The sequence below is a fragment of the Rossellomorea sp. DA94 genome, assembly GCF_029834455.1.
In the GTDB taxonomy this organism is placed as follows: domain Bacteria; phylum Bacillota; class Bacilli; order Bacillales; family Bacillaceae_B; genus Rossellomorea; species Rossellomorea vietnamensis.
This window is the reverse complement of record NZ_CP122397.1, coordinates 741372-856714: the sequence shown is the minus strand read 5'-3', so window position 1 is coordinate 856714 and position 115343 is coordinate 741372. Positions and strand designations below refer to the sequence as shown.

Annotated in this window: 118 protein-coding genes and 1 pseudogene (1 of these 119 only partly in view); 24 read left to right on the top strand and 95 right to left on the bottom strand. The window is 41.4% G+C overall.

Going from position 1 to position 115343, the window contains the following annotated elements; translation table 11 throughout:
• Window positions 1-286 precede the first annotated feature (286 nt).
• On the top strand, window positions 287-790 hold the full coding sequence (locus P8596_RS04490) for a CBO0543 family protein (RefSeq protein ID WP_279726117.1): 504 nt from the start codon (window positions 287-289) through the stop codon (window positions 788-790).
• Between the two features lie 232 nt (window positions 791-1022).
• On the opposite strand, the gene P8596_RS04485 is transcribed toward P8596_RS04490, so the two are convergent.
• The 5 genes from P8596_RS04485 to P8596_RS04465 all read right to left on the bottom strand — a co-directional run bounded on the left by P8596_RS04485 (window position 1023) and on the right by P8596_RS04465 (window position 5058).
• Window positions 1023-2117, bottom strand: coding sequence for an L-dopachrome tautomerase-related protein (locus P8596_RS04485; RefSeq protein WP_279726116.1), 1095 nt, complete (start codon window positions 2115-2117; stop codon window positions 1023-1025).
• 138 nt (window positions 2118-2255) lie between these two features.
• Window positions 2256-2537, bottom strand: coding sequence for a hypothetical protein (locus tag P8596_RS04480; RefSeq protein ID WP_279726114.1), 282 nt, complete (start codon window positions 2535-2537; stop codon window positions 2256-2258).
• Window positions 2538-2595: 58 nt separating this feature from the next.
• Window positions 2596-3939, bottom strand: a complete 1344-nt coding sequence (locus P8596_RS04475) for a replicative DNA helicase (protein ID WP_279726112.1) — start codon at window positions 3937-3939, stop codon at window positions 2596-2598.
• Window positions 3905-4216, bottom strand: a complete 312-nt coding sequence (locus P8596_RS04470) for a replicative helicase loader/inhibitor (RefSeq protein WP_279726111.1) — start codon at window positions 4214-4216, stop codon at window positions 3905-3907. The genes P8596_RS04475 and P8596_RS04470 overlap by 35 nt, the downstream gene beginning before the upstream one ends.
• Window positions 4213-5058: a hypothetical protein gene (locus P8596_RS04465; RefSeq protein WP_279726109.1), complete on the bottom strand. Its 846-nt coding sequence runs from the start codon at window positions 5056-5058 to the stop codon at window positions 4213-4215. Before P8596_RS04465 ends, P8596_RS04470 begins: the two co-directional genes overlap by 4 nt.
• Before the next feature lie 230 nt (window positions 5059-5288).
• On the opposite strand from P8596_RS04465, the gene P8596_RS04460 reads away from it, so the two are divergent.
• Complete coding sequence (locus P8596_RS04460; RefSeq protein WP_279726107.1) at window positions 5289-5879, top strand: hypothetical protein; 591 nt, start codon at window positions 5289-5291, stop codon at window positions 5877-5879.
• Between the two features lie 345 nt (window positions 5880-6224).
• Here P8596_RS04460 and P8596_RS04455 read toward each other — a convergent pair whose 3' ends face one another.
• The 5 genes from P8596_RS04455 to P8596_RS04435 all read right to left on the bottom strand — a co-directional run bounded on the left by P8596_RS04455 (window position 6225) and on the right by P8596_RS04435 (window position 11690).
• The gene (locus P8596_RS04455) at window positions 6225-7058 is read right to left on the bottom strand and encodes a YecA family protein (protein ID WP_279726105.1); all 834 of its coding nucleotides are present in this window, start codon (window positions 7056-7058) and stop codon (window positions 6225-6227) included.
• 17 nt (window positions 7059-7075) lie between these two features.
• A complete protein-coding gene (locus P8596_RS04450) occupies window positions 7076-7588 on the bottom strand; it encodes a hypothetical protein (protein WP_279726104.1) in 513 nt (170 codons plus the stop codon).
• 380 nt (window positions 7589-7968) lie between these two features.
• Window positions 7969-8670, bottom strand: coding sequence for a hypothetical protein (locus P8596_RS04445; RefSeq protein ID WP_279726103.1), 702 nt, complete (start codon window positions 8668-8670; stop codon window positions 7969-7971).
• Between the two features lie 4 nt (window positions 8671-8674).
• Window positions 8675-10765 carry a GmrSD restriction endonuclease domain-containing protein gene (locus P8596_RS04440; protein ID WP_279726102.1) on the bottom strand — a complete coding sequence of 697 codons (2091 nt, stop codon included), beginning with the start codon at window positions 10763-10765 and terminating at the stop codon, window positions 8675-8677.
• A gap of 247 nt (window positions 10766-11012) precedes the next feature.
• Window positions 11013-11690 carry a uracil-DNA glycosylase family protein gene (locus tag P8596_RS04435; RefSeq protein ID WP_279726101.1) on the bottom strand — a complete coding sequence of 226 codons (678 nt, stop codon included), beginning with the start codon at window positions 11688-11690 and terminating at the stop codon, window positions 11013-11015.
• Between the two features lie 141 nt (window positions 11691-11831).
• On the opposite strand from P8596_RS04435, the gene P8596_RS04430 reads away from it, so the two are divergent.
• On the top strand, window positions 11832-12179 hold the full coding sequence (locus tag P8596_RS04430; protein WP_279726100.1) for a hypothetical protein: 348 nt from the start codon (window positions 11832-11834) through the stop codon (window positions 12177-12179).
• A 97-nt stretch (window positions 12180-12276) separates the two neighbouring features.
• Here P8596_RS04430 and P8596_RS04425 read toward each other — a convergent pair whose 3' ends face one another.
• The 17 genes from P8596_RS04425 to P8596_RS04345 form a co-directional block, all read right to left on the bottom strand.
• Window positions 12277-14745: a DUF2357 domain-containing protein gene (locus tag P8596_RS04425; RefSeq protein ID WP_279726099.1), complete on the bottom strand. Its 2469-nt coding sequence runs from the start codon at window positions 14743-14745 to the stop codon at window positions 12277-12279.
• Between the two features lie 2 nt (window positions 14746-14747).
• Window positions 14748-17312 carry an MrcB family domain-containing protein gene (locus P8596_RS04420; protein WP_279726098.1) on the bottom strand — a complete coding sequence of 855 codons (2565 nt, stop codon included), beginning with the start codon at window positions 17310-17312 and terminating at the stop codon, window positions 14748-14750.
• A gap of 724 nt (window positions 17313-18036) precedes the next feature.
• Complete coding sequence (locus P8596_RS04415; RefSeq protein WP_279726096.1) at window positions 18037-18999, bottom strand: DUF4365 domain-containing protein; 963 nt, start codon at window positions 18997-18999, stop codon at window positions 18037-18039.
• A gap of 372 nt (window positions 19000-19371) precedes the next feature.
• Entirely contained in the window at window positions 19372-20820 is a 1449-nt protein-coding gene (locus tag P8596_RS04410) for a serine/threonine-protein kinase (protein WP_279726095.1), read from the bottom strand.
• The gene (locus tag P8596_RS04405; protein WP_279726094.1) at window positions 20821-21426 is read right to left on the bottom strand and encodes a hypothetical protein; all 606 of its coding nucleotides are present in this window, start codon (window positions 21424-21426) and stop codon (window positions 20821-20823) included.
• Window positions 21419-23107 (bottom strand): helicase HerA domain-containing protein, encoded by a 1689-nt coding sequence (locus P8596_RS04400; RefSeq protein ID WP_279726093.1) that lies wholly within the window; start codon window positions 23105-23107, stop codon window positions 21419-21421. Before P8596_RS04400 ends, P8596_RS04405 begins: the two co-directional genes overlap by 8 nt.
• Window positions 23104-24264, bottom strand: coding sequence for a hypothetical protein (locus P8596_RS04395; RefSeq protein ID WP_279726091.1), 1161 nt, complete (start codon window positions 24262-24264; stop codon window positions 23104-23106). The genes P8596_RS04400 and P8596_RS04395 overlap by 4 nt, the downstream gene beginning before the upstream one ends.
• The gene (locus P8596_RS04390) at window positions 24248-25051 is read right to left on the bottom strand and encodes a hypothetical protein (protein WP_279726090.1); all 804 of its coding nucleotides are present in this window, start codon (window positions 25049-25051) and stop codon (window positions 24248-24250) included. The genes P8596_RS04395 and P8596_RS04390 overlap by 17 nt, the downstream gene beginning before the upstream one ends.
• A complete protein-coding gene (locus P8596_RS04385; RefSeq protein ID WP_279726089.1) occupies window positions 25051-29100 on the bottom strand; it encodes a hypothetical protein in 4050 nt (1349 codons plus the stop codon). The genes P8596_RS04390 and P8596_RS04385 overlap by 1 nt, the downstream gene beginning before the upstream one ends.
• Window positions 29101-29114: 14 nt before the next feature.
• On the bottom strand, window positions 29115-30194 hold the full coding sequence (locus tag P8596_RS04380) for a hypothetical protein (protein WP_279726088.1): 1080 nt from the start codon (window positions 30192-30194) through the stop codon (window positions 29115-29117).
• Window positions 30191-31276, bottom strand: coding sequence for a hypothetical protein (locus P8596_RS04375; RefSeq protein ID WP_279726087.1), 1086 nt, complete (start codon window positions 31274-31276; stop codon window positions 30191-30193). Before P8596_RS04375 ends, P8596_RS04380 begins: the two co-directional genes overlap by 4 nt.
• A gap of 26 nt (window positions 31277-31302) precedes the next feature.
• Window positions 31303-32733 carry a restriction endonuclease subunit S gene (locus P8596_RS04370; protein WP_279726085.1) on the bottom strand — a complete coding sequence of 477 codons (1431 nt, stop codon included), beginning with the start codon at window positions 32731-32733 and terminating at the stop codon, window positions 31303-31305.
• Between the two features lie 37 nt (window positions 32734-32770).
• Window positions 32771-34642 carry an HsdM family class I SAM-dependent methyltransferase gene (locus P8596_RS04365; RefSeq protein ID WP_279726083.1) on the bottom strand — a complete coding sequence of 624 codons (1872 nt, stop codon included), beginning with the start codon at window positions 34640-34642 and terminating at the stop codon, window positions 32771-32773.
• Window positions 34643-34655: 13 nt separating this feature from the next.
• Window positions 34656-35015, bottom strand: a complete 360-nt coding sequence (locus P8596_RS04360; RefSeq protein ID WP_279726082.1) for a hypothetical protein — start codon at window positions 35013-35015, stop codon at window positions 34656-34658.
• Window positions 35002-36285, bottom strand: a complete 1284-nt coding sequence (locus P8596_RS04355; RefSeq protein ID WP_279726081.1) for a restriction endonuclease subunit S — start codon at window positions 36283-36285, stop codon at window positions 35002-35004. Before P8596_RS04355 ends, P8596_RS04360 begins: the two co-directional genes overlap by 14 nt.
• Window positions 36286-36823: 538 nt before the next feature.
• Entirely contained in the window at window positions 36824-37687 is an 864-nt protein-coding gene (locus P8596_RS04350; protein ID WP_279726961.1) for a phosphorothioated DNA-binding restriction endonuclease, read from the bottom strand.
• A gap of 66 nt (window positions 37688-37753) precedes the next feature.
• A complete protein-coding gene (locus P8596_RS04345) occupies window positions 37754-38077 on the bottom strand; it encodes a nucleoside triphosphate pyrophosphohydrolase (RefSeq protein WP_279726080.1) in 324 nt (107 codons plus the stop codon).
• A gap of 256 nt (window positions 38078-38333) precedes the next feature.
• Between P8596_RS04345 and P8596_RS04340 the strand changes: the two genes are divergently transcribed.
• On the top strand, window positions 38334-38594 hold the full coding sequence (locus P8596_RS04340) for a helix-turn-helix domain-containing protein (protein ID WP_279726079.1): 261 nt from the start codon (window positions 38334-38336) through the stop codon (window positions 38592-38594).
• Between the two features lie 245 nt (window positions 38595-38839).
• Here P8596_RS04340 and P8596_RS04335 read toward each other — a convergent pair whose 3' ends face one another.
• Entirely contained in the window at window positions 38840-39865 is a 1026-nt protein-coding gene (locus tag P8596_RS04335; protein WP_279726078.1) for an HNH endonuclease, read from the bottom strand.
• 94 nt (window positions 39866-39959) lie between these two features.
• Here P8596_RS04335 and P8596_RS04330 point away from each other — a divergent pair, with 94 nt between their 5' ends.
• Window positions 39960-40778: a nuclease-related domain-containing protein gene (locus P8596_RS04330; protein WP_279726077.1), complete on the top strand. Its 819-nt coding sequence runs from the start codon at window positions 39960-39962 to the stop codon at window positions 40776-40778.
• 139 nt (window positions 40779-40917) lie between these two features.
• Window positions 40918-41613 carry an alpha/beta fold hydrolase gene (locus P8596_RS04325; protein ID WP_279726076.1) on the top strand — a complete coding sequence of 232 codons (696 nt, stop codon included), beginning with the start codon at window positions 40918-40920 and terminating at the stop codon, window positions 41611-41613.
• A 110-nt stretch (window positions 41614-41723) separates the two neighbouring features.
• Here the strand turns inward: P8596_RS04325 and P8596_RS04320 are convergent, their stop codons facing one another.
• From P8596_RS04320 to P8596_RS04150, 35 genes and pseudogenes are all read right to left on the bottom strand, one after another.
• Entirely contained in the window at window positions 41724-42266 is a 543-nt protein-coding gene (locus P8596_RS04320; protein WP_279726075.1) for a T6SS immunity protein Tdi1 domain-containing protein, read from the bottom strand.
• A 142-nt stretch (window positions 42267-42408) separates the two neighbouring features.
• Window positions 42409-42783: an immunity 22 family protein gene (locus tag P8596_RS04315; RefSeq protein WP_279726073.1), complete on the bottom strand. Its 375-nt coding sequence runs from the start codon at window positions 42781-42783 to the stop codon at window positions 42409-42411.
• A 163-nt stretch (window positions 42784-42946) separates the two neighbouring features.
• Entirely contained in the window at window positions 42947-43396 is a 450-nt protein-coding gene (locus P8596_RS04310; protein WP_279726960.1) for an SMI1/KNR4 family protein, read from the bottom strand.
• Between the two features lie 69 nt (window positions 43397-43465).
• A pseudogene (locus P8596_RS04305) lies at window positions 43466-43932 on the bottom strand (DUF6985 domain-containing protein).
• Window positions 43933-44007: 75 nt separating this feature from the next.
• The gene (locus P8596_RS04300) at window positions 44008-44511 is read right to left on the bottom strand and encodes an immunity protein YezG family protein (protein WP_279726071.1); all 504 of its coding nucleotides are present in this window, start codon (window positions 44509-44511) and stop codon (window positions 44008-44010) included.
• A 346-nt stretch (window positions 44512-44857) separates the two neighbouring features.
• On the bottom strand, window positions 44858-45343 hold the full coding sequence (locus P8596_RS04295) for an immunity protein YezG family protein (RefSeq protein ID WP_279726070.1): 486 nt from the start codon (window positions 45341-45343) through the stop codon (window positions 44858-44860).
• Window positions 45344-47239 (bottom strand): T7SS effector LXG polymorphic toxin, encoded by a 1896-nt coding sequence (locus P8596_RS04290; RefSeq protein ID WP_279726068.1) that lies wholly within the window; start codon window positions 47237-47239, stop codon window positions 45344-45346.
• Between the two features lie 13 nt (window positions 47240-47252).
• Window positions 47253-47534: a YwqI/YxiC family protein gene (locus P8596_RS04285; RefSeq protein WP_279726067.1), complete on the bottom strand. Its 282-nt coding sequence runs from the start codon at window positions 47532-47534 to the stop codon at window positions 47253-47255.
• Window positions 47535-47735: 201 nt separating this feature from the next.
• Entirely contained in the window at window positions 47736-48221 is a 486-nt protein-coding gene (locus P8596_RS04280; protein WP_279726066.1) for a VanZ family protein, read from the bottom strand.
• A 34-nt stretch (window positions 48222-48255) separates the two neighbouring features.
• Entirely contained in the window at window positions 48256-49116 is an 861-nt protein-coding gene (vanY, locus tag P8596_RS04275; protein ID WP_279726065.1) for a VanY-A/VanY-F/VanY-M family D-Ala-D-Ala carboxypeptidase, read from the bottom strand.
• An 86-nt stretch (window positions 49117-49202) separates the two neighbouring features.
• The gene (locus P8596_RS04270; protein ID WP_279726064.1) at window positions 49203-50324 is read right to left on the bottom strand and encodes a HAMP domain-containing sensor histidine kinase; all 1122 of its coding nucleotides are present in this window, start codon (window positions 50322-50324) and stop codon (window positions 49203-49205) included.
• Complete coding sequence (gene vanR / locus P8596_RS04265; RefSeq protein ID WP_279726062.1) at window positions 50317-51015, bottom strand: vancomycin resistance response regulator transcription factor, VanR-F/VanR-M family; 699 nt, start codon at window positions 51013-51015, stop codon at window positions 50317-50319. Before vanR ends, P8596_RS04270 begins: the two co-directional genes overlap by 8 nt.
• Before the next feature lie 160 nt (window positions 51016-51175).
• Window positions 51176-51766 (bottom strand): class II aldolase/adducin family protein, encoded by a 591-nt coding sequence (locus P8596_RS04260; RefSeq protein WP_279726059.1) that lies wholly within the window; start codon window positions 51764-51766, stop codon window positions 51176-51178.
• A gap of 16 nt (window positions 51767-51782) precedes the next feature.
• Window positions 51783-53018, bottom strand: coding sequence for a 3-oxo-tetronate kinase (gene otnK, locus P8596_RS04255; protein WP_279726057.1), 1236 nt, complete (start codon window positions 53016-53018; stop codon window positions 51783-51785).
• Window positions 53019-53049: 31 nt separating this feature from the next.
• Window positions 53050-53979, bottom strand: coding sequence for an NAD(P)-dependent oxidoreductase (locus P8596_RS04250; RefSeq protein ID WP_279726056.1), 930 nt, complete (start codon window positions 53977-53979; stop codon window positions 53050-53052).
• Between the two features lie 62 nt (window positions 53980-54041).
• Window positions 54042-54710, bottom strand: a complete 669-nt coding sequence (locus tag P8596_RS04245) for an aspartate/glutamate racemase family protein (protein ID WP_279726054.1) — start codon at window positions 54708-54710, stop codon at window positions 54042-54044.
• Between the two features lie 28 nt (window positions 54711-54738).
• Window positions 54739-55566: an energy-coupling factor ABC transporter ATP-binding protein gene (locus P8596_RS04240; protein ID WP_279726052.1), complete on the bottom strand. Its 828-nt coding sequence runs from the start codon at window positions 55564-55566 to the stop codon at window positions 54739-54741.
• The gene (locus tag P8596_RS04235; protein WP_279726051.1) at window positions 55563-56426 is read right to left on the bottom strand and encodes an energy-coupling factor ABC transporter ATP-binding protein; all 864 of its coding nucleotides are present in this window, start codon (window positions 56424-56426) and stop codon (window positions 55563-55565) included. The genes P8596_RS04240 and P8596_RS04235 overlap by 4 nt, the downstream gene beginning before the upstream one ends.
• Window positions 56423-57172 carry an energy-coupling factor transporter transmembrane component T gene (locus P8596_RS04230; RefSeq protein WP_279726050.1) on the bottom strand — a complete coding sequence of 250 codons (750 nt, stop codon included), beginning with the start codon at window positions 57170-57172 and terminating at the stop codon, window positions 56423-56425. The genes P8596_RS04235 and P8596_RS04230 overlap by 4 nt, the downstream gene beginning before the upstream one ends.
• A gap of 179 nt (window positions 57173-57351) precedes the next feature.
• On the bottom strand, window positions 57352-57972 hold the full coding sequence (locus P8596_RS04225) for an ECF transporter S component family protein (protein ID WP_098437470.1): 621 nt from the start codon (window positions 57970-57972) through the stop codon (window positions 57352-57354).
• Window positions 57973-57999: 27 nt separating this feature from the next.
• On the bottom strand, window positions 58000-59520 hold the full coding sequence (locus tag P8596_RS04220; protein ID WP_279726049.1) for an amidohydrolase family protein: 1521 nt from the start codon (window positions 59518-59520) through the stop codon (window positions 58000-58002).
• Window positions 59521-59581: 61 nt separating this feature from the next.
• Window positions 59582-60559 (bottom strand): nucleoside hydrolase, encoded by a 978-nt coding sequence (locus P8596_RS04215; protein WP_279726047.1) that lies wholly within the window; start codon window positions 60557-60559, stop codon window positions 59582-59584.
• A 112-nt stretch (window positions 60560-60671) separates the two neighbouring features.
• Window positions 60672-61496 (bottom strand): BtpA/SgcQ family protein, encoded by an 825-nt coding sequence (locus P8596_RS04210; protein WP_279726046.1) that lies wholly within the window; start codon window positions 61494-61496, stop codon window positions 60672-60674.
• 115 nt (window positions 61497-61611) lie between these two features.
• Window positions 61612-62451 (bottom strand): SDR family NAD(P)-dependent oxidoreductase, encoded by an 840-nt coding sequence (locus P8596_RS04205; RefSeq protein WP_279726045.1) that lies wholly within the window; start codon window positions 62449-62451, stop codon window positions 61612-61614.
• 151 nt (window positions 62452-62602) lie between these two features.
• Window positions 62603-63373: an MBL fold metallo-hydrolase gene (locus tag P8596_RS04200; protein WP_279726044.1), complete on the bottom strand. Its 771-nt coding sequence runs from the start codon at window positions 63371-63373 to the stop codon at window positions 62603-62605.
• A 459-nt stretch (window positions 63374-63832) separates the two neighbouring features.
• Window positions 63833-64849, bottom strand: coding sequence for a LacI family DNA-binding transcriptional regulator (locus P8596_RS04195; protein WP_279726043.1), 1017 nt, complete (start codon window positions 64847-64849; stop codon window positions 63833-63835).
• A gap of 366 nt (window positions 64850-65215) precedes the next feature.
• Window positions 65216-65707 (bottom strand): LURP-one-related/scramblase family protein, encoded by a 492-nt coding sequence (locus tag P8596_RS04190; protein ID WP_279726042.1) that lies wholly within the window; start codon window positions 65705-65707, stop codon window positions 65216-65218.
• 116 nt (window positions 65708-65823) lie between these two features.
• A complete protein-coding gene (locus P8596_RS04185; RefSeq protein ID WP_279726040.1) occupies window positions 65824-66873 on the bottom strand; it encodes a thermonuclease family protein in 1050 nt (349 codons plus the stop codon).
• Between the two features lie 301 nt (window positions 66874-67174).
• Window positions 67175-67633 (bottom strand): YrhA family protein, encoded by a 459-nt coding sequence (locus tag P8596_RS04180; RefSeq protein ID WP_279726039.1) that lies wholly within the window; start codon window positions 67631-67633, stop codon window positions 67175-67177.
• Between the two features lie 115 nt (window positions 67634-67748).
• Window positions 67749-68357, bottom strand: coding sequence for a hypothetical protein (locus P8596_RS04175; protein WP_279726038.1), 609 nt, complete (start codon window positions 68355-68357; stop codon window positions 67749-67751).
• 230 nt (window positions 68358-68587) lie between these two features.
• A complete protein-coding gene (locus tag P8596_RS04170) occupies window positions 68588-68836 on the bottom strand; it encodes an Imm59 family immunity protein (protein WP_224521195.1) in 249 nt (82 codons plus the stop codon).
• 10 nt (window positions 68837-68846) lie between these two features.
• Complete coding sequence (locus tag P8596_RS04165) at window positions 68847-70802, bottom strand: T7SS effector LXG polymorphic toxin (protein ID WP_279726036.1); 1956 nt, start codon at window positions 70800-70802, stop codon at window positions 68847-68849.
• Between the two features lie 20 nt (window positions 70803-70822).
• Window positions 70823-71122, bottom strand: coding sequence for a DUF5344 family protein (locus P8596_RS04160; RefSeq protein WP_279726035.1), 300 nt, complete (start codon window positions 71120-71122; stop codon window positions 70823-70825).
• Window positions 71123-71551, bottom strand: a complete 429-nt coding sequence (locus P8596_RS04155; RefSeq protein ID WP_224521198.1) for a YwqH-like family protein — start codon at window positions 71549-71551, stop codon at window positions 71123-71125.
• A gap of 201 nt (window positions 71552-71752) precedes the next feature.
• The gene (locus P8596_RS04150; RefSeq protein ID WP_279726034.1) at window positions 71753-72022 is read right to left on the bottom strand and encodes a DUF3949 domain-containing protein; all 270 of its coding nucleotides are present in this window, start codon (window positions 72020-72022) and stop codon (window positions 71753-71755) included.
• A gap of 232 nt (window positions 72023-72254) precedes the next feature.
• Here P8596_RS04150 and P8596_RS04145 point away from each other — a divergent pair, with 232 nt between their 5' ends.
• Window positions 72255-72599: a hypothetical protein gene (locus tag P8596_RS04145; RefSeq protein ID WP_279726033.1), complete on the top strand. Its 345-nt coding sequence runs from the start codon at window positions 72255-72257 to the stop codon at window positions 72597-72599.
• Between the two features lie 34 nt (window positions 72600-72633).
• Entirely contained in the window at window positions 72634-72975 is a 342-nt protein-coding gene (locus P8596_RS04140; protein WP_279726032.1) for a hypothetical protein, read from the top strand.
• A gap of 67 nt (window positions 72976-73042) precedes the next feature.
• On the opposite strand, the gene P8596_RS04135 is transcribed toward P8596_RS04140, so the two are convergent.
• Together P8596_RS04135 and P8596_RS04130 are read right to left on the bottom strand one after the other, a co-directional pair.
• Window positions 73043-74059, bottom strand: a complete 1017-nt coding sequence (locus P8596_RS04135; RefSeq protein WP_279726031.1) for an aldo/keto reductase — start codon at window positions 74057-74059, stop codon at window positions 73043-73045.
• A gap of 174 nt (window positions 74060-74233) precedes the next feature.
• On the bottom strand, window positions 74234-74692 hold the full coding sequence (locus P8596_RS04130; protein ID WP_224521208.1) for a VOC family protein: 459 nt from the start codon (window positions 74690-74692) through the stop codon (window positions 74234-74236).
• A gap of 174 nt (window positions 74693-74866) precedes the next feature.
• Between P8596_RS04130 and P8596_RS04125 the strand changes: the two genes are divergently transcribed.
• The gene (locus P8596_RS04125) at window positions 74867-75367 is read left to right on the top strand and encodes a fasciclin domain-containing protein (RefSeq protein WP_279726030.1); all 501 of its coding nucleotides are present in this window, start codon (window positions 74867-74869) and stop codon (window positions 75365-75367) included.
• Window positions 75368-75442: 75 nt separating this feature from the next.
• Here the strand turns inward: P8596_RS04125 and dhaK are convergent, their stop codons facing one another.
• Window positions 75443-77200, bottom strand: coding sequence for a dihydroxyacetone kinase subunit DhaK (gene dhaK / locus P8596_RS04120; protein WP_279726029.1), 1758 nt, complete (start codon window positions 77198-77200; stop codon window positions 75443-75445).
• Between the two features lie 250 nt (window positions 77201-77450).
• On the opposite strand from dhaK, the gene P8596_RS04115 reads away from it, so the two are divergent.
• From P8596_RS04115 to P8596_RS04105, 3 genes are all read left to right on the top strand, one after another.
• Window positions 77451-78704 (top strand): RNA polymerase sigma factor, encoded by a 1254-nt coding sequence (locus P8596_RS04115; protein WP_279726028.1) that lies wholly within the window; start codon window positions 77451-77453, stop codon window positions 78702-78704.
• Between the two features lie 90 nt (window positions 78705-78794).
• Window positions 78795-79169 (top strand): YciI family protein, encoded by a 375-nt coding sequence (locus tag P8596_RS04110; RefSeq protein WP_279726026.1) that lies wholly within the window; start codon window positions 78795-78797, stop codon window positions 79167-79169.
• A 26-nt stretch (window positions 79170-79195) separates the two neighbouring features.
• The gene (locus tag P8596_RS04105) at window positions 79196-79723 is read left to right on the top strand and encodes a DinB family protein (protein ID WP_279726024.1); all 528 of its coding nucleotides are present in this window, start codon (window positions 79196-79198) and stop codon (window positions 79721-79723) included.
• A gap of 37 nt (window positions 79724-79760) precedes the next feature.
• Here P8596_RS04105 and P8596_RS04100 read toward each other — a convergent pair whose 3' ends face one another.
• Together P8596_RS04100 and P8596_RS04095 are read right to left on the bottom strand one after the other, a co-directional pair.
• Entirely contained in the window at window positions 79761-80333 is a 573-nt protein-coding gene (locus tag P8596_RS04100) for a sugar O-acetyltransferase (protein ID WP_279726022.1), read from the bottom strand.
• Between the two features lie 15 nt (window positions 80334-80348).
• Window positions 80349-81389 carry an NAD(P)-dependent alcohol dehydrogenase gene (locus P8596_RS04095; protein ID WP_279726021.1) on the bottom strand — a complete coding sequence of 347 codons (1041 nt, stop codon included), beginning with the start codon at window positions 81387-81389 and terminating at the stop codon, window positions 80349-80351.
• A gap of 214 nt (window positions 81390-81603) precedes the next feature.
• Here P8596_RS04095 and P8596_RS04090 point away from each other — a divergent pair, with 214 nt between their 5' ends.
• On the top strand, window positions 81604-82017 hold the full coding sequence (locus P8596_RS04090) for a MerR family transcriptional regulator (RefSeq protein ID WP_279726020.1): 414 nt from the start codon (window positions 81604-81606) through the stop codon (window positions 82015-82017).
• A 208-nt stretch (window positions 82018-82225) separates the two neighbouring features.
• Here P8596_RS04090 and P8596_RS04085 read toward each other — a convergent pair whose 3' ends face one another.
• The 3 genes from P8596_RS04085 to P8596_RS04075 all read right to left on the bottom strand — a co-directional run bounded on the left by P8596_RS04085 (window position 82226) and on the right by P8596_RS04075 (window position 84155).
• Window positions 82226-82744 carry a hypothetical protein gene (locus P8596_RS04085; RefSeq protein ID WP_279726019.1) on the bottom strand — a complete coding sequence of 173 codons (519 nt, stop codon included), beginning with the start codon at window positions 82742-82744 and terminating at the stop codon, window positions 82226-82228.
• A 66-nt stretch (window positions 82745-82810) separates the two neighbouring features.
• A complete protein-coding gene (locus P8596_RS04080; protein ID WP_279726018.1) occupies window positions 82811-83221 on the bottom strand; it encodes a hypothetical protein in 411 nt (136 codons plus the stop codon).
• A gap of 166 nt (window positions 83222-83387) precedes the next feature.
• On the bottom strand, window positions 83388-84155 hold the full coding sequence (locus P8596_RS04075; RefSeq protein ID WP_279726017.1) for a nucleotidyltransferase domain-containing protein: 768 nt from the start codon (window positions 84153-84155) through the stop codon (window positions 83388-83390).
• A gap of 182 nt (window positions 84156-84337) precedes the next feature.
• On the opposite strand from P8596_RS04075, the gene P8596_RS04070 reads away from it, so the two are divergent.
• Window positions 84338-84934, top strand: a complete 597-nt coding sequence (locus tag P8596_RS04070) for a hypothetical protein (protein WP_279726016.1) — start codon at window positions 84338-84340, stop codon at window positions 84932-84934.
• A 70-nt stretch (window positions 84935-85004) separates the two neighbouring features.
• On the opposite strand, the gene P8596_RS04065 is transcribed toward P8596_RS04070, so the two are convergent.
• From P8596_RS04065 to P8596_RS04045, 5 genes are all read right to left on the bottom strand, one after another.
• Window positions 85005-85574: a GNAT family N-acetyltransferase gene (locus tag P8596_RS04065; protein WP_279726014.1), complete on the bottom strand. Its 570-nt coding sequence runs from the start codon at window positions 85572-85574 to the stop codon at window positions 85005-85007.
• 128 nt (window positions 85575-85702) lie between these two features.
• Window positions 85703-86227: a DinB family protein gene (locus tag P8596_RS04060; protein ID WP_279726012.1), complete on the bottom strand. Its 525-nt coding sequence runs from the start codon at window positions 86225-86227 to the stop codon at window positions 85703-85705.
• 23 nt (window positions 86228-86250) lie between these two features.
• Window positions 86251-86778, bottom strand: a complete 528-nt coding sequence (locus P8596_RS04055; protein ID WP_279726010.1) for a permease — start codon at window positions 86776-86778, stop codon at window positions 86251-86253.
• Complete coding sequence (locus tag P8596_RS04050; RefSeq protein WP_279726009.1) at window positions 86775-87257, bottom strand: hypothetical protein; 483 nt, start codon at window positions 87255-87257, stop codon at window positions 86775-86777. The genes P8596_RS04055 and P8596_RS04050 overlap by 4 nt, the downstream gene beginning before the upstream one ends.
• Complete coding sequence (locus tag P8596_RS04045; protein WP_279726007.1) at window positions 87250-87591, bottom strand: PadR family transcriptional regulator; 342 nt, start codon at window positions 87589-87591, stop codon at window positions 87250-87252. Before P8596_RS04045 ends, P8596_RS04050 begins: the two co-directional genes overlap by 8 nt.
• A 157-nt stretch (window positions 87592-87748) precedes the next feature.
• On the opposite strand from P8596_RS04045, the gene P8596_RS04040 reads away from it, so the two are divergent.
• Window positions 87749-88237: a DinB family protein gene (locus tag P8596_RS04040; RefSeq protein ID WP_279726006.1), complete on the top strand. Its 489-nt coding sequence runs from the start codon at window positions 87749-87751 to the stop codon at window positions 88235-88237.
• Window positions 88238-88371: 134 nt separating this feature from the next.
• On the opposite strand, the gene P8596_RS04035 is transcribed toward P8596_RS04040, so the two are convergent.
• Entirely contained in the window at window positions 88372-89109 is a 738-nt protein-coding gene (locus P8596_RS04035; protein ID WP_279726004.1) for a hypothetical protein, read from the bottom strand.
• 306 nt (window positions 89110-89415) lie between these two features.
• Entirely contained in the window at window positions 89416-90024 is a 609-nt protein-coding gene (locus P8596_RS04030) for an FMN-binding negative transcriptional regulator (RefSeq protein WP_279726003.1), read from the bottom strand.
• 150 nt (window positions 90025-90174) lie between these two features.
• On the opposite strand from P8596_RS04030, the gene P8596_RS04025 reads away from it, so the two are divergent.
• Entirely contained in the window at window positions 90175-91008 is an 834-nt protein-coding gene (locus P8596_RS04025; protein ID WP_034761627.1) for a YitT family protein, read from the top strand.
• Between the two features lie 140 nt (window positions 91009-91148).
• Here P8596_RS04025 and P8596_RS04020 read toward each other — a convergent pair whose 3' ends face one another.
• The 11 genes from P8596_RS04020 to P8596_RS03970 all read right to left on the bottom strand — a co-directional run bounded on the left by P8596_RS04020 (window position 91149) and on the right by P8596_RS03970 (window position 101942).
• Complete coding sequence (locus tag P8596_RS04020) at window positions 91149-92438, bottom strand: FtsW/RodA/SpoVE family cell cycle protein (protein ID WP_279726002.1); 1290 nt, start codon at window positions 92436-92438, stop codon at window positions 91149-91151.
• Window positions 92438-92848 carry a PadR family transcriptional regulator gene (locus P8596_RS04015; protein ID WP_279726000.1) on the bottom strand — a complete coding sequence of 137 codons (411 nt, stop codon included), beginning with the start codon at window positions 92846-92848 and terminating at the stop codon, window positions 92438-92440. The genes P8596_RS04020 and P8596_RS04015 overlap by 1 nt, the downstream gene beginning before the upstream one ends.
• On the bottom strand, window positions 92845-93360 hold the full coding sequence (locus P8596_RS04010; RefSeq protein ID WP_279726959.1) for a sigma-70 family RNA polymerase sigma factor: 516 nt from the start codon (window positions 93358-93360) through the stop codon (window positions 92845-92847). The genes P8596_RS04015 and P8596_RS04010 overlap by 4 nt, the downstream gene beginning before the upstream one ends.
• A gap of 138 nt (window positions 93361-93498) precedes the next feature.
• A complete protein-coding gene (locus P8596_RS04005) occupies window positions 93499-94365 on the bottom strand; it encodes an alpha/beta hydrolase (RefSeq protein ID WP_279725998.1) in 867 nt (288 codons plus the stop codon).
• A gap of 56 nt (window positions 94366-94421) precedes the next feature.
• Entirely contained in the window at window positions 94422-95453 is a 1032-nt protein-coding gene (locus tag P8596_RS04000) for a phosphotransferase (RefSeq protein ID WP_279725996.1), read from the bottom strand.
• An 80-nt stretch (window positions 95454-95533) separates the two neighbouring features.
• Window positions 95534-95941 (bottom strand): RidA family protein, encoded by a 408-nt coding sequence (locus tag P8596_RS03995; protein ID WP_279725994.1) that lies wholly within the window; start codon window positions 95939-95941, stop codon window positions 95534-95536.
• A gap of 24 nt (window positions 95942-95965) precedes the next feature.
• A complete protein-coding gene (locus P8596_RS03990; protein WP_279726958.1) occupies window positions 95966-96673 on the bottom strand; it encodes a DNA alkylation repair protein in 708 nt (235 codons plus the stop codon).
• Between the two features lie 238 nt (window positions 96674-96911).
• Window positions 96912-97802 carry an EamA family transporter gene (locus tag P8596_RS03985; RefSeq protein ID WP_279725992.1) on the bottom strand — a complete coding sequence of 297 codons (891 nt, stop codon included), beginning with the start codon at window positions 97800-97802 and terminating at the stop codon, window positions 96912-96914.
• Window positions 97803-97981: 179 nt separating this feature from the next.
• Window positions 97982-99085 (bottom strand): GerAB/ArcD/ProY family transporter, encoded by a 1104-nt coding sequence (locus tag P8596_RS03980; protein ID WP_279725991.1) that lies wholly within the window; start codon window positions 99083-99085, stop codon window positions 97982-97984.
• Between the two features lie 21 nt (window positions 99086-99106).
• Window positions 99107-100330, bottom strand: coding sequence for a Ger(x)C family spore germination protein (locus P8596_RS03975; RefSeq protein ID WP_279725990.1), 1224 nt, complete (start codon window positions 100328-100330; stop codon window positions 99107-99109).
• Complete coding sequence (locus tag P8596_RS03970; protein ID WP_279725989.1) at window positions 100320-101942, bottom strand: spore germination protein; 1623 nt, start codon at window positions 101940-101942, stop codon at window positions 100320-100322. Before P8596_RS03970 ends, P8596_RS03975 begins: the two co-directional genes overlap by 11 nt.
• 158 nt (window positions 101943-102100) lie before the next feature.
• Here P8596_RS03970 and P8596_RS03965 point away from each other — a divergent pair, with 158 nt between their 5' ends.
• From P8596_RS03965 to P8596_RS03950, 4 genes are all read left to right on the top strand, one after another.
• On the top strand, window positions 102101-102298 hold the full coding sequence (locus tag P8596_RS03965; protein WP_481900333.1) for a YczF family membrane protein: 198 nt from the start codon (window positions 102101-102103) through the stop codon (window positions 102296-102298).
• 150 nt (window positions 102299-102448) lie between these two features.
• On the top strand, window positions 102449-104665 hold the full coding sequence (gene katG / locus P8596_RS03960) for a catalase/peroxidase HPI (protein ID WP_279725987.1): 2217 nt from the start codon (window positions 102449-102451) through the stop codon (window positions 104663-104665).
• A 137-nt stretch (window positions 104666-104802) separates the two neighbouring features.
• On the top strand, window positions 104803-105345 hold the full coding sequence (locus tag P8596_RS03955; RefSeq protein ID WP_279725984.1) for a helix-turn-helix domain-containing protein: 543 nt from the start codon (window positions 104803-104805) through the stop codon (window positions 105343-105345).
• Window positions 105342-106118 (top strand): phosphatidylserine decarboxylase, encoded by a 777-nt coding sequence (locus P8596_RS03950; RefSeq protein WP_279725983.1) that lies wholly within the window; start codon window positions 105342-105344, stop codon window positions 106116-106118. Before P8596_RS03955 ends, P8596_RS03950 begins: the two co-directional genes overlap by 4 nt.
• A gap of 321 nt (window positions 106119-106439) precedes the next feature.
• Here the strand turns inward: P8596_RS03950 and P8596_RS03945 are convergent, their stop codons facing one another.
• Genes P8596_RS03945 through P8596_RS03935 form a run of 3 tightly spaced genes read right to left on the bottom strand, consistent with a single transcriptional unit; the run spans window position 106440 to window position 108065 of the window.
• On the bottom strand, window positions 106440-106916 hold the full coding sequence (locus tag P8596_RS03945; RefSeq protein ID WP_224521245.1) for a DMT family transporter: 477 nt from the start codon (window positions 106914-106916) through the stop codon (window positions 106440-106442).
• A gap of 12 nt (window positions 106917-106928) precedes the next feature.
• Window positions 106929-107624 carry a Crp/Fnr family transcriptional regulator gene (locus tag P8596_RS03940; RefSeq protein WP_224521246.1) on the bottom strand — a complete coding sequence of 232 codons (696 nt, stop codon included), beginning with the start codon at window positions 107622-107624 and terminating at the stop codon, window positions 106929-106931.
• Between the two features lie 15 nt (window positions 107625-107639).
• Window positions 107640-108065, bottom strand: a complete 426-nt coding sequence (locus P8596_RS03935) for a DMT family transporter (protein ID WP_279725982.1) — start codon at window positions 108063-108065, stop codon at window positions 107640-107642.
• Window positions 108066-108313: 248 nt separating this feature from the next.
• Between P8596_RS03935 and P8596_RS03930 the strand changes: the two genes are divergently transcribed.
• The gene (locus tag P8596_RS03930) at window positions 108314-108889 is read left to right on the top strand and encodes a type 1 glutamine amidotransferase family protein (protein WP_279725980.1); all 576 of its coding nucleotides are present in this window, start codon (window positions 108314-108316) and stop codon (window positions 108887-108889) included.
• 98 nt (window positions 108890-108987) lie between these two features.
• Here P8596_RS03930 and P8596_RS03925 read toward each other — a convergent pair whose 3' ends face one another.
• On the bottom strand, window positions 108988-110001 hold the full coding sequence (locus P8596_RS03925) for a cyanophycinase (protein WP_279725978.1): 1014 nt from the start codon (window positions 109999-110001) through the stop codon (window positions 108988-108990).
• Between the two features lie 259 nt (window positions 110002-110260).
• On the opposite strand from P8596_RS03925, the gene P8596_RS03920 reads away from it, so the two are divergent.
• Genes P8596_RS03920 through P8596_RS03910 form a run of 3 tightly spaced genes read left to right on the top strand, consistent with a single transcriptional unit; the run spans window position 110261 to window position 114033 of the window.
• A complete protein-coding gene (locus P8596_RS03920; RefSeq protein WP_279725977.1) occupies window positions 110261-111748 on the top strand; it encodes a spore germination protein in 1488 nt (495 codons plus the stop codon).
• Window positions 111745-112914, top strand: coding sequence for a Ger(x)C family spore germination protein (locus P8596_RS03915; protein WP_279725975.1), 1170 nt, complete (start codon window positions 111745-111747; stop codon window positions 112912-112914). Before P8596_RS03920 ends, P8596_RS03915 begins: the two co-directional genes overlap by 4 nt.
• A gap of 21 nt (window positions 112915-112935) precedes the next feature.
• Window positions 112936-114033, top strand: coding sequence for a GerAB/ArcD/ProY family transporter (locus P8596_RS03910; RefSeq protein ID WP_279725974.1), 1098 nt, complete (start codon window positions 112936-112938; stop codon window positions 114031-114033).
• Between the two features lie 148 nt (window positions 114034-114181).
• Here the strand turns inward: P8596_RS03910 and P8596_RS03905 are convergent, their stop codons facing one another.
• Both P8596_RS03905 and P8596_RS03900 read right to left on the bottom strand, forming a co-directional pair.
• Window positions 114182-114733 (bottom strand): DUF3231 family protein, encoded by a 552-nt coding sequence (locus tag P8596_RS03905; protein WP_279725973.1) that lies wholly within the window; start codon window positions 114731-114733, stop codon window positions 114182-114184.
• Between the two features lie 233 nt (window positions 114734-114966).
• Window positions 114967-115343: the 3' portion of a TetR/AcrR family transcriptional regulator gene (locus P8596_RS03900; RefSeq protein ID WP_224521254.1), read on the bottom strand. 244 nt of this gene lie beyond the right edge of the window; only the last 377 of its 621 coding nucleotides appear in the window; the start codon falls outside the window, past its right edge; the stop codon is at window positions 114967-114969.

Sequence of the window (115343 nt, the reverse complement as noted above, 5' to 3'; positions counted from 1 at the left end):
ATACTATGCACAAAAGCAAAAAGACCGTCGTAAATGTCTCAATGCCGGTCTTTTTCTTCATATAAATGTATGTTTCTTTTTTTTAATAAAGAGTGTCTGCCCTTTAAACGTCAACATTTTTCTATCTTGAATGTCAGACACCCGTTCCTGTTTAAGATTTCATTCCGTCAAATGTTGAACGGAGTAATCCGAACCTTGTTTATTCATTGTTTACTTAACCAACCTTCGAATGTCTTAAGTATAACCACCTGCATTAGAGATAACCTATCTTATGGAGGTGCTCAACATGAGTCGTAAATTTGAGAAAAATCTTATAAGATTGCTTTATTTCTTTGGTATTGGTTCCTTTATTTACTTAATTAAAAAACCACTTGCAAAGGACTGGCTCCTTGTTTTCTTAATTAAAAGTTATTATGCATCCTTGGTCGATCAACTAGTTGTAAGTAAAGGTTATGTTAAATATCCCACCCGATTTCCAAAACGAGTGAGAGCAAGTTTGGTTTTTGATTACATACTTTTCCCAATCTCTTGTGTCATTTATAATCAACTGACGAAGGATTCTCGCATGATTCAGTGCCTTCTAAAAGTTCTGTATTTCAGTGTACCAATGACGATTACTGAGCTATGGCTAGAAAAAAATACTCAGCTTGTTAAATATAAAAAGGGGTGGAACTGGAAAACCACTTTCTTTTCTCTTTCTTTTTCCTTTTTATTGGTCAGATTTTCAATGTCTGTTATAAGAAGTCTCTTCAATAATAAATACGATCTTTCTAAAGATGGAGGTTCATAATCAAGAGAGGGAGTAGAAGCTCTTGATATGCATGAACAAACATCAGCATTTATGGTGAAAAAAATGGGTTCAAATTTGAGATACAAACGAACAAATTCAATTTAGATTTAAATAATATCGATACAGCATTGAACTTACCCACTCTATAAAAAAATGGAACAGTTTAGAATTACAACCTAAACTGTTCCTAACAAACGATTTCCATCCTATTTTGACCTCAAGATTTTTATTATCAAATGGTAGGAGCAGGTAATTCACCAATTTTCATACGGAGTAAACTATAGGGTTTTTGTCGCAGGTCTTTTCCATAATGAAATCTTGCCTGCCGGTGTAATTGGTTTACAATGACATATAAGTATCCATCGGGACCAATCGAAAAAGTATCCGGCCATAAAATTCTCGGGTCATGTGCGATGGTTTCCATTGTGCCATTTGGCCATATCTTTCGGATACTATTATTCTCATAATCCCCAGCATAAACGGCCCCTTTTGCATCTGTAATCATTCCATCAGATGCACCTTTTTCTCCCCAATACTCCACATGATAAGGTAAATCCATGTCCGGTATATTTCTGTCTCTCAGGGCTTCTGTTGGGATCGAGTATAGATGACGGCTTGTTAGTGGACAAAAATATAATACCTTTCCATTGGGAGAAATCGCAATACCGTCAGACGCTAATCTAAATGGAGAAGTTCCGCCATCTTTATTTCGATTCATCAACACTTTTCCTTCTACTTTCGGTATAAAATAGGGATCGGGTGAAGTTGAATTTGCTCCAGTTAACCGTCTAAACGCCTTGCCATTTTCTAAATCTAAAACGATAATACCTCCTGGTCCTTTGGAAGAAGAATCCGTTATATAGGCATAACCAGCGTTTCCAACACGAAAATCAAATCGGACATCATTAAGGTAAGTTGTTGGCAGGACTACATCTTCTGTAAAGGTATACACTCTTCTAATGGTATTGGTTTTTAAATCAACAGCCACTAATTTTGCCCCACCTTTAATTGGTTCAGAAAAATTTGGGGCCGCTGTATCTAATACCCAAAGCGTTCCCCTTCCATCCACCACTACACTTTGGACACTGATGAAAGTCGTTCTGATATTCCCAGCGTTAGCCAAATTGGTTTGTAAGGTAGGGTAAGGCTGCAATTTATCTTCAACAATTTCGGCAACCGTAAATCGAACATCGTCTCCCCACTTCGGAAAACAAATGAAAATACGACCAGTTTCCGAAACACTAACACCTGTAGGCATAGCTCCATTAAATGTATGAACTAGTTCAAACTTACCGAAATATTTTTCACTAGGTAACATAAGCTTCATATTCCCTCCTCCAGCATTCAAACGGGATATCACCTATATATGTTGTAACCTTTTTCTAGTGCCTGTTTTTTAGTAAATTATCGAAGCACGGGTAAGCACAGGGACGATTCTCCAGCTTCCATTTCACCCACCTAAACCTCACTTCACCCAACTCCCCCCACTAACCCTCTCCCTCCCAATCAATCCCCCATCCTCCACCACACCCACCATATCCATCATCACCGCAAACCCCTGATCCACCCCACTCAACACCCCCGCCTCCTTACACCCCTCCCACAACTCCCTATAACTCACCAACACATACCCATCCTCGCGCCTCTCCCGCTCCTCACCCAGCAACCCCACCAACACCCCATACACCTTCAAACTCTCAATTCGCAACTCCAACTCATTCCCCTTCGCATACTCCGTCACTAACATCCCATTCCCTCCCCATTTATCATCAGTGAGCCAAGGGACCTGTCCCCCCTGCCCCCACTCAAACCAAACCAACAGAACCGTCCCCCTGCTTCATCCATCCCCCACGAAACCGCCCAAACTCCCTCACAAACTCCAACTTCACCGTCCCCACCGGCCCATTCCGGTTCTTCGCAATCTTCACTTCCACTTCCTGTCCGTTCTTCGAATCCGGATAATAATAATCATCCCGGTACAGAAACAACACCACATCCGCATCCTGCTCGATATTCCCCGAGTCACGCAGATCCGACAGCCTCGGCCGCTTGTCATCCCTGGACTCCACTCCCCTCGATAACTGGGACAACAGAATGATCGGAATCCCAAACTCCTTCGCCATCCCCTTCAGCTGCTTCGTAATATGCCCAATCGCCAGATCATGCCGGTCAAACCGCTCCTTCACCGTGATCAGCTGCAGGTAATCAATCACCACAAGAAATGGCTCCGTCGGGTACTCCCGCTTCAGATTCATAATCCGCTGTCTCATCTCAGGCAACGTAATCATCCCATTCTGCGAGAGTTCAAGCTTCGCCTTATACACCGCATTCATCGCCCCGTGCATCCTCGGCATCTCGTCCTTCGTCAAATACTTATAGGGATTCTGCCATTTCATCATGTTAATATCCGTGATACTCGAAAGAAGTCTCTGCATGATCTGCCTCGAACTCATCTCTAAGGAAAACACCATGCTCACCCCTTTCTCCCTCGTGCATTCCCACGCAAGCTGGATGGCAAAGGCCGTCTTCCCCATGGAGGGTCTCGCCGCCATGATGATGAGCTCCCCTTCCTTCCACCCTCCCGTCAGTGCATTCAGGCTCTCGAATCCCGTCGAGACACCGGGAAGTCCATCCCTCTCCATGTAAAGAGATTCATAGAGATCCATGATGATGTCATCCTTCGTTTCCTCGTCGGTGATCGTATTCGTATGCATGTCAATGAGTGCTTTGTAGAGGCCCTGTGCGGATTCCGGGGTGTAGGCGTTCAGGAAGTGATGGGCCGAACTCTTGATGAGGCTCAGTTCGTAATACTTCAGGACAATCTGTTCATACTGCTCGATGTTCACCGTCGTCGGGCAGTAGTTGGCAAGGGCCAGGAGAAACTGGACCCCACCCACATTCTCAATGTCATCCCCAAGCTCCTCCAACAGCATCACCAGATTAATCTCCAGCCGCTTCTTCTGCAGCCCTCTCATCGCTTTAAAAATGAGGCGGTTCCTCACCAGGCTAAAATGCTTCTCCTCCAAGGTCAGTGTATCCAACACATCCGCATCCAGGAGAACCGCTCCAATGATCATGCTCTCCGCTTCATGCAACTCCCGAAGCAGCTGTTCCTCATGCCCATGGTGGTGCAGGTCGTGTCCATTCATTTCCTCGTTCATCCTCAATTCGAATCGCTCCTTCTTTTTCCCACGCTTCCATGGTTTCTAGTATCGTCGTTTCCTCCACCGGCTGTTCATACAACTCAGCGATGGTCGGCATGTACGGACTCACTTTTATATGAGCTTCAATCCGCCTCTTCACCCCGTCATACTCACAGTCCTTCAGATGGCGAAACCAGATGATCGCCGTATCACGACTGAGCAGCCGGTGAGGATAAGCACCCTTGATCATCTTCACCAGCTCCCTGAACTCACCCGACGTCATGCCTCCGTCACAATCTCCTCAAGCCCATCTAAGAAGTCATCCATGTCCTGCATCGATTCCCGGGGAGTGATATACGCCTCAAGGGCCTTCTCCAAATACTTCGGACTATTGATCGTCAGCTTCGGATTGATGCTCTGCTGTCTGTCAAACTCCTCATCCATGAACACAATCAGCTCCTCCGTCGACAACTCGCTCAAGCTGATCCGCTCCATCGCCACATAATCCATCGGCGTCAAGATAAGTCCTCTCTCCCTCCTGCCAATGAAATGCCCGATCAGCGCCTGCAGCCTCTCTTCCTCCTTAGTGCCGTTAAGGTTGGTGGTGGTCTCCTTCTCTTCTTTCTCTAAGTTCTTAAGTCTGTTTGCAGGTTCTCTCCGCACCCCATTCACATCCTTTTCGCCGCACGAAGACCCTCCGGAACCAGCCCCATCATCAGGCTGGTCACCACCGGATTCCTCACGTTCCTCTTCCTTCTTAGACATCCCCATCCAACTCAAATACTCCCCACAGGCGAAATCCTTCGTCGGCCGGAGCGTAAACACATACCCATGCTCATACTTCTCCGCCTTCAACCATCCGTCTCTCTCCAACCGCTTAATCGAACGCTGAATCCGCGAATGCGAATACTCATCAATCTTCTTCCCATTATAGAACCACAGATCCTCCCGCAGCTTCCGGAGCGAACGCACATACTGCCTCTCCCCAAGCACCACACCGCCAACCTGAACCCCGCCTTGATACGTCGCATTCAACAGAATCAACACATACAACCGAAGATCCTCCGGGTGATGAAACGTCTCCTTATCCAACATACCTGTCTCAAGCTTTCTCCATCCATTCATTACAATCACTCCTATTTCGTTTTGGTTTCACCCTTTATATAGGGAGATGGGAGTGAAAGGGACACCCTATAAATAAATTTTTTATAAAAAAAACATTCGGGTGGGATCCGAATGTTTGAAGGAGGACATATGAACTTAATGAATACGCCATTTAATGGCATGAAAACCCTTGAACTTTCATCCATATAAATTAGACTTAAAGTTATGACCATTAGAGAGGAGGACCTTATTTGGAAAAGAAGACATTCACATTCAAGCTGTCTGATGAAGGATATTATGAGCTCCTCAAATACATGCCTTACTTTAGAAAAGTTTACTTCTTTGGAATCATAGGAGTGGTCGTGATCTCCGCAGGTTTATTCTTGTCTTTGTATAATTCATTTCAAGAATCAACTAGTACATCTTCCCAACTGATATTCGCACATATATTGCAAGTGATGTTCCCAGCTCTATTAGCGTTCGGTATATCCCTGGTGGTACTCCTGGTGTTTTATCTTTATTTCCGTTTCAGAATCAATGTTTTCCTGAAGAAATCAGCCCGACGTTTAAGAGAGAAATACCAGCCAGCAAACGATGAGGAATATATGATTGTGTTTCATCAGGATCAAGATGCCTTCTTACTCGGAGATCAACAACATAGGATTGGTCAGAATTTAAAAGTAGTATCTACTTCTAGACATCTTCTTTTTTATGATGGGGAGGGGAAGTTTCAGAATAAGTTTTATATGCCTAAGCATGGGGATAAGGAACATGAGGAAGATGTAGCGTACATTGCTGATTACTTGGAGAAATCATCAGAGGTACAGTATAAAGTGAAGTAAAAAACACCGATGAATGTTCAAATGTATTAGACAGGAATGAGAATTTAGTGCCCCATTTCAATCCAATAATTTTGTTTAGGAAGTATGTTCTTTGAATAGAAATCAAGGCTTAATATACAAGTTATTTATAAAATTTTGTATATTAAGCCTAATAAATTCTTATTTGATTTTAGCGACCGATTTGAGGACAATGCCTGGTTCTTGTCTCCGTGATTATTTCAGTAAGATTCAACCTTTTTACATTTTCCACATGGAAAGGAATGAGAATAATTGTCTGCTTTCTGACCTTTATATTCAAATAGAATCAAGTCTCTCTCTCCTAATTAAAGTTTTTTAAATATTAAATCAGAGTTTCCATGTATTAAATGTCTGCTTTTCCATGTGTTTGAAATTATTTGGATTTTTTTCCGAAAATAATAACTTATAATGTTCATGCTTATCTTTTCCTGTTTTAAGACAACATTTTTTATATTTTTCACCAGAATTACATACACAGGAATCATTTCTACCTAAGCCTTTATATTCTTCATTTAAATCTCTGCTGACATTAATTTCCCATTTTTCGTAGGGGTTTGTCCAATTTCTCATTAAATTCTCAAGCATAGCGTAGTTATATTCTTTACCCTCAATGAAGAGAACAGCATACTTATCAAAAGGATTAGTAACTATTGCAATTCCATGAAACTTTATGTCTTCAGCACTTCGAAAACATTGTTCACCGTTATATATCTCACCTACTTCGTGACCACAAGAATTTCTTAGGGTAATAACCTGACTACAAATTGAGCATCTCCAAGTCTTTACAGTAGATTCTCTACTACTGAAATACTGATAAGGAAATAGCATTTTTAATTGAATAATAATTTGTTCTATAAATTCTAGGTTATATATATTCCCGCTATAATCAAAATGCTTTCGAAGAAAGTATAATTCAATGTCTGCACGATCTAATTCGCACCATGCTTTATAAAATTCTTTATCAACTAGTTGTTTATAAATAGTTAAAAAATGTTTCTTCACTTTATAAACCTGTTCTAAACACCAAATATTTTTAGCCTCTTGTTGGTCTCCATGTTTTACTGCTGTTATTTTTAATTCAGCTAGTTCATCTAATATATCCGTTCTTAATTCTGTTCCTTTAAAATCCTGTAAATACTCAGAAATTTGTAGACTATCCATAATAACTCACCTTCTATTTAGTTATTAAATTGGTTAGCAGCTTTAATAGTTTCCTCAAACTTATCTGCATCTCCTTCATAAGAGATACTCTTAGACTTATCTCTATCTACAACAGTCAATTTAACTTTTACTTTCAGTTTAGTTTTCCGTCCTTGGATTTTTCGATCAAGATAATTTGTAATCAAGCCAATTGCAATAGGTAATACCGCATCATTAACTATCATGTCAGCTAGATTAATTAAATCAGCATGTAATTCAAGCTCTGCGTAGTCTTCATCTGAAATACTAATTTCACCGACCAACTTATCTCCTTCATAATCCTTTATGAACTTATAAAATTCCATAGTTTGCTCTGGAAAAACTGGGCTATCAAAATTTCTAAACCCCTCATACGGTAATAATAATAAATTGGCTCTTTTTAAATCTTCCTCATATTTTTTAGGGAAATAAGGTTTATTATAAATTTTCTCAAAGTTCAAATCACTTTCAGTTATTACTAATTCATTTACTTTTTCACTATCATGTATCATTTTGTTCGCTCCTTTTTTCTTCTTATTTTGGAATGTACTCTTAAACAATCTAATCATTTGTTGAATACAAGTTAACAGGACTTTTAAACTAGACTGCTTCATTTAAGTGAAACCCTTAAATATCAGTATTAATCACACTTAAATTATACCAGAAAATAACAGGAAGCGGACGAAATACCTAAATTTTTCCAAGCTTTTGCACATAATAAAGTATACTACGCAATATAAGAGTCACTCCACATGGCTCCTTTGTTTCCCAGCTCGATTTCACCTAATAGCATGAAAAGCATAAAAACAACATTCGGATGGGGATCCGAATGTTGTAGTACAAAACCAAATTCTAAGCCATTGCTAATTTTGATTGAAAGAAAGTTTGTCTCTCATATATTCCTACTACTAATAAATTCTAATTGTTCATCTTTTATATCAGAAGATCTAATTACATAATTCTTAAAATCAACAACTAAACTATCTAGCAAGATATTATATTCATTTTTAATATCTCTATTAGCATCAATGAGGTTCTGAATCTCTCTATCAACAGTTGTTATATTAGTTCTTCTATTTCTTAGAGATATTAAATCATGTTTCCCAACTCTAAATTGTTCAAAAGCTTCTATTGTGTCTATTAAAGCTCTGTAGTGATCATCTCTTATTAACAATGTATTCTGACCTACTCTTCTTTTTGTTTCATACAATTGAAGAGCAAAAGACTGCATATGTAAATTACTAGCATGATTCCATAAGTTATCAGCCTCATACTTCAAGTCGTATAAACTTGCCCACAATTCATTATACAGCTTAAATTGATATTCTGAGTATCTTGCTAAATCTAATAAATCATTCTTGTGATTTTCAATTTCTTTTTGATAATTCATTTTGACTTCTTCCAACTTCTTATTTAGATCGCTTTTTACACCTTCAAGCTGGTTCTGATGTACATTCTTTATAACTTCGAGTAATTTATTATTTCTATGTTTATGAGTCTCTGAGAGAATATTTTTAAGAATTGCAGGAAAGATTTTAAGTATTCCGAGAGTTACAAATACAGCACCTAAAGTTGAAAAGAAAGAACTCATCATCTTTTTACCCCCGCTCTTCCCTATGTTTCTCAAAAGACTGCTTTATCAAAGCCATGGCATCATCAATATCATTAAAATTTGATACACCAACTTCAATGTCACCATTTCCCCATCTACCAATATTGGTTACATCTCTACAAAGACCTTTTGGATCAAATATTTCGTCAAAAGCCATATTTATACTTAGTCTGAGTCGGCTCTTCTGCGGTACAATATCAACAAAGTTAGTAGTAGTTTTATAAGCAATATAGAGCTTTTTATATTCTTCCCTTACCGACGTATCTAAGTTACATATTCTCTTTCTTAATTGCTCAAACAGTTCAAGAATCTCTCCTGTTAATTCAGGATAATCATTGATTGTATAAGCAATATTGTCTTTTTCATTTGGTTTTTTCTTATACTCTGCCAACACTTCATTTGAAAGTACTGGGTAGTTCCAAACTGAAACAGCTTTTTCAGCTAGCCTCTTGCCTCTGCTTATTATTTCTTGTTCATTCCATTCTTCAAGCCGGCCTAAACCTGTATTTAACCGTAAAGGACTATCTGCAAATCCACCTTCTATATCTCTTTTTAATTTGAATGGTCGATCACTTAGTTCAGAGTTATACCTTGTAAGGGTTAGATTCCCTAATGTATGAAGATAGGTCTTTTGAATGTCCTCCCAATTTTCACCTAGCTGGTCTCTCCACTCATATGACAAGTTTTTATTTTGAGGCATTATATGTTCAATCGTATATGATTCAATATCCACAATTTCTTTTCTATTTTCGTTTTCAAGTTTTCTCAATATATAGTTACGATTTCTAAAGTTATAGATATCTTTTACTTTCAACTCCCTCGCAAATTCTTCATTGTCCGGAAACCTTTTATATGAGTCTTTAAGTGTAAAGACTGCCTGTACACTCTCAACATACTTATTTTTATTTACTTCCTTGCTCAGTGTTGAGAATGTTTTATTAAGTGAATTAGTAGGGATACCACATATTGCTCTACGAAACACATAAGATTCCACTAATTTTAATATTGCTATAAAATCAGCCTTCGACAAAATTTGTTTATGGTAATCATCATAAACTTCAAGTAAAAAAGGATATGAGACATCGACCTTTAACGAGTTAATATCCTTTAAAATATCATTTATTTCCTTTTCCTTTTCTGTTTGAAAAGCTAACCGAACAAAATACTTAGAGTATTCATAGATATCTTTTAGAATGGCTTCAATGTCTGACTCTTGTTGTTTAGCAGCGTATTCTTTAAAGGCAGAGTATACCTTTTTAATATTAGGAATACGACCGGTTTTTAACGTTAAATAATCACGCATAAATCTATCAAATATTGAAGATTCGTTATGATTTCCAAACCCCTTTTCCATTGGATACCAATAACTCTTATAAAGCACTTCTTGTTCCTTTGGCTCAAGTTTCATTAAAACATAATTACGAATTAAATCGGCTTGAGACAATTCCAGTCCTGTAGAGTTAAGACTTTCAAATATTAATTGTGGATTGTCATGATCCCGGTCAAGTGAAATATCAACAACAATAAGCTTATTTATCCCATGATAAAGTGCATTTAGATTAATATCACTTTTATATATTTGATCAATAAAAAATTGAAAGTTTTCATAGACTCTTATTGAATAATTTTCAGGCAAATCTCTTTCTTCAATTAGACTTAACAACGTTTCTTTATCCGACTTGGTTAATAAAAGTTTATGGTATAGGTCATCTTCTTCGTCATTATTTACTAAGTATCTGTTCTTGATCTTTTTACTGGTAACTTCATGAGTTTCTTCACTTTGTTTAATCGCTTTGCCAAGTGCTAACAACAATAAGGTTAATGTTGTCATGCGCTGTTGTCCATCAATTACAAGTAATTGAGGTACAGCTGAAATTTGGTATAAACCCTTTTCAATATATACTACTGAACCCACGAAGTGTCCCATTATTTCATCATCATTTGAAGCCCGAACAATGTCATTCCAAAGCTGTTTGCATTGCTCCAAAGTCCAGCTATATTTCCGCTGATAAATCGGAATAATAAATTGTTTGGGACCTTGAAGAAATTTCAAAAAGTTAGTTTCAGAAGCTTTCATTTTCACATCACCCTTTGTAAGAATCTATCTCCCATAATTTTAGCAAATTCATCACCATGATTTCTGAATTTTTTTATAAATAAGTATGAATCTATTGATTCAATTCTGCTTTACTCCCTACTAATTTTCTAAAAACAAAAAGAAGCCATCCAATGTGACTTCTCTAAATTCCATCTAAACATATAAGCAAAAATTATCTATAGGATAATTAGTTGGTCTAATCCTACAAGTGATTTTGCTAATTTAATTAAACGTTAGATTTATCTTTTATAAGGTCATTTAACCTTCTTACATAGACATCCTTGTACTTTATTGCATTCTTTCCAATAGAGCAATAATAGGGGTGAGGTAGCCTGGATGCTATTGGATATTGCAACTTCCCTTCTTTCTTCATCTGTTTCAGTGTCATTTCCACCCTTTGACTTAAAGGGACAATGACCTTAGGTTCTACGATATCCATTTCCTCTATAAATGAATCAGTAAAGATAGTCTGTAACGATCCAGGTAAATCATAATAGTTTAGATTTTTATTATTTTTCACAAAACCAAACCATGATATGTTAGTCATATATACACCTTTGTAGTACGTTTCGCTTCCCAACTCATCGATAATTGACTTTATAAATTGCGCACTCAGTTCTTTATCCCTCTTATCAATGTTTGAAATCAGCTGAGAAACTGAGTCAAAATCAAGAAAAGGTATCCCTGTCTTTCCAGCACCATTTCTTCCTGGATTAATTCCACAGAGTACTACTCTTGCCTTTTGATTAGAATAAACTGTTTTATAGTATCTACTTACCAATTCGAAATTTTTGTAAAATCCGTCTAGTACCGTTATCTTTTCACGTCCTAAAGTCTCCCTTATTTCTAAATCACTTTGCATATTCTCAAAAAATTTGTAATGTAGTTGAAGAATTCTCTCCATATAACAACCCCCAATATATCCCATATAAATCTATCATTCTATAAAAACAGTAAATACCCTTTTTATTCCTTGTATTGGAATTTCTGTAGGTTTATGATTAGCTTAAAATTATTTCGAGTCACTCAAAAGGGGGAGTTAAATATGAAGGAAGAAATACTAATGTTGAAAATTCATAATGGTCTTAAGGATGGGAAGGACTATTACGAAGCAACACGGGGAAACTGGAAAATTAACAAGGATAGATTCACTCAAATTAAATATGTAGTTGGTATTAATCGCGGTAAAGTGGTTTGTGCATATGAACCTAACAATTGGTTAATTGTCGAGGAGGGGACTGATGCCGGAAGAAAACGATTCTACGGAAAAGCGGTTAGTTCCGAATTGTTAAAGACTTTCCAAGATAATGAGGAAATTCTATTAAAAAAGTTTGGTACAGGGCAAGCAGTCGCTTATAGTTATATGAACGCTATTGCAGTTGCGACAGTTTGAGGATAACTTAAGCAAGGGCAGATTGTAGTTGTCTTTCGTTTAGTCATTAATAAAGGAGACCCGAAATGAAATCGGGTCTCCTTTACTCATATGTATTTCAACTATAGACACTCTCCTTAATTACCTTAAAAGCCTGGGCAGGATGCTTTTGTAAAACACCCAAAGAAACAGTATTCAACAATTCACCATTCTGCAAAACTTCAATCCGCTCCTGAGAAGTATTCAACAAAACCTCCATATGCCCAATCTGATAAGCCAAAACCTTCCGGGCCCGATCCACCGAAACATCATCCAAACTAGTAAACACCCTACTAGTCAATCGTCTCAACATCCGCCAAAGCTTAATCTCCTCACCAGACTTCATAAACAACTCCGGAAGCTCCTCAGACTGCTCCAGCAATGCCATCGTCGTCAGCATATGAGACTGTATTCCGTATCCAACAGGTCGAATCACCTGCTTCAAGGCTTGCCAACTCTCCACTACAAACCTCACCTTTCCGTCATTAACCTTTATATCCTCAACTCTTCCATAATACTGAATCCCATTCTCAGGACCTGCCTCACTACTCACTTCACTCGTCACATACAAAGCAACATATAAACTCTCCTGCCAACCTCTCTTCAAAGACGAAGAGTCCAACTCAAAATACTTGTCCCTCTTATACTCTTGATAATCCGACCTGTCATTCACCGTTCCAACAAGCACCTTCTCATCCAAAGAAGACTCCCAATGCTTCCAAGCACCAGTAGGCAAAACACCCTCCTCCTGCAGATCCTCAGGATTACTTTCCACTAATCGATCCACTAATGTCTCCACCAGGACAGTAGAATTCGGCAAAAACGGCAGACCCCCAATATTCACCTCATCAATACTTTTATAAAAAGGATGATCTACATAAGCCTGCTCTTCATTCCACGGAAACAGCACATACGCACCAAACGAATACCGCTCATAGCTATCCCTCTCATGATGCTTCTTCACCAATGCATCACGGTATCGATGCATCGTATTAATATCCTCTTCTAACGGACCAACCTTTTCAGCCTGATCATTTCCGAAACCGAAATCAATCCGATATTTCGCATCAAACACATAATGATAGCGATTATGAGAATACTTCTTCTCCACCTCAAGCATAATATCAGGCTTCTGCGTAACAGTAGGTACCTTACCTTCTCTCTTTTGAAAAGAAAGGACAATCCGCTCCCCAGTTTGAGGATGGGTAAACACCTGCTTCGCATTCGAAGTTTGATCCAGATCAACAAATAATGCGCCATGACGAATTGCCACAACGTCCTGGTATTCAGGCACATACTTCGCTCGTAATATCTGCCCCATCTTCAAGTACGTCCAATACTCATAAAGCGTCGCGACATCCTTCACCGACATTTTGAATAGCTCACCCTCAAGCATCAATCCTCTAGTCAACACAAGGTATATCTTATAAGCGTCCCGATAACCGATCTTTCGCTGAATCACCATGCTTGTAACCGTTCGATCCACGCTGCTGATACCTTTCCAAAATGGTTTATTCAAATAAGCCTTTAAGGTACCTTGCATTCGTGTCACCTTGAGCAGTAGTTCTTCATCTACCTTCCGCTCATATCTACCTGATTGACTACTTACCTTAGCAGCAAGATCCGATAGCTTATGAATAAGCCGCTCCATCATCCACTTCACAAATCGGTTCTCTAACGTATCATAGGTAATTGTTTTTCTAGCATTTAACCCTTTCACAGGAAAAACAGGCTTATCGTGTAGCACTAGTCCATTGTCAGCTTCCATAAACAACTGAGGATTGCTTCGTAAATGCTTACGTCCCTTGCTATCCAACCTCTTAATTCGTTCCCCTCTCACCATCTGATGCTCCGTCAGCAGCTGGTGATGAGGCTGTTCCTCAATCCGTTGAATCGACTTGATAAAGCTCTGAAAATAGAACTCTATCAACCGATAAAACTCCGCCAAAGAAGGATTCTCCGATAAATGATTAGAAGCCCCGAGAAACGTCTTCTTAATAAAATGAAAAGCAAGATTATACACTTCATCATTTACTTCCTCTAGTAGCTTCCGATAATCATCCTTATAGCTTAATTTCGTTGGGAAAATCTCAAGCTTCACTTCGAGCAAGGTCTTCTCATAATGCTTAATTGAAAAGCTCGTGTAGCCCACTTCATTCATAAACTGCAAATTCCCCATAAGTATCGGATTGCTCCCTCTACCTACTGGTTGAACCGCATCTCTCAAACCTGGATGCTCATGATAAAAGTTCAAGTTTTTATCCGTTTTAGGTGATATCACAATCTGATATACACCATTCTCAAAGAAAATAGGAGAGAAAGACTGCCCCTGCACTTCTTCAAGGGAATCCGTTGACACACCATACAATTCAACCGATCGAACGCTCTCACCACTGTAGGTAAAAGTCATAGCTTCCTTCTTAAGAGCAGAATGCTTCCGATACTGTGATAAACTCTCGAACCTCGCATTATACGGCGTTCCCTTGATATAAAGGGAGAAATCATCAGTCTCAATATACAGCAGCTCTTTCGGTTCCAATCCACTCATCCTTAGTTATCCCAGAAGGAAGTAAAGCCATCATGCATGATTTTCGGAATCATATTAGACAGCTTTTCGGCTGATTTTGAAAAACGTGCTTCTTTCACGATCGGTCCTGCATTCATTTCATCCCACTCATGACTTGTACAGAATAGGAATAGCTTCTTTAAAGCTTCCTCCGTTTTCAGATCATTCCCTGTTAATCTTGGAAGAATCTTTTGAAGTAATTGATAATCAAAAGCGTCGTCAAACTCCATCAGCTGTCCTTCATTGTTATAAATCATATAAAAACAGACTTCATCACGTACCCGGTAGCCGAAATGAGCCTTGATCGGTTCCAATATTGTATTTACTTCAACAAGCAACCCAGTAACCTTTCTCACCAGATCCTCATGATCAAAGAAAGCATCTTTCAAATTCAGAAACCTTCCAGCCATTTGTTGATTGTCTATAGCCACTGGTTCAGCAATCGATTCCCTTGTTAAAAACCCAAAATGATCTAACACCACGTCATTATATTCAATAGTATTTGCCCGATCTAATACCTTCGGACTGAACGGATGAGTTGTCTCGTCCATATTCACTGTGCCAATAAAGTAGAAATTATCTCGTAAAAGAAGTCTTCCTACCTCCTCTTCCACCACAACAGGAGCAGATACCATCTCCCCCTCCTGCCGATCTCGACTTTCCATCACACTCAACAAGTCACTAAAATAGTATTCTACTCGTGCTAGATTCATCTCATCCAACAGCAAGAAATAAGGCTTATCAAGGTTTTCAGGCTGATTCGCTTCCATCAATACTTTTGTTAATGGTCCTGCCTGGAACTCTCCTTTAATATCCCGATATCCAATTAGATCGGATCCGTCACTCCAGTCAGGTCGAACGGGGATCAGGGCAAACTGTCCATTTTTCGCAGTAGCACCAAGACTTTCAGCGAGCAACTGAACAATCTTCGTTTTACCAGTCCCTGAAATACCGGATAGAATAACGAAGGGTTTTGTCTTTAGAGAAAGGTATAAGTTGATGATCTCTTTGCGATCATAATAGTATCCTTTAGCAGAAATATAATTATGGATATGATCAATTAGTTCATCATCACTTTGAAACTCGTCTTGGATTTCCTTTACTTCAGGGAGAACATCATCTGTTTCGTCTTGAGTATTAGAATACTCTATGTATCTCTCATAATAAGTAATCATGCTTTCTAAATCGTCCAATAGTTCTCCTTCAGAAGGCATGTCATCTTTTCGGTATTCTATGTACGCAGCAGTCGATAAAGCATATCCCTTCGCTTTATTTGACTCTCCCAGATATAAATCATTATCCTTCTTTACCGAAGTCTTCATATCTACATGATCGCGGATTTCCTGCTTACGCTTCAACATTTCTTCTCTTGTCGTTTCCGTTACTCCCTGTGCCAACGTTGAATAAACTCTACTCATATCTTCACTGAATAAATAAACGATATAATAGCCTCTTTGAGTAGAAGTTGTAATAGCTTTATTCATAATGGCAATCCAAGGAACAGACGCCCAATTTCCTTGGCCAACAGAGCCTGTAACGACATATTGTTCATTTAAACAATCAAGCTGCTTGAACTCTTTAGGGACATCGCTTCTTACATATGATCCAAGCTCATTCCCTCCAAATGGTTGGGCCTTCGCTTGAACGTAGTTATTCATGATATATAAGAATTTTTCACGTATCGCCGTCTTCACAATAGGATGCTCCTTTGGTGTATTGACTTGAATGTTCGGGGTGTACTCATCATCAATTAAATCTACATATTGAAGCCACTTGAGAAGATTCGTAGTTCTTTCTCTCGCTACACTATCCACCATCAGATTATCGCCAAGTGAATTTCTTACAATTAGTTTTCCTACCTCAATCAATGCTCTCTTTTTTTCGATTGGGGTATGGTCATTTAATAAGCCCAATATTTCAATCGCGATTCTAAAATATTCTTTATGTAAAATCTGTTCCCTTAATAGCTCTATCTTGTTTGATGATTGAATGTATTCTTCGAAGAGTTTTTCATTTTGATGTTGATCCTTATCCAGGAATCCTAACAATCTTAAGTCCTGCCGTGCTCTTGACGTGATTCGATACTCATTACCCTTATGTTGTTTACTTAATCTATCAGGTTGATACGTACCCTCAATAACCTTCTCTAAAAAGGCCGTAATTTTATGGATCTGCTCATTCGGCAAATCATCTGTTTTGAACTCAATGAACGAAATGGCAGTCTTTTGTCCTTTCTCCACTATCTTTACAAAAGGCAGCTTTGAGAAGAAAGACATAATAAAAGAAGTTCTCCCCTTCGTTTTAACAAAGTCCTCTTTAGAAGCTACTCGTTTTGAGGAAAACTCTCCCCACGCTTGTTGTAGAAACTCAAAGGAAATGGATTCAATTGAAGTATTTTTTTCTCCACGTTTAAACTTCTCCAATGATGACTCGGTCTCTACATAAATCCCTTTTTCATCTATTTTTTTAATGTAGTTCCTCTTCTTTAACAATAAGGTTTCTATCATGTTTGTTTGTTTTGCCAATGCTTTTATGATTTCTATTATCATAGCTGTCTCCTAAATAGTCATTTTCTATAGTTTATCACAATTATTTCCATGTAATAAAAAAGCCTTCCAGCATATGCACAGAAGTCTTAAATAACTTTATTTCGGTTCCAAATTAAAACGAATTGATTTAAATCGTTTTCCCTATAGTGATTCTCTCTTTTAATTTCTCACCTTAACGAGAGGATATTCGACCTAAATCATCGAATCAATCCTGTCCATCAACTTAAAAGATTCTCTAAAAACCCACCACACTTCTTCATTTTCTCTTTCCGCACTACTTCAACTCCTTCAATTAATGAACCATTAGTCAAAGTATGACTGATCTCTAATAGATCAGTCAGCTTCCCCCCCTTCTCCAAATTCATTTCAGATGCGATTCACTCATCAGTCTCTTCATAGTTCTTTTCTTTCAGATGCGATTCACTCATCAGTCTCTTCATAGTTCTTTTCTTTCAGATACTTTAGGAAAACAACTCTCTATAAAGCATACTGGCCTTTATGTCATGTACCTGCCCCGGGCTTTGTAGGGTATTGAGAACTGAGGGTCAGACACCTTTTTCTAAATAAACTAGTTCTTAAAGGTTGACTAGTATTTTTAAAAGTTATATAAATAATATAGGGGCTGGATTCGGTTGAAACTGTTTGATGCTCAGTTTTAAAAAAGGCATCAAAAGTCGCGGGATTTTATCCAAATGCGTAAGTAGTTAATTTGCCAATCTGGCCTCTACCTAACCAAACTTTTCAATCCTCTTTTTCTTCTTGCTTCATATATGGAATAAAACCACACTTTCTCTCTAATTCCAGTTTTTGTGATTTCTCTTTTTCTTAATAAGACCACTTTTATAATAGCTGGAAATCTATAGTTAAAAATACATTGAGCTTTTATCACTAACTTATCTAATATTATTTTATTTTTAGTTTCGTTATCTTTAAAATATTTGGCATCTATGGTTTCAAACTCAGTTGCATTTTCAATTATTTCCCTTACTAAAGGTAATAATATTAAGGATTGAGTAATTCTAGCTTTGTCTCTCTTCTTTCTGGTTATATGTCTCCATCCTATCCGAGTGAATTCAATTTTATTATCCAATTCTGAGCATTTTGAACTTAACTTTCTTGTTGCCAAGTGTCGATATAAATCTTTTGCACTTGTTTTTAGTGATTGATCTTTTAAGAAGTCTTGTAAACCATTATTATTAATAACTAATTCAGGAATCTTATATTTATCCATATTTTTTGAAATTAGATTTCTAATTTTTAGTCTCGCACTACTATTAAAGTAGTTTTTCTCTTTACAGAATAATTCTTCTCCCGTGTTATCATAACTTTCACTACTTTTCAAATCTATCCACCATGCTTTTTTATTTGAATTTGTTACGACCATTATCGCTGGTCCAAATACATTATCCCAAACCCTTTTATATCTCTTTAAATCTTCTTTTGAGATATTTTGAACCCTAAAAGATTCTTTTAAATTCTTAGGAAAATAACTATCTCCACCTTTACATTGAACATAAATTACATCAATAATATTTCCGTTCTCTCTCCACACTATAACTCCATCAAAACCATTATCAATTCTATGTGGAAATTCAATAAACTCTCCTCTGAAATTTTCTCTTACAACTTCAGCAACTTTATTTAAACATTTCACTTCTGATTCAGTACGTTGCTCTTTTCCACTCATTAAATCACCTCAAAATTAACATTTCTTTTTTAGATGTTAGAATAAATAATAGAAAAATACACAATGATCCTTCAAGACGTACTTTATTTAGGTTTGGTTTCTTTTTTCTTTAAAAGGCCAATTGTGCCACTATTTCTTACTACTTTCTTAACATTATCTTCGTTTTGCTCCTGTTTCAGAATGTTATTAAATTAGATGTTGATTAATTCTCTTTCATTCCTTGAAATTTCTCATATGAATTGTATATATATTTGCATTACCTTTTTAATAATTTTCTAATTCATATCACAAAATCTAAATAGTATATTCTATTTTATAAAAAAATAGACAGTAATTTCTCACCACCCTATTTAGCATAATGATAATGGCCTTTTATAGATAAAAATCATACTTTGCCAACTTCTTCTTTACTTCTCCATCATCAGGCTTTAGCCTAAGCGCATATTTAAAATACCCCCTAGCTTTTTCGTACTCTCTCTTCTGCTCATATGCTAGACCTAATTTTTTTACTACAACCCACACACCCGGTGTCTCTTGATTTATAGCCTCTAGTATTTCAATTGCATTATCTTCTTGATTACAAAGACCATAACATATAGCTAAACGGTAGCGATAATCTATAGAGTGGGGTTGCTGCTGAACTAATTGTTGATAAAGTTTCTGAGCTTCTTCGAATTTTTTGATTGCGAATAAGATTCTTGCTTTCAATTCCTTTAACGAGGTTGCAAAATTTTCTCTTCTTGTTTCTTCAACTGTGTTTACATTAATATTATTTATTGTTTTTAAAGCTTCAAAACGACGATCTGTTTTAAAGTAAACATATGCTAACTGTAGAAGTAAGTCAGGATACACACGATCATTTGCAATTTCTGTTTGGAGAATCTTTTCTGCAAGCTTGAACTTACCTAACTTACAATTAGTGATTGCTAATTCTAGAGCATCTCTTTTTTCAACAAGAGTAGATCTTGGTACATGCTTTTCTGTTGTTTCTTGCTGTAGGTGTTTTTCTACAGCTCTTTTAAAATCATATCTTAGCTCAGTGATTGTCTGATATCTTTCATCTGAATTACGGGCTAAGGATTTTAGAATTACTTGCTCCATGCATTCAGGAATTGATTTATTTAATTCTCTTGGACGTGGGAATGGCTTATTATGAATGACATCAAGAAATGTATCATGCGGTGTTTGCCCAGTTAGGAATTGATACAGAATAGCTCCTAGTGAATATATATCCGAATTAAGAAACCTTTCCTTTGAGTTAGCTACCTCTGGAGCTATATACGCATATGTACCTGCTCCATCGATTGTCTTTACAAAGATATCTTCAATTAAACGACTTGTCCCAAAGTCTGTAATTTTTACTTGCTCGTCTTTAATTAATATATTATCAGGCTTAATATCTCCGTGAGCTATCTTCAAATCATGCATGAATTCTAAGCCATCTAAAATCCTCTCAAAGATTTCATATACTGTTTGAAAGGTTCGAAGAGATGATATACCAGTACTTGTTAACTCTTGGGATAAGGGATGACCTTCGAAATATTCCATCTCAATAATAAAATATCCGTCAACACGGCCCATATCATATATTTGAATAAGGTTAGGATGTGAAAGACCCTTTATCTTTAACCCCTCTGCTAATACCTTATCTCCCTTTTCCTGACTTTTAGGTATCTTTAGAGCTACTGTTTGACTATCATCACGCCGAACAGCACGCCACACTTGACCAAAAGTCCCTTCACTTACATACTCTTGTAATACATACTTTTCCCCTAGTTCCATATCCCTTTTTAAATCTAATATATATCGTTTTCGTACCATCTACTTCACCTGAATCCATTTATTGATCGTTAATTTCTCTTTGTTACCTTTAGCGACAGCTTGATACACCAAATAATCACTTTCAAATGAATTTATCCCGTTAATATAAGTCCCATTTGATAAACGAAAACCTTCATCAAAAATAGAAATATATTTATCGATATCCTTTGGTACTATTCCACTGTGAGACCAATATACAAATAATATAATAGGGAGATTACCACCAAGCTGATGGTAGGCAATCAATAGATTTTCTATCTTTTCCCTTAATTTATTATTTTTAGCTACAGAATTCTCAAATCTTTCAAATTCTGAAACCAATACTGGCTTTAGACCTTCTTTGTTATACCAAATTGAATCAGGTCGAACTTCACGAGTTATACTATGCCCAAAACTTTCACTAATAGGGTACACAGGATACTCTGAGACCGCTGTATATCCGTCTAACCGTCTCCCTATCTCTGTGATATAGTTTAATCCAGTAGAATGAACAGTCTCTGAATAATCTCTCATTCCTGAAACCGAAAGCATTGGAAACCAAGTATCACGAATCTCACCGTTTTTAAACTCTTGGATAATCCACTCTTTTATTTTTTCCTTATCCATTAAAGATTCCCCATTCTTTAACAACTTCTGGTGACTGACCACCATGAACAAGGGCTTTTGTCCCGACCTTTACCAGTAAGGGTGCTGGAATAGAACGACCAGTAAGCAATGCTTCTCCTGTAGATAATGCAGGTAATTCGTCAATATCAGCTTTTGTAAGCATATCTGAAGTTTTAGTTATAAAACGTTGATCATCTGGGTTTTTCAAACGCATAGTAATAATAGTGTTACACTGTGAAGTAACATCAGCATCTAACTTAGATGGACGTTGAGAGACAATCGCAAAACCAACTCCAAATTTTCTTCCTTCTGCTGCAATTTTCTTTATGATTTTCTTTGAAATGGTTGGAGTACCAGCAGGTGCGTAGTTATGTCCTTCTTCATAAACTAAGAAACACGGACGAATTGGTCGCTGTTTATCTGCAGCAGCACGCATAATTTCACTAGACACTAAAGCTGTTACAATTTGTTTCGCATCGTCCGATATCCCTTGTAAATCTACTATAATTAATCGGCCATTTTTTTCATTCATTTCACCAATTAAATTATATATATCGGTAGGTTCTCCAATTGCCCTAGTGTAGAAGCTTTTAGCTTCATTAATAACTCGTTTTAACTTCATGGATGCGACAGCAGCACTCCTACCATTCAAAGCACGTGATTCAGCATCTGAAAGATCATCCCAACTTTTTAGCTCTTCTAAATCGCCGGACAACAATTCACGCAAATCTTTAATATCCCTTGGTGGATGTGGATACTTGAATTTCCAGTAGCGAAGCGCCACATCCAGTACCCGCTGCTGAGGTTCCGTTAGACCCGGTAAAATTTCTTCAAAGTCATCCATCTCAAAACGGTCAAACTGTAAAGCGAGATGATTGTTTTTTCCAGCATATTTGTAATCAAATTCTTCCATTTGTGGGGTATATACTTTAATCCCACCACCAGCTTCTTGCAGCTTCTTTAGTCTTTCTTGAATAAAAAGGATACTATCCTTTTCTTTCGGATCCTCAATATGTTCTAAATCACTGTTGAAATGAACAGTTCCTTTTTCAAAAGCCTTCCCATATTCTCCATGAGTGTCAAACACCACTACTGTTCCGTTCATTTGTGCAACTAATCTTTCAATAATACGTCCTACTGTATATGACTTACCTGATCCAGTCATCGCTAATACAGCTAAGTGTTCCGTTACTAGTTTATTTACGTCCATATAAACTGGTACTATATTTTCTCCACGTTCGTATCCAATTAGGTTTCCAATTGCAATGCTTTTGTTCTCATCAAATTGATAAAATTTAGCAAGAAATTCATAATCGACTCCCAAAACTTTACTGCCGGGATCAAGAGGTCTTCTCGGAATCCGAATTTGACCAGTCCTAGCCTCTTTGTATCCTACAAGATCGATTGCTCCAAAAAGTGTTTCCCCAGTCATTTGTGTTCCGGGGAGTAATTCAATGGAATTTAATCCATCTCCCATTTCGCTATTATAAAGAATGTTACTCCTAGATATGGATGTAATGCGACCAAGAACATATGTCACTTCTTCATCTTCTCGTTCTTGGTGAGCTATCTTAACAAATTCCCCACGTCTTGCAACAAAGCTATCGTGAAGAATCATTTTTAGATCGTTCGGATTTCCTGTATTTCCAATTAACTTACCAATATACTTATCTTGGCTCATAATTCATCCTCCCCAAACAAATCAACTTCCTCGGTCCATACACCTTCTACATTTTCATTTTTAATCATTTCTTGTGCTTGTGACTTATAATACTGAATGATTGTCCCCGTTTTAATAGCCTTTAATCCGTGACTTGCATACCAAAGTGGAAGAGGTAATGCTTTTAATTGATCAATTGTATATAATGAAATCAAATCAGAGGTTAGCTCATCGACTGATCCAGTTTTCCAGTCTTCTTTATGCCCAATCGCTTCAACCAAAAGAGGCATTGTTCTCATACCTGCACGAAAATGAAAATTTATTACCCCAAGTTCTCTAACAAATTGTGGTTCTAACCGATTTTCTGAAGTTAAAAGGTCAAATTCATAGGCAGCTGTTCTTGTTCTTCTTGTTAATACTCCATTTAATAATTTCTTTACACCGACTTTTTTTATCTTATCAAGAGAGGTACTAAGAGATGAAAGTTCTTGTGTATCTAAGGTATCAATCATATATTTATCTGTATGTTCAGAAGTTAATCCATAGAAAACAGAACCAAAACGCTTTGTGCTAACTGAAACAATTTTTACACCGCTAGAGTTAAAAGGATAAATCTCATGTTTATGGTCTTTCCAAAATTGCTCAATTCTCGTTTTACAAGAGATATAGTCAAAGTGAAGCTCTTCATAGGACTCTAACGGCGCATCGCTTCGTTCTAGTATTAAAGGTGTATCTACGATTACAAGCTCAGGTCTATTGGTTTCATTTAGTAACTCTTCTAACAAATCATACATCTGATTTATATGAACAAATTTTAACTTTTGGGTTACATCAACATCATCCGCTTCATCAATATCCACTAAACTATCTTGATAGGTTTGATATACTACTCCGTCTTGAATTGAAAGATCTTGACGAAGCGTACCTGCACTATAAAGAATTCCACCAAAAGCAGGGATGGTTTTACTCTCAGTAGCAATTCCTGTAACGTTTAGAGTTAATGGGATCTTCTTAGTGACCGTTCGAATTACACCACTATTGCGAAGTTTTGGGGCTATTTGATCAATAAAACGCATTTTAGAACCCAGTTTGGCGACTGTACTCGGTAAACCCAATTGTACCTTTGCAACTAAACTATTCGCGATGGATATATCTCTTTTCTTATTTCCATGCTCCATCGTTACGCCTCCATCTCTTTATCTCTCGAACAAATGGTATATATCCTTTAAGATTAATATATTTCTTTCCCTCATCTGTTATTGAACCAGAATCCCCTAAAAGTCTTTGGTCTATCAACTGTTGAATCAATTCTAAAGTTTTATTATTCGATATGTTTACCTTAAAGTAGTTGCTCAATTGCCCTGATACTTTTGTTAGCTCAAATATTTTAGCTGAAGCTAGGATCAGTATATATTCATGAACCGGGCTAAGTATAAATGATTCTTGAATTTTAGTGGGTTCTTCATTTTTATTTTCTTTTAGTAATTCTAAAAACAGATTTTTACATATATCTTGTTTGGACATTAAACGATAATCAAGTAGTGGAACTGTTGTTAATGTGACACATCCACTTCCCGAATGTTCATTGTGATGAATGGCTACAGTCTCACCACTATCAAGTTTCCACTTTGATCTATTATTAGTTTTAATTGATTCATGAACAGGAAGACTATTAAATGAAGAGGTTTCAATTCCATCTACTGATAGCTCACCATTTAGCTGAAGCAATGAAGCAATGTCCATTTGATGAAAAGGAGGGGAAACAATAAGTTGATTACCCCATTGTCTCCACCATTTATTTAATGTTTGCAACTCCACTACCGATAGTTTCAATATGATAATAGCTGGAATAACGCAAATGCCCGACATTAATTCATTAATGTTTCGTTCGTCAACACTTATCCAGCTCTTTAGCATTTTATATTCCGTTCTTTTTGTAAACTTCTGAACGATTTGGATGTTCATTAGTTCAACACCACTTTTGTTTTAATTAGGCCGAAGTTTTCGAGTTCTTCCTTTTCTCGCGGATAACTACTCCAATCAATATCAGCTTTACTCTTTACAACATCTTTAAAAAATTCAAAACGAACAAATTCAGCATTCTTATCCTTAAAGAATCGTCTACCGTCTTCATCTAATTGTTCCATCTTCTTGTTTACAGCTGCTATTGTTTGTTCATAGCTGTTCTCTTTGATTGCTGCCCCTATTTCCGGCTGATATGGTAATTCACGCTGAACTCGGTAAATAAAGTTGACTGAATCAATTAATTCTTGATCATAGTATCCATCGCGAATTTTCCTCATCGAGCCTTCAATTTGATTAAGCATTGAAATTAAAGATGTAATGTTATTTTTGTGTTCTTGTAATAACCTCTCACTATATTCAATGAGTTGAATTGGGTTACTTTTTTGTGCAAGATAGTAAGCATCTATTTGCTCATCAAATCCTGCTTCAAGGAACATCTGGATTTCTTGATAATTTGTCTCCAGTTGGTCAGACTGAACTCTTTGTTTTACTTCATTAGGTGCTGACTCAAAATAAGATAACCATTTCTGAACGATTGGCTGATTCTCAATAAAATAATCTACAACTTGTTTAAACTTCTCAAACATTTCGTCGTAACGACCAGAGATCCCGCTACGATCTTTCCATTCAACTTGATTTTGCCCTTCCTTTTTCAAACCTATCTCACTAATCATTGTGTTCAATCTATCTATTGCTTCTTTGTAGTTAGCCAACCATAAATGGTGCGCTAGGCTATCTGATTGAGCAACCATCGTTTCGCGCTTTGAAGATTTTATATAATCCTTAGCATATTCGATTTCTGTTTGATAGCGTTCTAATGCATTGGTAAACTCTATAATTGGTAAAACAAAATCCTGATAAGTACTCTTAGATTTTATCGATTCAAGCTTTTCCTTCAATTTGGTCAGTATATTTTTTTGTAAGGTCGAAATATATTCATGGAATAATTGGACGAGCCTTAGCTTTTTCCAAATAGGCATATCATTGTCTTGAATATTTAAAGTACTAATGATTCGTTCATTAAATGGTATTGAATTCCATTGTTCTTCATCAAAAATAAAGTTACACTCTGTATGGAAAGTTTGTATTAGCCTTAGTTGTTCCTTCCAAGTGTCAATTGGATTAACTGTATCAACCTGTAATGAAGAAAGATTAATCTCCTTTAGCACTTCGTTAATTAAATCTAAACGACCTCGATATTTATCATCTTTTAGTATTCCGAGTCTATTCTTATCTATGGTTTGTTTAAATTCATCAACTAATTTGTCATACTCTTCATCACGCCACTTTTGAACTTTATCACGTTGAAATTCTAATGTAGCTTTTATTACATTTTGAGCATGAGTGCCACCTTGAACCTCAATGACTTTTAAATCTTGCAGAAAGTAAACCCATTGCTCAACGATTTTAACTGGTTTGATCGTATCGACAGAACTAAAAAAGAATGTACTTTGAATATCCTTCAAAACACGTCGAGTATTTCCTAAATAAGTTAACAAAGCAGCAAATGTTACAGGCACTTGAACTTCATAGTCATCTTCATTGGTTTTTATAAATAGCTTAGCACCTTCATATCCATCTTTATCTAGCTTAGCTCGTACTTCTGTTGCTTTTAAGACTTGGCAAAATCTATTATATTTTTCACTCTCAGGGAATTTCACCCCTTGTTTAATACCTAATTCTGTAGAAGTTGCACCATGAATTAACATCTTAGTGTACCCTTCAGCTAATAAAGGTAGGTTATCTTCTTCTGCCTTTGTAAAAATTAAAGGTCTTAATACATAGCCTTGCTGATCAATTTGCTCAAACCAAGCTCTTGAAACTTTTGCAATTTCATCACGTAATGCTCTAATCTTTGCCTTAAAAGGCGTAGCTAGTTGATGAGCAACTGGTCGAATATCCATGATTTCACGGTCAACAGATAATACTTCTAATACATTCTTTTGTAAATTTGTTACTTGAAAAAACATTACACATCTACCTGCTAGTGGATAGTCCCGCTTGAACTTGTTAATATCAATTTCTGTATCAGCTGTAGACGATAAAATAAAAATTGGATGTACACCAATATCAAGGAGATTACTTTCTGCTAGATCATTTAATTTTTCTAATCGACTAGCCCAAATGACATCTACAACCTTTTTAGGATGTACTCCTAGGTGTATGTCCCGTTCGACATGACTCCTGAATCCACACATCTGTCCCTTAATTTTAATTGTTTCGGTAGATGGATAATCTTGTTCTAGTGATCGAATAAACCCTAAAACCGTTCTTTCTATATCTTTTCCATAATCTTTTGTTCGCTCTTTTAGCAACTGCTGTAATTCTTGATCCTTTTCATCTAATAACAAGTAATTTGCAATACCTGTTTGTGCAGCATACCGACGATTCAAACGCTCAAGAAAAGCAAAGTTTGGACCAATAAACGTTTCTTTTAAAACTTGGTCTTTTTGTTGTTCAAAATAACTAAATAAAATCTCAGCTGCATCGACGACCTCATCTTTTGGATAAAGTGTTCTAACTTGTGCAAGAAAAGTTTCCCTTTCTTTTCCGATGATAAAATAATTATCTGGTGCTTTAATAGAAAATGTTTGTAAACTACGAATTAAAACATCTAGGCTAAACTTCTCACCTGTTGACTCATTTACAAAGAAATGGTCAACATCTGGGCGATATTTATTACTTACAAGATAAAATCCCAGATCACTTTTTGTAAGTGGAATAGCAATAAATTCTTTAAATAAAGGAATTCCTTGAAGATTTTTTGCTGATAATAATACTTGTTGCTCTTGTTCAGTATATTCCTTTTTCGGAACCGGTAATTGACGTAATAATGCCTTTTTCAGCAACGGTTGATGCACAGGACTTGAATCAATATAATCAAGTTGCGAAATATCAATTAAACTGTCTTTAAAACGCGGTAATGATTGAGAAAGATCTAGTAATATTTGTCCCGCTTCAGCTTCAGGATGATTGTCTAAATATTGATCACAATGAGCCATAATAACATTAAGCCAACCAAAGTTCCCTGCAGCAATTGTATAAGACGCTTCAACTAACCCTTCAGGATATTGACGGATTTTCCCTTCCTTTTGCAAAGATTCGATGTAATCAGAGATATCCGCGAACGAATTTTGTGTCATCTCTAGCTTATCTCCACGACGATCTAATGCTTCCAATGACTTAATTTGATCACCAATTGCTGGAGAGCATAGTAATATAAACGAAACATTAGGATGCCTAGAGCGGCTATCTTCATGCTTAATGGCAGACGTAATCACTTTTATCGCTTCACCATCTAGTTTCTTTTTTCGCTCTTCATTGTTTTCATGTATTTCATCTCTAAATAATTCATATTCCGATTCCACTTCATCAACGATAATATGTAAGTGATCAATTGAAAATTCACTTAAATACTTCATTCCTTCTTGGACAAGCTTATCTAAGAGTGGGATATCTTCTCCTAATAATTTTTCTGGAGAGTGTTGTCCTTTTCCAATAACCTCAGCTAATCTTTGAGGTGAAAAACCCAGAGGAATTAGATTACTTTGTAAATGTTTAATAATACTCCCCTGAATTGTTGCCTCTACATTTTGATTTGCAAGTTTTGATAGAGCAATATATGCTCCATATCCCACCCAATTATCTCCATACAGATAATCTTCATTCATTTGTTCATAGCGAATATAAATTGGTAATATACGATCTGCAAAATCTTCTTTTAAAAGCCTGACTTCCTCTAAATCTCCATCACTATTTCGAATCGTCCAACCTTTATCAATTCCAAGTACTTCGCTTATGAGTTCATAGCCAATCCTTGATTTACCAATACCCCATTTAGCAATTAGTGTAAAAATACGAGACATTGGTGCATCTTTGATGTCACTTAAAAAATTCTGATATGCTTGAAAAAACTCATGTTGTCCAACCATTGGCTGTAACACAGGAAAGGTAGAAACCCCATCTTTTAACCAAACTGATTTTTTCATGAATTGAACACTCCTTATCGGTGAATATCAAGCTTTATTAACTGATACTCGCGTTTTCCTAAATAACCTCTACCATGACGTGGTTGACCTGATTCATGTGCAATTACAGTGAAAATCCCCTTATTTATACCATTTGTAATATAATAATCAACAAACCGGGAAAGCCCTTTATCCCAAGAAGGGTAATGTTTTATTAAAACTTGTTCTAAAGCTGGTTCAAGGGGGAAAAAGCCGCGAGCATCAGAGAGAAAATGAATGGTTTCTTTTAATGTATGTACTTCATCTACTGAATCAGTTGGAGTAATAGTAAATAACGAACTTAAATCATCTATATCATTAGTGACTTTTTCTTTATTTAAAATTACTTTTCCTCCTTCATCTCTAATGAACCAATCTAGATATTCAAACAACTGCATAGGAGCGCGCATAAATGCTGTAAGATTTGTTATTGCAGGTCCTTTTCCTCCAGAGCCAATAAAAGACCAACCTTCTTCCAACTCAACTTCTTTCTCAAGAAGAAGGTTCATCCACTCATTACCTAATGCTTCCACTTTGAATTTTCCTAATAAATGATTCATATCATTTTTTTGGGGATTGCTTGCATAAGGAAAATATGAAGCACCGTCGATATCTAGCCGCCACCTACCAATAAAATCCAACGTTGAACCATTAGTTTCAAAATATCCACCATTTAGAAGCAAATGAATAACCACTCTAACTCTTGGTGAGAAACGTAGTAATTGCCTTGCTAACAAGACTTCCCACCCATCATCATTTTCATATGAAGTTAAAAATTTTTTTGCATCTTCAGTAAGTTGTAAATGACCATCAATTCGTTCAAGAAAGAAGACACCTTTAATTTCAAATTGAGCAGTTTGTTTAAAGTATTCATAACCTAATAATCCAAACAATTCTTTTGAACGATCAAGTTTTTTGTCTTTTTCGACTACATCTTTATTTAAGTAAAATGAAGCAATTTCTTTCATTGACTTTGCTTCTGTTTTCTCTGGTATGCGAGATAAATACTCACACCATAGTTCAAAGTTGCCCGGTTCAATCCAAAAGCGTTCAATTGAAAGGCGAATATCGTTCATCTTTTTTCCCTCAATTCGTCAACCCATTGCTCCAACCTTTCACGTAACTGTTTACTCTCAGCAATAAGAGGTATAAATAAACGAGTATGATAAATGACATCTTCTATTGTTGTTGGTAAACGGTATTCTTCGTCTACAACCGTAAGTAATTTGCGTTCAACAAGATTATGAAAAATAGTATGGAGATTACATAGTTCATTAGGAAACAGTAGATATTGACTCACTTTGCAGAATTCAGTCGCAAATTCATCGAAGCTTCCATATCGAAACTCCTGATGATTACTTGCTGTTAATAACACATCAACACCATCCCCAGCCACTTGATAGCGAATAGCCTGTAAGCCTTGTGCTTCAAAATTCTCTCGTACAATACAACAAAGGAATACAAATAACTTCCAAGGGTATGTAAAGACATGCTGAAATTGTGGCTGATCAATCTTACGTTCTGGGATAGAAGGCACTAGTGTATACAATGGTCTTTCCTTCAAAGGAACAAGTGACAAACCATTAGAAATTTTCCTCCCCTTTTTCCACTGATCATCTATCTTCTTGCCGAGGTCAATATCTTCTATCACCTTTTCCTGCTTATATGCTTGAACATGCTTCAAATAAAACATTACACGTTGATAATGTGGAGGACCATCAAAGATAAAGCGATTGAGATTTTGATATTGTTCTTCATTTTGTTTTAATCGACTCTCTAATCGCGCAGTTGAAAAACCACTATCTTCTTTAATTTCTGATAAAACAGAAACAGCATAAGACGAAAGCTTAAGTAAGCTACTTACAAAAGTTTCAATGTCTTCCAAATATTCCGTTTCTCTCATTTTTAAAGCAGTTAAAAGGGCAACTTCCACTAAATACTTTTGGTAATTTTCATTAAAACAGAAGAGGGATAGTATATGATCTTGTTCAGATTGGAATTGTTGACCATAAGTAATCCAATTGTTTGTAATAATGTATCGTTCATGTTTCTGGTCAAATAAATATTGGCCTTTTAGAAAAGATATTGAATCATGGTATTCTACTTCACCATATTCATATAGTTTTTTAAGCAAATGATAGCCTTTCTTCACATTCAAAAAACACCCCTCCCTTACAAAAAAATTTAATATTCTAGATTGATTAGTGTTTCATCCCATGTATCCTCAATTAAATACTCAATATCATTTTTAGCTTGTTGTATTAACTCTTTCGATTGATAGTACAAATCTTTTATATTTCTTACTAGTAAGCCTATTTCTTGTTGTTTATGATATTTTATTTTAGGAACTACAATTTCTACAATATTTTGCTGGCTAATTCCTTTCATAGTACTTCCTGTCGCAAATTGTAAAAATTGTTTTTGTCCATACCGACTATTTAAAAAATATGCAAGGTAATCCGCATCCCAACCACTTTTCAGTCTCACTTTAAAAACTTCACTACTAATAATTCCATTCGTATCTCTAGTTTGTACCCCCATTGATATTCCAAAGCTTCCCTTACGAGTTATTAGTAAGTCTCCTTCTTTAATCCTTTGTTTGGCATTAATGCTATCAATAGATATATCAACAAAATCAACTGACCCTTCTTTAACTCCGAACATATCGATGGCTGCTACTTTATAATAAGCAGTAGCATTATCCCTATAATTTCTAATATCCACTCCATTAACAATGTATTCAAAACAATCATCGAAGTTTACGTAGCTATTCAGCGAACGAATCGTATTTTGATTTTCTACATAATCACTTTTATAGACCTCGGCACCTAATAAGTTCGTGATATTCCTTGTCTCTACAAACATCCCCCATTCATTTGTTGAATTTTCAATAGAATCTTGAGATGTATCCTTTTCTCGATCTAACAATGTATAATCGTAAAACATCTCCTTAACTTCTGTTCTTAACCTTTTTGCTTCTTCACGTAATTGTTCTGCTTTACGAACTTTATTACCTATGTAGTTCTGGATATCTAAAGAAGGAATAGGAAGTTTTAACCTTTTTAATTCTGCAATTGTAAGTCTATTCCTTGTACTTCCATAAGAAGACCTTAAAATGTATTCTCTTCCACTTTTAGAATTCATAAAAACACTTATAAAATAGGGATCAATAATATTAGATGGTTCTTTTAAAATCCCCACATCAGCACTAATATTTCCATAAGAGATGTTTTCGCCAATTACACAACTTTTCCCAGTTCCAACGCCTGTTTTAACAATCAATAAACTATTAGGGCTTAACCTTGCCCTTTTTAAACTTTCCTCATATTTTTCTGTAATAAATAAGTGAGTTTCGCTATTAAACCCTTCTTCTTGGACATTAATAGCAGTATAAAAGGGAACTCCTTCATCAACATAGTCTCTCTTACCATGATCACCATCCGTAATTACCTTAAATAAATTCTCTGCATAGTCAACCTTAAATTTACCTTCAATCTTAGTAACCAGATCCATAATATTTGTTTTATAAAAAATCGGATCTATTCTATCTATGTCAATAAAACTTTCATTCACCCAGACAATGGATGGGTTATCTGACATAATTTTGTTCATCATTTGCAATCTAACCTCCCATCAGCACTTTAAATTTAATTTATTTCTTATACGCATCTATAATTTTCAACAAATCATTACGGTCATTACCTAACTGCACTTCAACTTTATTTTTAACATCAAATCCAATTTCATTAGCCACAGCCATGAATACAGGACCTTGCTTTTCGTTTTCATGTTCTTTTTTCTTGATATATAGGAAAGATGTTTTTGCCCCTGTACCAGATAACTGGAATGTCACGGCTGGAAGTGATACAACCGCTTTAACTATTGCTCTTCCACCCTCAAATTCACCTGTTACTTCATTTTTCTTACCCATTAAATATTCGCGCACATGTTTATAACTTGAGTTACTTAAAGTTCCATCTGGAAGAACAATAATTAATTGCCCGCCGGGCTTTAGTAATTGCAAATTACGGTCAATGAACAATACTGCTTGGTCTGTTGAATTAACTTCCTTCCAAACACCCTTTGCATTTGGCTTTGACCCTAAGCAGAGACCATTTTTTTTCGGTTTTCCTGTTTCATCAATTCCATTACTAAACCGTTTAATGATTTCTTTTCCTTCATCTGTTTTATTAGAAACTGACCCAGATCCAAATGGTGGGTTTGTTACAATTAAATCGAAGCTTTCAGATTTTAATGAGTCAGTCATTAATGAGTCAGTTACCCAAAAAATTGGAGCTTTAGGTAATCCATGCATCGCCATATTCAATCGAGCTTTTAATACCATGTTACGCGTCTTATCTGCTCCAACAAAACTATGTTCCTTCATAAGGTCAAAATGTTTTTCCATTTTTTCTTTCATCGTTCCTGTAAACTGTGATAGCATATATTTTTTAACACCTTCATAGCCTTTTATTAAGAATCCACCTGATCCACAAGTTATGTCGCCCATTCTAAATGTTGGTAACCCTTTTTCATCAGCTGTAATTAGTTTTGAAGCATCTTTTGGGTTAGATGTTAAATCATGCATAACCATTTCAATCATTGATTCAGTTACTTGTCTTGGTGTTAAGTATGTAGCTTGACCAATTTTATTGTCATATTTACCACGCATTAAAACATCGAATAGTCGCCCTAAAATATCCGCACTTACATTTTTCAATGTGGCTTTTACTTGGTTTCCATTTTCATCTTCAAAATCATCTAGTTCCTGAAACGTTTCAAAAGCCGCAATGAAGTTAGCGGGATTTTCTAATCGAATATATTCATCCTCACTGAAGATAAAACATTCTTCACCTAGATCATTGACTGCTACATAATCCTCATGATTTTTTATTTCCTTAAAGGCATCACGGATTTGTCTAACAGCTTCCTTTCCATTATCTTTTATGTATTGGTGCTTTAAAATTTCAAAAATACTGACACCTGAGTTTTTTCCTTTTTTTAATACATAGTCTGGATGATATAAGCGGAAAGTCTCCATAAAAAGTAATTTACTTAATTCATCTATGGCTTCGTTTGTACTGCTGATATTATCCGCCCCACCCGGTCCATATAAGCGCTCATGCAAATCATCAAACCGTTTTTGAAGAGTAGAGTACATCTTTCTTGACCATTCTTCTTGTTTAGAAATTTGTCGTTTTTCTTTTTTAGTTACATCAATAACAGCCGGTATTTCTGCCAGTGGATTAGACTCAATACAGTCGGCGTAATAATTCACTTCACCATTTGTTGCCCAAATGAAATCCGGAGCTTCTTCATGATATTGAGCCTCTATTAAAGCAGCATCCTGTACTTCAAAAGATAAATCTGCTCCTTTGTCAAATACCTTTACATAAACAGTTTTTTCATCACCAGTAGCTAAGAAAATCGTTGTTCCATCTTCTTCATGTATTTCCGGTTCAGAAAATGCACTATACCCCTTCATCATGAGTTGTTCTTTTAATTCTTCAATTAATGCTTGCATTAATGATTCCTCCCTATTTTCGCTTCACTCGGATTATATTTTCTCTAGGTGATTCATAACGTCTTGTACTAACAGCCACTTCAATTACCTCATTATGAGGCACAATCATATCACTTGGTAACTGTTCAATAATATTTGGGTCAATCTTAGTCATCGGGCGTTTTTCTAATGCTTTTTCAATAGCCGCTAATATGGTATGGCGACGGTCATCTACCTTAACAGCCCATTTACCTGATTTTGTTTCATATATAGTAGGATCAAGCAAGTTATATAATTTTACTTGGTCCTCATTCCAATTCAATCCATGCTCTTTTGCAATATTTACTAGTTGTTCTGTTGTTTTTGGTGTGGTTAGGTATTCATGAAATATCAAGATGATCACCTCCTTGATAACGGTCTAAGATACTATCAATTTCTATTACTTTTTTATTTGGTAACCTCGGAACAAGAATTTGTTTCAAGTCATGTATTGATAGAAATGGCTGTATTCCGCCTCTACTCTTGATTCGCAACTGTAAACGTACAAATGGATGGGTTAGGCACCAAAGTATATATCGTTTCGGTAAATAATAAGTCCTTAAAACTACAAATACATTTGACGCTATGGAATTTGCGAAATAGTTTGGAACGATTGCAAGTGGTTGCTCCTTTTCACCAATCTTCGTACCGATAACTCCTAACAATATATCCCCTGCTTTTAATTCATAGCGCGCTCGGCTCCTAACCGTTTTATAAGGAACTTTATCAGTTGTCCGAATTATCCATTTTTCACGATTCAAATTCTTTATACCGATATACGAGATAGTTTGATCTTTATACTCAGAAGGACTTATTGTTCTATCAACAATTTCAACAACCTCATTTAGTTGTACCCATTCCTCAATTTTTAATCTTTCTATGAAATCCTTATGTAACCTTGTTTTACGTTGTTGGTAGTATAGAAAATCTAATCTATCTGGGGACAAGTCTTCAGATACCCATATTGGATTTGGTTGAAAGACTTCTAAATAACGACTTTTGTCAACGTTATAAAAGCTTTCTAGCTGCTTTTTATAATTCACTTGTTCCGAATCTAGGGTCTTAGATGTATTAGTAAATTGCTCATCTAACGGAATTAACATTTTACCTATTTCCTTAATAGAAATTTTCGGTATAACCGAGGGAGTAACTGCCAGTTTTAATGAAAGTTGACCTAATTCAGTATTTAAAAAATTAAAAATTATGTCTTTTGCTTTCAAGTTTTTCGGTCTTAACCTCAATAAATCCGGACTGATGATAGCACCTTCGACTTCCTCACCAACAATAGCCACCTTCGGAATAGCAGCTACCTTAGAAATGAGTATATCGCCTTTTTTGATAATAGCTTTCGATTCAACACCTAAGTAATTCGTTAAATAAGATACATTAGTCAATTGGATTTCTTTGTTATTTATGTTTGAAATTTTAATGTATGGTATCCCCTCATTAGAAAAATCTTTAGCATTACGAGTACCATCAGATATGCCTTCACATAGGTCTGAAAGTTGAACTGAATTAACACTCCCTATATGATTATATATTTTCTCTTTTATTTCATAGTAATGAGGATCTAATCTATCGTTATTTATGTTTAAAGGCTCTATGTATTGAAATATAGAACTCACCACACTTTTTATTATTAATTTGTTGCTACCACCTCTAACTTACACCATTTTTACATATGTTGTAAACAAGAGAATGTTTAATTGTTCATTCCGTTCTCTTTTTCACAATAGTAAACTGTTATAAGAACCAAGTAGAGTATTTAAACAAGTTTATATAGTTAACAATGGAACTTCACTCTATAACTTAGAAGAGAAGTTCCACAGTCGGTTTTTTAATCATCGTACCCAGGAATAACAGTGCTAGAAATAAGTTTGTTAATGACTGATAAAGGTAACTAAAATATATTGTTTAAATCAAAAAAAAGATGCTGGGACATAACTAAATCCACTCACTCTAAAGACGGACAACCTCTATCCTATTAGGATTACTTTTAACATCGCTGCCCGATTTCCGTGCAAGAGCTAGAAACTCCTAAACACCTGGATAAAGCTATATCAATAAATACAAAAAATCCGAACGAGTTAGATTTCTACTAAACTACTCTTTCGGATTTCGTTTGTCTGAAACCATTTTTGTCTCAGCCTCATTTTTTTGCACCTATTTTAAATCGTATCCTTTAAAAACCTCCTTAACATGCCAACGCAAAAAAGAATGATCTGGATAATAATACGATTGAATAGGCTCACGAACCACCTGACCATTATACCCCATCAACCACTCTTCAAACCCATGAGTCCCATGAGCATCCTGAGACACCACCATTTTCCGTTCAGGAGTCAAAGTAAATACTCCCCTGTCAAACAACTTATGGTGCAAAGAACACAAAGCTATTCCATTTTCTTCACTATCCGGACCACCGGCTTGATGCCATTTAATATGAGCCGCTTCGACTCCCACGAGTGTATGGGCTAGTCTTACATTAAAACCGCAAACGGCACAACTGTACCCGTAAGCCCTTAAAATCTTTTCCCTGAATTTCGGATCCCTCTTCTTTTTCGTATAAACTGTGAAGTCCAGTCCAACCGCATCTAAGATATCTTGGTGGATCGTTTCTGGAAAGTGACTGTCTAATATAATATGAGCAATCTCTAGGACCAGCCTGGGGTCATTTTTTAGAAGCTGAAATACTTCCGGGGTGAACCCCCCAGCAACTTCATCTTCCAGTAATTGCCGATTACTCGGACTTTTTGCATTTGCCTCTTTATCCAGAAGCCATATCCCATCCCTTTTTAAACGTACAAAGGGTTCTTCGGGATGATAAGATTTCCTGAGCGGTCCGAATTCCCTCAGCAGTTCTGTCAGCTTCTCCCTTGTAACCTCATAACTTAAGAATCTGGGTTTATCTGCTTGTAGCTGCCCCAAAGCAAACAAGATTAACAGTGGCTTATGGGGAGCTCTCTGGTCACCTTTCTTCCATATGGACAGGTTATTAATTCTTTCCTTTAACTCAAAGCTGTTCATCATTTTCCACCACTCATAGAGATTTATTTCTTTCTATATAATAGGTAAGTTGGAACTTCCAATGAATCAATCCTTTACCTCAATCAGGAACATCTTACCCTTAAATCCCCCACGCTTCTCAGCCTTATCTTTCCTCACTGCTTCTATTTCTTCATACGTAGATCCATGCTGCTTAGCCAAAGCCCTAATAACCTCCAGCAAATCAGCAAGCTCTTCCACAGCTTCTCCATCCGTTTCAGCCGCACAGTATTCATCAAGTTCCTCATAAGCTTTTTCTTTTAAGTACTTTATGTAGTCTTCATCGTTAAGGATCTTTGTTGAAAACTCCTTACCTTTACTTTCAATGATCTGTGGGATTTTATCCCGTACTAACTTGTTGTAGGTCGGCATGTTGGTGACCTCCTATGGATTATATTATCTATATTTTAACATTTATATGGAGTCCATAGAGGAAAGATGGGCACATCAGTTACTTTCTTACCAATTCTCAATCCCTATGAGGCATCTGAATATAGAAATCCCTTTGAAATAACCAGTGACAAAAATAAATTTAATATATTTTACATAATTTGTAATAACCCTACTTATTGTTCGTGGTACATGGATTTCCCCAATTTGATAATGGTTCTAAAAAGGGGAGAATCCTTTGGTAAAAGAAGATAATAAACCTTTTGCGGAATTACTGGGGAAACTACTGAGAAGAAGAAGAATTGAAATGGATATGACCCAGGCTGAGTTTGCCTGGATCACTAAAATGTCTGAAGAAGGCTACGGAAGGATCGAGAGAGGAGAAAGTATTCCAACCTCACTAACACTAAGCAGAATACATAATAATACTGGAATTAGTATTGACCGGATTTTTCAGGAAATTGATAGAATAAAAAAAGCAAATAAGCCAAAAGAGTGACTTGGTAGTTAATTGGGGGGATTACCATCAAGAAACAAGAATTGATTCTATTAAAAGGGAAGCACACATATAATTTTATGATTGTTGGGTTTTCCCGTGAGCATGATTATGGGGAGATATATTTTACAGATCATAATAGGAGGACTTCCGTTTATAGGGGTTCGGATGTGAAGGAAGTTATAAAGTTAGCTAAGAGAGAAAGCCGCAACTTACGTCGGGAGTAAGCTGCGGCTTTGTTATTCTATTTATAAGGTGCTTATTTTCATTCCAAGACGCTCTTTCAAATCCTCTACCGTTAAATACACTCCATCCTCTTTTCTATGAAGCATCGCATGACAATTCGGACATACAGGAATAAGATCTTCTTTCGGTTTCACGTGATAGCCCTTCTGAATTTCATGTAGGGGTTTAATATGGTGTACGTGAATGAACTCTTTCCCCACTTCCCCATATGTATCTTCAAAGTTCATCTTACATACCTGGCATTCGGCACCATAATGATTGATGCATTGCTTACGAGAAAGTGGATTGCGTTCATATGAATTAACCGTAATCGTTCTCTGCTCCCCTTCCCACATTTCCGGCACTTCATCAGGGTAGATTTCAGCAGACAAATCCTCCTGAAAGAACGACATGATGTAGTCACGGAGCTCATCGGTAAGTTTCATGGAGCCCTGGATATTCCCTTTCAACCCATGCTCCCTTAATTGATAAAGTGATAAACCATCCGTATCAACCACATCCACCAAGCGGACACGCGTCTTGTCTCCACCAATGGATTGATCATACTTCTCTTGATCTACCCAAAACGACTGATCATAAATGGTATCATCCGTTTGAACCAATCCCTCTATAACTTCCACCTTATACCTGACCTTTTTGACACTACCTGAAACATACAAAAATAAAATATCACCATTTTCATAGTTGAAGGAACGTTTCCAGTCCAGCGCTTCATAATGGGTGAAGGCCCTCTCTAAGTCATATTCATTTGGATTCGCCGGTACCAGCCAAATACGGCGGGCATTTTTATGGTCTCTATCTTCTAATTCCTGGCGACGATTAGCAGCGATCTCTAGTGGTGTTATAAAACGATATTCGTCCCTTTTGAAATGGTAGGGAATATTGTACACATATCCTCTCTCGATGGGATCATAGCATTTTGTCTTCTTTATATTGAGATAATCAGCAAGGTAGCCTGCAGCTTCTTGAATATTGGTAGCTTCGTATAATAATTGCTCATTTTTCCTGATGGTAATGGGAGTTGGCATTGGTTGCCTCCTTAATTATTCTGAACTTAATAGCGGTTAAAATTTCCATATATATGTACGATACTAAGTATATCAAACCACCAAGGAGAAATTCATGCTATTATTTTTAAACTTTTTAAAGAAGAAAAAAAGTGAACCCAAACCAAAACAAGCTACTATTAACGCACCAACAAATCCCACAAGAACCAATGAACAAATCGCCACAAGAAAAGGCGAACTAGGAGAATACAAAATTGATATCCAACTAGATCAACTGCCCAAGTCTTACCGCCACCTAAGCGATCTCCTTATACCCAATCCAATAGCGAAGTTCGGCTATTCTCAAATAGACCATGTGGTGATCACTCCGTACGCGATCTTTACTATTGAAACGAAAAACTATCAGGGGACCATCTATGGTGGGAAAGATCGGAACACGTGGCTGGTCAATGGAAAGTTCAAAATGATGAACCCTTTTGTACAAAACTATGGTCACATTAAAGCACTTTCTTCATTAATTGATGAGAAGTACCATGATAGTTTTGTATCGATGGTTTCTTTTACAAAGCGATCTACTTTTAAAGTGGATTCGGATTATCGTAAGATCGCTTCTAATGAATTGATTGTGTATGACATTGAGTTGTCCGAGTTTATTCACCGGAAGTTGTCGGTGTTGAAAATCCAGCATAAAGAACCTCTTTTAAATGAAAGTGAGATCTCAACCATCTACCATACATTTTTAGAGGCAAATATTCCAGACCTCCACATTAGAGAAGAACATAAGCATGCATTAGATGAAAAGGCTAGCTCTGGTGGTACTTGTACGATTTGCAACAAGCCTGTGTCTGAGAAAGTTAGGGGGTATTGTTTATCGAATCGTGCTTTTAAAGGGAAGATTTATTGTTATGAGCATCAGAAGAATGTTGGAAAGTAGACAAAGCCAAGGGACATACCCCTCTCCTCCCATAAGTCTTAAGACCTACACCAAAGTCCACCTCAGGCTCATTATCAACAATGGCTTCACTCTATAAACTTAGTATATACGGTATAAATGAATGAGGAGAGTGGAGAAAATGGCAATGAATGTTTATTTAATTCATGGTTTAATGGGGACGGGAGAAATACATTTTAAGGAGCAATTAGGTCCTTTACGAGAGGAATTCACTGTAATTCCAATTGATTTACCGGGACACGGTCAGAATAGCCGAGATGCTGATGATCCCTTTTTCGAGCAAACACTTGAATGGCTTATAAGTGAACTCAGGAAAAGAGAGCCTGGTATCTTGATTGGACTTTCGATGGGAGCAAGTTTTGCCCTGCATGCAGCAATCAGATATCCCGAATTGACAAAAGGAATTGTCCTGACAGGCTATGTTCCAAGCATCCCCGAAGACATGCACGCCATCATGGAAAGACAATATCATTTTTTACATAACATCAAAGCAGAAGCACCTGAAGTAGCGAAAGACTATCTTCTTCTCCATGGCCCACGTTGGGATACCACGTTACACAAGGTGGTGAAGTGCTTTACTTATCATTATCCGGCAGTATCTGATGACCAAATAAAGAAGTTAACTATCCCTACATTACTCATAAATGGTGGAAACGAAAAACATGAAGTGGATTCGGTCCACCATCTATCATCGTTGAACAACCTTATCACACCAAGAATCATTCCAAATTGCGGACACTTAGCCAACATGGAAAATCCATTGATGTTTAATCGAATGACCCTGGAGTTTATTAGTAGTATTGCGGAGGTGAACTAGAGGGGCAGGTCCCTTGGCTATAAGTGTGTTTGAAACCACAAATTAAAAAACACTTGCTTCCATAAGACAAGCAAGTGTTTTGTTAGATTAAATCAGGATATTGGACCCTTTTACTGAACTGGTCCCATAAATTCAGTAATCACAAGAATATGTTCCTTCAATTTCACTTTGCTTAAGTTTTCTACTTTTTCATTTCCACCTAACCCTAGTAAAGGAGTATATCCAAAACACTCATCATAGTCAGGGACACTGTATGTTCTAATCGCATCGGGATAAGGCTGCCAAGATAAATCTTCATCTTGAAATTCCGGATCATTGATATTCTGAAAGAAGAATTCAAAAGTAAACATAATGGTCTTAACTGCACCATATCTGTAGTTAATCAGTCTAACATAACCATCTGACCAGATGACTAAATCTCCCATACCAGTAGCAAACAACACTACTGAATTCTGATATCTTTGGCTACTTTCTACCAGAATCTCATTAAATTCGTCTGGATTTACACTTTTCATATATCCTTGCATGAATGTACCAAATCCATAATTTCTCCAGAATTCTATCATCTCTTTAGGAACCTGGTTTCTATATTTCTCAATAATTTCATTGGGAACGTTAGTATTCAACTTAAAATCTTCTAAATATTGTTCCATATAGTTCCCCTTATTCATTTCATAATTAGATAGCTATTTTTCAATGTCCTCGAATAAATTATCTAAGAATTGAATCACTTAGTTCGGAAGCATGTTTTAAAAGAAGCTACTTTCCAAATGTCCAACACCTGTAAAGAAATTTTCATTCGTACCTTATAGAAGTAATAAATTCAAAAGCACCCATTGAGGTAATTAATTCGTTATAATCAAAATCATATAAAAGAATGACAGCATTATATGATTTTTTGAAATTTCTTTCTCCCTTCATTTGCGGGACGATTATTTCCTCATAGGAACACCCGGTTAATAATGTAACCATATTACTTGAACGACTTTTATAGACAGCTTTTTCTAACTTATCTTCATCCATTTCGTCCATATCAATATTAAAATCATTATAGAATTTCGATGGGACAGACTCTCCATCCTCATCATATGTTACATTTACATACTCTTCGATCGCGTCTTGTCCATCCATATTGCCTAACCAAATAGAAACCCAGCCTTGTTTTTCCAATTTAGTATCCTCCTTAATCCCGACTTAATGGAAAGAGACCAAATCACATTTATCAATTATCATTTTAATAGATTCTTTTATCAACATTCCCTTTTAATGTAGGAAGATTAATTCCTCTTTGGATTTCTAGATACTACAGGAATTTCACCTATGCTGCCCTCGCTTAGAAACCCTCCTCCCAGGCATCTTTAGCATCTAATAATCTATTCGATAAAAATTCATAAAAATGATCAGCGGTGTTGTAGTCATCAAGTCCGCCATTCCGATTCCAAGCTATGACTGGACACTCACCATTTTCCATATTGGCTGCATTTAAACAATAGGCATACTCATCCATGCTTTCAATAACGATTAAATCTTCACTCATTCCCAGATCCCGATACCTTTTCGTTTCAATCACAACAGTAGGAGTATAAGATTTGGCAACTCCTAAAATATTCACACCATATAATCCACCAGAACCAAAGTTAGTTAAAAACCACTTATAACTTTCTGGCAGTTTTAACTTTAAGGTATCTTGTACATGATCGATCTGTCTTTCCTCTACTCCTCCTGTGAAATCATCAGGCTCCATATGATCTTGAATAAAATGGGTTAATTCCTGTTTATTTATTTTGAATGCCTCCTTTAGTTTCAATGGGATATATACATGTCGTTCCTTTAAACTAATAAATTCAATCATTTAAATGGCAACGTCCTGGTAACCAACTTCTGTTACCTTTTCATTTAACAAACGCAGTCCTACTCCATTTTCGATATCCCACGTACAGGTAAATGTGATTCCAATATGCCTTTCGGCAGAAATATCTGCGTACGGAACAACAATTCCGTCCAATCTCACCATTTCAAGTAGTTGAGCAGCTTTCTCAACTTCAGGATAATATTCATTTACTAGCAAATTAAAACCCATGTCTTTTCTCTTTTGTACGTAATAGCTTGCTATGGAATGTAAGATATCGGGTGTATATCAGACCAACTTGTCAATAACGATTGGTATGCTTTATATTGCCCCTCCTCAAACTGACCATCCTCTTCACCATCTATCAAAAGGTTTATTTCAGCTTTAATCCCAAAGAAATCTAACGTGATGACTCTCGACCAACCAAAATCATATTCAAGTTCTCCGAAAATTGCATCTTTTATCATCATGCTTTACCTCCTATCTGCAAATTGGCAAAGGCTCCTAGTTCAAAGCTTGTAGCCAAAGGAAAAAGAAGCACGAAATCAGTTGCCATCATTCCGGTTATACATGCCTGATTCCCTCTCATATTTCTGCATTCTCTCCACTTTATCTAAATCTACCTCTTCATTCTTTAAGGATTTATACTCAAAGTATTCTATTCTATCTGTCGGACCAAACTCGCTTTTATGCCAATTTGTATAATCAAAATGCACATTCAACTTACCTGCATCATTGACTAATAGAGTGACTGAAAACCAAGGTTCTTGGTTGTTTTCAATAAAGATTTTTTGAAGCTCAACAGATAATTCAAATAATCGATTTAATTCCTTGTTGTACACCTTCTTATCCACACTGTATAACTCCGGAATTTCATGCGAATAAATCTGGTGCTTTTCATCTCTAGGATTAAAAAAGAAGAAGACCCCTCCTGATTCATCTGTCACTTCTCCATTAAAACTAAAACTCTCCCATTCTGTTGGGATCATATCAGTAATTTGCTGAGCAATTTGTGTGTATAAACGATTTAGTTCTAATTCAAAACTCATGAATTGCAACCTCCTGGATTAAATGCCATCATGGTATAGATGATGCCTTTCAAAAATCCTAAACAGGGTGATCAATGTGTCGACGAGATTGCTGACGAGATCGTTCATTGCAAAAATGCTTTCTCCATGTTCCAAAGAAACTCTAATATAATGCAGTAAGTCCCCCGTCATACTAATGCATTAGTATGACGGGGGACTTACCCTAAATTCATGTCCATTAAAATGTCATCTCGCATAAGCTTGCACTTCACATTCTTTTCTATCATTGCACCTAGTACTCTAAGATGAGACAACGATCATAGAGTATTTATTCTCAAACACCTTATGTCTATAACTCTAGTAAAGATCAATTTTGTGTATTAATATATTCTCTAATTAGTTCCACATCCCTTTCTCTCTTTTCATCAGGGGATATTCCTAACTTTTTATACTTCCATATTATTAATCTTTCATAATGATTATGACCATTTTCATTCTCTAGTAAAGTATAATCAAATTCAATATCAAACTTACCAGTGGAATATAACTCAAATGTTAAGTTAGTCCAAGGTTCCTGTTTATTTCTTTTAAATTCTTCCCATAACTCTCTAAAGATACTGTCAAGAATATCTAATTGACGATCAGTCTCATCTTCGTCAATCCCTTCCATATCTTCAATATCTAAACTGTATATCGGTTCCTGCTTATTTTTTGGATAGTAGAAAAATACCGTCGAATCACTATATTCAGATACTTCTGAATAAACCATTATTTTTTCCCATGGTTCTGGAATAATACTGTTTAACTGTATAGCTACTTTTTGATAAATACTTTCCAGGTTCTCTGTATTCATTTACTTTCCTCCATATAAATTTTTTAAACTAGCTTTAAATTTTTCTCCATCAATTCTATATTTTATGTTAAAGCGAACCGGCCTCACAGAATTCCCTTCATATACAGGTCTAATATCAACTATAACTTCCCGCTTATCTCTTAAGGCTTTTGCCCAAGCAGATTCCAATTTTTTATAAGCACTTACATTAACATTTCCATTCATTGCAACTATATTATCAATAAGCGGAGATCCATTAAATTGCGTACCGATTAAATGTCCGCCATGATCTCCTTGAGTACTCGGAGCTTTAACTCGGTCTTCCTCTCCAGCAGCTAACTGATGCTTACTATTACGTTCTCCCATCTCTAACGTTAATTCTCCAGAAGCTTTCTCAATTCTACCTAGGTCATCTGTTTGATATCGATATCCATTCGTTTCATATTTTACATTAGGTTTCAATTTAAATTCATCTAAAAAGTGACTACCATCTTTAACTACATCATCGACAGCCGTACTAGTATTAACCGTACCCTTAGTCTCAACCCGTCGAACCTCACTCTTCCCAGAAACCACCACATGCCCATCCTCATTCAACAACACCTTCCCCATCCTCGAGAAAGTCTCCGACTGAGTCACCCCCGAAATCGGACCGGCAACCACCTTTTGATACGTCTTCTCCATCACCGATCTCACTTTCTTCGGATTTAAGACGTTTTTTGTTTTCCTGAATAGCTCTTGAAGATGTCCGGAAAAAGCGTTCAGTCCCAGTGCCCTTTTTCCGGTTCGGGAAGAAAGTAGCTGATGGGCGGTGTCCTCCACTTTTCCGAAGGTGCTTTTGACTCCGTTGTGAATGAAGGATTTAATTTTGGCTGTCGTCATAACATTGTAGGGAACGTCGGTCTTGGAGCTCATTTTGCCGGCTTTGCCCATCTTGCCGACTTTGTCTACACCTTTCGCTCCGAAAATGGACGCGGCGATGTATGTTCCCGCGTAGGAAAAGTATCTCGCCCGGCTTCGCACGTCTCCGTTGACGACTTCTTCTTCAAAGGATTGTTTCAGGTCCTTCCATATGTACTTCGCCGTGTCGATGGGGTGAAGGACGGTATGAATGATGCCTTTGAAGAATCCGACGGGATCGGTGAACAGGGCGATCAGCGTGTCGACGAGATCGCTGACGATATCCACAATCGCAAACAGGGCTCCTTCCACGGTCCCAAGAAACTCGGATACTTTATTTTTGGCCATGACCGAGGCAAACTCGGATAGTTTGGATAAAAACGATGAGTCTTCCTGATGAGCCTTCTTCTCTATTATATCAAGCTTTCCTTTTTGAAAAACAGTTTGGAGCCGAGCGATTTGCTGCGTCATGGAGTGTACCTGTTCTTCGAGGGGCGCAAGGGAAGCCGTTTGAGTATGGTCAAACTCATGCAGCTTTCGGAGGCTGCGTTCTTTTTCCTCCTGGGCATGGGTCACCTGCTGTAAAAACGACCAGTCCTGGATTCTTGGCACCGATACGATGTCTGATACACTTCTGATGGTAGCATTGGCTTCACCTGTCATTTCCACCGTTGTCCGCCGTGCACGGTGAAGACCTTCTTCCACTTCGTTGTCCAGAAAGCTCTGCCTCATGAACCCGTCAGGCGAAGGCTCCACGTGATCAAGTGCCTCCTTCATCTGCCGAATGACGGATTGATAGTCGGATAAAAACAACTGGTATTGTTCCAGCATGGGGAGGTGCTGACTCCGGTAGAAATCCCGGATCGCATTCCCACCTTCCCCCTTAAACGCATCATCCAGATTCACCACGTCCTGAACGGCTCTTTCAATCTGTTGTACCTGATCTTTCTGAGAGGAAAGGGTTTCCTCTATCTCCTTTATTCCATGTTGAAAGCCGTCAACATCTAATATTTTCATAGAGTGCCCCCCCTTACCGGCTCAAAGTCATGGCTGAAGAAAGAGTACGATCGGTTTCTTCCATGCCTTCTAGGGAAAGTTGCGTGGCCGCCTGGTTTTCCATCAAAAGCTGTTGATAGCACTCAAGCATCTTCTGGCATTGCTCATTGAGTTCATTCAGCTTGTTGATGACCTCCAGTTCATTCGCTCCGCCAATCTGCTTTGGATACGTTGTATTCCAGGAGTCAATCGTTTGACGAAGCTTGGAAAGCGCCCTCTCCGTCTCGTTGTACTGAATTTTGATTTCAGTGTGCATATGATCGGTCCTTTCTATTTATCTTAAAACATCCTATAAACTTCCAATTCATAGACTATCGTACCATCGTTTCTGTGGGCATTCTATTATGAACCTATACTTTTCTGGAAATAGGAAATAATACTCAGTTCTTAAGGAAAATAAAAGCAATTAGTTGTATTCTTTATTAAAAAGAAGCATGAGAACCGTCCCCATGCTTCCTTAAGAATATCTAATTACCAAATGACTACGATAATAGATCAACAATACAAGCAAAAATATACCCACCAAAAGAATAACCCAGTCCAATTTCTTACTACTTATTAACCTATTGCACACACTATATAATTTCAGGCCAAGAAATCCCCCAACAGTATTAGTAATGACATCGGTTATGTCTGTCGCGCCAATAGAGAATATGAATTGAATGATTTCAAAAATAAGACTTAGAGCCAGTACAAGGGTAAGTTTAGGTGAAAAGCCACCTTTTTTGAAATTAACTTCCAAAAGCAGGCCGAGTGGAATGAAGATAAGGATATTATCTATCATCTCTCTGATACTTCCAGATGCAGCGAATGGGATCAAGTTAAAACTAGTATATTGATAATGAAAAACTGACAAAATATTGTATTGTAATTTGAATAGGACTAGCCAGGTTAGTATCACTAGATAGAAAGCCAGCAATCCTCTAGATATTATTTTTTCCATGTTATCTCCTCTCATTTATGTGTATCCGATGAATTTAGGGAAACACCGTTACAATGACACCATCTATGTTGTTGCCTGATATCTCATAATGACGGTTTGATGGAACACGAAGGGTCGTATCCTTTGTGACTTGGTAATATGAGATCTCATATGTTTCGCCCTGTATCATCGTTGAAATCGATTTTTGTTCTTTTAGGAATGCTAAGTATTCTTCTAAAGCGAAGTTTTTTTCTTCCATAATCACACTGTGGGGCAATCCAACATAGCGAATATGCCATGGTTCGTATTGGATTCCCGTAACGTCTGTTTTATCCTTTGGATACCGTAATATAAATCCGTATTTCCACGCGTTTTCTTCGATCCACTTTCCTTCTGATGCCAGCTCCATTTTCCTTTGAGTGGATCCTACATCCAGTGATAAGCCCAAGTTGTGTTCACTGTAGCCTGCAGGCAAGGCATAGTCGGACCCCATTTCCCGGTAAAGTGCACGTTGCTCTTCAAAGCCCCGAAAGCCGCTATTGATGATGAAATGTCTAACCCCGTCTTTACCGGCAGCAACGGTCATCTCGGAGAATTTATGTGCTACGTCCTCCGACAATGTAATGGTGGTATCAAACAATCCGTATCCCTTTGTCAGTTCTTCATGCGTAAATAGATTGACAACGTCTGATGTTATACTCTCCTGTTGAACCGGATATTCATTATTCACCAAAAGTAAATTCCCTTGAAAGACTTGTTCCTTTTTTATCTCGATTGTTTGAAAGTGTTCAGACGTCCCGCTATTTTCTACATCGTTACGCTGAATCTCTACTTGATCTTGAATCGTTGATTCCTTATAAACAAATGTGAAACCTAAACATAATGCCATTAACAATAAAAATCCCCACTTCTTCATTTCACGTTCCTCCTTATTCTTACTATAGAATAGGAAAAACTGTTTAAAAAAAGAGTGGGGTAAAATTTAAATTTTTCTTAAATCCTTTATGAAATGGAATCTTGGTCAGGTTCAATACCTTCCTGGGGTAAACGAACTTCAAATATCGTCCGTATGAGACTGCTTTCCACCGTAATCGTCCCATTGTGTTGCTCCACAATATTCTTTGCAATAAATAAACCAAGCCCTGTGCCATCTTCTTGATGAGTTCGGGCTTTGTCACCTGTGTAAAACATATCAAAAAGATAGGGAAGTTCATTCGGAGGAATCCGGTCTCCATAATTCATAACCTGAACGACCACATCCTCTCCATCAACAAACCCGTTAATATCTACAAACTGACCATCATATCCATAACGATTGGCATTGGTTAATAGATTTTCAAATACACGGGCCAATAGCTCTCCGTCCCCCCAAATAGGTAATTGGGGCGGAATCGTGATTCGGGCGATTAAATGATTTTTTTCGAATACAGGATATAATTCTTCCTTCAATTGATTAAGAAGATTCGTTAAATTAATCTGCTGCTTGTCTAAAGGCAGCATGCCATAATTCATTCGTGTTATTTCAAATAATTCGTCAATCAACCGTTCCAATCGCTGAGACTTCGTAAAGGTAATCGTTAAATAATGTCTCACCTGTTCTTTGGTCAACTTCTCATCCTTAAGGATTAAATCTAAATAACCTAGAACAGAAGTGAGGGGCGTACGCAAATCATGAGCCAAATTCACCACTAACTGTTCTTTACTGTTTTCTGAGAAATCCCCTCTTTGGATGGCTTCTTCCAGTTTTTCACTTGCGAGATTCATGGCTTGTGCAATATCACCAAATTCATCATTTGACTCGATATTCACCCGATGCTTAAAGTCGCCACTGGCGAGATACTGAATTCCCGTTGATAGTTCATTGAAATAGGTAGAAATCGGCTTCGTAAGCAAATAGAAAAATAAGAGCGAAAGGGAGATAAACAGGATAAAAAAGACGTTAAAATCTCCAATGCTGTCAATGAATTGACGGAGTTGGGCCAATGGTTCACCGCGACGGACCACTGAATGATAATAAAGCTGTAACCCCCTAAAAAGGATGTAAGTGATCACACCGCCGAGAAGCATACTTAAACCAAATAATACGAGGACTTTGGCTCGGAAACTGCGTATAAATTTAGCCATTAAATGTATACCCCACTCCCCAGACCGTTTTGATTAACTTGTTCTTCCTCTTATCTTCCCCGAGTTTCTTCCGTAACGTACGAATATGCACCATTACCGTGTTTCCGCCTTCAAAGTATGCGTCATCCCATACCTGCTGAAAAATATTTTCCACACTATAAACCTTCTTTGGGTGACTGGCCAATAAATACAAAATATCAAACTCTTTCGGCGTCAGCTCGATATTTTCACCGTAAAGGAAAACCGTGCGCTGATCAGGAGAAATCACGATTTCACCAAATTCCAACGTATCTTTCTTACAAGGTGCCTTAGGTTGATTCAACTTCATAAACCGTCGCAAATGCGCATTCACACGCGCAACCAATTCAATGGGAGTAAACGGCTTTGTTATATAATCATCCGCTCCAATCACCAGCCCATGTACCTTATCAAAATCAGATGTTTTTGCACTCAAAAAAAGGATCGGCATATTATACTGTTCCCGAATCAGACGGGTGGCATCATATCCATCCATCTCCGGCATCATAATATCCAAAATCAACAAATCAATCGATCGTGTCTCAATCACGCGTATGGCTTCCTGCCCATTATGTACTTTCACGACATCGTATCCTTCTTTTTCCAGATGAATGGCAACCAGGTCCGCTATTTCCTCCTCATCATCCGCCACCAGAATCGAAATACTCTTCATCTATCCCACTCCTATATCAAGTTACCTTTGATTATCAACAAATCTGTACTTTATTCTCTACTATTTCCTTTGATTATTCAAGGTAAGCATGGGGACAGTTCTGCTGCTTCTCTTATAATAGAAAAAGGAAGCACGAGAACCGTCCCCGTGCTTCCTTCTGTCACTCTTTATTAACTTTCCGAAGCTCCCAGGCAATGTGCGCACTTTCCTCTAATTCTTCTAATGAATAAAATGCTTCCAAGATACTTTTCCCTGGTACTACTGGGCCGTGATGGCTCAACAGCCATCCATCACTTGCATGTACGCCTTTCTCAAACTCGCGGAACAATTCTTGACTGCCCGGATGTTCATAAGGAATTAAACCGACTGTTCCGAGTTTCATTTTCAAATATGGAGTATGGTCCGGCATGCAATCCGATTCATTCAGGCCAGGCAGGCAACTCCACAGCACACTATACGTGCTGTGAACATGAAGAACTGCCCCAGCATCAGGCTTTGCTTTGTATACCAACAAATGTAATGGCCATTCTTTGCTTGGTTTTATGTCACCATATTGCCTTCCATCCATGTCCAGTATAGCAAACTCCTCGTGTTTAAGAGTTCCAAAGCAAGTTCCCGTAGCCGTCACATACATTTTGCCCTCGTGGAGAAAACTTAGGTTTGCAACACTCCCCGTTGCTTTCCCGCGTTGAAAGAGACTTTGGGCCACCCAAATGGCATCCTTTATCTTCTTATCTACTGATTGATCCATATTTTCCACTTCTCTCTTATGTTAAAGATAAGGCTTGAAGGAAAAAGTCCGATTGTCCAAAGTTTCCGCTTTTAAACACCATCCGAATACGTTTATCTTCTATTGGGATCATAGTAGGTACTCCTGGTGAAATACTATCTCCAATATGATATCCATGGTACCCAAGCCGTTTGGCCACCGCCCCACTCGTTTCTCCGCCTGCCACGATGATTCTGTGAAACCCGGCTTGAACAGCCAGTTTTGCCAGGTCTGCGGTGGCTTTTTCTATTCTTCCGGCCACTTCTTCTTTGCCTTTTTGTTGAATATCCCGCACTTTTTCAGGTGTGTCGCTGCTGTATACCAGGATGGATTCTTCTTTGTTTTGAGAAATCACATTCCAAATCTTCTCGACCGATTCTTCCCCTGACATCAATTTAAGAGGATCCATGAAGTAGGTTTTACCACCTGATCGTTGATATTCTATAATCTGGTTTCGAGTCGTTTCACTGCAGCTCCCTGCTAACAGTAACGCTGGCGAATCCGATCGCGCAAAGTCATCCGCATCCGCTTGTTCCTTATGCATTTTAGCCAATGGATAGGCAAGGCCACTTCCACCTGTGATGAGTTTGAGTTCTCCAAATAACTCTACCAGCTTTTCCGCGTCTTCTTCTTTCTCGTAATCTGGTACGATATAAAAAGGCGAATCCTTATGTTGTGCGGCTATTCCTGTCATCCATTCATTTACTTCTTCCTTGTCTACAGTATCCGGCATTTTCACACTGGGAAATTTGCTCTGGGCGTCCATTAAACGAACCAGATCACAATCCCGCATGGGCGTAAGCGGATGATCCTTCATTGGGCTCTTATCGAGTGGAACTCCATTTACATATAAACATCCATTTTTCACAACCCGTCCATTTACGGGAAGGGCAGGACAAAGAATCGTATAAGGAACGTCCAGTTCTTCCATTACAGCATCACAAATCGGGCCGATATTCCCTTCAGGTGTAGAATCGAAGGTAGAACAATATTTTATATAGAACTGTTGCGCACCCTGCTCTTTTAACCAGGCTATCGCCTCGAGTGAATCGTCGACAGCGTCATTAGGATCTTGAGTACGTGTTTTCAAGGCAATGACACATACCTCTGCCTTTGGAACCTCATCCATTTCAGGTATTCCAGAGTATAAAACGGTACTAAGTCCGCCTTTCACAAAGAAAGAAGCGATGTCACTGGCACCGGTAAAATCATCTGCAATCACACCAAAGCGCACTATATTCACCCCCCTGCTATGTTTTTATGTACTACTTTACCAATTCAGCTTCTGCTTCTTGAAAGTTCTTATTACGGACCTTTACACCTAACAAATCTTCAAAATAACAAATCATGGCATGCTTGTAGAAATCACCTTGTCCGTTTTGTAAGGCAAGTTGATACGTTTGCATCGTTCCACTCAACGTTGGCAGTGGAATTTGGTATTTCATTAACACTTCATTCATACTTTCCATGTCTTTATAGGCTCTTTCCAGTGAAAAACTATGTTCAAAATCCCCTTCTAACACCTTAGGAATCAATGTTTTCGAAGCAAAACTGGATCCAGTTGCCGTCATTAATACATCACCGAGTTTCTCTGGATCTAAACCAAGCTTCACTCCAACCGGTAATAATTCACTGAAGCTTGCACAACAAATATTTAATACACAGTTATTAATCATTTTCGTCAGCTGCCCAGCCCCGTTGTCACCCATGTAGAGGATCTGTTTCCCCATCAGGTCAAGCATTGGTTTCAGTGTGTGAAATAGTTCTTCATTCCCGCCGCACATGATCGTAAGCGTTCCTTCGACCGTTGTTCTGGGATGACCCGAAATGGGGCAATCCATATATTCGATACCATTCTCCCTGCAGGTTTCTGCGACTTCTACTGCTCCTAAATAACTGATGGTGCTAAAGTCCACAATGGTCTGACCCTGCTTCATATATTTCAGTAGACCGTTTTCCCCTACTACAACCTTTTTGACAATCTCTAAGTCTGGCAGACAAAGAAATAGATAATCACTATCTGCAGTCTCCAAGATATCCGTTGTGGTTTTAATCCCTTGTGCATTGAATTCTTCTAATGCCTGTGGATTTGCATCACACACAAGATACTCATACTCACCTTCTTTTTCACCTTTTGCCAGATTGAATGCCATACCTGTGCCCATGACGCCTAATCCAATAAAACTTACTTTCATTTAAATCTCTCCTTTTTGTTTGAAATCATTTCAAGGGCTGAAGAACGGGGAAGTACCGTAACCTAAGCGTTTACTTTATCCCCTTCCAATGCACCAATGACCGCTTTCACCGCTTCTTTCGGACTGGTTAACACCGGAATTCCTAATGTACTCGCTTCAACTTCTGCACATGCCTGCGTAATCTGGGCAAGAATGATGGCTTCGCATCCTCTTTTTTGCAATTCCGCTGCGGCAAGACGATTCAGATGATTATGTTCGACCTCATGACCAGCCTTCAATTCTGTCATCGCCTGCGTAATAATCTCCGTTTCAACTTCCACTTCCCTGCCCCATTCCTTGGCAAGCTTCTCCAATTGGGCTTTCGTTGCGGGCCCGGAGGGTGCAGTCGTCGCCACAACGCCGATTTTTGTATAATGAGTAACGGCCTTTTCCAACATCGGGCGATCCACCGCAAAGATCGGGACGGATATAAATGGCTTCACAGCATCCACTACAGGTGTGAGCACGGTGCATGCTACAATGATCGCGTCTACTCCCGCTTCCTGTGCTTTAGTGGCCAAATGGACAAAATCCCGAAATGATTTGTCATCGATTCCATTCATTTGGTTGGCATGATACTGGATATTCTCGTCAACAAAATTTAAAACCGTCACTTCTGGTGCCAATTGGTTGAAGGCTGCATTCAAAGGTGGTACAGCATTGCAGGTTGCATGTATAATACCGATTTTCATTTCGATTCTCCCCCTAGTGGATTCCGGATTATAGAGTGACCTTTACCTTACTTGAAGTTTTTTTTAGCACATCGATCATTTGGTTGATATCTAAAACTTTTTCATTGAAATTTAATGTATTGCATAACCTGCTGATATGAGGCTGTTTCAACATCGCTTCTTCCAGGACACCATGGTTCCAGAACACATCCTGCTTATGAGAATCCTGAACGACTCTCTTATTTGCCATCACGATGACACGTTCAAAGTTATTCACGACAAATTCCATATCATGTGTAATGGTAATGATGGTTTTCCCTTCTTGAACCAATGAATCAATGATGTGCCCCAGTCTTTTAATGGCCAGGGAGTCTTGTCCAGCTGTTGGCTCGTCTAAGATAATCGTATCCGTATCCATCGCAATGACCGAAGCAATGGTGACGAATTTCTTCATGGAATAAGGCAGGTTATACGGATGGATATCCAAGAATGGCACGATTCCTGTCAATTCTGCTGCCTTCATTACATTTTCTTCAATCTTCTCCTGTGAAAATCCAAGGTTTTTAGGCCCGAACCTAATTTCACTTTTTACATTTTCGTGAAAAATTTGATCATCAGGGTTCTGAAAGACATACCCCACCTTTTTAGATATTTGAGCGGTTGTGTAATCTTTTGTATTCAAACCATCAATGATCACATCACCTTTGGTCGGTTTTGTTAATCCATTCATCATTTTCACTGTTGTGGTTTTCCCGGCACCATTTTGTCCAACAATGGCTACTGATTCGCCTTTTTCGAATGACATGCTGACATTTTCAACCGCTTTAAAACCATTTGGATAACAGTAGGTAACGTCATTTAAAGTTAAATAGCTCATCCTTTCACCCCTTCTAGTTCCATCCATTGTTTCATTACTTGAACGGAGTCCCTTTCAGTGATGGGTATTCTTTCTGTATGCATATCGTGTTTCCGCATTTGTAGATCCAATAGCGTATACTGGGTCAATCCCAATCCATATTCCTGTGTACCTTCTTCAGAAAGCACCTCTTCCGTACTTCCTTGTTTCTTAATCTGCCCATCCTGAAGGACAATCACATAGTCTGCATATTCAGCAATCAATTCAATCTTGTGCTCTACTAAAATAATGGTTTTTCCTTTTTTCTTCATAATATCGATTACCCTGAATATTTCTTCCGTACCTTGTGGATCCAACTGTGATGTCGGTTCATCAAAAATGAGGATATCCGGTTCCATTACGATAATGGACGCTAAAGCGACCCGTTGTTTTTGCCCCCCCGACAGTTCATTCGGGTTTTTGTGCTGGATGTACTCAATACCCAGTAATGTAATGATGTCTTGTACTTTCTGTTTAATAACACTGATTTCAACTCCCAGATTCTCCAGTCCGAAAGCGATCTCATCAAAAACAGTTTCCTTCACACCGCTGATTTGGGTAAATGGATTTTGGAAGACAAACCCTACCTTTTGAGCAAGCTCACTTGGATCCCATTCACAAACATCCTTCCCATCAATCAGCACTTCCCCACTTCTATCACCATTAAAAAAATGTGGTATAAAACCTCGGCAAACATTGCAAAGTGTGGTCTTTCCCCCACCATTCACACCGACCAGAGCGTAAAATTTCCCGCTTTCGATCGTAAGATTCAGATCATCCAATACTTTTTCACTTCCAGTAGGATACTGGTATGATAGATTTCTAATCTCGATTCCACTCATAAGAAAAACCTCCAGATCAAGATGGAAACAAATACAATCAATAGTACAACTCTTACCACATGATCACTCTTCGTCTTTTCCAGTTGATGTAAGCTTGTCTTCTTTGTACGGGCAGTGAAAGCACGGGATTCCAGCGTGATGGCTTTCTCATCGGTGCTTGAGAATGATGATAATATCAGTGGGGTTAATGCCGGTACAAATGCTTTTACCCTTATACTTAGATTCCCTTCCGTTTCAACACCACGGGTTCTTTGTGCATCCATAATCCGTAATAAATGCAGCCTCATTTCCGGAATAATCGTAAGTGCAGATGAAAGGACATAGGTAGCTTTTGGTGAAACTCCTGCTATTTCTAATGCACGGGATAAATCATTGATTTTTGTAATCTGAAAAAATAACACAATGGCTGATCCCACCGCCAATATTTTGGAGGTTAATTGTAAACTGAAATGGATTCCTTCTTGTTTAATGGAGAAGATGCTCCATGACCATAATATGGTCTCTCCAGGGTAGAAAAATGATTGCAGAAGGAAAATCATGAAAACAATCGGTATCAATCCTTTTAAGACGAAGTCGGCGTACTGCTTTGTTTTTCCAGCTGCCATTGCAATAAATAAACATAACACGGGGACTAAATAAGAGTAGATATAACCTGGTAACAGTAACGGGGTCATCATCAAAAAGGCGGCAAACAAGAATTTAGTAGTTGGATAGAGATTTAGAATGAAGCTTCTCAGTTTTTCCATATGTGTATCTCCCCTTTCATAGTAAGGTTCATTTTTGGCTGATTAATAAAAAAAATCCGGTCAATCCCTTCAAGCCCTCTGTTATTCCTGAAATATACTTTCCGAAAGCAGAAACACGATATAACGGGGTGGGTGGTGCAGTGACCGCAGATTCCTCAACATGTTCACCCCGTATTTTTTTAAGCTCCTATTTTAGTACTTCTATTATTATTGTTCATCGTAAGATATAAGTGACCATACTTTTGTTTAGACAGGTATTGATCTGACATCTTACGCACAATCATATAGGCAACTAAAATCGAGAGAATTTTATCAATACTTTCAACAAATATCTTTTGTGTAAAAACGGATGTCCATATTTCTTTGCCTGAAGCTAAAAGTACGGCAGTGATTGTATCTGATCCGGTTCCTGAAGCTCCACCGAATACAATAACCGTGGTCGGGGTAGCGATTAAGATGGCAACAATTGCGACAATAAAGCCTGTAAATGCGACCTTCCAAACATTTTTTGTCAGCCCCTTTTTTGCCATGAGACCTACTACAATCCCTGAAGCCATAGCAACCGGCATAAACGCCAGCTGAGTAGGGTTGAAAATCCCGAATATCAGTTTTGAGACGCCTCCAGTTACTGCTCCAACCCAAGGACCGGCTACCATCGCAACAATCATCGTGCCGATTTGATTTAAGAAAAGAGGGATCTTTAATAATTCAACCAATTCTCCAGCAACTACATTGACCGCAACACCAATGGGAATGAGCAATATGGAAATAAGCGTAAAATCCTTTTTTATACTTTTCATGTATAGTCCTCCTTTTATATGGGTTTTCTAAGATTTCATTTCTTCAAATTTTCCTTGCTCATGAGCAGCATCCATTCGGTTGCTGCCAGCCTTTTTCTCTCCAGGATGAGGATGAAATTTTTTATACATGTCGGTGAAATAGGGTTCAACTTCATTCGCCCATTGAACACTTGCCCGGCTTTTTTGAAGAAGGGATTCCTGTTTTTCTTTTACTGCTTGGAGTACACCCTCTTCATCGAATGAAACTATTTTACGATTCTTGAGAATCCATTCTCCCTTGACCATCACTGATTCAATCGAACTCCCATTCTCGTAATACACAAGCTGAGAAATGACATCGGCATTTATTGTTAATGCAGATGAGCGCTTGTTTAGTAAAACAAGGTCCGCTTCATAATCCTGTTTAATTTTTCCCCGCTTTTTCTCTTCGCCTAATATGTGTGCTCCCCCAACTGTCGCCATTTTAAGGACATCTATCGGCTGCAGCCATTCATGGAAATTGGGATGTTCTTGGCGGCTGTGCATAACAGCTACCCTCATGGCTTCAAAAAGGTTATGGGAGATTCCGCAATTGGAGGAATCCGTTCCTAAGGCCACGTTGATTCCATCTTCAAGATAGGATGATACATTCGCTCTCCCGCTGCCAAGCATCATATTACTGACTGGATTATGAACAAAGGAAACCCCATGTTCAGCTAACATCTCTGCCTCATCATCTTCAATCCAAATGGAATGGGCGGTGGACAACTTTCTTGAAAGTAATTGTTGATCCCGCAGTCTGCCGAGTATACCGCCCGAAAACGCCGAATCCCCGACTTCCTTTTGAATTCTTGTTTCGAGAAGATGTGTATGAACATATGCCCCACTTTGTTCACTTAATTCCTTACATAACGCGAGCATTTCCTCGGAACATCGCTGCGGAGCATTTGGACCAACTACTATTTGAATTCGATTATTTCGATCATGCCACCTATCGAAAAGAGAGTTATAAAACGCTCTCATTTCAACCACTGATGTCGGTGTTGCTTGGTCCAGTTTTCGCTTTGTATCGATCGGCAAGTCAACTGGAAGAAAATGATGATCAGGAACATCGTGCATCATGGGAGCAAATCCTACCCTTATGGATGATGCCTCGTATGCTTTAAGGGCTGCTTCTGATCTTCTGATATGCGGAAAATGGTCAATGCAACTGGTCACACCGCTTTTAATCATGTCTATTGCACCTAAAAGTACTGCATTGTAAATATCCTCATCATCAAGTGAATAACCATATGCTGTTGTATAAAGGGACCACATTTCTAATGGAAGATGGCTGGTTGTTCCTTTTAACAGATTCGAATAGGAATGATAATGAGCATTCGTCATACCAGGCATGACGATCATTTCAGATCCATCAATTGTTTCATTTACGTGAATGTTGGGTTCACTCCCAGGGAGGTGTGGGATGACTTCTTTTATGCGTCCATTTTCCACCCACACACTGCCCTGAATGATACCTGACTGGTCATCCATCGTTATGATGGTTGCGTTTTGAATGAGAGTTGACATGGAGTCACCCCTTCAATAAATAGTTTTCTAAATATTAAGATATCTAGGCGCGTAAAACGATTTATTTTTGCGTCTCTGCATAGTTTGTTTCCAAAGTAGAAATTCGTTCTGCAAAACGTCGTGCCACTGTCTCTCCATCTACATCCATTAGAATTGATGTATTTGATTCTGAATGACCCCACTGTCCTGTAAACTCAGTGACCGTCTGACCGGCTGTCAGTTCTCCTTTTGTCTCGATTGAAACAAAAGCCGGCTGGACCTTAAAGAGTTCTGGCCAAAGGGCATAAGCTACGGCTGGGACATCATTAAAGAAAACGCCTGTCTCCGTTTCTGACGATTGCTTGGCGGCTATGTAAGCCTTGCGGCGAAATTCAGCGGCCTCTAATAGGAAAGCTCCTGGTCGCGTATTCGCATACCTGATACGTTCAAGGTTTTCGTGTGAGATTCTCACTTTTGTACATACATCGAGACCTACCTGTACGATTGGGGCACCAGAATTGTATATCACCCTTGCTGCCTCGGGATCAGTTGCCAGATTGAAGGACGCCACTGGGGAATAGTTCCCGGCAACACGGACTGCGCCACCCATGACAATGATCCTTTTCACTTTCTGCGCGATACCAGGGTCTATAGATAGAGCCAGAGCCACATTGGTTAATGGACCTATCGCTAAAATAGTGATCTCGTTTGGTGCTTCGTTACAGCGCCTCACAATCTCCATGGCTGCAAACTCCCCGGCTTCTGATACGGTAGGGGCTGGGGCCTCGACTCCACCAAAACCATTATTGCCGTGAATATGCTTGGCAAATTGCGGTTGACGTATGAGGGGCCTGCTTGCTCCCCGGTAAACGGGGATATCCGTCCTGCCTGCTAATTCAAGTAATGAAAGGGCATTATGAGTCGCAGTCTCCACCTCAATATTTCCATGCACCGTCGTCAAAGCTTCAATATGCATTTCCGGAGACGCAAGTGCAAGATAGATTGCGGCAAGGTCGTCTACCCCCGGATCCGTGTCAATAATTACTCTTTCCATCATCATGTTAATTCCTCCTATTCTCTTTTATAAGAATATCAAGACACATACCAGCACTAACCCCTTACTGTAATAAGGTTTCGGTCCCAACGCCTTCGATACTCTTTTTCTATTAAAACTAAACCAATTGAGAGTTTCTTTCTCTGTCTACCCCTTCGCAGAAGCGACGTGTTTTGTCCTCGTCAACCGGGTTCGTCATAATATCATCCACTTTCGCCCCATATCCAAAGACAGCTCCATCCGCATATTTGAGCAGATTGGCGGTTTCGACTTTCATTCCACTGCCGATAATGATTGGAACATCAGGGACTGCATTCCTTACCGCCTCTAAATTCTCAATGGAAGGAGGTTGAGCTGATTCCTCACCCGCAAGAATGATAGCGTCCGCCATTCCACGATAGGCAGTATCACGAGCCAAGACATCAATAGGACGAGCCGCTAAAGGAGCAGCATGTTTTGTTTGGATATCTGCGAAAATCTTGACTTTTTTCTCTAAACCAAGAAATTTACGATATCTTGCCACCAAGTGCGCCGTACCGTTAATGAGACCCTGATCGGTTACGTAGGCATCTGTCAGGACGTTAAGTCTGATAAAATCAGCCCCTACTGTTCCAGCAACTGCTAGAGCAGATTTCCACGAATTTCTCAGGATATTAATCCCCATTGGAAGCTTCACTTCACGGCGAATTTCGTGAGCAATCAATGTCATCGCCGCTACTGTTTCAGGTTCCTCTGTTTCAGGGTAAAATGGGTAGTCATTAAAGTTTTCTACCATCACGGAGCTGGCTCCGCCCTTTTCAAGACTTTTTGCATCACGGATGGCTGCTTCTAATACATGATCGATTTTCCCTTCATATAGGGGCGATCCAGGCAGCGGACCTAAGTGAACCATTCCTAATACTGGTTTTTCGACACCGAACATATTTGTAAATGAGGTTTTCATACTATTTTCCTCCTCCTTTATAATATTGATCATATTCCTACTAGGGGGTGAATTCTTAAACTCTCAATCCATTATTCTATTCCATGGACGAATGAGCAGTTGGAAGGGAAGGCATTTATTCTTTGACTCCGGTTGTAGCCATCCCTAAGTCGATTTCGTCCATAGAGAGTGCAACATCGGCATCCATACTTGGTGCTCGAAGCTGAGAAGTGAGTCCGCCATCAATGGCTAAGACATGACCCGTGATGTATGAAGCATCTGGTGAAGCTAAGAAACGGACTCCATGACCAACGTCTTGAGGCATTCCGAGCCTGCCAAGTGGAATGAGAAGGTCAGGAGAGGATTCCTCCCCGACTGCTGTACGGTTTTCAACCTCTATGGCACCTGGCATCACAGCATTCACCCGAATTTTCCATGGAGCCAGATCAAGTGCCATTGCTCTTGTAGCGGCCTCAATCGCCCCTTTCGTCGCATCGTAAGCGACACGATTCCGATGCGCGCGCGTTGCTCCACCAGAACTCATATTGATGATGACACCGCCTCCCCCCTGATGGACCATTGCTCTCGCTGCCATTTGGCTGCAGTAGTAGAGTCCATTAAGGTGTACATTCATGAGGTTCTCCCACATAGGAAAGTCCGTTTTTAGAAAGTGTCTTTCCGAGAGCGGCCCGTGACCAATACCAGCATTGTTCACAAGTACATCTATACCGCCTTGGAAATGACGAGCTTCCTCAAAGAGGTTTCTCACATCTTCACTTGACGCTACATCCGTATAGACGAATAAACCTTCTCCTCCAGATTCAATGATCTCCTCCACACAGCGCTTGCCCGCTTCAGGATCAATATCAGCAATGACCACCGATGCACCAGTCTCTGCGAAAGCCAGGGCAATTCCACGTCCAAGCCCCTTAGACCCGCCAGTCACGATCACACGTTGCTTTTTTTTATCACTCATTGTTTATACACCTCATTCAAATTTAGTTATCAATTCCGTTACTACAAAAATGTAAAACTGCTAAACTGCTAACTTACGAAAACACAAACAATGTAAGCCTTTTCATTTATTTGTAAATATCTCTTGGACAGTTAAAGAAGTTAAGGTAATCCTACTTGGACTGTTTTGCTAACTTTGACTCCTCTGCCAATTCAATCGTTGTATAATCCTCCAATGTATCAGAAAACCAGTATTGTAAGTCTGCTTCTCTTTCATGAACATAAACAGGTTCCCCGTTAACCAGTTTCAAAGGTATATCATGTCCGGGTACTAAAATACTGTTATCCTTTTTTTTCCATAAACTCCATAAGTAATCGATAGAATGCTGGCTATCTGAGAGATTCAGTGTCATATCGACGTTTCTTGATAAAAGCTCCGCCCTATTCTTAGCAGCATCCCCGCTAAATATCAGATCATAATCACCATTGTCTACGGTGTACGTCAAATGACCTGGTGAATGTCCTTTCGTTTGATGCGCCACAATGCCAGGAACAATTTCTTCAAGATCGTTGACCAACCTTATTTGTGAAGAAGAATTTAATTCTCTCACATACAATTCAGGAACATGCCAACCTCCAGGTGGTTCGTTTATTGCCCAATCCATATCCACCTGCCCTACAACAATGGTAGCGTTGGGGAACATAGTCCAATTAACACAATGATCCCAATGCGTATGTGTCAATAAAACCAGAGAGATGTCACTTGGAGATAAACCTCTGGCTTCGAGCTTATCTAATAGTAAAGGCCTGACACCGAAGCTGCCGACATCGATAATAATGTGTTGGTCATTGCGGGACAATAACGTGACTGTACTCCACCCAAGCCCCCCATGAGTGGATGACTTCCCGGGAAACCCTTGAATAAATATGTTGTAGTCGTACATTCCAATCCCCTTTCATCGTTGTTATTGAGTTGGATACCTTAAATGAGATTTAATGTTAATCCATTCAATTAGATTAGATTTACATGATCTGTAAGAGAATAAATAAATCTTGCAAAAGACTATTTCTGGAAACGTTTCCACAAAACCTCCTAGAAACCTATTTCATTTTTAATTTACGAGTTGGATACCATTCAGAAAATGAAAACGTTGTTTATAAGGCTTCTTGCAGCTTTACACACATAAAATTGGGTCATTCTGGAGCTGATAATAGCACAAACACTTTGATGTTTAGTTAAGTTGAGTGGATAATACTTATTGATCCAAAAAAAATGATTTAAATAATATGGAAACGTTTCCACTTATTTAAATCAAATTATACATACTTAGTAAACCACTTTCAATGATTTTTTTGAAAATTTATAAAATTATATTCATTTATCCTGAATCTCCAAATGTCTTTTAATCATTTGCTTCTATCTCCATTGTTGACTCCCTTTCAATAAGAGTCGGATAAAAGAGGACAGTTTCTTTGATTATTTGTTTTTCCTTTATTGCTTTCACCATGATTTCGATCGCCCTTTGACCCATTTCTTTAATTGGTGTTCGTATAGTCGTAAGCATAGGGTATAAAATTTCCGCATATTGAGAATCATCAAAACCAACAACTGACAATTGCTCGGGGATTCTAATATTCAGCTCCCTTGCAGCTTTGTAGACACCAACCGCCACACTGTCGCTAACCGCAAAGATTGCCGATGGCCTGTCATTTTTTTGCAAAAATCTCATTGCATTTTTATAACCGCTTTCAATATAAAACTTGTCAAAAATCACATAATCGTCCTTTATAGGAACGTCCCTTTCATTCAAGGCTAACTTGTATCCTTGGTGCCTTTCGATGGATGCGTAAGTTTCAGGATCCCCACCGATAAAGGCAATATCCTTATGCCCTAAATCCAGAAGATGTCTCATCGCTTTATAGGCACCATCAACATTATCAACTATGATTTCATTTAGAATTAATTTCGGGAATTTCCCCCCTAATATGACGACTGGCAGCTCAGGATAGTTTTCCTTCAATTCTTCTATATTTCCATCATCAGCCTCTGGAGATGAAAAGATGATTCCATCGACTCCTTTAGCAATCAGTAGGTGTATATACTCTGCTTCTTTCTGCAAATTGTTATCTGTATTACATAAAAAGATGTTAAATCCATGACTATTTGCTCGATCCTCTATTGTTCTAGTCAGATCTGAATAAAAAATATTCTTTATATCAGGTATGATTAAACCAAGAGTTAATGTTTGTTTCTTCTTCATTGCAGCAGCTACCAGACTCCCTTGGTAGTTCAGCTTCTTAACTGCATCAAGAACCTTTTCTTTCGTTTTTTCACTTGTATACCCGCTCTTATTAAGCACTCTTGATACAGTGGAGATTGAAACATTAGCTTCTTTTGCAACTTCCTTTATTGTTACCAAAACTGACACATCCTTATGGAAACGTTTCCTCATTTTTTACCACTAATATAATTCTACTATAATTCTATAAAATTTGTCGATTTCCTTTTGTTGATAAAAGAACAAAAGGTAAACTAACCCTAACCTTATACATTAATCTACATGATCGTCTGTTTTTATATCTAAAAGTGTATTAGAAAGCGTATCACAAAATTTGGAGAACAGAAAGTTCTGTCATTTTCATTCTTCTTCGGGATTTTATTCTTTATTACTGCTAGTTACTTATTGCAAAGAGAGAGGAGTGACGTTACTTATTTTAATATAGGTTTCTTTGTTAAATTTCGGAGATTACATAAAGAAGCACGGGAACCGTCCCCGTGCTTCTCCTTAAAACGTTGCAGTATTATTCGCCTGATCCGCCTTCACACAATCAATCGCAATCACAAGGGCAAGAATAATGGTCTCCATTTCTTCCTCCAGGATCTGTACCCTGTAGCTGTCGCCCCAACTGAACCATTCCTTCCCTACTTCGCCTACGACTCTCCCCTGATGTAACACCTGAAAGTCCATATCCATCCAGTTTCCTTCCACTTCGATATCTGCCGCATCTATGGAATACTTAGCCTTCAGAAAGGATAATTCCTTCTTGATTGTCACGACCTCTTCACCATTCACCTCGACAAAAAATGTCGGTAGAAAGCTTAACACCTTCTTCGTGATCAGGGCTACTTTATCACGATCTTGATTCATGATGGAGAACGTCTTCGGGACCTTCATGAAGCTTCCCTCGACATAATAGACGTCCTTCTCATCCTGGTCCTTTACGGTGAATTTTTCGCTGAGACTGAATACTTTTTGTTTGATGTAAAGCTGTTTCATAGTAGTGCCCCCCATTTTATTCTCTCCTTTATATACGATTGAGATGGGGATAAGTTCCAGTATTTTTGACACATAAAAAGTCATTCCCTCACAAGAGGAATGGCCCATACTCTTTCTTATCTCTCACACGCCCAGTCATCTTTATCCCGATCATGTTTCCGTGCATATGCTGGATGATTGGAAGGGACTCCATCCGGATAGACTTTTCTCAGTTCGGTACAGTTTTGATAATACTCTTGTTCAGGGGTAGCTGCCGGTTCTTCCGTTGTGGCACTGGAGCTGGAATTAGATGTTGTCGTTGTTTTCTTTTCTTCCTTGGCATCCAGATCCCCTTTGGTGGTACCATTTTCACCGTAAGACCAGAGACCCATTTCGTTCTCCCTTGCTTCCCGGGCGAATTTCACGAAGTAGTCGCTGTATTTCACATCCGGGTGGTAGGTGGACGGCTCTGCATATCCGTTTAATACCAGGTCGGCATTGAACATCTTGGTCCGGATTTCTTCTTCGTCCATGTCATCTTTAGGGATTTCAAGCCAGATCAAGCGCAAGGAACGGTTGTATCGGTCCGTCTCGGACACATCCTTTTGGAGCCAGACCGTTTTGCCTTCCAGCTTTTCGGTCGTATAGTTGCTGGCTTCTTTGCCGTACTCTTCTGTTCTCGTTGTGGACTCGGGAGTGTTGACGCCGATCAATCGTACTTTTCTTCCATCCTTCAATTCGACGGTATCACCGTCCACCACGCGGGTAACCAGCACTTCTTCCAATCCGAATGTATCGGCAAGCTCTTGCTGGTCTTTCTCCGCTTCCGCTTTTTCCTTTGCCGCCTTTTCTTCAGCCAGTTTCTTCTCTTCTTCCTTGGCTTTCTTCTCTTCAGCTGCCTTCTTTTCTTCCTCTGCCTTCGCCTGTTGGTCGGCTTCCTTCTCAACCTTCTCAGTGGCCGCTTTATCCACTTGATCTGAAGGAGCTGCACAGCCCCCGGTGATGACCACCAGGATCCCGATTGTCATCAACCAGATTGGCTTCCTAAAGGACGTCCTCTTTTGAGAAGTTTGGTATAAACCAAATCCCACGATCAATAATCCAACCCATGCTACAGGCGTTATTATGGCCATGAGTAAGGTGAAAATGATGGCCACGACAGCCATGGTGACACGTAATCCGTTCATTTCAGCACCTCATTACATTATTTTGTCGTTCTCTATTCCCTCTGCCTAACTCCGTTACTCATAAAAGATTTGTACATTAATTGTATTACAAAATCCCTTATTTATCTGACAATCTCGTAATTTAGTGAAGATTTTTCTGCACAGAACTAGAAAAAGAGCAGAAGCCTCGCAGCCTCTGCTCTTACCTCTTATCATTATTTTGTGAGGCATGGGGACGGTTCTGTTACTTCCTCATCAAAAAAAGAAGCACGAGAACCGTCCCCGTGCTTCACCAAAAAATTTCATACAAAGAGTTTCCTTACTATATAATTGTTTCAAGTGCATCACTTAACATGGCATCAAAGCTTTTAAATGATTGAATTAAAGTTCCTGAGGGATTATCGAGTTCTACATATTCATTCTCTTTTGGGGCATAACAATACCATGCTGTATCAGAATCTCCCAAAAATAAATATTGCTTTTGCCACTCATTTTCATACCAAAGTTCGTTTGTTTCAATAAAACCATGTATTTCTTCATCTATTTCCTTTTCAAGTAGATCTTCATCAACACCATACATTACTAATCCATTAAAGTCTAACCCATTTACTTCTTTCAAAAATCCAATATATGGATCGGGTATTATGATGTTTCCTAGTTTCTTCTGAATGGTATGATTCATTTTAATTATTTCTGTATCTGATGCTGGATCTCTAAGAGAACGTCCATATGCCCCTTCAATTTTTTCTATTTCTATTAACAAGCCTTTCCACTGAGTCATATCTACTCTTTCCCTCCCACTCCACTAGCTCAGAACCGTCCAGGCCTACTCATGGCCCCGTTCCTCTTATTTCCTATTCCATATTCCATCGCAACAAATGAAAATATTGCATTCTCTACCCCAACAGATATAACTCTTTTAACGTTTCAATAAAATCACTATCATCTTTCACTTCAGTCTTCTCAATAAGTCCATAAAATTGTCTAAGTTTAGAAGAAAAATTGCATAGAACAATAGCTGCAGGATTCAAGTTTCTAGATTTAGTAATGTACGTCTTAGAATCACGCTTTCCTAAGAAAAGAACATTGTACTTATCATTCGTACTTTTCTCTAATATTATTTTATCAGGCACCATTTTTAATAGTGAATAATAGTTGTCATCTAAAAAAATTTTTAACATCTTTTGAAAATCGTTTAGTGATGCTGCATTTTCAACCGCAATGTGACCATCGATATTATATTTTCTATCTTCTAATTTACTCTTTGAAAAGAAATATAAAGCTATGATGGATTTATATTTATCTGTAAATTCAGCTACTTTGTATTCTTTTCCTTCGTTAACTTCAAAAAGCTCATAAAGATCCATTCCTTCATTTAAAGTTAATTTGACAGTTGTTTCAGGATAATCCCCTTCACTTGCTGGAGCGACGCAAATAAAATCTTTTTCATTTTTAATTACTTTAAATTCCGTCTCAATGAAATGATATATACCATCGATGTTCAAATTTCACACTCCCTAATATACTATGCAAAAGAAAAAGACAAATGGACAACACACTACTTCATTATGTTAAAAAAACCTAATGTCTTCAGCACACTTTTAAACTGTGGATTCTTCCATTTCTCCACTATCTAAGCATAGAACGTATTGAAAACAGCCTGTTTGGAGAAAATTCCAAACAGGCTGTTTTTTAGTTATCCGTGATGATAGTTCTTCAGTTGACTCGAGGAACTTTATAGCTCTCTTAATACTTTATCAGCCCTTAATCTATCAATAAAATCAGTTAATGCTTCTTTTTCATCTGTATAGGTATCTTGTGAATTTGTAACTTTGCTGGCCCTTTCATCTGTTACATAAACAATCCATTTATCATTTTCATGCCTTAACACAACTTCATTTTCTCTATTATCCCTTAGTTCATTCATATTGTAACCTTGTAAATTTTCATCATGTATAATCCTCATTGCCTCTTTTATATTCATAGTTGTCCTCCTATTTAATTTCCTTAAGCAAGCCTAATCTTTCTAATTGTCCTACCGTAAGACTAAATTCGTATTGAACGGCTCCTCCTTTTCCCCAGCCTTCTACAGCTGCCGCATTTCCTTTATATGATACAAGCCTGCTATAGTCACCCTTATAATACTTTCTTACTGTAGCTTCAATCTCAGTTTTCAACTTTTTATCTGGGCATTTATCAACATAATCTTTAATTTTGTTGAAATCTCCCTTAATTTCATATTGATGATAATTCGATAAGTCTTCTACATACGGTAATGAACGTTCTGTATATAAATACGATTCTCCATTAATTACAGGAGATGTATATCTACCATTAGGATTTCCATACCTATCAATTACTTCTCGCATCTCTGGAGTGAACTGTTCTTTTATTGCAGTACCATCAACGTTTAATGTATAACCTCCTTCAGCAGCTTTACTCCAATTAATTGAGCCTTCAGGATGTAATACTGATGAATTCTTTGGTATTTGAATACCGGCTGGCCATTTACCTTCTTTTAAGAATTTATTTGCTACATTTATGTCTACATTCTTCAATAAATAATTATACAACTCATCATTAGTGCATGTAGACTTTCTCCACAGGTTAGCAGCTTCTGCCATACCCTTAGCACCAACCCTATCACCAGTACTTACCTTATTCTCCTTAACCGTCCTCTCCACAGAAAACCGACTCCACCCAGGCTCTCCACCAACCAACATCCCATTATCAGCAACTACCATAGGTCGGTTATAAAAATCATCAATCCCTAAACGGATCTGATCCCATCTATGAGTCAATGAAACCTTAGGAACGGTCCTAGGTGCAGGAGTTGGTATATTCGTGCCACCTTTCACTTTTAGCCCGGGTTTTGCACCTCCGACAAGAAGTGCTGCCAGGCCAAAGCTATTCATCCAGTGTTCTTTCGAGTAGGTGTCTTCTGGATTGACTGCCCCGTTGAAAAGGTCCACCCCACCCATTGTCAGGTAGTTGATAAAGTCAGAGCCGGATTCAGTTGCTACCTCCGCTCTTTCATTCAGACCACTCATAAAGCCTTTGCCTAAATCAAGGCCGCCAGCGGTTATATAGTTTCCAAAATCATAGACGGAGTCAAACTTCTCTTCATTTCGCTTCTCCAACCCGGCCCAGAGATCCTGTCCGATTTCCTTAAAGCTGTTAAGGGATTCCATGAACGGATTCTCATTGACTTCTTCTTCCGGAAGGGGCTTGGGCTCTCTTGCCTGTTCCTGTGCTTCCTTGAATTTCAAATAAGACTCTGTCTCTGCTGTAATATCATCTGTCAGCTGATAGGCATCACTGGAGTAATAAGCTGCCGCATTGAAATAAAGCGGTGATATGTGACTGTCCTGCGTGGACGACTCCATTAACTCCTTCATGAGACCTGTGAGTACCTGTTCACTGGTTTCTAAATGAAGATATTCCCGTTTTAATTCTTCATCAAATTGATTGACGGCGTCAAGTGTCTCTTCTCGCTTCCTCCTTGCGTCTTCCATATGGGCATCAAATTGATCTCTCGAAAAGACATTCAATGGATGGATATCGCTTATACGATTGAGGATTCCTTGAAGTTCCTGCTGTTGTGCAGCAACCATTTCATCTGATCGTCTCTCACTTTGACGAAGATCTCCCTCAAGGAATGGAAGTTCCACCAATTCCCTGCCAAGGTTTCGGTCATCGGCGTCACCATGAATGCCGTCGAAGAAAGCGATGTTCCTTTCAGCCAGTTGAATCCAAACCTCCACGACATCGATTTGAGCGCCGTAGAAACCTTTAATGGCATCGGCACCCTTTCCCTGGAATTCATCGTCTAGGTCCACAATGGCTTGAAAAGAGTGTTTAAGTGTTATCAGTTGATCTCTTAATGTTTCGTATTCATGTCGGCGTGATGACATTGCGTCGAGTAAAGTAGGGGCTTCATATACTTTCAATGGTCGCGTCTGCCTTTCTTTCAGGATTTGGTTACGGCTTCATCCTGTTGTTTTAAAGCTTCTACATTCGCTTTTGTATCTTGTATATTCTTTTCAACAACGGCGATGTAGTCCTTCAATATCTGGTGAATATTCTGTTCACGCTGGGTCCATGCATCTGTATAATGCAGCTTGTTCCGTCCCAACTGCTCTTGTGCAGGTGGATTCAACTGTAGCCGCTCCAGATTGTGCATTACTTCATTCAATTTCGCCATGACCGCATGATGGTTGAGCTTTATTTGCTGTGCTGATGCTCCTCCAGATCCCGTACTCACATTCATCTAAAACAACCTCCCTTTCAAGTCACTGATTTTATGAGAAACCTGCTCATAAAAATCTTCCCCTTTGGAAAGTAAATGCTCTGCATCATTAGCCAAATGACCATAGAAGCTCATAACACCCTGCTGAGCTTCCAATACATGAATCTTTGATTCTATTGAACTGACATATTCGTCATAGTTTTCATGTCCGATTTGCCTCATGGCTTGGAGGGCAGAATCCCGTTCGGTTTGATATTCTTCAGACCTCGGGCCCGCCCAACTTTTATGTAATTCCGGCTGCTGGATTTGCTTAATTTCACTAAGTAGTTGACTTTGCTCATGCAAAATGGCGTTCTTCGCTTCCCTCAACCGCGAAATCTTTTCCTGAATATCGCTCGATTGGGAATGGATCACACTCTGAATGTAATTTAACTCATTGTAGAGTCCCATTTCGGCATCTCCCTTACCAATTAATCCTCTAAAATACCTATAAAATTCCAATCACCTTTGATATCGTACCACCCTTTTGTTCATCATTCTACTCAGTAATGAGACCATAACAAAAAAAGGAAATTATTCATGATTCTTTTGTACCACCATTTTTATGAACCCAAACCTTTTAAACACTAAAAAACCCCTATAAGTCATGACTCACTTCCCACCCCCACCATGCCTCACCCTATACATAATAGAAGCAAACAGATTAGCCAGAAAAAACAACGGGTTCCCCTGCAAATTGGAATGAAGGCTCAGTTCACTAACGTTCATGGCATCATACATATCCCCCTGTTTCTTTCCTTTTAACCGGTTCTTCTCCTCTTCAGCTTTTAAAGCGATCAAGAAGCGATATTGCATAGGTAAGATCAACAGGGAAATCAGCACATATAAACCGAAAATGGCTAGAAAGATATACAATTCCATTTTAACTGCCTCCTCATGTTCACCACTGTTTTTTTCTTATATATGTATACGTTTAACTGAATTGGAAAGTTTCGTTAATAGAGGTCTTTTGTCGTGTGGTTAATTTGAGTATGATAGAAAGAGAGTTGCTTAGAAAAGGAGATCTAGGGGAAGAACGGGGACGGTTCTCCCGCTTCCAACTCATATAAAAGAAGCGAATCAACCTTCCCATGCTTCTAAAAAGGAGACGCACATGCTCTTGATCCTTCCCACAATCATTGAATTCATAAAGTATCTATTGATTGCCATCTTACTCACACAACTCGGTTTCGGTTGTCTGATTTTATTATTCGGAAAAACCATGGTGGATCTCTACACAATCTCCACTTATGAAAAAACTGAAAGTCCCTTTCAAAGAATGAGTAACGTTATTCAGAAGACCACCATTGGATTTGGGTATCTGCTTTACTCCAAAGTTTCAACATTCAATTGGATACTGAGGAAGGTCTTATTACTGGGTTGTTTACTTGTTCAGGCATTCCTATCGATTTTCCTGTATGAAATCATTGTAGTTGTACTTGATTGGCTATCATTTTAAACGAATCCTAAGGGAAAAAAGAAAGGAAAATATTATGTTTCTTACGCCTGATGATATTGGAGAATTGATTTTATTGGTCATTGGTGCTGTACTGGCCATCCAGTTCGCATATGGCTGCACAATCCTCCTCTTAGAGAGGACCATGCTGGACTTCTACGATCTGTCCATTTATCGTCCCGCTACCACCGTCTTTCAAAAAATCCAGAACACCTTCCAAAAGGGGCTACTTGGCTCCGGATACTACATTTACACGAAAATCGGAAAGTACAACTGGTTTGTCCGAAAGATCCTATTTCTCCTTGCATTACTTGTCCAAGGAATTCTCTCGATTATCCTTTACACTTTCCTCTCATTGATAAAAGAGCTTGTGGTTTAAGGAGCACAGGGACGGTTCTCTTGCTTCCAACTCATAAAAAAAGAAACACGAGAACCGTCCCCGTGCTTCACAAGATTTGAATGTTCTCCTTGATATGTTCGATCTTTTTCATCCCCACCATCGTAGAGAAAACACCTTCGGTTGAAGTGACCTCCCTTAACATAGATCTGGCGTCACTTGCCCCATCGAACGCCTTTCCCAGATAAAATGGAGCACTGGTGGTAGAATAAATTCCCAGCTCATGCGCTGCTTCGAAGACAGACAACCACTTTCCATTTGCCTTTTGATTCTGTTTTTGGATGCCTTCATTCATATGCTTATTCAGCGGAAACTGGATGAACTTGAAGTGATGTCCTTCCCCGGCCACTTTTTTGGCTATATTTATAACCTCTTCGATTGAAAGATAGCCCTTTTCCATTGGATCCTTGAGAAATCCAAACCAGGTAGCAAATCCATAATACCTAATATTCCCGAGTTGCACTTGATTTTCAAAGAAGGTAAATAACTTTTCCAGTTGCGTATAAAAAAGAGTGGGTCCAAGGACCATCATGGAGATTTCGGGGTTATGGATATAGTAGAGATCAATGGTTTCCAGGTGAAGATGTTTCTTACTGGTTTCTATGGCAAATCGATAATAATCGGGTGCTAACACATGCCGATGGGTATCGACGATATTCACGTCCGACTCCTGAACGACCCCACCTTCCAACAAGAATTTTTGTAAAAAATCCGTGGGAACCAAGTTTGCCTCGATGTCCCCTGGAATGATGCCTCCTTTGGTTGATACAATCACTTCTTCCCGCTTAATTGATCCCCTCTTGATTAAAGACTTTAAAACATAGCCGACATCCCTTTCAGATCGCATCCCTCGGTAATTGATGGCGGTATCGATGAAATTCAATCCATTCAGCAGCCCGTACTCAATCCCTTCTCGATAAAGCACCGAGTCTTCCTCATTCATCTCCCCCAGATGAGTCCCCATCGCAATGGGAGGAGCGCAAAACATGGACGATTCTCGACAAGGCAAAGAAAACTTATTCAAATAGTCACTCGTTCCATTAAAAGAAGCATAACCGGAAATCATTCATATACCCCCTTTTATGTTCTATCACATCATAAAAGAAAAAAAATCAGAATAACAGACTGAAAATTCTCGCAATTATTTGTTACAATTAAGATAGGGGTAGCACGGGGACGGTTCTTCTGCTCCTAGTTCATCAAAAAAGGAAGCACATGAACCGTCCCCGTGCTTCCATCTTCACTTCTCCCGGTCCCTCCACTCCTCAAGCGTCATCATCTCAAACGCCTCTTCATGATCCAATCGCAACGGAGCAATGAATTCAAGTGAATTTCCGTCAGGATCATCGAAATACAGACAGGCATGGGCCTGCGGATTATTGGGAAGGACAATCGGCTGCCGTTCCGGTGAAAATCCGAATGCTTCCCTCACCTCGACTCCTCTTTCTTTTAGCCATTCCTTCGCCTTTACGATATCCCCCACTTCAACATGAAAGGCGATATGCCTGATGGAAGCATGATACGGGATGTTCACTTGATCCGCCTCCCACAATCCAAGCCAGCTCTTTCCTTTCTCAATCCAGACAAAGGAAACCCTCTCGCTCTCATACGCCAGCTCCAAACCGAGCTTCTGATAAAATTCGATGGACTGTCTCATATCACTTACAGGTAAATGTGCTTCGTATAATCCTTTAATCATGATGGTTTCTCCTTTTTCTTCATATTAGTATTCATCAAAGAAAAATGGCTCCGGTATTCGTTTGAACTATTTCTAAGACTTTTGATTGAAAAAGGAATGGATAATCCTGCTAAACCAGCACATACTACTTTCTGAGTAAACAGATGTTTACATAAAAAAGCAGGAGGTAGAATCATGAAAAACAAAACATTTGCTTTGATGATGGTTGTATTCATGGCGTTCCTGACCCTTTCAAACGGCGTATCGGCCGTTGAAGGTGGAACACCGGCCACGAAGGATATCGTCGACACGGCGGTTGAAGCAGGTCAGTTCAAAACCCTTGCGGCTGCTCTAGAAAAGGCAGGCCTTGTGGACACATTGAAAGGTGAAGCTCCTTACACGGTATTCGCACCGACGGATGCTGCATTTGAAAAGCTTCTAAAGAAATTAGGTATCACAGCGGAAGAACTACTGGCCAGAGAAGATCTAAAGCAGATCCTTCTGTACCACGTCCTTTCAGGTAAAGTGATGTCTACAGATTTGAAAGACAGTCAAAAAGCTGAGACACTCGCCAACAAGACAGTGGATATCAAACTGAACCCTGTTCGTGTCAACAACGCCAACGTAGTGCAAGCAGACATCCAGGCATCAAACGGCGTCATTCACGTAATCGATGAAGTGTTACTTCCAGAGTAAGGAAGCACGGGGACGGTTCTGCTGCTTCCAACGTATAGAAGAAAAGAAGCAAGGGGAGCCCCCTTGCTTCTTTCTTTACCTTACACTCTCCGATAACTCCGTAAAGATCACCCCAAGCGCATAGGCACCGGCATCCGGATGTCCGAGGCTTCGTTCCCCAACAGTACCGGCACGTCCCATCCGGGCAACGATATCCTTGGTTTTCTCGGCTCCTTCAACTGCGGCCGCTGCTCCTTTTTGGAATGCGGTCTTGAAATCGTCTCCGTCTGCGGCACTTTGTGACCAGGAGTCGGCACATGGAACGAGTGCATCCACAAGGGTTTTGTCCCCGACCTCTGCTCCCCTGCCGAAGGAACGTTCGCCTGTATCCTGGATTCCTTTCACAGCCGCCTGCAACATATCCGCGAATTCTTTCACGGTCAGTTCCGTTCGATCCTCTGCCGCCTTCCCTGCAGCCCGGAATGCAGATCCCCAGATCGGACCGGATGCACCGCCGCAATATTCCATGATGACCATGGAGCTTGCATCCAGGATGCTACCGATAGTCAGATGTTCTTGACTCAGGATGTTTTTCCACTCCCGTTTCAACTGCTTGAAGCCCTTGGAGACGCTCATTCCGAAATCCCCGTCTCCGGCATGTGAATCCAGTTCACAGAATGGTACTTCATTCTTGATGATGATGTCGCTCATTTTATCTACGAGGTAGATGATGTTTTCGAGTGATGCTCTATCGTTTTTAATCACAGCATGTTCTTCCGGCGTTTCCACTTCGAAGGAGACTGGTTTCGCTTCCTCATCTTCCTCGAGGTCGATATACTCCACACCCGGTACCGGTCCGTCCACTCTGAACGCAGGCGCAGTGCTCTCACGGGACAGCAATGTTTTCAACTCTTCATCAAGCTTCATCACGGTCAGGGAAACACCTGCCATATCGATGCTCGTCATGTAGTTACCGACAAAGGCACGGTTGATCTGGATCTTTTTATCCGCGAAAATCCGGGTAACGGAATTGTTAAAAAGATAGAGCTCCTGTAGCGGCGTGCCACCAAACCCATTGACAAGGATCGCGACCTCGGAAGAATCACTATCTTCCATTTTCAAATCCTTAAGAAGATCGTTTACCATCCGCTCTGCCAGTTCGTCCGCAGACGCGGTTTTTTCCCGTCTTGTCCCCGGTTCTCCATGAATCCCGACACCATATTCGATTTCATCGTCAGCCAATTTGAACGTCGGAGCTCCACTGGCTGGTACCGTACAGGATGTCAAAGCGAAGCCAATGCTGCGGACATTTTCAGCAGCCTTCTCCGCCACGGCTTTCACTTCCTTCAAGCTTCTGCCTTCTTCCGCAGCCGCTCCGGCGATTTTATGTACCAACACGGTTCCCGCGACACCACGGCGTCCCACTGTATAAAGGCTGTCCTCCACGGCGATATCATCATCCACTTTCACATATTCCACAGGGATGCCATCCTCTGAAGCCATATGAGCCGCATTTTTAAAATTCATGATATCCCCGCTGTAATTCTTAATGACCAAGAGGGCTCCCCTTTTACCAGCTGTTGCCTTAATCGCCTGATACACCTGGATCTGGGAAGGTGATGCAAACACATCACCGCACACGGCAGCGTCTAGCATCCCTTTCCCCACAAGCCCCGCATGTGAAGGCTCATGTCCACTTCCTCCGCCACTGATCAACGTAACCTTATCTTCATTCAAATCCTTTTTCTTCATCACCTTATACTTCTTCATAAACTCAAGCTCCGGATGGGCCATGGCCATCCCATTGCACATCTCCACGACCAAATCTTCAGGTTCATTCATGACTTTCTTCATTCATAACTCCTCCTTCAGTTTTGTGATTGCCCAAATTATCTCACTCACCACGTGAAAACGAAAGCAAGAAGCATGGGGACGGTTCTGTTGCTTCTTCTTGGAGTAGAAAAAAAGCACAAGGTCCGTCCCTCCTTGATCTTAAATCGTTTTTGTAGTTTCTCATTATGATAAAATTACATTATCAGAATTTTATAATTATTCGACGTGGTTGATTACAGAATGCAGAATGCATCGGGGAGGAGAAACCTACATGAATGAGACTTTAATCCACCAAAGAATTGAGCAGATTTGGAGAGCGGAATCAGCGAAAGTAGTAGCATCCCTTACTCGGATGGTGAGGGATATAAGCATTGCGGAGGATCTTGCTCAAGACACACTGATCATAGCGCTTGAGCGTTGGCCAGTCTCAGATATACCTGATAACCCTGGTGCATGGCTGATGACCGTGGCTAAACGAAAAGCCATAGACATGCTTCGCAGACAAAAAAGGCTGGATCAAAAATATGAACAAATGGCTCACTCAATGAATATTCATCATGATCAAGACTGGGCTGATGAAATGGATGAAGAGATTGAGGATGAAGTGCTGAGGCTGATTTTCATGACCTGTCATCCCGTGTTATCAACAAACGCACGTGTAGCTCTTACCCTAAGACTGGTTGGGGGACTGACAACAGAAGAAATCGCAAACGCGTTTCTTGTACCTGAATCGACGATTGCCCAGCGTGTGGTTAGGGCAAAACGAAAACTTGCGGCAGCCAAGGTTCCTTTCGAGGTTCCTCAGGAGGCAGAGTATGCAGAACGGCTTTCTTCCGTATTGGAAGTGATCTACCTTATGTTCAACGAGGGCTATTCGGCTTCTTCGGGTGAACACTTAATTCGAATGAATCTATTTAATGAAGCATTAAGAATGGGAAGAGCTTTAGCAGATCTCATTCGTCTGGAACCGGAAGTTCATGGTCTTGTTGCGCTAATGGAAATACAAGCATCTCGATTTGAAGCCCGAACGAATACGGAAGGTGACATGATATTGCTGTTGGATCAGAACCGCTCGTTGTGGAATCAGGAACACATCAACCGGGGTTTTGCCTCACTAAAAAAAGTAGAAGACTTGGGAGGGACAATTGGAATGTATGCATTGCAAGCTGCTATAGCTGCTTGTCATGCAGAAGCGGCCTCACCAGAGAAAACGAATTGGGAGCGAATTTCCACTCTTTATGCTGCACTTTCAGAAATTGCTCCTTCTCCCGTCGTTGATCTGAATCGGGCGGTTGCTATTTCAATGGCCCGTGGACCAAGTGCAGGGTTGGAGATTGTCGATTCTTTACTTTTGGATCCTGCGTTGAAGAACTATCATTTACTTCCAAGTGTCAAAGGCAATTTCCTCCTGAAGTTAGGAAAAAAGAATGAAGCATGTAAAGAATTCCAGCGTGCTGCTTCGTTAACACAAAATGTGCAGGAACAGAAATTTCTATTGAAACAGGCTAAAGATTATATGAAATAAAAAAATAATTAATAGTTATGTCGATTTTCCGATTTGCTGATCGTTGTATAAATAGATACAAAAAATTCGAATGACCTAGGAGAGATAAAGATGATCTTTTTATGTATGGGCTATTTTAACTCTGAAAAAATGGATGCACGTCCAAGTGCGGAGATTGAGGCTGTGATGGAGGAATGCCAGCCCCACACTGAGAAATTTTACGAAAGCGGGAAGGTGCTGCTTGATGCAGGTCTCGAGTCAGAAATCAAAAACTTGCGCCGTGTGGACGGGAAAGTCATGGTAACAGATGGCCCATTTACAGAAACAAAAGAGCTGATCGGAAGCATATTCATTTTTGAAGCAGAGAACATGGATGAAGCAATCGAGCTCGCCTCTATTCATCCGACCACGCAATTGAATATAGGGGAAGAATTTGGATGGCGCATCGAGATTCGCCCTGTTCATTACTTTAAGAATGATAAGTAAGCAGAAATCAAAGATGGGGGAATGACATGAATGACCTTACATTAATTGAAACATACAAAGGCTTTTTACAAGCATATTCTCCTGAGCAGCTAAGGTATATCCCAGAACCAGGGGTCTGGTCCATCGGCCAAATGTATGACCATCTCCTTGTCGTGGCTCATGAGTATCTGGACAGTGTGGAAGCCTGTGCGATGGCTGGCGGAGAGCAAACGGATGGGAAAACAGAGTTTGGAGAATATTTATTTAACCTTGGTGGATTCCCTCCAATTAAAATCCAATTATCGCCCGAACTTAACACTGCCCCGGACAATTCAAAAACGAAAGAGGATATTAGACGGGAGCTCGATCAACTAATGGATCGAATGAAAGAGTTGAAAATGAAGGTAGATGGAATCAATCCAAACTCAAAACTTAAGCATGGAGGCTTTGGTTGGTTGAATGCCCAGGAATGGTTTGACCTCGTTGGAATGCATTTTCGTCATCATCTGCGGCAGAAATATGAATTAGATGATATATGGGTGAAGCATGGGGACGGTTCTGATGCCTCCATATAATATAAAAAAGAAGCAAGGGAACCGTCACCTTGCTTCTTCACTCATCAATCCCTTTCACGACTTTCGCCGGCACTCCCGCAGCCACCACGTTTTCCGGAACATCCTTCGTGACGACGGCTCCTGCCGCGATGATGGAGTTGTTCCCGATGGTGACGCCTGGCAGGATGGTGGCATTGGAGCCAATCCATACGTTCTTGCCAATCGTCACCGGAGACGAGAATGTGGTGTTTCGCGTCTCCAGTGGCAATCCGTGATTCAGTGTGGCGATGGTGACGTTCATGCCGATCAGTGAACCGTCTCCGATGTGAATGCCGCCCCTGTCCTGGAACGAACACCCTGTGTTGAAGAACACGTTCTTCCCGATGTGGATGTTCTTCCCAAAGTCCGTGTAGAATGGCGGGAAACACATGAACGATGGATCCACTTCGGTGCCGGTCAGTTCGCTGAAGATCTCGACGATTTCTTCCTTGTAATGATAAGAAGTATTCAATTCCATCGTGATCCGTTGGGCTTCGTAGCTGCATTGAGTCAGCAGACCATGCAATTCTTTATCCTCACCCGAAATGGGGTTTCCTTCTCTACAAAACGACAGAAACTCGTCCATATTCATCTTCATTCACCTGCGTTAAATCGTGCTCGTATCAATCACAAATCGATACTTCACATCTGAACCCAATACCCGTTCATACGCTTCATCGATGTAATCGGCTGAAATCACTTCAATCGAAGGTACAATTCCATGTTCCCCACAGAAATCGAGCATTTCCTGGGTCTCACGGATGCCTCCAATCAAGGAACCGGCAAATGAACGGCGGTGGCCGATTAATGAGAACACATTCACTTCCAATGGCTCTGCAGGCGCACCCACATTCACCATTGCCCCATCGAGTGTCAATAGGGAAAGATATGCGCTAATGTCAATCTTGGCACTCACTGTGTTAATGATCAGATCAAACGTACCGGCAAGTTTCTCGAACGTCTCAGGATCGCTCGTCGCATGATACGCTTCTGCCCCAAATTCCAGGCCATCCTCTTTCTTATTTAACGTACGGGAAAGGACCGTTACTTCGGCTCCCATGGCATGTGCAATCTTGACTGCCATATGACCGAGTCCACCCATGCCGACAACCGCAACTTTTTTCCCTGGGCCCGCATTCCAATGATTCAAGGGAGAATACGTCGTAATTCCCGCACATAGAAGAGGTGCCGCAGCATCCAGCTCGATGTTATCAGGGATCTTCAGGACGAAATCTTCCTCTACAACGATATGGGTCGAATAACCGCCTTGAGTCAACTCGCCATATTTATCCACTCCTGCGTACGTAGGGATGTTTCCTTCCAGGCAGTACTGCTCTTCCCCTTCACGGCAGTTCTTACATTCCCCGCAGGAACCAACCATACATCCTACTCCTACCCGGTCTCCGGCTTTGTACTTTGTTACTTCGGATCCGACTTCCGTTACGAACCCCGCAATCTCGTGTCCTGGAACAAGTGGATACTTCACTTCTCCCCATTCACCGTGTGCTGTATGGATATCGGAATGGCAGATCCCTGCATACTTGATTTCAATCAAAACATCATGCTTATCAAGATCGCGCCTCTCGATTTCAGCCTCTCTGAAAGATTTGTCAGGACCGTCAACAGCTCGTGCTTTAGCAATTACCATGAATAAAAACCTCCTGTATTAGTAGCTTTCAAGAGACAGGTGAACAAACCTGATGAACTCTTGTTATATCCATGGTAATCCCTATAGTTAACTCTAGGTCAAGAGATAACCCTCCTTGAATCTGTTTTGACAGCGAGTGATGACCGTGCTACGATTTTTTCACAGACATAGAGTTAACTCGACGTCTAGATTTGCCGACAAAAGGAGCACGAACATGAAAACTTATTCTATTGGAGAAGTGGCAAAAGAACTGAATCTCTCTATCTATACTTTGCGATACTATGACAAGGAAGGCCTCATGCCTTTTGTCGAACGAAACGAAAACGGCACCCGACGATTTAAAGAATCAGATATCTCCGCCCTACATATCATCGAATGTCTGAAATCAACCGGCATGCCCATCAAGGAGATCAAGCACTTCATCGACTGGTGCGCAGAAGGCGACGCCACCCTGCAACACCGTTATGACATGTTCCTCGAAAGGAAAGCATCCGTAGAAGCAAAGATCAAAGAACTCCAGCAAACCATGGAAGTCATCGACCATAAATGCAGCTACTACAAGACCGCTTTGGAAGCTGGTACGGAAGATGTGCATAGGAATAAGAAGATAGAGATTATTCATCCGTAACGCTTCTTCTATGCAGCAGGTAGGTGTGCATAGGGACAGTTCTCCTGCACCAATAGATTGATTTATCTAGTTCTTTTATAAATAACAGAACAATTCCAAACCCAATTATACATAGAGGTACATCCACATACCTTACTGCTTCAAATTAATAAAAAGACCCAAAGTATAAGCTTTGGGCCTTTTTTGTATTTCTTCATATAGATATAATTCAATTATTTTCCTTCACCGGCAACACTATGGACGAATATACAGAACCATTTACCTCGATGTCCACTCTCCATTGACCACTTTCAGGAAACCACAGCTCAATGGATTGTTCTTTTTCTGGTTTAGCTAATGCCAAGGGTTCTCTCTTCGCCTTTCCTTTATGAGAAAAAACTAACCGTACCTTATCAGCATCTATAGCCTCATAGGGCAGTGTGAGGGTCGTATTATAGTTCTCTTTTTCATAAATAAACGAGTTATACTTAACACTCCCACTCTCATCTCCTAAGAATAGGTCACCTTCTGAAACAAAATCAGGACTTGTATGCCATTTTGCTTGATTTTCTCCCGAGAAGTGAAGGAACACAAAAAGCAGAACCAATGCCAAACAAGCAATTTGCACTTTCCAAAACCCGTTTACTGTTTTAAATGAATTCATCATCTCGGAGTATGGAGCCACCATTTTTAAAATCATAAATCCACCATTTAATAAGAGTAATGCAAAAGCTATATATAAAAACATCCAATCCCCCCTAAAACATATTGAGATTGTGAATCCTTCAACCTAAATCTGATCATCAACTTCTCTTTATTTTTGATGAAGAGGGACTTCTTCTTTTATCCGGTTTCCCTCTTCATCCTCCCACTCGATCTCTAACGTAATATCCTTAGAAAAGCTTGCAATACTAGTATTCAAAGCCTCTCTGGTCCCCCCGCCTCGTGGGATCTTGAATTCTTTGCCCCTTGCCGTTCCACTTCCTTCACCATTAGGATACGTCAAATAGTATTTGACAGTAGGTGGCGTATAATCTTTCTTGAATGAAAGATTCCCTCCAATCAGGTACTTCTCTTGATTTCCTGAGTGGGAAAACGTGACTTGTATAGTGGAGTTCCAAGAGGAGGACTCACCACTCAAATAATAATGTTCATCCCTTTCACTTTGACATCCAGATGTGAACAATGCCAATATCACAAGGGTGAAGGACGTTACGTATTTCATAGAACTATTCTATCCCCTTCCATTGTTGGAATGTGTGTGTCCTATCTGTTTCCGGAAGCACAGGGGAAGCACAGGGACGGTTCTGCTGCTTCCCCTCGATATACAAAAGAAGCAAGAGAACCGTCCCCGCGCGCTCGAGAACCGTCCCCATGCTTCCCGCGCTTTTTCACCCCGCCAACACTTTCCCAACCATCAATCCCATAAACGAAACTATCTCTCCATCACCAAGCTCTTCCCGAATCCAATCAAACTCACTTTCTAACAGACTCGCAATCTTCCGCACCGCTTCCCCATGGTGTGATGGTGTCATCGCCTCATAAATCTCCACCACACGCTCTTGTCGCTCTTGTGGCAAATCCCTGTGAATCGTCTTCAACCCAAGCACTGCCCGCTTCTTCGCGTACCGGGACAGCAGAATGATCGTCACACATCTCATCGAGTGCCGCAGCATTTCCACGGCCCACGTATCATTCCCTCTCGCTGCTGCTTTCTGATACTGAAACAGAAACCAGGCGGCGTCGAGGACCTGATCCTTAAACTCCTCTTTTGTAACGGTAAGGTTTTGGCTAGATTCATATTTTCCCATCAGATTGTCAGGATCGTATAACACCGTAAAGAAATCTTTCTCCTGTATGGTTTTCTCCGTCACCGTGAACAGATCGATATGCAGCCAATCTTCATAAATAGCGATGATCTGCGGCGCAATGATGAAAATGTCATCGTGAAAGAAGAGATCTTTGTACGCTTTCAAGTGATCGAGGCGGCGGGTCAGGAATTCCTTTTCTTCCCCTTCCTCCACTAAACAGTACAAGTCGATATCGGAATGTTCATCGTGTTCTTTCCGTCCCATGGATCCCTTGAGGAAGACGCTCCGGACGCTTGGGTCTTTTTTTAGGCTTTCGAGTACTTTTTCTACGGCTGCTTCTTGACGCATATGAGGGCCCCCTTGGTTAAAAATGTATATTACGCCATTATACCAATTTTTCATCGCAATCGTACATTCTTCTTTTTTAAAAAATAGAACCTACTCCTTACCAAAAATTCATGAGGGTACTCCTTTACAATAAATTACAAGGAAGTGTTTTACATTTCAATCCTATGAGGAGGAATATTTTTATGAAAAAAATGAGTGTTCTATTTGCTGGTGCCCTGGTCATGATGCTTGCAGGTTGTGGTGGAGATGCGGCTGTCGAGGAACTGGACAAAAATGATACGCAAAAAGCCGAGGCCAAGACGACGGGTGCGTCCGAAGAAAAAACAGAGAAAAAAGCCCAGGAAGAAGATATCTGGACGTATTACAATGACGCCACTTGGTCCGATGATTACAACGGCTTGAAGATGGAAATCCAGAAGGTGGTCGTGAGCGATAAAGCCCCTACCATGGAAGACGAGAACGCCAAAGCGTCGGCCGTCGGGGTAAAGTTCAAAATGGAGAATACAACCGAAGGCAAATTCACCTTCTATCCTGACCAGGCCGTCCTCGTCACGAGCACCGGTGAACAAATCGACATGGCGGACATGTGGGTTTCAGACAGCATCGGCGGCGAGATCGATAAAGGCGTCATCAAGGAAGGCAATATCATCTGGTACCTGGAACGGGGCCACGCCGAAGACATCGAGTGGATCAAGATGGAATTTAACGGCCATCAGGGAGCGGAAGATGATTTTGAGAATGAAACGAAGGAATATGAAATCGAGTTGCCACTGAAATAGAAGGCGCAAGGGGACGGTTCTCCTGCTTCCATTTGACATGAAAAAGAAGCAGGAGAACCGTCCCCCTGCTTCACTTCACACCATTAAGGTAGTCCTCTTGAAGAAGCCCATAAACCGCACAGTCCTTATACTGATTCTTAGCATTGCGGATCATATGTTTAATGGTTCCTTCTTTTTGCATCCCCACTTTACTCATAATCTTTCCGGAGGCGGGGTTATCCGTATTATGCGCTGCTGATATTTTGTGAATGTTCATCGTTCTAAAGCCAAATTCAATCACAGCACTCAATGCCTCGGTTCCATACCCCTTGTTCCACCAATCATAACCGATGGTATAACCGACTTCACAATTCTCTGTCATCGGGTCAAAATGAAAAAGATCAATCGCTCCAATCAAATCCCCACTTGATTTCAGTTCGATTCCCCAATAACAGAACTCTTCCGTATCATACTGACCAACGATTTCCGTTACTCTCTTAGTGGTTTCCTCTACAGACTTGTGTGCCCCCTTAATGAGATTATCCATCACGCGATCATCGGAAAGCCAATGGTCGAAGACAGTTTGAGCGTCTGAATGCTCCAGTCTCCTTAGTATTAATCGATCCGTTTCTAACGTTGGTGTACCAGAATAATAAATCATTTCCTCACCTGCTTAACCCATTCTTATCCATCCCTTACCCTATTCTTCACCTTAGTTGGAAACTCCTTCTTTCCCTATGGGTCCAAAGGAACCTCCAAAAAAGAAGCAGGAGAACCGTCCCCCTGCTTCTACTTCAACACTCCCAAATACTCCTGCCACGGCCCCACGTCTTCTGCATATCGTTTCGAGAACACCCTAACGATTTGCGACAGATGGGTCAGATCATGAACCACCCAAGTCGAGATGAGCTCACGGGCGGTGACTGTACCGAAAGCGGGATGCACACCCGTTCGATCAAGGGAATTTTCATGATGAGTTAATAACTCGTTTAACCTATTGATGTTTCGGGATCGTCGGGAGGCAAATTCCTGTAGCTTCTCCGCAAGAATTCCTGAAGCATTTCTATTCAAATGCGAATCTCGGTCAAATACAGGAAACACTGCATTTTCACCTTCTTGAAGAATCATCGTTAATCTCGGAATCCAATTATGTTTTTCCCCTTCAATAAGATGATCCACTACCTGGATCGCATTCCACGTCCCATCACCTTCGTTACACTCAAGCCATCCTTTTGACAAACCGGTCAGAAAATTTTCAAGAGTGACTGGAGTGCGCTCCAAAATCTCGATTCCTTCATTTAATGTAAAGTTCATCCTCTTTCCCCCTCACATTTTGTTTACACCTCTTCCAATCCATCATACTCCAACAACTCCCCCGGCTGATAGAATTTCTCAAACAACACACCAAGGAAATAAGCAAACAGTAGACCGAATCCGATATGGATCATGGTGAATTTCATTCCAAAGGAGGCCAGTTCATAAATGACGACCGGCAATTTCGACGTTGACCAGACTCCGAGGAAGAAGACGATGTAGCGGACACTTGCTCCTTTTTTCAAAAATAGGACGGCCATGGGAAAGGCCACGTATAACGGCCCAGCTGCGATGGTTCCGAGTAACAGGGAAAAAAGGATGCCATAGAATCCTGAGTCTTTCCCCATATAGCGAATCATCGTTTCCTTTTCCACCCATTTGTCCAATAATCCCACTAACACGAGAACCGGTGGCAGCAGAAACAACATATCCAACATACTGTTCCCCGTCAGCTCTGCAGCCTTCCATCCAGCTGACCTGTTTACACTAGTCAGGATGATAAGGCCGACAAGGAGAAGAAGAAAGAATCGATATCTCTTTAACTTTTTCATGCCATCACCACCCAAATCAGAACGGCGAATAGAACAGACATGACCACGGATGCCCCATTACGCGCTATCGCAAAACTTCGTCCAAACACCTTTTGTTCCATAGGTAACGTGACAATCCCGACGGCCATGAACGATGCCATCAAGGCTGCCACCTGGGGAAGACCGGCCCCGTTTTCTACCAGTGTCGCACCAAGTGGAAACACCACAAAGCTTGGGATAAGAGAAACAGAACCAATGACCGTGGAGTAGACGACCCCCATGATGCCGGATTCCTTCCCGACAATGGAAGAAATGAGTTCAGGAGTAAGAATGGATAAAGATAGGCCGACGAACAGCATAATCGCCAGCACATCAGGCATAATATTGCTGAACATTTTCCACGCCTTCAGGATGGCTCCTTTCGTCTTTTCCCTGTCTTTCCCGAATGAAAATCCGGTTAAGATAAGAGCGGTCCCGTAAAGAATCAGACCGTTAATCATGTTGGGGTCCCTTCTTCCATTCCTCATATTTACCTAGGAAAAAGGATAAGTTCTTGATCTTGCTTTCAATATCTTCATGAAAGTCCTCCAATGTCCTTTCTCCCGTTTCGGTGATTCGATACATCTTGATCGGCTTCTCCCCTGATGTATTGAAATAAGACTCCACGGAACCTTCCGTCTCCAATTTTTTCAGAGTGCGGTAAATGATCGCACTGTCAATTGGGTTGACCGGAATTTCATCCTGACACTTCTGAAGAAGCTGACCACCGTAGCAATCCCCCTCTGTTAAAAACATCAAAAGAAAGGCGCCTGTATGTCTTCCTGTATGTTTCATCTATGATGACCTCCTACAATATGATTTAAACTGTTAAAAACAGTATACTGCTAATAACAGTACACTGTCAATAACAGTATACAAAATGGAAGTAACAACGAGTTCAACATGATACAATAAACAGGAAAGTATCATTTAAAACTCAGGAGGGAATACCATGTTCACATCTAAAAATGATTTCCTACAAGAATGGAAACAAGAAGCCGCAGTCACCCAAAAGGTAATGGACGCACTGACAGACGAGTCACTGAAACAGGAAGTGGCACCTGACCTGTACAGCATTGGAAGCGTTGCCTGGCACATCACGGGAGCTACATACTACTTCCCGGCTCAGGTCGGCATCACGTTCGAAGTGCCGGATCTTCGCAAAGAAGCACCGACGTCTGCTGCAGAAATCAGTGAAACGTACAAACTCGTCAGTGACCGCCTCGTAGAAGCCGTTTCTGAACAGGTGTCCGACGAAAAAATGAACGAAATGGTGAATCTCTTTGGAATGGAAATGCCGGTTCAAGCCGTTTTCCGCCTGTTGATTCAGCATCAGGCTCATCACCGTGGTCAACTGACGGTTCTCATGCGTCAGGCTAATTTAAAAGTGCCTGGTGTGTATGGTCCGAGCAAGGAAGAAATGGAAGCGATGAAGGGTTAATGAGTGAAGGACAGTCGGCGAGTGCCGGCTGTTTTTTTGCGTGTGCACGGGTGTGCACGGGGACGGTTCTTCTGCTCCCATTTTCTCCGAAGAAGAAGCACGAGAACCGTCCCCGTGCTTCCCCCATGCTTCCCTTATGCAAATGCCTCATCCTCCTCCAACACCCTTTTCCGTAGGTCCTGGATGAAAGGCTCCGCATCCTCCATATAAATCAACGCCTTCTTCACCACTTTCCTCTGCCCGAAATAGCCTCTCGCCTCAATCGGTTCCTTGAAGATGATTTCATACCTCAACTCATCGATCATCCCGAAGACGCGGGTGAAGACCCTTGGCAACATGGCGACATGAAACACATGTTTCTCATGGATGATGCCCCCGCTTTTTGCATATTGGGTCCTGGCCGGCTGAATGGCTGCAACATCCTCTATGTTAAAACAAAGAGACCTCCGCACACCGATTTTCATCTGTACCCCGTTTCCCTTGAACGAAATCGGTGAGTTCCGGACAAGATTATAGTCCCCGAGCATATAAAGGATGCTGTAGACATGCAGCACGACAAGGATATCCGACCGGAGGGGATCCACGTCTTTTAAATAGTAATGAAACGCGAACGCTTCAATCACCTGTTCATGAAGAAGCGCGATGAACAGCCAGAAATAATTGGAGCCTTTGTGATAAGTATAGGTCCCTTCTGTTGGCCTCACCTTCCACTTGAACAGGGCATAATAGAAGACCATTGCCTCTTTCTTTAGAATCGTGATGAAGGGATTCTTCTCCATTTCCCCTCTTCTATATTTTATAAAAAGAATGATGGCACCGATGTCCGCCAGTACAATCAGGACAACGAGTGAGATGATCAGTTGGGTGTCCATGGTCTTCCTCCTATAGGTAGTGACGGATATCAGTCAGACAAATCCTGTTTTGAACGAACATAAACCATATATATCCTTTTATGGAATTATCATCTTAAATGTAAGATATCCTGTGTAGAATGTATAGGATTCTTTAGCGAAATTTCTTTAATGGACAAGGGATTGTGACAGAATGGTTAATAAATGGAAAATGGGGAGGGATTTTTTGAAAGAGAGGAACGGCAAGGAGCGATGGCTTGTTGAAAACGCACGAAAGCCAGGTGGACAGCGTACCGTGTTCACCTGGCTTTTAGAAGAAGCCTATTTCTATTTCAAACTCCGCTTCATCCAAGCAGCAATCTCCTGCTCATCCGTGGTCGGTTTCTGCTCAAGCTCTCGAATCACCCGCTCTTGCCTTTCAGTTGAATGGTTTTGACTTAGCTTCGCCTTTCCTTCCATCTGATTGATCTTAATCTTGAACCCCTGTACTCCCTTACTCATGCCGGCGAGCAGCGCAGGATCAAGATCCCCCAGGCTGTAGGAACTGTCCTTGGCTTCGAAGGTTGATACCAATTCATGTAGCGATTCAACGAGCTCATGGTCGTCCTCGATAAGCTCTACTTCTCCGTACACATGGACCGATACATAATTCCACGTCGGGACGGTTTGATTCGTCTCATACCAGGACGGGGAGATATAACAATGAGGACCGTGGAAAACGGCCAGCACCGTTTGCTGTTCAATCTCTTTCCACTGGGGATTCGGACGGGCAAAGTGTCCGTATAAGTGGGTTTTCTCCTTGTTTAACAGGAGCGGTAAATGCGTTGCAACCGGCTTCCCATCGTGTTGGGAAAAAAGCGTCGCAAAGCTGTGGTCTTGGATGACACCAAGCGCTACCGATTCATCGGTGATCTTAAAGTCTTTTGGAATATACATTGTGATCCACCTTTCAATCTATTTTGACTTTCTTTAGAAAAAAGAAGCAAGAGAACCGTTCCCGTGCTTCAAAAAACAACCAAGGGACCTGTCCCCGCGGTCCCCCATGTGCTATAGTATCCTAGTATCAATTGAGAACGGAGTGAGCATATGAATTCAACAACGAAAGAAATTACACTGATCATTATCGGCTCCTTATTTTTCGCCCTCGGGGTCAATTTGTTTGCCATCCCAAATGAGCTTGGGGAAGGCGGCGTAACGGGGATTTCGATGATTCTTTACTATGTATTCGATTGGTCGCCGGGTATCACGAACTTCGCCATGAACGGGGTTCTGCTCGCCATCGGATATAAGGTTTTAAATAAACGGGTAACATGGTACACCATGCTGGCCATTTTCTTTACATCCCTTTTCATTCAATTAACAGAAGGGATGGGGGACTCTGTCGACATCATGCTCGGCACCGTATTTGCCGGGGTGTTCATCGGAATCGGACTCGGCCTTGTCCTGCGTTCAGGCGGGACGACAGGCGGATCCACGATTGTAGCCCGCATGCTGAACCAGCGATTCGGATGGGGTGTCAGTACGAGTATGTTCGTGTTTGATATTATTGTCGTCCTCAGTTCCATGTTCGTCATCGGAATTGAAAACACCATGTACACCGGTATTTCCATCTATATCAGCACGAAGATCCTCGATTACCTGATCGACGGATTCGATACACGGAAGGCGGTCACGATCATCTCCCAGGATACCGACGCCATCGCCGAAAAAGTCAGCGCCAAAATGGACCGTGGCGTCACTATCATCAACGCTCGGGGCCATTATTCCAAGTCATCCAAAGATATTCTCTATGTCGTCATCAACAAACAGGAACTCTTCCTCCTGAAAAAAATGATCCAGCAGATCGACGAAAAAGCATTCGTCGTCGTTCACGATGTGCGAGATGTATTCGGGGAAGGATTTACCTTTCCCAAAACGTAAGCATGGGGACGGTTCTCGTGCTTCCATTATAAGCAATCACCAGACTATACCAGAGGGAAAGGTCCATTGGCTCATCTAGAGCCGGAGGACCTTTCCCTTTGGCTACCCATATCCATTTCCGTGACACTACGAATCAAACATCACCATTCATCTCCTCTCGCTTCTCTCCGATAGAAAGTGAGGGATTTTCTTCTATATACACTCAAAAACAAGCCCACTACTATAAACGTCTGTAAGGTCGGGTTTAACCCATAGCTTACGAAGGGAAGGGCCATCCCTGTGTGAGGCAGGAATCCAATGATCATCCCCACATTGTAGAGGAATTGGGTTGAAAATAATGTGACCCCGCCAAGGATGATCGATTGTCCCAATGGATCTTTGATGGATCGGATATGGCGCAGCATCCTGTACATAATGAATAGCCCTGTCAGAATGAGTGCAGCGCCTGTTATCCATCCGTAATAATAGGTAATCGTTGTAAGGGCAAAATTTGTATGCCCTTCATTGATCGTCTCCGTTCCCCCCTGTACTCCGAACCACCCACCTTCGGCCAATAGTTCTTGATTACGCAAGTACATATAACCAAGATTACTTTTGTATTCTTCAGGATGAATGAAGGCAAACAGCCTAGCCAGTTGGTATGGTTCCACAGTGAACATCATGAACGCGATGAAAGCGCCTATCACTGAATAACCCAAAAATATATACTTCCTTTTATCTTTAAAACCTCCCCATAACAATACTGTTACAGTCAATGTAAATACAAATACAGCAGGTAAACTCGGAAGCATCATTAATGAGCAAAGGCTTACAATAAGGAAAGGAAGAACCCACAAAAAAGAAGTTTTGCCGTTACCTATGAATATAATCCAACTCAAAACCAATGCAGTGACAGCGGTTGTACTGTCAATCGTGAAACTTGCGAATCTGAAATGTGCTTCTCCATTCACATAAGAATTAGGAAAAATCGTTAAAGCAATCAGAATCAACGCAGTACCACCATAGATCCACCACCTGATCACATGGAGCTTCCTGTAATCAAAAAACATTAGTAAAGCAGAAATAAAAATGCCCATTAAGAGATAGGTGATTTCCCTCAATATATATCCGTTTTCATTATACAATTCTGTACTCACATGCAGACTGGGGAGAATCCCCATGGACGAAATCAACAGAACCAACCCAATCATGATCCAATCCACACGCGGTCGATGAAGTTTATTCATTTCCATCCCAAGGCGTTCTGCACTTCCCATATGCTTAATGGCTTTATCTTCCGCAGCCGCTTCATCCATCCCGACCTTTTTTAAGCTCTTGATTTCTTCATCCAGGTGATGGTTAAGTTCATCGGCAACGAACTGTTTAGCTTCTTTTGCTCTCACTTGCCGAATCACGCGCTGTAGATAATCCACTCTCGTTTCCCTCATCATTACTCCCCCTCAAGTAAGACTTGAAAAGAAAGATTTTTCACACTTTTTCCTTCTTCCAGCGATTGAAGGACTTTCCGTCCCCGACTTGATAATTTGTAGTTCTTCTCCTCTCGTTTCCAGAAAGAGTCCAACAGCTTGTCTTGTTCCATTTTGTGAAGGGCCGCATACAGGAAACCATGTCTTTCCTCATATTGATTGATTCCTCTGCTGCGAAGATTATTGAGGAGTTCATGTCCGGTCTTCTCGTCAACTAGTAATTGCAGTATATGCAACAGGATATCATGGTCATTTCCCTTGGAGTTCTCAATTCCTCTTTTGATCATCTGCTTTTTCTCTTCTGTAAAAGGCATTTGATTAAATGAACCATGGTCCATCGCTTTCCGAAGTCTTTTTAAACGTTCCTCCATCATCCATTCACCAGACCTTCCTTCAATAATTGCTTCGCTTTCCTTAACCGTGTTTTCACCGTATTTTCCTTCACACTCAAAAGGATGGAGACCTCTTTTACCGAGCGATCTGCATAGTAATGTAGATAAATGATTTCTCTGTATTTCAATGGGAGTCCGAGCACGGCTTTTTCCAACTCCTGATCCTCATCCCTCTGAATGACATCCCCTTCAACCGAATTCCCGGAACTCATCATCTGAAAGTGTTGATCTTCTTCCGTAAACACCTTTCGCTTATACCAGCTATTCAAGTAATCTTTACAGTGATTGATCGCTACCCTCCATATCCACGTACGCAAGGAGGAGCGACCTAAAAATGTATCCATCTTCTTATACACTTTTATAAATATCTCCTGAGTTAGATCGTCCGCAGCCTGTTCTTGGCGTACATATGAGAATACGAGCTTCCACACGTCCTCCCCATACTGCTCCACGACTTCCTCAATTGTTACACCTTCCATTGACTGTGTCCTCATTTCCGATAGTTCCTCCACTGTCTTCCCTCCCACTTAATTAGACGAAGCATAGGCAGGATAGGTTTTCCAAAAAGTTGGACCTTTTAAAAAATAGCGGGAATACCAAAGGCAAAATACCAGAGGGACAGGTCCCTTGGCTCATTTGAACCCGGGAACCTGTCCCTCTTTTAACCTCTGTAAACATTCCACCACAATCTCCGGTTGATCTTTATGTACCTCATGATCACTCCCCTCAGCAATTACAAGTTCCCCTATTTCTGATAACTGGGCAAGCTCCACTTGTAATTCACTCCACACCTTTTCATGAAGCAGAGCTTCCTCTTCCGGTATGCCATATTCAATGTAAGGCTTGGCAGAGAGTGCTTCATCTCTCGCAATGGCAATCAGGGGGATATCCGGAAATGGTTCGCCAGACTTGATTTCGTCACTGCTCGTGGACCAGCTGGTAAATTCATCAGCAATCGTTTGGTAGAGGACAGGATTTGTAAGAAACGCTTCCTCCTCATCTGACAATTCGCTTTCCCTTTCTTTATACCATTCTTCCAATTCAGCTCTGCTCTTCCCTGCGTTCTCCTCGTTAGCTTCAATCAGCAGCTCCAATGAAATCATAGAATACATGACTGGCAGATTGAGATCGTAGAGTCGTTGAAAATTGTGGGAGGTTGCATCTATAAGGAGGAGCCCGTCCAGTTTTTCAGGGTACATCCTCGCATATGCTTGAGCGCAAAGTCCGCCGAATGAATGACCGGCTATAAGAAATCGCTCGATCTGCAGATGTTCCATGAGGCCATTGAGCTCCCTTGCGATATTCGCTGTAGTCCGAGTCTCCGTGGATGTCCCGCTTTCCCCATAACCTGCCCGGTGATACAAAATAACAGTAAAATCATTCTTGACCCGCTTCACAAATGGAAGCCAGCTGTAGAAGGAATTGCCGATCCCTGTTTCAAAGACGAGGACCTGCTTACCTTCTCCTATCACCCGATATTCGAGATTGTTTTCATACATGACGTTCCTCCTTAATTTAATGTCTCTTTCACTCTACTTTCATATAAAAAAGGCCGTCACCCAAGTCTCCCCATCATCTCCTCATACGTCCTCCCCGCAACTTCCACCTCATACCCCGCTTCAAACTGCCCCATCAACAACCGCAATCCATTCTTCCGGTCTTCTAAATTTCCTACTTCATTCAATAACTGCATGCCGTACGAAGCGATATCCGCCACCACCCGCTCATTCCGGTAATAAGCGAGAAGGACCGGATTCACCTCCACCTCTCCATACCCCTTGTAAAAGAGGTCAATATGCTCGGGGCTCTCATCCTTGAAGCACAACCCCAACCCTACTCCCGGGAACATCAAATCCCTCTCAACCGGGGCCATGACGGGATCGTCCCAATCAACGATGAACAGCTTTGAATCCCCATCGATCATCACATTCCCGGGATGGATATCCCCGTGGCATAAAACGAATCCACTTTTATCATGATCCTGCAGCCTCTGTCCAAGCTCCTCTGTCCGCTTTACAAGGGTCAGGATGTCCCCGCGCTTTCTTTTCCAAAAATCAATGAGGTTCCCTGCCACTTTGTCACGGGGCAGATCGGCATCCATCTCCCGGTCGAGTTCCCTGACTTTCTCACACCAGGGACCGGAGAAATCTTCTTGGCGCAGCTGCACCTGAAGATCATGAGGGATCCTTACAGAATGAATGGATTTCAGGATCTGACCAAAACGAATCGACTGTTGCTCGCTTAACGGTGATTCGAAACCCGTTCGCCCGTCTACGAACGGCGAGAGGATCCAGTGGTATCCTTCATCATGGACCGCCAGCTCATCATTAGTGGTCTGGATAGGCGGTATGACCGCGTCGATCCCTTGAGTGGAGAGGAAATGAACGATCCTGATCCCCGTTTCATCAAAGGAACCTTTAATCATTTTTAGAAAAAAGACCTCGCCATTCCACCCAGCGACACGATAAACTGCCGCTTTCGGATCATGTCCGATGGGCAGGAACGTCACTTCTTTCGCTGCCATGTTAAAATGTTCTTTTAATCCATCTATGATTTTTCCCTGGTTGAACTCAGGTTGTGTTAACATACATCCGTTTCCCCCTTCACATGCGCCAGAGGGACAGGTATCGAGTCTCAAAATGAGCCCCGGGACCTGTCCCTCTGGTTTTATTCGGTCCTGATTGCCGCAACCGCCTCGATTTCCACCAATTGATGTGTGTATCCGAGCACTGTCACTCCTGATAATGTACTCGGAACATCATGATCCCCAAACTCTTTTCTTATCGACTCCCAAGCCGTCACTAAATCGGCCTGATGATGAGAGGCTACAAGGACCCTGGTGTAAACGACGTCCTTCAGGGAGGCACCGCTCTCTTTCAGTACTTCCTTCATATTCTCCACACAGAGCTTGGCTTGGAGTTCATAATCCTGTGCATGAGGGACTTCTCCATTTTTATTTAAAGGACAGGCTCCCGCTAAAAAAAGGAGGTCCATGTCTGAAGGTACTCTTGAAGCGTAGGCATAATCAACATGTGCCAATTGTGATGATCGAATAAAGGATATTTTATTGTTCATAGTGTTCCCTCCTCCCATGACGCATCAACACCTCACATACTTCCGCTTAAACCCGATCCGTCCCTTCTCCACCTGCTTCTGAATATCATCGGCTGACTTCAGGACACTGTTCTTCTTCCCTTCCCGCACCATCTCGACAGGACCGATTTCCTTTGCGGTCTCGAATGCCTCTTCATGAAGAGGGACATACGACACCCCCACGGTCCCAACAAAGTTATTCATCGACGATTTCGTCCGTTCGGGGGCATCGTGGATCGTGTCTTTCACGTTCTGGAGCATTCCCCTAAGCTTCTCTTTGGAAAATTCTTCGTCCTTCCGATTCCCAAGGAGCCAGCAGTAACAGCTCCAGCCCGCAGACATCTTCAATTCTCCTCCGCTCTCTATCCACTTATCGGCCACTTCCTGCGCGATATCCGATTCAGAGAGCGTCACCGCCACCACATAATCCGACAGCATGTAGAAGTAGGCTCCCTCGATCCAGCGGTCAAAGTCCGCCTCGGTCATCTCATTCGGATCGGCAATGATTCCGGCAAAATACATGGCATCATAATTCCCTGTCGCATATAATTCCTCCGCCAGGGCCTGATCCTTCTTGATTTTCTTTGCAATCGGCTTCATGGCACCGGTTGCGACACCGAACACCGGTTCATGCGCACCATTTGATATGTACATTTTCTTACTTCGTTCCTTGCCGAGGGCTTGGAGCTCACTCATGACGGTTTCCAAATCCATCTTTCTCACTTCCTTATCTCATTCCTATATTTTCTCTTGAATGACAATTACTCATATTGTCTCTTCTATTTAGTGTATCTACTATACCTATTCTACCTTAAAGGACCTTTTCCTTTTCAGCATAAAAAAAGAGCGGTAATGAAGTTCAACGAAAAGAATGAAACCCTCCCCATCCATATATGCCAAAGACTATATATAAAGGTCCGTCCCTCACGACCGAGGGACGGACCTTTATATGTTAATCGCCAGAAGCCTGAACTCTATGTTTCTTCTTACTATTCCCGATGACAATCCCACAAAGTATGATTCCGACGCCGATCCATTGCAGTGCACGGACCTCTTCATGAAGCACGAGAAAGGACATGACTACAGCCACCGGAAGTTCCGATGCCGTTAAGATCGTGCCAAGTCCTGGTCCCACTTTGGGCATACCGATCGAGAATAGAAGGGGTGGTAACGCTACACCAAACACGCCAAGTATGACACCATACCCCATCACACCCGTAAATGTAGGAATATCAAATAGGAACACAGGCGGAAAGAGTATACATACCACCAGTAAGCCACCCGTCGAGAGGATGGCACTTTTTAAGACGGGTGGAATATCTTTCCCAACAGAGCTGCTGAGGGACAGAAACGTCGCGAAAGAAATAGCGGCCAGCCCTCCCCACACTGCTCCTTCCACCGTGAATGACACATTCCCTTGCAAGAGGGCACCTGACGCTAATAGGGAGCCAATCAGGAGAATGATGATCGAGACTATTTTTTCTTTAGTTGGTTTCTTCTTATATAGAAACCACTCCATCAACGTACCGATCCAAACAAATTGAAATAAGAAAATAATGGCAAGAGAAGCGTTCAGTGTTTCTAACGCTTGATAATACAATACTCCTGTCAATCCAAGAGGAACTCCAGACACTGTCAATTTAAAAGCTTGATTGAGAGAAATACGTTTCTTCCTAGTGAACAAGACCAGAAGCCATATAAGGATAGTGCCAAATATAAACTGTCCACCCGTCACCTCTGCAAGTGAAAAACCGGCTGAATAAGCCAATTTCACAAAAGTCGATAATATCCCATAACAGCATCCACCCAAAAAGACGAGTAACGCATAATGCCGCGCTTTCATTCTTTAGCCTCCTTCTTTTCAAATAAAAAAGCCACACAATCGATCATTCAATCGATTGTGTGGCGAAAATAGAGCATTCACTCTACAAAAATCCACTTCCGTTAAGGTTTTAGTATGAACTATCTTTTAGTATAAGAAACACACATTTCCAGGTCAAGATGTAATCTGGATATGAGATCTCAATTGCTCTTATGGTTTTTTCTATTTTTCACAAATGCAATCATCAGCAGCACAATCGGAATCACAACAAGAAGCGGAAGGTGCAGCACATACATGACCACTTTCAATCCTTCATGAATATGTTCCTGAAAATTCCTCGCGATTGCCATCGACATAAACAGGACGATCAGCCCCAATGGGTAGGCGAGGCGGGATGGGGATTGTACTTTAAACAAGCTTGATGTCCCGATAACCGCCGCATAAAATAAGATACTGATCTTAAAGAAGATCCCGATCACCAGACCCAGCATGAAAAAGACATCGAGGCGCTCCAGAAAATCAGCGACTTGGATTGACTGGACCGTACTCAGAAGCGGAAATTGTGAGCGGGCTGTCAGATCCACACCGAGGACACTAATATTGATCAGCATCGTGAGAATCAGATTGATTCCGCTTAACCCTGTTGCACAGAACATGGTCAGTTTCGCCTTCTTCGGATTATTCAAATACGGCAGCACCATCGTGAGGACGATGACTTCTGTGAAAGGGAAGTACAAGGTTTGAGTAAACACCACTTTGAGGACCGGTGCAAGTCCTTTTTCAAGGACCGGTTGCAAGTTCCTAAAGTCGATCAGTCCGGACACGACAATCAGGATGAACCCGACGACCGAAAGGAGGAACATGAGCATAAAGAGCAGTTCCCCCGAACGGGCAATGACTTCGATTCCCTTTCGGACCGTGTAAATGATGACCAGCATCAACAGGGCATTGGCGATGAATAACGGCGTTTCCGGATACGCAAACGTTAGGAGCATTTCGCCAAAATCGCGCAGAACCCTTGAAGCATCATACATAAAGAAGAACAGGTACAGGAACGCAAGGACCGTCCCTGCCCCTTTCCCGAGAATCTTCTGCATGTACTCTGTCGGCAGCAAATCGGGATAATACGTATAAAGTTTATGGTACACAAGTAAAAGCACGAAGCTGGCCAACATCCCGATCAGGATGGCAAGCCATGCGTCCTGCTTGGCATCAATGGCAAGAGGGACGAGTAGTGCACTGCCGAGTTCAAACAGGACCATCAAGACAAAGAGCTGGATGGCACTGATTTTTGCTTTCTCCATGTAACCCGTCCCTCCTTCTTCTTATCCTTCTTCCAGGCTTGAAAGAAACGATTTATTCCTGAGACCCGCACGGCGGATATAAGCTTCCACCGTAATGTCCACCTGTAGTTCCGGGAAGTAGACCTCGTTCCACATCGCTTTGAGTTTTTCCCAATTATCGGGTCTTGAACGCCGGATCACTCCGTCAAACCCAAAGATATCGGCATGATTGGTTTGGGCCTGTTGAATAGCTTTCTCTATTTCTCCCTTAATTTCTTTCCGCACCTTTTTCTCCATTTCGGAAATGACTTTTTCATCTGTAATGTCAGCCGGTACATCAATTCCGCCGATTGTCCCTTCCACACTTGTATGGATAGTGATATGTGGTTTACCGTCCTTCATTTTCCCTAAAACGCTTGTTTTTTGCCGGTCGGCTTGATAGGCGACAGCATCATTCTTTCCCTTCCAATCAATGTTAATGTCTGTAGCCTTTACTTTATCCAGGATCCAGACGGTTCCCCTTGCCTTTTTTCCATACGACCAATCCACTAATTTCCCTTTTTTCAAAAGGGCGATCCCACTCGCTTCCAACCTCGATTCAGGCTCACTTTCCTGAATGTTATCCAGCCGGCTCGCATGCTTCGGGTCCCCTATCAACCGAAATCCCGATACGACGGTTGCCCCATCGGATGATTGCAAGCCTTTCATCACATCCTGGATCGACGTTTTCAACGTCTGCCCCCATTTCTGCTCTGAAAATTCCAATGTCTTCAACACTTTGTTGGCCGGGATTTTATCCACGGGGGTCAATGCCCGCAAGAGATCTTCCGCTGTGGAATGATTGGCGATGACCATGGTGGTTGTAATCCGAAATTCATGGTCGCGGTCGATGGCGTCAATGATGGTCGCAACGCCTTCCTCCCTTGCAAGCTCTTCTCCGACGACGACCAGATTGGTGTGGGCATAATACAGTCTTCTCGAAATTTTACTGGAAGCGCGCCTGCTTGCTTCAACCAGGTTATCCCCGGTTGACTTATAAATGGTAACAGGCGGGCTTTGGGATCCGACTCCGCCTCCGCGCATGCCTCCTGCCACGTTACCGGGATTGATGATTTGCAGGGTCATGGCATATTTGCCTTCCTCAGTTTTATCCACCCCCATGGCCGCCACGATGGCAAGATCGGTTAACTCCTTCTTGCTCCAACAGCCATTCAGGAAAAAGGGAATGATTATAATCAGGAAGCACAGCGTCATTTTACGAACCATTACTGTCACCTTCCTCTACGCCTCGGTTTACCATCCCACGGGAGGAAGGCGTCTTGGGACCCTGCCCAGCCCCTTCCCGGATCGTGTTGGCGCTGATCAGCCGCGGCCTCTGCCTTAAGCTCCACCATGGTAACCGTACAAACGTATCTTTATTGTTCACCGGAATGAACGGGGCAAATGGCGCCATATAAGGTACACCAAAGGAACGCAGACCGCATAAATGAACGACCATGAGCAGGAAGATTAAGATGATTCCATAGAATCCGAAGGTCGCTGCCCCGATCATGAAGAGAAACCGAATCAGGCGGGCAGAAATCGCCATATCAAAAGAAGGGGTAGCAAAGCTTGCAATGGCGGTCATCGATACGACAATGACCATCGCCGGCGATACGATGCTTGCTTGAACCGCTGCCTGTCCAATGACGAGGGCGCCGACAATCGAAACGGCAGATCCAATGGCTTTCGGTAGGCGGATCCCTGCTTCCCTCAGGATTTCAAATGTGATTTCCATGAGGAGGGCTTCCACGAACGCCGGAAATGGAACCGATTCCCTTTGGGCTGCAATGGCGACGATGAGCATCGTCGGCACCATTTCCTGATGAAAGGTGGTGACCGCAACAAAGGTCGCAGGCGCAATCAGGGAAATCGTAAACATCAAGATCCTCAGTAGGCGGATCGACGTCGCAATGTCAAAGCGTGCGTAGTAATCTTCTGCCGACTGAAAGAACTGGATGAACAACGCAGGAGCAACCAGGACAAACGGCGTTCCATCTACAAAAATGGCAATCCGTCCTTCAAACAGATTCCCTGCCACCACATCCGGTCGTTCCGTGTTGAAGATCGTTGGAAATGGGGTCATCGTCTGATCTTCAATCAGCTGTTCGATATAGCCTGATTCCAGAATGCTGTCGATATCGATCTTGTTGATACGCCTGCGGACTTCTTCCACCACTTGATCATTAGCGATGCCGTGTATGTACATAAGCGTCACATCTGTTTTTGTTACCCGTCCCACCTTAAAGGATTCCATCCACAAATCAGGCGTCTTAATGATTCGGCGGACCATGGCGGTGTTTGTATCAATCGATTCAATAAAGCCTCCCTTTGGACCGCGAACCACGACTTGAGTCGTCGATTCTGAAATGGAGCGGGTTTCGCCCCCTTTCGTGCAGGCACTCATAGCCTTCCCTATGCCATCCACCAGAACAATGGTGTCACCTGCCATGAGCGATGCAAACAAGCTTTCCCAAGTATCAATGGAAGACACATTCCCCACGGTCATCATATCTTCCGTAATCAGTTCCAACGCATCGTTCTCATTCAGTTCTTCTTTATGTTCATCCTTCATCATGGACTGAAGCAGGAACTCCTGAATCGACTGGTTATTGACAATTCCTTCTATATAGACAACAGCCGTTTCAATTTCCGAATCCTTCCCCATTTTCAGTCGGCGGATGATTACGTCCGGACTGTTTCCTGTTTTCTTTCGAATTACGTCCAGATTGTCTTGTAAAGAAACGAGTATATGGTCTCCAGATGATTTCGAAGAATTACTATCAGTATCATTCTTTCGCCTCTTTTTTGATTTACGATCCTTAAAGAAAGAAGGCATAGATTGCAGCACCCTTCTCTTATTTTTTATTACTTTATCCATAAGAGGGGGATTTATGTAATTTTTAACAAGGTGTGGCAGTATGAACCTGGCTGTCAGGGAGGAACCTAAGTCGAGGAGTGTGATTCAGAGTGAAAATCTTTGGTATAACTTTTTTGATGCTGGGATCTATGATCACTTTTTCCCTTGGTCTAGACCTTTATCAGGGATACACGATGAGGGAAGCATGGCACAATGCCGTAAGTCCCTTTCGGGTGATGGAAGTGGCGGAATTATTCGTGCTTTACTTTCTTCTATTCCTTTTGTTAGTGAACATGGGAATCCAATATTACAAAAAAGGAAAGGCGAGTAATTGAGAATTTCTGATTGTTAACATTCTCCAAGCTTCAGGCTTTCCATACAGATTCTAATCTTCTATAATAATAATTAAGAATTATTATAATTATCACACTATTTGTGTGGTAGTTTGCTTTGCCCCATATTTTAAAACAGGAAGGTGAATCGTAATGGAAAAAGAGAATCGCCCTGATCAAAAGGATCACTCCGCCGCATCCGGAGAGTGTCCGTTCACTCATCACAAGGATAGTGCCATCACGACGACGACAGCTCCTGGAGGAACGACGAACAAAGAATGGTGGCCGAACATGCTGAACCTCAGCATTCTTCGCCAGCATGACCGGAAGTCCAATCCTATGGGGGAAGACTTCAATTATAAAGAAGAATTCGCAAAGCTTGACTATGATGCATTGAAGCAGGATCTCCACAATCTCATGACAGACAGCCAGGATTGGTGGCCCGCCGACTACGGTCACTACGGTCCCTTCTTCATCCGTATGTCTTGGCATGCAGCAGGTACATACCGCGAAACGGACGGTCGCGGAGGCGGTTCATCAGGTTCACAGCGTTTTGCTCCATTGAACAGCTGGCCAGATAACGTCAACCTCGATAAAGCCCGTCGCCTTCTTTGGCCAATCAAGCAAAAGTACGGCAACATGATTTCATGGGCGGACCTCCTCGTCCTGACAGGGAACGTCGCCCTTGAATCCATGGGCTTGAAGACTTTCGGATTCGGTGCCGGTCGCGAAGACATCTGGCATCCTGAAGAAGATGTGTATTGGGGAAATGAGAAAGAGTGGCTCGCCGACAACCGTTACTCAGGCGATCGTGAACTTGAGAATCCTCTCGCTGCCGTCCAAATGGGTCTCATCTACGTGAACCCGGAAGGACCGAACGGCGAACCCGATCCACTGGGAAGTGCCCGGGATATCCGTGACACATTCGGACGCATGGGGATGAACGACTACGAAACCGTTGCTCTTGTCGCAGGCGGTCACACATTCGGAAAGGCCCATGGAGCCGGTGACGCCGAGCTTGTAGGCGACGATCCGGAAGCCGCAGACATCGAGAACCAAGGACTCGGCTGGATCAGCTCATACGGCAGTGGAAAAGCCCGCGACACGATTTCAAGCGGTGTCGACGGTGCCTGGACGACGAATCCGACGAAATGGGATAACGGCTACTTCGACCTTCTCTTCGGCTACGAGTGGGAGAAAACGAAGAGTGCAGCCGGCGCTTCCCAATGGACACCGGTCGGCATGACCGAAGAACATATGGCACCGGATGCCGAAGATCCATCCATCAAAGTGAAGACAATGATGACGACGGCGGATATGGCCCTTCGCATGGATCCGGATTACGAAAAGATTTCCCGTCACTTCTATGAAAATCCGGAAGAATTCGCTGACGCCTTCTCCCGTGCCTGGTTCAAGCTTCTTCACCGCGACATGGGACCGAAAGCACGCTACTGGGGTCCAGAGGTTCCGGACGAAGAGTTGATCTGGCAGGATCCGGTTCCGGCCGCGGACTACGATCTTTCCGACAGTGAAGTCGCTTCGCTGAAAGAACAGATCCTCGACACCGGCTTAACCGTAAGCGAGCTCGTGAAAACCGCCTGGGCATCCGCCAGCACCTACCGCGGTTCCGACATGCGCGGCGGCGCGAACGGCGCCCGTATCCGTCTCGCTCCTCAGAAGGACTGGGAAGTGAACGAGCCGGCTCAGCTCGAGAAGGTGCTAGGTGTCTACCAAGATCTTCAAAGCAAGCTTGATAAAAAAGTCAGCCTTGCCGACCTGATTGTTCTTGGCGGGAACGCGGGCGTCGAAAAAGCAGCACGTGAAGCAGGCTTCGATGTGACCGTCCCATTCTCACCTGGACGCGGCGACGCAACGGCTGAACAGACCGATGCTGAGAACTTCGGCGTATTGGAGCCTGTATCGGACGGATTCCGCAACTACCAGAAGCAGGAATACGCCGTCAGCCCGGAAGAAATGCTTGTGGATAAATCACAGCTTCTTGGACTGACCGCCCCTGAAATGACCGTCCTCATCGGCGGCATGCGTTCATTAGGCGCCAACCATGGCGATTCAAAACACGGCGTCTTCACGGACCGCGTCGGTGCTTTGACGAACGACTTCTTCGTCAACCTCCTGGACATGGGCATCGAATGGAAACCGGCGGGCTTCAATCAGTATGAAGGCCGTGACCGTAAGACCGGTGAAGTCGTGAGAACAGCTACGCGCTTTGACCTGGTATTCGGTTCGAATTCCGTGCTCCGTGCCTTGGCAGAAGTGTATGCGCAGAATGATAATCAAGAAAAATTCGTCCGTGACTTTGTTGCCGCATGGGTAAAAGTGATGGATGCAGACCGGTTTGATTTAAGATAATGTGTAGTGGGCCTCTTCCTTGATGGGAGGGGCTTTTTTTGCACAGTACCCTTTCATCCCTCCCACAATTCCATTGACAAATCCCCCTCCCTCCATTATTATCAATATCGATAACAATCACAAAAGGATGTAATCGAATGACCCAAATAGATACCGACCTATTCCTCCACCCTGTTCGCATGCGGATCATCCAGCACCTTTCAAAGGGGACCGCGACGGTACATGAGCTGAAAGTATGGATGGCAGATGTCCCACAGGCCACCCTTTACCGCCATTTGAATCGACTGACAAAGAATAAGATCATTCATATCGTCGATGAGCGCAAAATCCGGGGTGCGGTCGAGAAAACCTATGCCATGCAGGTGGACAGCCCCTATAGGACCGTTGAAGAATTGGAGCAGCTGTCAGGCGAAGAACATCTTAAACTGTTCATGACCTTCCTTTCCTCCGTGACCGGACAGGCCAGGAGCTATCTTCTGAACGACCCGGATCTTGCCCGGAATTCCTTCGGATATAACCAGCTGGACCTTTATGTGACACCCGACGAGCTCAAGGAATTGACTGATGGCATGAATGAGCTTCTGAGTAAATTCAAATCAAACAGACCGACGGATGAAAACGAAAAGATTTCCCTCATCCAAATGCTTATCCCAGAACCTAAAGGACGTGACCACACATGATCAGGACAAAATTTTACCGAAAAATATTTGAATTGAACGGCCATCCCATCATCGCCAAAGGATTACGCTCATTCGCCGAATCCAAGATGAGCAAACCGTTCATCGCTTCTTTTGCCAAAGTCTATAAGTTGAACATGGAGGAAGCCACGCGGGAACTCCGGGAGTACGGTACCCTTCATGACATCTTTACAAGGGAGCTGAAGCCCGATGCGCGACCGGTCTCAGGTTCTGAGGGTGCATTCGTCAGCCCATGCGACGCCTATTTATCCGTCGTCGACGACTTGACTATGGAAAGCACATTTACGGTCAAGGGACAGGATTATACCGTGGAAGAACTGCTCGGATCTCCGGCCAAGGCAGAGGCATATGCCGGCGGAAAGGTTCTTATCTTTTACCTGAGCCCCACCGATTACCATCGGGTTCACGTGCCGATCGATGCGCGGGTTGAGGAAGTCTACACACTCGGGAGACACGCTGATCCCGTGAACGAGCTCGGACTGACGCACGGTGTCCGTCCCCTCACACGTAATTACCGCCTTGTTTCCCGCTTTGATGTGGATGGATCGCCTCTTGCCCACGTCATGGTCGGGGCGCTGAACGTGAACTCAATCGTCCGAACGAATATGGCTGATGTTGTTCATCGGGGAGATCCCTATGGATACTTCTCATTCGGCTCGACGGTCGTTCTTTGTGTGCCGAAAGGAAAGTTCAGCTTCACCCGGGAAAAAGGACCGGTGAAGATGGGGGAAGAAATCGGGAAGTGGCATTCTTGAAAAGGGTGCCTCACTTATGCGTGGGGAGTTCTGGTTCCGCACCAGATTTGATAGATAACCGGAAAATTTCCGCTTATATGGGAATGAATCCTTAATAATGTTGAAATAGACGGAAAGATTCCGCCTATTTGCTCAAAAAATACAAATATAGCTATTTTTTCAAGGTGTAAGCGGAATATTTCCGCTTATTCACCTCCAAAACAGCTTCCATCCTAAAGGTAACCGGAATATCTCCGCTTATTTTACCTTGGTTCTTCTAACCATCATTAAAAAACGCCTGCTCCCCACAAGGGACAGGCGTTTTTCCTATGTGACCGGGCATCACGCCCCGATACTCTCCCGTACTTCTTCCTCTTGTTTCTCGGTCCGCTTCTCCAACTTATAAACAAGCACTCCACCGATCAACAACGCGATCCCGAGGAGCTTTTCCCACGACAATGAGGACGGTTCAAACCCGAACCAGCCTCCCGTGTTGACGATGAACGCGATCGTGATCTGCGAAATAAGGGCGATTGAGATGGCATACGCGGGGCCGATGAGTGTGACCCCCCTCATGAGGAAGAACACGATGCCGACACCGAACACCCCGCTGAAAAGAAATACAGGGTTGACGCCGCTAAAATCAAACAGACTCTTATCTTCCATACTATAAAAAACCGGCAGAGAACAAACGAGGCCGAGTCCCAACACCAGGCTCGTTGTGGCCCATGGTCCCGTCTTTTCACTGACACGTGCGTTGAATACGTTTTGCAGGCTGATTAATATACCTGCGATGATGGCTAATCCGATTCCAAACATATAAGACCCTCCTTATTCATAGATGTTTCCTTTTGCAAGAGTGCTGAGTTTATCCAGATCCTTAATGGTGATGGAGCCGTTGACCCGCTCGATGAGGTCATCCGTCGCCATCTTCTTCAGCACCCGGTTCAAATGACGGTAGCTCGTGCCGATCCACTCGGCGAGCTCCATCAGGTTCGACGTATGCATTTCCTGATGGAACATGGTCCCTTCCCCCGCTTCCGAAATCGACAGCAAGTAGCTTGCGAGGCGCACTTCGACGGGGTACAGCATATGCATGCTCGTGATATGGGATTCCGTGTAGAACTTGTGGGCCACCGTATCAAACAGAAATCGCATGATGGCGGGATTCTCCTTCTCAAGTCTTGCCAAATCCTCGAAACACACCGACAGGAACACCCCGTCAGTGACGGCTTCCACCGAATTAAGGACCGCCGTCCCTTTCGAATATTCCACATCCCCGATCAAGGCAAGGGGACGCTTGAACCGGTTGATCAGGAGCTTCCCTTCCGGTGTATGGGTGAAGATCTTGATTTTCCCCTCCAAGAGGAAATACAGTTCGTCGAGCTCTTCCCCTGTGGAAAAAAGGACATCCCCTTTTTCAAACGAATACATCTTGATCTTTTTTCTGAAACCGGCCGGAAACAAATCGTCCAGCTCGAATTGATTAATATATTGGTCTGGTTGAGCATCTTGGATTTCTTTCATCGTCATACTCCTTTTTTACAATTGAAACAGGATGACTCCTGCCAGCATCATCGTGAGTCCGACTGCCTGCCTCTTCGTCACAGGGATCTTCTTTTCCCCGAACCAGCCGCGTGATTCAATGAGGAAGGCCGTTCCGATCTGGGCGACAAGCAGGATGGCAATCGCCGCTGCGGGACCTATCGTGTGAATCGCCGTCAGTTCTGAGAATACCACGATTACCCCGAACGTGCCTCCGATCAAGTATAAGAACGGGACCTGCCTGAAACTCTTCCCTTTTCCATCTCTGACATTCAGATAAATCGTCATGGAAATGATAAACGCCACCAGGTGGACCATCGAAGTCGTATGCCACCCGCCGATCGCGTCACTCATCCGTGCATTGAAAATTCCCTGCATCGTAATGCAAAGACCTCCAAACAGAGCAAATAAAGCACCTTTCATCGTTCATCCTCCTATTCTTTGTTCTATTAAATAGGAGGTTGGAATTTTGTGAAAGGACATATGTCCTAAGGGTGTGCAGATGGGGGAACGGGTATGCGTTTTCATGTGGATTTCCTGGCGTCGGATCATTTATCGGCGAAATGTTGATTTTATAGACGAAATTCCCTTTTATCAGCGATTTCAAATTCACCACCCAATCCCATCTATCAGCCAACCATATGGTAAAATGTAACAAGGAGGAGATGCATATGAAAACAGTGTTGGTGTTTCTAACAGACGGCTTTGCCGATTGGGAGGCAAGTTACGTCGCAGCGGAGTTGAATAAATCGTGGACGGGCTACAAGGTTCAAACCGTTGCCATTGATAAGGAGCCTAAGATTTCTATGGGTGGATTGAAGGTTCTTCCCGACTACAGCATGGATGACGTTCTTCCAGACTTCCATATGCTGATTATGCCCGGCGGAACCACGTGGCGCGAAGAGAAGAATCAGAAGATCCAGAAGCTTGTGAAGGAATGTTTCGGTAAAAACATCTCCGTCGCGGCCATTTGCGACGCCACGACTTTCCTTGGCATGCACGGATTCCTCGATTGCCATAAGCATACAGGAAATTCCCTTTCTTATCTAAAAGAAGGCGCACCGGAGTATCGCGGCGAGGAACACTACATCACCACACCATCCGTACGAAATAACGGACTGGTCACGGCAAATGGAACGGCTGCACTTGAATTCGCCAGAAACATTTTATTGGAATTGAATGTAGGGGACGAGAAGGGCATACAGAATTGGTATGAACATTTTAAAAAGGGTTCTGTTCCAAGCTAAATAGAAAAGAGCCAGGGGGACAGTTACCTTGGCCCCTTCTCATTCTGCACAAAAATTGAGGGACAGAACCCTATAGGTCCGTCCCTCCCTTCTTCTATCTAGTTCCCATAAACCGACCCGGTGGATGAATTCAACACGCCATTGACTGCATCTAATACATAGGAAAAACCGGTGTGATTCGTCCAATTGGTCATATCGATCGTATCTCCGTTATTCAGCTTGATGACGTCAATGTCGCTGGTAGAAAGAGGTGATACTTGGCTCGGCTGTGAAGAAGCTTTTGCCAGATAGACTGATTGATTCGTCCCTCCTGGCTGTACGGCGACCCTGGCTGACCCATCCGCTTCAATCAACAGAGCCGTCTGCTCGTTTACTGCAATTCCCTTCGCTTCAGTGGTCCATCCGTCCATCAGATTCCGTGATAAGAACCCAACCAGGCGTCCCATCCGGTCCCGCTGCTCGAAGTGACTATCCGTGATGGTGTGATCCAAGTAGCGATTCTTGAGGAAGTTCCTTGAAAACGTCATATAACGATTGTAAGGATCGGCCAACGCCTCGTCCGAGTAGACGGTCCCATTGGCAGCGTCATACACAAATTCTCCCTGAATCGCAAGTCCTGCTGAAGTCCCTCCGATAGGGATCCCTTTCTGAATCCTCGAATTAAGTGCATCCTCCAATGGAGTCCCTTCAATATAGTCCACATATAGAAACTGATCTCCACCTGCAAAGAATACCGCTTCTGCATTCTTCACTTTATTTAGCACGAAGCTATCATAGGAGGCGTTCCGGTTTTTCAACAGGATGGTTTCCACTGAATCCAGAGAGGACTGGTTGTCGGCGGCTAAATCGTATAAGTATTGATTATATCCGTCACTGCCTGATGTTCGAAGTACAACGAAGTCTCCTCCATTCGCTTTCTCTGCCATCCATCTCATCGCCTCATCCACGTCTGTCGATCCGCCCATTAAATTCACACCGTACGTCGTCTGAGTCGTGACATCTGCTTCACTTCCATAAGGGTAGTACGTATAGCTGCTTCTTGCAGCACCTGCGGTCACCACAGTGCTTCCCCATAAAACCATCACCAACCATCCCGCGATCCATTTCTTCAAATGTTCGTCCTCCTTTTTATAAAATCACCTACCTTACTTGCAAGTTCCATGCCAATTTCGAAAACCCCTATATAACTTAATAATATGAATAATCAGAAATCAATTGGTTCTTATTGGTTTTTTCTGTTATCTCGTTAAACTCAAAAAAGAACCATAGGCGGCTCCTACAAATACTCACTCAATTCCCCCCAATCACAAGAATGACATCCACCCTTCCAGCGCATACTATCCTATTGACACTACCAAAAGGGTGAGCGCAATGAACCAGAAACAATCAGGCCATTTAGCAGAAAGAGTCTCAGGGATCCTTGCATCCTTCGGGGGAAGCTCTGATGTCAAAACACGTTATTTGAAGTTACCCGGCGGCCATTTTTCTGCCTGCCTCCTTTACATAGAAAACATTGTGGATACGATGGCCATTCAGGAACATATCATCGAACCTTTGCTGCAAAAACCGATGACAGAGGAAGATGAGCCTTTCTTCCCTTTTATCATCCAAGAGGTTCTTCAAATCTCTGATATCGAGGTCTTCGAAGACATGGATAAGGTCATCGATAAGCTCGTGAATGGCTCCACTATCATCCTCTTTGATGGCGAGTCAGATGTTCTTTCAGCCGACACAGCCAAGTGGGAGGAGCGATCCCTCTCCAATCCAAAGGGACAGCGTACTGTCCAGGGTCCGGATATCGGCTTTACGGAGAGCCGCAGCGGGAATGTGGCCCTCATCAGGAAATACATTAAGAACCCGATGCTCCAGGCTCATACCGAAACCTACGGGAAGATCACCAATACGTCTGTCACCCTTGTTTACCTGGAGAATCTGGTGGATGCAGAGATTTTATCGAGCATCAAAGAGAAACTGAACGAAATGCCCTATGATTCGGTCATCGGTTCGAATTATATTACCGAGTATTTGACGAAAGAGTCTAAATCCCTTTTCCCTTTAGTCTTGAATTCTGATAGACCGGATGTAGCGGCTGCGGAGATTTTGGAGGGGAGGGTGTGCATCGTTGTGGACGGAACCCCGTTCGTTCTGATTGCACCAGCTGTGCTCATTCAGTTCTTCCAGTCGCCCGATGATTATTACTTAAACAGCGAAGCCACGAAATACGTGCGGCCATTGAGGTTTATTTTCTTCTGGTTATCTCTTTACATACCCGGCTTGTATGTGGCCTTCACGACCTTCCACAAAGGTCTCTTGCCCGTGAATTTATTGGTGGGTTTCACGGCGCAGCAGCAATCCGTACCGTTTCCCACCGTTTTTGAAACACTTCTTGTATTGACCTTGACCGATGCCATCTATGAGGGATCAAGCCGTCTCCCACAGAATCTGGTCATCACCATCTCTCTCTTTGGTGCCATCGTTTTCGGCCAGGCATCGGTGGAAGCACAGCTCGTGCAGCCTGTCACCCTGGTGATCATCAGTATTTCGTTCATCTTTTCAAGCATCATCCCGATTGCCTCCTTGAACTATTCCGTCAGGATCATTAAGATCAGCTTGATCTTGATCGGAGCATTGCTTGGATTATACGGGATCGCCTTATTCACGTTAATGCTTTTGGTTCATCTCTGCTACCTGAGATCGTTCTCGGTCCCGTATCTTGCCCCGGTCTCACCCTATTCGCGCAGGGACATGAAAAAGGATGTCTTCATCCGGAAACCGATACCTGAAATCAACCAAACCGTTCCTGTATTTCATAAGGAGGAACAGATGGAAGATCAGTCGAAAAAGGAGAATGATTCGTGAATCTATCCAAGTTACGTCTCATCACCATTTTGTTCGTCCTGCTGGGATCCATTATCGTCAGTTATATAAAAACGAAACAATTAAATGAGGTCGAACTGGTATCCGGCCTTGGGATTGATCAATTGGACGGTCAATATGCGGTGACCCTGCAGATCTTCAATCCTTCTGCCAATCAGAAGAATGCCGTGGACCCGACAGGCGGATTCACCTATACCCAAATGGGCAGAACCATACCGGAAGCCATTGAAAAAATCAGAAAAGAAACGCTTAAAGATCCGATTCTCGATACCTTACAAGTGGTCACCTTGAGCGAAAGGCTGGTGAAAGAGGAGGGCTTGAACGAAACGCTGGATTTCCTTGTCCGCAATCCCCGTGTTCCGGCGAGCATCAACACCATCGTCATCAAAGGGGAAAGTCCGGAATCATTTTTGAGTTTGTTTACCCCCCAGGAGAAATTAACCGCCTTATATACGAATACGATGTTGAGAAATTCAAAACAGGTCTGGGGAAATCTTGTGAACACTTCAGCCGAGCGAATCCGAAGCTACTTAACAGACAAAACGTCGGACATTATCATCCCGTATGTGGAGATTCACGGTGATATCGATAAAGGGATGTCCAAGGGGAATATTGAGAGTTTCTCCCCCGCTTCCCATCTTTCCCTCGAAGGGTTTGCGACATTTAAAGGAGAGAAGCTGAATTCCTTTTTAACCAACGAGGAAAGCAATACATTGGCCCTTATGAAGGGAGTTGATCAGGTTGTAAACATCTCGGCACCGTGTGCAGATTCACACGATGAATTTACAATTGAGGCCATCTCCACCTCCTCATCTCTAAAAGCAGACACTCAACCGGTTTCCTTCCGCCTGAAGGTAAAGATCAAAGGAAACCTTGAACAAATCGGGTGTGGGAAAGACCTTACCAAGCTTGCTTCACGAAAAACACTGCAATCTCAATTGGAAAAAAAGATCAAATCCAATATGGATGCCGTCATCAAAAAGTCTCAGGAAGATGGGACAGACGTGCTTGGATTAAAGGATGCCCTATACCGGCAAGAGCCAAAGCTTTGGAAAAAGAAAAAGAACGAGAAAGATTTTCTATCGACGGTGAATGTGAACACAAGTGTCCATGTGGAGTTCATTCGATTCGGTCACGTCAAACAATAATCCAGAAAGGGGGCAGAAGTCATGAATAAGGTATCCATGTCCGCACTTGAGTTATGTTCCATGATGCTTCTTTTCCTTACCGGGAGCACGATCGTAGTCGGTTTGAACTTTACCGCCATGGAAGACAGTATCCTGGCGACTGCCATGGAAGTAGGATTCGGGATCCTTTTATTCTACTTCTATCTTCTTGTATTGAAGAAGAGCTCGTGGAAGGAATTCGTCCCCCTTTTGGAGATGGGGTTCGGTTCCCTTTTGGCCAGGATTCTGGCTGTCATCTTCAGTTTTTACTTTCTATACATTGCCGCCAGGGTCATGAATGATTTTGCCTTTTTCACGACCCAGATCCTTTATCCGGATGCCCCGAACTGGATTGCCGCCGTCCCGTTCTTACTCGTTGTCGGCTATAGTACGATGCTCGGGATCGAAGCGATTGCCAGAAGCGCTGTCGTCATGACCTTCTTTTTTCTACTGATCCTGGTCATATTATGGCTGCTCGGTTTCCTTTCAGAAGAATTCCAGGTAAGATACCTCATGCCTCTCTTCTCACACGGATGGAAACCGCTCGGGCACATGATCTTTCCTACTGGTCTGACTTTCCCATATGGGGAACTTGTTGTATTTCTTGTCTTCCTACCGTACATTGCCAATAAAGAGAAGGTACAAAAGGTTGTTTGGATGCCCATTGTCATTGCCGGCTTGATCATTATGATCACCATGGAACTGGTCATCGGGATCCTTCATGCCCCGTTCGCCAATACCTATTACTTTCCCTTTGTGAAAGCGATGGAATTGGTTTCGTATTTAGGAATCATCCAGCATATGGAAATCTTCACCTACCTTCTTCTTATCGGAGGAGGGTTCATCAAAGTATCCGTATTCATATACGCTGCACGGGTCGTTCTCAGCCAGCTGTTTAAAATGAAGCAAAAGAATGGGCACGTTTTCATCTTAATGGCGGTCGTGTACCTCCTCTCCCTCCATCGAAGCGGAGACATAGCCGAGCATTTATACGTGGGATTGAAGCTCGTCCCCTACTATCTCCATATCCCCCTTCAACTCGTCATTCCCTTCTTATTGGGGATGGTGGTGTTTTGGAAAACGAGAAAGAGAGCATCATAAAAAAAGAGGCTTATCCCTGACAGCCAAGGGGACAGGTACCGTGGTCTTAATTGAACCAAGGTACCTGTCCCCTAATTTTTTTCATTTTATTGGCGAAATCCCGAGATCTCCATTTTCATTGATTGCACACACATCCACCGGAACAAGCCTACTTTCTCTCCGGAGCCCCAGGAGGAATGTAAAACGGCGGGACTCTGAGCCACCCCCTCGAGATCATCAAGTTCTTCAACGGAGCAGCGAATTTCATCAAGTTGATTTGAATGGAAAAGAACATCAGCCCGACATCGGTCCGGACGGTCTTTGACATGGCCTGGGCGCAATAGGTGATGGATGCTGCCACTTTGGCTGAGATGAGATTCGCAATCTCGTCATCGGTCAGCCTGACCCCTTCCGGCACGGCGCTTTGTTCGGATAACGGCTTTCGCGGGTTGACCAGGGGCAATGGAACCCCTTCCTTTAGTAGGAGTTTCTCAATTTTTTTCGTATCCAGCTTGCTTCCTTCCAGTGCGCTCTCTAGCACATGTTTCAAATCCTTATCCGTCGTGGTGTTCAATCCCACCTGGTAGAGGGCATGGGCTTCGTGAAAGGCCGTGAATGCGGTCCAAAGATCCATCACCTCTCCGACATGGAGCGGAGGCTTTGGTGCTTCATCTGTGAAGTTCTTCATAATGGCTGAGATCGCTTCAAATACGTGGGTCATTCTTCTACCTCCTGATTACTTGTCGTTACTATTATTCCTTATTTTGCATCTGGCATGCAGAAAAAGGGAAAGGTACCGAGGACCCGATTGGTCCAGAGTGCCTTTCCTATTGCCTTTTGTATTGGGATTGATGCATTTATCAGCGGAATATCGGATATATCAGCGAAATCCTGATTTTAACAGCGGAATTTTTAATATATCAGCGAAATCCCAATTTTATCAGCGATCTTCCTCTACTCTCCAACACCCAATCCCCACTTCAAGTATTCCATCAACCATTCCGTCTGCTCCTTCAACTGAATCGTCTCGGAATCAAGGATGGCATGATCCACCGCCATCCCATCGATATGGGAGATGATGCTCTTGGCAATCACTACAGGATCAAATCGGGGAGAGAATTCCCCTGCCTTGACGCCTTCTTCGATGATGTTGACGGTCATTTGGTAGGCCTGAAGGAAACGTTTCCTCGCGTGTTCCCTCCTGCTTTCAACATTGCGTCCCGTGATAAAATACTCTAGCTTTGAAGGGGCCAGAGCGTCCATGTCATTGGTTGCCTCCTTGCTTTCCCCGAGGAAGCTCATGAGCAGGACATCCCAGTACGATCCCTGTT

What these genes read in the sequence shown, in the direction of transcription:
- P8596_RS04190 (WP_279726042.1), bottom strand. Translation starts at nt 65,707, where the DNA reads ATGAAACAGCTTTACATCAAACAAAAAGTATTCAGTCTCAGCGAAAAA.
- P8596_RS04250 (WP_279726056.1), bottom strand. Translation starts at nt 53,979, where the DNA reads ATGAAAGTAAGTTTTATTGGATTAGGCGTCATGGGCACAGGTATGGCA.
- P8596_RS04220 (WP_279726049.1), bottom strand. Translation starts at nt 59,520, where the DNA reads ATGTCAACTCTCATTCAAAACGCAACCATCATAACGATGGATGACCAG.
- P8596_RS04320 (WP_279726075.1), bottom strand. Translation starts at nt 42,266, where the DNA reads ATGGAACAATATTTAGAAGATTTTAAGTTGAATACTAACGTTCCCAAT.
- P8596_RS04085 (WP_279726019.1), bottom strand. Translation starts at nt 82,744, where the DNA reads ATGTTTTTATATATAGCTTTTGCATTACTCTTATTAAATGGTGGATTT.
- katG (WP_279725987.1), top strand. Translation starts at nt 102,449, where the DNA reads ATGGAAAAAGAGAATCGCCCTGATCAAAAGGATCACTCCGCCGCATCC.
- P8596_RS04385 (WP_279726089.1), bottom strand. Translation starts at nt 29,100, where the DNA reads ATGAAAAAATCAGTTTGGTTAAAAGATGGGGTTTCTACCTTTCCTGTG.
- P8596_RS04345 (WP_279726080.1), bottom strand. Translation starts at nt 38,077, where the DNA reads ATGCCGACCTACAACAAGTTAGTACGGGATAAAATCCCACAGATCATT.
- P8596_RS04070 (WP_279726016.1), top strand. Translation starts at nt 84,338, where the DNA reads ATGAAAAAAATGAGTGTTCTATTTGCTGGTGCCCTGGTCATGATGCTT.
- P8596_RS04435 (WP_279726101.1), bottom strand. Translation starts at nt 11,690, where the DNA reads ATGGAGAGAATTCTTCAACTACATTACAAATTTTTTGAGAATATGCAA.
- P8596_RS04075 (WP_279726017.1), bottom strand. Translation starts at nt 84,155, where the DNA reads ATGCGTCAAGAAGCAGCCGTAGAAAAAGTACTCGAAAGCCTAAAAAAA.
- P8596_RS04125 (WP_279726030.1), top strand. Translation starts at nt 74,867, where the DNA reads ATGAAAAACAAAACATTTGCTTTGATGATGGTTGTATTCATGGCGTTC.
- P8596_RS04440 (WP_279726102.1), bottom strand. Translation starts at nt 10,765, where the DNA reads ATGAAAGCTTCTGAAACTAACTTTTTGAAATTTCTTCAAGGTCCCAAA.
- P8596_RS04005 (WP_279725998.1), bottom strand. Translation starts at nt 94,365, where the DNA reads ATGTATGAAAACAATCTCGAATATCGGGTGATAGGAGAAGGTAAGCAG.
- P8596_RS04135 (WP_279726031.1), bottom strand. Translation starts at nt 74,059, where the DNA reads ATGATTTCCGGTTATGCTTCTTTTAATGGAACGAGTGACTATTTGAAT.
- P8596_RS04040 (WP_279726006.1), top strand. Translation starts at nt 87,749, where the DNA reads ATGTTCACATCTAAAAATGATTTCCTACAAGAATGGAAACAAGAAGCC.
- P8596_RS04105 (WP_279726024.1), top strand. Translation starts at nt 79,196, where the DNA reads ATGAATGACCTTACATTAATTGAAACATACAAAGGCTTTTTACAAGCA.
- P8596_RS04180 (WP_279726039.1), bottom strand. Translation starts at nt 67,633, where the DNA reads ATGACTCAGTGGAAAGGCTTGTTAATAGAAATAGAAAAAATTGAAGGG.
- P8596_RS04485 (WP_279726116.1), bottom strand. Translation starts at nt 2,117, where the DNA reads ATGAAGCTTATGTTACCTAGTGAAAAATATTTCGGTAAGTTTGAACTA.
- P8596_RS04065 (WP_279726014.1), bottom strand. Translation starts at nt 85,574, where the DNA reads ATGATTTATTATTCTGGTACACCAACGTTAGAAACGGATCGATTAATA.
- P8596_RS04020 (WP_279726002.1), bottom strand. Translation starts at nt 92,438, where the DNA reads ATGATGAGGGAAACGAGAGTGGATTATCTACAGCGCGTGATTCGGCAA.
- vanR (WP_279726062.1), bottom strand. Translation starts at nt 51,015, where the DNA reads ATGAAGAGTATTTCGATTCTGGTGGCGGATGATGAGGAGGAAATAGCG.
- P8596_RS04455 (WP_279726105.1), bottom strand. Translation starts at nt 7,058, where the DNA reads ATGGATAGTCTACAAATTTCTGAGTATTTACAGGATTTTAAAGGAACA.
- P8596_RS04405 (WP_279726094.1), bottom strand. Translation starts at nt 21,426, where the DNA reads ATGGATAAGGAAAAAATAAAAGAGTGGATTATCCAAGAGTTTAAAAAC.
- P8596_RS04240 (WP_279726052.1), bottom strand. Translation starts at nt 55,566, where the DNA reads ATGAGCTATTTAACTTTAAATGACGTTACCTACTGTTATCCAAATGGT.
- P8596_RS04060 (WP_279726012.1), bottom strand. Translation starts at nt 86,227, where the DNA reads ATGAACTTTACATTAAATGAAGGAATCGAGATTTTGGAGCGCACTCCA.
- vanY (WP_279726065.1), bottom strand. Translation starts at nt 49,116, where the DNA reads ATGAAGAAGTGGGGATTTTTATTGTTAATGGCATTATGTTTAGGTTTC.
- P8596_RS04245 (WP_279726054.1), bottom strand. Translation starts at nt 54,710, where the DNA reads ATGAAAATCGGTATTATACATGCAACCTGCAATGCTGTACCACCTTTG.
- P8596_RS04130 (WP_224521208.1), bottom strand. Translation starts at nt 74,692, where the DNA reads ATGATTAAAGGATTATACGAAGCACATTTACCTGTAAGTGATATGAGA.
- P8596_RS03935 (WP_279725982.1), bottom strand. Translation starts at nt 108,065, where the DNA reads ATGAAAGGTGCTTTATTTGCTCTGTTTGGAGGTCTTTGCATTACGATG.
- P8596_RS03970 (WP_279725989.1), bottom strand. Translation starts at nt 101,942, where the DNA reads ATGCCTTCTTTCTTTAAGGATCGTAAATCAAAAAAGAGGCGAAAGAAT.
- P8596_RS04155 (WP_224521198.1), bottom strand. Translation starts at nt 71,551, where the DNA reads ATGGGACTCTACAATGAGTTAAATTACATTCAGAGTGTGATCCATTCC.
- P8596_RS04430 (WP_279726100.1), top strand. Translation starts at nt 11,832, where the DNA reads ATGAAGGAAGAAATACTAATGTTGAAAATTCATAATGGTCTTAAGGAT.
- P8596_RS04090 (WP_279726020.1), top strand. Translation starts at nt 81,604, where the DNA reads ATGAAAACTTATTCTATTGGAGAAGTGGCAAAAGAACTGAATCTCTCT.
- P8596_RS04450 (WP_279726104.1), bottom strand. Translation starts at nt 7,588, where the DNA reads ATGATACATGATAGTGAAAAAGTAAATGAATTAGTAATAACTGAAAGT.
- P8596_RS04295 (WP_279726070.1), bottom strand. Translation starts at nt 45,343, where the DNA reads ATGAATACAGAGAACCTGGAAAGTATTTATCAAAAAGTAGCTATACAG.
- P8596_RS04490 (WP_279726117.1), top strand. Translation starts at nt 287, where the DNA reads ATGAGTCGTAAATTTGAGAAAAATCTTATAAGATTGCTTTATTTCTTT.
- P8596_RS04210 (WP_279726046.1), bottom strand. Translation starts at nt 61,496, where the DNA reads ATGAAAACCTCATTTACAAATATGTTCGGTGTCGAAAAACCAGTATTA.
- P8596_RS04390 (WP_279726090.1), bottom strand. Translation starts at nt 25,051, where the DNA reads ATGAACATCCAAATCGTTCAGAAGTTTACAAAAAGAACGGAATATAAA.
- P8596_RS04050 (WP_279726009.1), bottom strand. Translation starts at nt 87,257, where the DNA reads ATGATTAACGGTCTGATTCTTTACGGGACCGCTCTTATCTTAACCGGA.
- P8596_RS04010 (WP_279726959.1), bottom strand. Translation starts at nt 93,360, where the DNA reads ATGAGGACACAGTCAATGGAAGGTGTAACAATTGAGGAAGTCGTGGAG.
- P8596_RS04480 (WP_279726114.1), bottom strand. Translation starts at nt 2,537, where the DNA reads ATGTTAGTGACGGAGTATGCGAAGGGGAATGAGTTGGAGTTGCGAATT.
- P8596_RS04230 (WP_279726050.1), bottom strand. Translation starts at nt 57,172, where the DNA reads ATGGAAAAACTGAGAAGCTTCATTCTAAATCTCTATCCAACTACTAAA.
- P8596_RS04365 (WP_279726083.1), bottom strand. Translation starts at nt 34,642, where the DNA reads ATGCAAGCATTAATTGAAGAATTAAAAGAACAACTCATGATGAAGGGG.
- P8596_RS03920 (WP_279725977.1), top strand. Translation starts at nt 110,261, where the DNA reads ATGAACCAGAAACAATCAGGCCATTTAGCAGAAAGAGTCTCAGGGATC.
- dhaK (WP_279726029.1), bottom strand. Translation starts at nt 77,200, where the DNA reads ATGAAGAAAGTCATGAATGAACCTGAAGATTTGGTCGTGGAGATGTGC.
- P8596_RS04335 (WP_279726078.1), bottom strand. Translation starts at nt 39,865, where the DNA reads ATGCCAACTCCCATTACCATCAGGAAAAATGAGCAATTATTATACGAA.
- P8596_RS04425 (WP_279726099.1), bottom strand. Translation starts at nt 14,745, where the DNA reads ATGAGTGGATTGGAACCGAAAGAGCTGCTGTATATTGAGACTGATGAT.
- P8596_RS04470 (WP_279726111.1), bottom strand. Translation starts at nt 4,216, where the DNA reads ATGACGTCGGGTGAGTTCAGGGAGCTGGTGAAGATGATCAAGGGTGCT.
- P8596_RS04015 (WP_279726000.1), bottom strand. Translation starts at nt 92,848, where the DNA reads ATGATGGAGGAACGTTTAAAAAGACTTCGGAAAGCGATGGACCATGGT.
- P8596_RS03940 (WP_224521246.1), bottom strand. Translation starts at nt 107,624, where the DNA reads ATGAAAGAAATCCAAGATGCTCAACCAGACCAATATATTAATCAATTC.
- P8596_RS04215 (WP_279726047.1), bottom strand. Translation starts at nt 60,559, where the DNA reads ATGATGATGGAAAGAGTAATTATTGACACGGATCCGGGGGTAGACGAC.
- P8596_RS04280 (WP_279726066.1), bottom strand. Translation starts at nt 48,221, where the DNA reads ATGGAAAAAATAATATCTAGAGGATTGCTGGCTTTCTATCTAGTGATA.
- P8596_RS04140 (WP_279726032.1), top strand. Translation starts at nt 72,634, where the DNA reads ATGTTTCTTACGCCTGATGATATTGGAGAATTGATTTTATTGGTCATT.
- P8596_RS04045 (WP_279726007.1), bottom strand. Translation starts at nt 87,591, where the DNA reads ATGAAACATACAGGAAGACATACAGGCGCCTTTCTTTTGATGTTTTTA.
- P8596_RS04030 (WP_279726003.1), bottom strand. Translation starts at nt 90,024, where the DNA reads ATGTATATTCCAAAAGACTTTAAGATCACCGATGAATCGGTAGCGCTT.
- P8596_RS04235 (WP_279726051.1), bottom strand. Translation starts at nt 56,426, where the DNA reads ATGAGTGGAATCGAGATTAGAAATCTATCATACCAGTATCCTACTGGA.
- P8596_RS04200 (WP_279726044.1), bottom strand. Translation starts at nt 63,373, where the DNA reads ATGTACGACTACAACATATTTATTCAAGGGTTTCCCGGGAAGTCATCC.
- P8596_RS04475 (WP_279726112.1), bottom strand. Translation starts at nt 3,939, where the DNA reads ATGAATGGACACGACCTGCACCACCATGGGCATGAGGAACAGCTGCTT.
- P8596_RS04150 (WP_279726034.1), bottom strand. Translation starts at nt 72,022, where the DNA reads ATGGAATTGTATATCTTTCTAGCCATTTTCGGTTTATATGTGCTGATT.
- P8596_RS03910 (WP_279725974.1), top strand. Translation starts at nt 112,936, where the DNA reads ATGAATAAGGTATCCATGTCCGCACTTGAGTTATGTTCCATGATGCTT.
- P8596_RS04330 (WP_279726077.1), top strand. Translation starts at nt 39,960, where the DNA reads ATGCTATTATTTTTAAACTTTTTAAAGAAGAAAAAAAGTGAACCCAAA.
- P8596_RS03965 (WP_481900333.1), top strand. Translation starts at nt 102,101, where the DNA reads ATGCTGGGATCTATGATCACTTTTTCCCTTGGTCTAGACCTTTATCAG.
- P8596_RS04465 (WP_279726109.1), bottom strand. Translation starts at nt 5,058, where the DNA reads ATGAATGGATGGAGAAAGCTTGAGACAGGTATGTTGGATAAGGAGACG.
- P8596_RS03905 (WP_279725973.1), bottom strand. Translation starts at nt 114,733, where the DNA reads ATGACCCACGTATTTGAAGCGATCTCAGCCATTATGAAGAACTTCACA.
- P8596_RS04300 (WP_279726071.1), bottom strand. Translation starts at nt 44,511, where the DNA reads ATGAGTTTTGAATTAGAACTAAATCGTTTATACACACAAATTGCTCAG.
- P8596_RS04025 (WP_034761627.1), top strand. Translation starts at nt 90,175, where the DNA reads ATGAATTCAACAACGAAAGAAATTACACTGATCATTATCGGCTCCTTA.
- P8596_RS04445 (WP_279726103.1), bottom strand. Translation starts at nt 8,670, where the DNA reads ATGATGAGTTCTTTCTTTTCAACTTTAGGTGCTGTATTTGTAACTCTC.
- P8596_RS03980 (WP_279725991.1), bottom strand. Translation starts at nt 99,085, where the DNA reads ATGGAGAAAGCAAAAATCAGTGCCATCCAGCTCTTTGTCTTGATGGTC.
- P8596_RS04350 (WP_279726961.1), bottom strand. Translation starts at nt 37,687, where the DNA reads ATGAACAGCTTTGAGTTAAAGGAAAGAATTAATAACCTGTCCATATGG.
- P8596_RS03945 (WP_224521245.1), bottom strand. Translation starts at nt 106,916, where the DNA reads ATGTTTGGAATCGGATTAGCCATCATCGCAGGTATATTAATCAGCCTG.
- P8596_RS03930 (WP_279725980.1), top strand. Translation starts at nt 108,314, where the DNA reads ATGAAAACAGTGTTGGTGTTTCTAACAGACGGCTTTGCCGATTGGGAG.
- P8596_RS04080 (WP_279726018.1), bottom strand. Translation starts at nt 83,221, where the DNA reads ATGAAATACGTAACGTCCTTCACCCTTGTGATATTGGCATTGTTCACA.
- P8596_RS04100 (WP_279726022.1), bottom strand. Translation starts at nt 80,333, where the DNA reads ATGAATATGGACGAGTTTCTGTCGTTTTGTAGAGAAGGAAACCCCATT.
- P8596_RS04285 (WP_279726067.1), bottom strand. Translation starts at nt 47,534, where the DNA reads ATGCACACTGAAATCAAAATTCAGTACAACGAGACGGAGAGGGCGCTT.
- P8596_RS04290 (WP_279726068.1), bottom strand. Translation starts at nt 47,239, where the DNA reads ATGAAAATATTAGATGTTGACGGCTTTCAACATGGAATAAAGGAGATA.
- P8596_RS03990 (WP_279726958.1), bottom strand. Translation starts at nt 96,673, where the DNA reads ATGGATTTGGAAACCGTCATGAGTGAGCTCCAAGCCCTCGGCAAGGAA.
- P8596_RS04160 (WP_279726035.1), bottom strand. Translation starts at nt 71,122, where the DNA reads ATGAATGTGAGTACGGGATCTGGAGGAGCATCAGCACAGCAAATAAAG.
- P8596_RS04410 (WP_279726095.1), bottom strand. Translation starts at nt 20,820, where the DNA reads ATGGTACGAAAACGATATATATTAGATTTAAAAAGGGATATGGAACTA.
- P8596_RS04115 (WP_279726028.1), top strand. Translation starts at nt 77,451, where the DNA reads ATGAATGAGACTTTAATCCACCAAAGAATTGAGCAGATTTGGAGAGCG.
- P8596_RS03995 (WP_279725994.1), bottom strand. Translation starts at nt 95,941, where the DNA reads ATGAACAATAAAATATCCTTTATTCGATCATCACAATTGGCACATGTT.
- P8596_RS04420 (WP_279726098.1), bottom strand. Translation starts at nt 17,312, where the DNA reads ATGATAATAGAAATCATAAAAGCATTGGCAAAACAAACAAACATGATA.
- P8596_RS04170 (WP_224521195.1), bottom strand. Translation starts at nt 68,836, where the DNA reads ATGAATATAAAAGAGGCAATGAGGATTATACATGATGAAAATTTACAA.
- P8596_RS03955 (WP_279725984.1), top strand. Translation starts at nt 104,803, where the DNA reads ATGACCCAAATAGATACCGACCTATTCCTCCACCCTGTTCGCATGCGG.
- P8596_RS03950 (WP_279725983.1), top strand. Translation starts at nt 105,342, where the DNA reads ATGATCAGGACAAAATTTTACCGAAAAATATTTGAATTGAACGGCCAT.
- P8596_RS04225 (WP_098437470.1), bottom strand. Translation starts at nt 57,972, where the DNA reads ATGAAAAGTATAAAAAAGGATTTTACGCTTATTTCCATATTGCTCATT.
- P8596_RS04095 (WP_279726021.1), bottom strand. Translation starts at nt 81,389, where the DNA reads ATGGTAATTGCTAAAGCACGAGCTGTTGACGGTCCTGACAAATCTTTC.
- P8596_RS04370 (WP_279726085.1), bottom strand. Translation starts at nt 32,733, where the DNA reads ATGATGAACAAAATTATGTCAGATAACCCATCCATTGTCTGGGTGAAT.
- P8596_RS04000 (WP_279725996.1), bottom strand. Translation starts at nt 95,453, where the DNA reads ATGTTAACACAACCTGAGTTCAACCAGGGAAAAATCATAGATGGATTA.
- P8596_RS04400 (WP_279726093.1), bottom strand. Translation starts at nt 23,107, where the DNA reads ATGAGCCAAGATAAGTATATTGGTAAGTTAATTGGAAATACAGGAAAT.
- P8596_RS04205 (WP_279726045.1), bottom strand. Translation starts at nt 62,451, where the DNA reads ATGAGTGATAAAAAAAAGCAACGTGTGATCGTGACTGGCGGGTCTAAG.
- P8596_RS04055 (WP_279726010.1), bottom strand. Translation starts at nt 86,778, where the DNA reads ATGAAAAAGTTAAAGAGATATCGATTCTTTCTTCTTCTCCTTGTCGGC.
- P8596_RS04035 (WP_279726004.1), bottom strand. Translation starts at nt 89,109, where the DNA reads ATGGACACCCAACTGATCATCTCACTCGTTGTCCTGATTGTACTGGCG.
- P8596_RS04260 (WP_279726059.1), bottom strand. Translation starts at nt 51,766, where the DNA reads ATGGATCAATCAGTAGATAAGAAGATAAAGGATGCCATTTGGGTGGCC.
- P8596_RS04270 (WP_279726064.1), bottom strand. Translation starts at nt 50,324, where the DNA reads ATGGCTAAATTTATACGCAGTTTCCGAGCCAAAGTCCTCGTATTATTT.
- P8596_RS04325 (WP_279726076.1), top strand. Translation starts at nt 40,918, where the DNA reads ATGGCAATGAATGTTTATTTAATTCATGGTTTAATGGGGACGGGAGAA.
- P8596_RS03975 (WP_279725990.1), bottom strand. Translation starts at nt 100,330, where the DNA reads ATGGTTCGTAAAATGACGCTGTGCTTCCTGATTATAATCATTCCCTTT.
- P8596_RS04110 (WP_279726026.1), top strand. Translation starts at nt 78,795, where the DNA reads ATGATCTTTTTATGTATGGGCTATTTTAACTCTGAAAAAATGGATGCA.
- P8596_RS04380 (WP_279726088.1), bottom strand. Translation starts at nt 30,194, where the DNA reads ATGAACGATATTCGCCTTTCAATTGAACGCTTTTGGATTGAACCGGGC.
- P8596_RS03985 (WP_279725992.1), bottom strand. Translation starts at nt 97,802, where the DNA reads ATGAAAGCGCGGCATTATGCGTTACTCGTCTTTTTGGGTGGATGCTGT.
- P8596_RS04395 (WP_279726091.1), bottom strand. Translation starts at nt 24,264, where the DNA reads ATGGAGCATGGAAATAAGAAAAGAGATATATCCATCGCGAATAGTTTA.
- P8596_RS04415 (WP_279726096.1), bottom strand. Translation starts at nt 18,999, where the DNA reads ATGAGTGGAAAAGAGCAACGTACTGAATCAGAAGTGAAATGTTTAAAT.
- P8596_RS04145 (WP_279726033.1), top strand. Translation starts at nt 72,255, where the DNA reads ATGCTCTTGATCCTTCCCACAATCATTGAATTCATAAAGTATCTATTG.
- P8596_RS04185 (WP_279726040.1), bottom strand. Translation starts at nt 66,873, where the DNA reads ATGAACGGATTACGTGTCACCATGGCTGTCGTGGCCATCATTTTCACC.